The organism is Neobacillus piezotolerans, from assembly GCF_003362805.1.
Classification (GTDB): Bacteria; Bacillota; Bacilli; order Bacillales; family Cytobacillaceae; genus Bacillus_D; species Bacillus_D piezotolerans.
In genome coordinates this window covers 861,864-975,785 of the sequence record NZ_QNQT01000001.1, presented here as the reverse complement: position 1 = coordinate 975,785, position 113,922 = coordinate 861,864, and the positions used below count along the sequence as shown (strand labels likewise).

At 45.0% G+C, this 113,922-nt stretch carries 120 protein-coding genes, 1 pseudogene, 1 riboswitch and 2 other annotated features (1 of these 124 cut by a window edge); of the genes and pseudogenes, 43 read left to right on the top strand and 78 right to left on the bottom strand.

Features of this window, described 5'->3' with window-relative positions:
* The 7 genes from DRW41_RS04655 to DRW41_RS04625 all read right to left on the bottom strand — a co-directional run.
* Positions 1-201, bottom strand: partial view of an ABC transporter ATP-binding protein gene (locus tag DRW41_RS04655; protein ID WP_115450767.1) — the 5' end (the start) only. Its footprint begins 699 nt before the window's first position; 201 of the gene's 900 nt are visible here — the first part of the coding sequence; its start codon is at positions 199-201; the stop codon falls past the left edge of the window.
* Between the two features lies 1 nt (position 202).
* Entirely contained in the window at positions 203-580 is a 378-nt protein-coding gene (locus DRW41_RS04650) for a GntR family transcriptional regulator (protein WP_115450766.1), read from the bottom strand.
* Between the two features lie 384 nt (positions 581-964).
* Positions 965-2,038, bottom strand: a complete 1,074-nt coding sequence (locus tag DRW41_RS04645; protein ID WP_181884405.1) for a phosphotransferase enzyme family protein — start codon at positions 2,036-2,038, stop codon at positions 965-967.
* A gap of 169 nt (positions 2,039-2,207) precedes the next feature.
* Positions 2,208-3,011, bottom strand: a complete 804-nt coding sequence (locus tag DRW41_RS04640) for a methyltransferase domain-containing protein (RefSeq protein ID WP_115450765.1) — start codon at positions 3,009-3,011, stop codon at positions 2,208-2,210.
* A 62-nt stretch (positions 3,012-3,073) separates the two neighbouring features.
* Positions 3,074-3,322, bottom strand: a binding site (T-box leader).
* Between the two features lie 185 nt (positions 3,323-3,507).
* Positions 3,508-3,858 (bottom strand): GIY-YIG nuclease family protein, encoded by a 351-nt coding sequence (locus tag DRW41_RS04635; RefSeq protein ID WP_115450764.1) that lies wholly within the window; start codon positions 3,856-3,858, stop codon positions 3,508-3,510.
* A 24-nt stretch (positions 3,859-3,882) separates the two neighbouring features.
* Positions 3,883-4,629, bottom strand: a complete 747-nt coding sequence (locus tag DRW41_RS04630; RefSeq protein WP_115450763.1) for a DUF2087 domain-containing protein — start codon at positions 4,627-4,629, stop codon at positions 3,883-3,885.
* Between the two features lie 308 nt (positions 4,630-4,937).
* Positions 4,938-6,311 (bottom strand): MATE family efflux transporter, encoded by a 1,374-nt coding sequence (locus DRW41_RS04625; protein ID WP_115450762.1) that lies wholly within the window; start codon positions 6,309-6,311, stop codon positions 4,938-4,940.
* 372 nt (positions 6,312-6,683) lie between these two features.
* On the opposite strand from DRW41_RS04625, the gene DRW41_RS04620 reads away from it, so the two are divergent.
* Genes DRW41_RS04620 through DRW41_RS04610 form a run of 3 tightly spaced genes read left to right on the top strand, consistent with a single transcriptional unit; the run spans position 6,684 to position 7,908 of the window.
* Complete coding sequence (locus DRW41_RS04620) at positions 6,684-7,148, top strand: hypothetical protein (protein WP_115450761.1); 465 nt, start codon at positions 6,684-6,686, stop codon at positions 7,146-7,148.
* Positions 7,149-7,194: 46 nt separating this feature from the next.
* A complete protein-coding gene (locus tag DRW41_RS04615; protein ID WP_115450760.1) occupies positions 7,195-7,575 on the top strand; it encodes a hypothetical protein in 381 nt (126 codons plus the stop codon).
* A gap of 3 nt (positions 7,576-7,578) precedes the next feature.
* The gene (locus tag DRW41_RS04610; RefSeq protein WP_115450759.1) at positions 7,579-7,908 is read left to right on the top strand and encodes a hypothetical protein; all 330 of its coding nucleotides are present in this window, start codon (positions 7,579-7,581) and stop codon (positions 7,906-7,908) included.
* Positions 7,909-7,926: 18 nt separating this feature from the next.
* On the opposite strand, the gene DRW41_RS04605 is transcribed toward DRW41_RS04610, so the two are convergent.
* A complete protein-coding gene (locus tag DRW41_RS04605; protein WP_115450758.1) occupies positions 7,927-8,181 on the bottom strand; it encodes a glutaredoxin family protein in 255 nt (84 codons plus the stop codon).
* 184 nt (positions 8,182-8,365) lie between these two features.
* Here DRW41_RS04605 and DRW41_RS04600 point away from each other — a divergent pair, with 184 nt between their 5' ends.
* Positions 8,366-8,827, top strand: coding sequence for a hypothetical protein (locus DRW41_RS04600; RefSeq protein ID WP_115450757.1), 462 nt, complete (start codon positions 8,366-8,368; stop codon positions 8,825-8,827).
* 46 nt (positions 8,828-8,873) lie between these two features.
* On the opposite strand, the gene DRW41_RS04595 is transcribed toward DRW41_RS04600, so the two are convergent.
* The 4 genes from DRW41_RS04595 to DRW41_RS04580 all read right to left on the bottom strand — a co-directional run bounded on the left by DRW41_RS04595 (position 8,874) and on the right by DRW41_RS04580 (position 11,848).
* Positions 8,874-9,617 (bottom strand): hypothetical protein, encoded by a 744-nt coding sequence (locus tag DRW41_RS04595; protein WP_115450756.1) that lies wholly within the window; start codon positions 9,615-9,617, stop codon positions 8,874-8,876.
* A 29-nt stretch (positions 9,618-9,646) separates the two neighbouring features.
* Entirely contained in the window at positions 9,647-10,117 is a 471-nt protein-coding gene (locus DRW41_RS04590; protein WP_245959352.1) for a DinB family protein, read from the bottom strand.
* Positions 10,118-10,269: 152 nt separating this feature from the next.
* Entirely contained in the window at positions 10,270-11,016 is a 747-nt protein-coding gene (locus DRW41_RS04585; protein ID WP_115450754.1) for a Cof-type HAD-IIB family hydrolase, read from the bottom strand.
* Between the two features lie 97 nt (positions 11,017-11,113).
* Positions 11,114-11,848 carry a polysaccharide deacetylase family protein gene (locus DRW41_RS04580; protein WP_115450753.1) on the bottom strand — a complete coding sequence of 245 codons (735 nt, stop codon included), beginning with the start codon at positions 11,846-11,848 and terminating at the stop codon, positions 11,114-11,116.
* Between the two features lie 103 nt (positions 11,849-11,951).
* Here DRW41_RS04580 and DRW41_RS04575 point away from each other — a divergent pair, with 103 nt between their 5' ends.
* Entirely contained in the window at positions 11,952-12,368 is a 417-nt protein-coding gene (locus tag DRW41_RS04575; protein ID WP_115450752.1) for a VOC family protein, read from the top strand.
* 639 nt (positions 12,369-13,007) lie between these two features.
* Here DRW41_RS04575 and ppc read toward each other — a convergent pair.
* The 4 genes from ppc to mtnA all read right to left on the bottom strand — a co-directional run bounded on the left by ppc (position 13,008) and on the right by mtnA (position 18,086).
* Entirely contained in the window at positions 13,008-15,764 is a 2,757-nt protein-coding gene (gene ppc / locus DRW41_RS04570; protein WP_115450751.1) for a phosphoenolpyruvate carboxylase, read from the bottom strand.
* Between the two features lie 174 nt (positions 15,765-15,938).
* A complete protein-coding gene (locus DRW41_RS04565) occupies positions 15,939-16,127 on the bottom strand; it encodes a hypothetical protein (protein WP_115450750.1) in 189 nt (62 codons plus the stop codon).
* Between the two features lie 165 nt (positions 16,128-16,292).
* Positions 16,293-16,934, bottom strand: coding sequence for an L-fuculose-phosphate aldolase (locus DRW41_RS04560; RefSeq protein WP_115450749.1), 642 nt, complete (start codon positions 16,932-16,934; stop codon positions 16,293-16,295).
* 105 nt (positions 16,935-17,039) lie between these two features.
* Positions 17,040-18,086: an S-methyl-5-thioribose-1-phosphate isomerase gene (gene mtnA, locus DRW41_RS04555; protein ID WP_115450748.1), complete on the bottom strand. Its 1,047-nt coding sequence runs from the start codon at positions 18,084-18,086 to the stop codon at positions 17,040-17,042.
* 322 nt (positions 18,087-18,408) lie between these two features.
* Between mtnA and DRW41_RS04550 the strand changes: the two genes are divergently transcribed.
* The 4 genes from DRW41_RS04550 (at position 18,409) to DRW41_RS04535 (ending at position 24,261) form a co-directional block, all read left to right on the top strand.
* Complete coding sequence (locus DRW41_RS04550) at positions 18,409-19,353, top strand: aldo/keto reductase family protein (RefSeq protein WP_115450747.1); 945 nt, start codon at positions 18,409-18,411, stop codon at positions 19,351-19,353.
* Between the two features lie 136 nt (positions 19,354-19,489).
* Positions 19,490-19,642: a YpzG family protein gene (locus tag DRW41_RS04545; RefSeq protein WP_082036363.1), complete on the top strand. Its 153-nt coding sequence runs from the start codon at positions 19,490-19,492 to the stop codon at positions 19,640-19,642.
* A gap of 735 nt (positions 19,643-20,377) precedes the next feature.
* Positions 20,378-22,468: a transglycosylase domain-containing protein gene (locus tag DRW41_RS04540; protein WP_115450746.1), complete on the top strand. Its 2,091-nt coding sequence runs from the start codon at positions 20,378-20,380 to the stop codon at positions 22,466-22,468.
* Between the two features lie 212 nt (positions 22,469-22,680).
* Complete coding sequence (locus DRW41_RS04535; RefSeq protein WP_115450745.1) at positions 22,681-24,261, top strand: acetolactate synthase large subunit; 1,581 nt, start codon at positions 22,681-22,683, stop codon at positions 24,259-24,261.
* A gap of 119 nt (positions 24,262-24,380) precedes the next feature.
* On the opposite strand, the gene DRW41_RS04530 is transcribed toward DRW41_RS04535, so the two are convergent.
* Positions 24,381-24,941, bottom strand: coding sequence for a YybS family protein (locus DRW41_RS04530; protein ID WP_115450744.1), 561 nt, complete (start codon positions 24,939-24,941; stop codon positions 24,381-24,383).
* Positions 24,942-25,026: 85 nt separating this feature from the next.
* Between DRW41_RS04530 and DRW41_RS04525 the strand changes: the two genes are divergently transcribed.
* Positions 25,027-25,857, top strand: a complete 831-nt coding sequence (locus DRW41_RS04525) for a protein-glutamine gamma-glutamyltransferase (RefSeq protein WP_245959334.1) — start codon at positions 25,027-25,029, stop codon at positions 25,855-25,857.
* A 38-nt stretch (positions 25,858-25,895) separates the two neighbouring features.
* Here DRW41_RS04525 and DRW41_RS04520 read toward each other — a convergent pair whose 3' ends face one another.
* Both DRW41_RS04520 and DRW41_RS04515 read right to left on the bottom strand, forming a co-directional pair.
* The gene (locus DRW41_RS04520; RefSeq protein ID WP_115450743.1) at positions 25,896-26,753 is read right to left on the bottom strand and encodes a hypothetical protein; all 858 of its coding nucleotides are present in this window, start codon (positions 26,751-26,753) and stop codon (positions 25,896-25,898) included.
* A 142-nt stretch (positions 26,754-26,895) separates the two neighbouring features.
* The gene (locus tag DRW41_RS04515; protein WP_115450742.1) at positions 26,896-27,774 is read right to left on the bottom strand and encodes an SMP-30/gluconolactonase/LRE family protein; all 879 of its coding nucleotides are present in this window, start codon (positions 27,772-27,774) and stop codon (positions 26,896-26,898) included.
* 190 nt (positions 27,775-27,964) lie between these two features.
* Here DRW41_RS04515 and DRW41_RS04510 point away from each other — a divergent pair, with 190 nt between their 5' ends.
* Complete coding sequence (locus tag DRW41_RS04510; protein ID WP_115450741.1) at positions 27,965-29,419, top strand: alpha-amylase; 1,455 nt, start codon at positions 27,965-27,967, stop codon at positions 29,417-29,419.
* Positions 29,420-29,556: 137 nt separating this feature from the next.
* Here the strand turns inward: DRW41_RS04510 and pgoN are convergent, their stop codons facing one another.
* The 10 genes and pseudogenes from pgoN to DRW41_RS04460 form a co-directional block, all read right to left on the bottom strand.
* A complete protein-coding gene (pgoN, locus tag DRW41_RS04505; protein WP_115450740.1) occupies positions 29,557-30,402 on the bottom strand; it encodes a glyoxal/methylglyoxal reductase in 846 nt (281 codons plus the stop codon).
* A gap of 499 nt (positions 30,403-30,901) precedes the next feature.
* Positions 30,902-32,086: a M20 family metallopeptidase gene (locus DRW41_RS04500; protein WP_115450739.1), complete on the bottom strand. Its 1,185-nt coding sequence runs from the start codon at positions 32,084-32,086 to the stop codon at positions 30,902-30,904.
* Positions 32,087-32,105: 19 nt separating this feature from the next.
* Positions 32,106-33,327, bottom strand: a pseudogene (locus tag DRW41_RS04495) (Zn-dependent hydrolase).
* A gap of 450 nt (positions 33,328-33,777) precedes the next feature.
* Positions 33,778-35,001: an amidohydrolase family protein gene (locus DRW41_RS04490; RefSeq protein ID WP_115450738.1), complete on the bottom strand. Its 1,224-nt coding sequence runs from the start codon at positions 34,999-35,001 to the stop codon at positions 33,778-33,780.
* A 24-nt stretch (positions 35,002-35,025) separates the two neighbouring features.
* Positions 35,026-36,387: a citrate transporter gene (locus DRW41_RS04485; protein ID WP_115450737.1), complete on the bottom strand. Its 1,362-nt coding sequence runs from the start codon at positions 36,385-36,387 to the stop codon at positions 35,026-35,028.
* A gap of 646 nt (positions 36,388-37,033) precedes the next feature.
* On the bottom strand, positions 37,034-37,813 hold the full coding sequence (locus tag DRW41_RS04480; protein ID WP_115450736.1) for an ABC transporter permease: 780 nt from the start codon (positions 37,811-37,813) through the stop codon (positions 37,034-37,036).
* On the bottom strand, positions 37,810-38,718 hold the full coding sequence (locus tag DRW41_RS04475) for an ABC transporter ATP-binding protein (protein WP_115450735.1): 909 nt from the start codon (positions 38,716-38,718) through the stop codon (positions 37,810-37,812). Before DRW41_RS04475 ends, DRW41_RS04480 begins: the two co-directional genes overlap by 4 nt.
* Positions 38,718-38,918: a PLD nuclease N-terminal domain-containing protein gene (locus tag DRW41_RS04470; protein ID WP_115450734.1), complete on the bottom strand. Its 201-nt coding sequence runs from the start codon at positions 38,916-38,918 to the stop codon at positions 38,718-38,720. The genes DRW41_RS04475 and DRW41_RS04470 overlap by 1 nt, the downstream gene beginning before the upstream one ends.
* A 141-nt stretch (positions 38,919-39,059) precedes the next feature.
* Positions 39,060-40,493, bottom strand: coding sequence for a PstS family phosphate ABC transporter substrate-binding protein (locus DRW41_RS04465; RefSeq protein ID WP_245959333.1), 1,434 nt, complete (start codon positions 40,491-40,493; stop codon positions 39,060-39,062).
* Between the two features lie 167 nt (positions 40,494-40,660).
* Positions 40,661-42,169, bottom strand: coding sequence for a carboxypeptidase M32 (locus DRW41_RS04460; RefSeq protein ID WP_115450733.1), 1,509 nt, complete (start codon positions 42,167-42,169; stop codon positions 40,661-40,663).
* Between the two features lie 332 nt (positions 42,170-42,501).
* Between DRW41_RS04460 and DRW41_RS04455 the strand changes: the two genes are divergently transcribed.
* Together DRW41_RS04455 and DRW41_RS04450 are read left to right on the top strand one after the other, a co-directional pair.
* The gene (locus DRW41_RS04455; protein ID WP_115450732.1) at positions 42,502-42,840 is read left to right on the top strand and encodes a DUF948 domain-containing protein; all 339 of its coding nucleotides are present in this window, start codon (positions 42,502-42,504) and stop codon (positions 42,838-42,840) included.
* Positions 42,841-42,938: 98 nt separating this feature from the next.
* A complete protein-coding gene (locus DRW41_RS04450; RefSeq protein ID WP_245959332.1) occupies positions 42,939-43,859 on the top strand; it encodes a VanW family protein in 921 nt (306 codons plus the stop codon).
* Positions 43,860-44,014: 155 nt separating this feature from the next.
* Here the strand turns inward: DRW41_RS04450 and DRW41_RS04445 are convergent, their stop codons facing one another.
* Positions 44,015-44,842 carry an STAS domain-containing protein gene (locus DRW41_RS04445; RefSeq protein ID WP_115450730.1) on the bottom strand — a complete coding sequence of 276 codons (828 nt, stop codon included), beginning with the start codon at positions 44,840-44,842 and terminating at the stop codon, positions 44,015-44,017.
* Between the two features lie 177 nt (positions 44,843-45,019).
* On the opposite strand from DRW41_RS04445, the gene DRW41_RS04440 reads away from it, so the two are divergent.
* From DRW41_RS04440 to DRW41_RS04430, 3 genes are all read left to right on the top strand, one after another.
* Positions 45,020-45,352 (top strand): DUF3243 domain-containing protein, encoded by a 333-nt coding sequence (locus DRW41_RS04440; RefSeq protein WP_115450729.1) that lies wholly within the window; start codon positions 45,020-45,022, stop codon positions 45,350-45,352.
* Between the two features lie 1,018 nt (positions 45,353-46,370).
* Positions 46,371-47,501: a TIGR04053 family radical SAM/SPASM domain-containing protein gene (locus DRW41_RS04435; RefSeq protein WP_245959351.1), complete on the top strand. Its 1,131-nt coding sequence runs from the start codon at positions 46,371-46,373 to the stop codon at positions 47,499-47,501.
* 269 nt (positions 47,502-47,770) lie between these two features.
* On the top strand, positions 47,771-48,118 hold the full coding sequence (locus tag DRW41_RS04430) for a DUF4181 domain-containing protein (protein WP_181884404.1): 348 nt from the start codon (positions 47,771-47,773) through the stop codon (positions 48,116-48,118).
* A gap of 177 nt (positions 48,119-48,295) precedes the next feature.
* Here DRW41_RS04430 and DRW41_RS04425 read toward each other — a convergent pair whose 3' ends face one another.
* Positions 48,296-48,874 (bottom strand): HAD-IA family hydrolase, encoded by a 579-nt coding sequence (locus DRW41_RS04425; protein WP_115450726.1) that lies wholly within the window; start codon positions 48,872-48,874, stop codon positions 48,296-48,298.
* 97 nt (positions 48,875-48,971) lie between these two features.
* Between DRW41_RS04425 and DRW41_RS22850 the strand changes: the two genes are divergently transcribed.
* Positions 48,972-49,124 carry a hypothetical protein gene (locus DRW41_RS22850; protein ID WP_181884403.1) on the top strand — a complete coding sequence of 51 codons (153 nt, stop codon included), beginning with the start codon at positions 48,972-48,974 and terminating at the stop codon, positions 49,122-49,124.
* Between the two features lie 41 nt (positions 49,125-49,165).
* Complete coding sequence (locus DRW41_RS22845) at positions 49,166-49,336, top strand: hypothetical protein (RefSeq protein WP_181884402.1); 171 nt, start codon at positions 49,166-49,168, stop codon at positions 49,334-49,336.
* Positions 49,337-49,411: 75 nt separating this feature from the next.
* Here DRW41_RS22845 and proS read toward each other — a convergent pair whose 3' ends face one another.
* Entirely contained in the window at positions 49,412-50,842 is a 1,431-nt protein-coding gene (proS, locus tag DRW41_RS04420) for a proline--tRNA ligase (protein ID WP_115450725.1), read from the bottom strand.
* A 145-nt stretch (positions 50,843-50,987) separates the two neighbouring features.
* Positions 50,988-51,199 (bottom strand) — a binding site (T-box leader).
* A gap of 150 nt (positions 51,200-51,349) precedes the next feature.
* Here proS and corA point away from each other — a divergent pair.
* On the top strand, positions 51,350-52,303 hold the full coding sequence (corA, locus tag DRW41_RS04415) for a magnesium/cobalt transporter CorA (RefSeq protein ID WP_115450724.1): 954 nt from the start codon (positions 51,350-51,352) through the stop codon (positions 52,301-52,303).
* 99 nt (positions 52,304-52,402) lie between these two features.
* On the opposite strand, the gene DRW41_RS04410 is transcribed toward corA, so the two are convergent.
* Positions 52,403-52,711 carry a hypothetical protein gene (locus DRW41_RS04410; RefSeq protein ID WP_245959331.1) on the bottom strand — a complete coding sequence of 103 codons (309 nt, stop codon included), beginning with the start codon at positions 52,709-52,711 and terminating at the stop codon, positions 52,403-52,405.
* A 352-nt stretch (positions 52,712-53,063) separates the two neighbouring features.
* Here DRW41_RS04410 and DRW41_RS04405 point away from each other — a divergent pair, with 352 nt between their 5' ends.
* From DRW41_RS04405 to DRW41_RS04390, 4 genes are all read left to right on the top strand, one after another.
* The gene (locus DRW41_RS04405) at positions 53,064-54,113 is read left to right on the top strand and encodes a M42 family metallopeptidase (RefSeq protein ID WP_439330846.1); all 1,050 of its coding nucleotides are present in this window, start codon (positions 53,064-53,066) and stop codon (positions 54,111-54,113) included.
* 50 nt (positions 54,114-54,163) lie between these two features.
* Positions 54,164-55,438 carry a dicarboxylate/amino acid:cation symporter gene (locus DRW41_RS04400; RefSeq protein WP_115450722.1) on the top strand — a complete coding sequence of 425 codons (1,275 nt, stop codon included), beginning with the start codon at positions 54,164-54,166 and terminating at the stop codon, positions 55,436-55,438.
* A 91-nt stretch (positions 55,439-55,529) separates the two neighbouring features.
* Positions 55,530-55,730, top strand: coding sequence for a CsbD family protein (locus DRW41_RS04395; RefSeq protein ID WP_115450721.1), 201 nt, complete (start codon positions 55,530-55,532; stop codon positions 55,728-55,730).
* Between the two features lie 255 nt (positions 55,731-55,985).
* Positions 55,986-56,072: riboswitch (cyclic di-GMP riboswitch) on the top strand.
* 61 nt (positions 56,073-56,133) lie between these two features.
* Positions 56,134-56,514 carry a response regulator gene (locus tag DRW41_RS04390; RefSeq protein WP_181884401.1) on the top strand — a complete coding sequence of 127 codons (381 nt, stop codon included), beginning with the start codon at positions 56,134-56,136 and terminating at the stop codon, positions 56,512-56,514.
* Between the two features lie 39 nt (positions 56,515-56,553).
* On the opposite strand, the gene DRW41_RS04385 is transcribed toward DRW41_RS04390, so the two are convergent.
* Both DRW41_RS04385 and DRW41_RS04380 read right to left on the bottom strand, forming a co-directional pair.
* Positions 56,554-57,123, bottom strand: coding sequence for a M15 family metallopeptidase (locus tag DRW41_RS04385; RefSeq protein WP_439330845.1), 570 nt, complete (start codon positions 57,121-57,123; stop codon positions 56,554-56,556).
* Between the two features lie 68 nt (positions 57,124-57,191).
* Entirely contained in the window at positions 57,192-57,917 is a 726-nt protein-coding gene (locus DRW41_RS04380; RefSeq protein ID WP_115450718.1) for a GDSL-type esterase/lipase family protein, read from the bottom strand.
* A 350-nt stretch (positions 57,918-58,267) separates the two neighbouring features.
* On the opposite strand from DRW41_RS04380, the gene DRW41_RS04375 reads away from it, so the two are divergent.
* Both DRW41_RS04375 and DRW41_RS04370 read left to right on the top strand, forming a co-directional pair.
* Complete coding sequence (locus DRW41_RS04375) at positions 58,268-58,678, top strand: hypothetical protein (RefSeq protein ID WP_115450717.1); 411 nt, start codon at positions 58,268-58,270, stop codon at positions 58,676-58,678.
* Between the two features lie 209 nt (positions 58,679-58,887).
* On the top strand, positions 58,888-59,148 hold the full coding sequence (locus tag DRW41_RS04370) for a hypothetical protein (protein ID WP_115450716.1): 261 nt from the start codon (positions 58,888-58,890) through the stop codon (positions 59,146-59,148).
* A 398-nt stretch (positions 59,149-59,546) separates the two neighbouring features.
* Here DRW41_RS04370 and DRW41_RS04365 read toward each other — a convergent pair whose 3' ends face one another.
* Positions 59,547-60,146: a hypothetical protein gene (locus DRW41_RS04365; RefSeq protein ID WP_115450715.1), complete on the bottom strand. Its 600-nt coding sequence runs from the start codon at positions 60,144-60,146 to the stop codon at positions 59,547-59,549.
* Between the two features lie 221 nt (positions 60,147-60,367).
* On the opposite strand from DRW41_RS04365, the gene DRW41_RS04360 reads away from it, so the two are divergent.
* Both DRW41_RS04360 and DRW41_RS04355 read left to right on the top strand, forming a co-directional pair.
* A complete protein-coding gene (locus DRW41_RS04360; protein WP_115450714.1) occupies positions 60,368-61,594 on the top strand; it encodes an NAD(P)/FAD-dependent oxidoreductase in 1,227 nt (408 codons plus the stop codon).
* Positions 61,595-61,981: 387 nt separating this feature from the next.
* Positions 61,982-63,208, top strand: a complete 1,227-nt coding sequence (locus DRW41_RS04355; RefSeq protein WP_115450713.1) for an MFS transporter — start codon at positions 61,982-61,984, stop codon at positions 63,206-63,208.
* 53 nt (positions 63,209-63,261) lie between these two features.
* On the opposite strand, the gene DRW41_RS04350 is transcribed toward DRW41_RS04355, so the two are convergent.
* From DRW41_RS04350 to DRW41_RS04320, 7 genes are all read right to left on the bottom strand, one after another.
* A complete protein-coding gene (locus DRW41_RS04350; protein WP_115450712.1) occupies positions 63,262-63,633 on the bottom strand; it encodes a VOC family protein in 372 nt (123 codons plus the stop codon).
* Between the two features lie 306 nt (positions 63,634-63,939).
* On the bottom strand, positions 63,940-64,575 hold the full coding sequence (locus DRW41_RS04345; RefSeq protein WP_115450711.1) for an FMN-dependent NADH-azoreductase: 636 nt from the start codon (positions 64,573-64,575) through the stop codon (positions 63,940-63,942).
* Positions 64,576-64,724: 149 nt separating this feature from the next.
* Entirely contained in the window at positions 64,725-65,705 is a 981-nt protein-coding gene (locus DRW41_RS04340; RefSeq protein WP_115450710.1) for an ABC transporter permease, read from the bottom strand.
* Positions 65,698-66,609, bottom strand: coding sequence for an ABC transporter ATP-binding protein (locus DRW41_RS04335; RefSeq protein WP_115450709.1), 912 nt, complete (start codon positions 66,607-66,609; stop codon positions 65,698-65,700). Before DRW41_RS04335 ends, DRW41_RS04340 begins: the two co-directional genes overlap by 8 nt.
* Positions 66,609-67,385 (bottom strand): SGNH/GDSL hydrolase family protein, encoded by a 777-nt coding sequence (locus DRW41_RS04330; protein ID WP_245959330.1) that lies wholly within the window; start codon positions 67,383-67,385, stop codon positions 66,609-66,611. The genes DRW41_RS04335 and DRW41_RS04330 overlap by 1 nt, the downstream gene beginning before the upstream one ends.
* A gap of 310 nt (positions 67,386-67,695) precedes the next feature.
* The gene (gene cdaS, locus DRW41_RS04325; RefSeq protein ID WP_115450708.1) at positions 67,696-68,316 is read right to left on the bottom strand and encodes a sporulation-specific diadenylate cyclase CdaS; all 621 of its coding nucleotides are present in this window, start codon (positions 68,314-68,316) and stop codon (positions 67,696-67,698) included.
* A gap of 358 nt (positions 68,317-68,674) precedes the next feature.
* Entirely contained in the window at positions 68,675-69,313 is a 639-nt protein-coding gene (locus DRW41_RS04320; protein WP_115450707.1) for a DedA family protein, read from the bottom strand.
* Between the two features lie 302 nt (positions 69,314-69,615).
* Between DRW41_RS04320 and DRW41_RS04315 the strand changes: the two genes are divergently transcribed.
* Together DRW41_RS04315 and DRW41_RS04310 are read left to right on the top strand one after the other, a co-directional pair.
* The gene (locus tag DRW41_RS04315) at positions 69,616-70,194 is read left to right on the top strand and encodes a LemA family protein (RefSeq protein ID WP_115450706.1); all 579 of its coding nucleotides are present in this window, start codon (positions 69,616-69,618) and stop codon (positions 70,192-70,194) included.
* A complete protein-coding gene (locus DRW41_RS04310; RefSeq protein ID WP_115450705.1) occupies positions 70,194-70,943 on the top strand; it encodes a TPM domain-containing protein in 750 nt (249 codons plus the stop codon). The genes DRW41_RS04315 and DRW41_RS04310 overlap by 1 nt, the downstream gene beginning before the upstream one ends.
* Positions 70,944-71,091: 148 nt before the next feature.
* Here the strand turns inward: DRW41_RS04310 and DRW41_RS04305 are convergent, their stop codons facing one another.
* The 4 genes from DRW41_RS04305 to DRW41_RS04285 form a co-directional block, all read right to left on the bottom strand.
* Positions 71,092-71,448: a hydrolase gene (locus DRW41_RS04305; protein WP_115450704.1), complete on the bottom strand. Its 357-nt coding sequence runs from the start codon at positions 71,446-71,448 to the stop codon at positions 71,092-71,094.
* A gap of 59 nt (positions 71,449-71,507) precedes the next feature.
* A complete protein-coding gene (locus DRW41_RS04300; protein WP_222928824.1) occupies positions 71,508-72,719 on the bottom strand; it encodes a nuclease-related domain-containing protein in 1,212 nt (403 codons plus the stop codon).
* Positions 72,720-73,147: 428 nt separating this feature from the next.
* Positions 73,148-76,303 carry an MMPL family transporter gene (locus tag DRW41_RS04290; protein ID WP_115450701.1) on the bottom strand — a complete coding sequence of 1,052 codons (3,156 nt, stop codon included), beginning with the start codon at positions 76,301-76,303 and terminating at the stop codon, positions 73,148-73,150.
* A 3-nt stretch (positions 76,304-76,306) separates the two neighbouring features.
* A complete protein-coding gene (locus DRW41_RS04285) occupies positions 76,307-76,768 on the bottom strand; it encodes a MarR family winged helix-turn-helix transcriptional regulator (RefSeq protein ID WP_245959329.1) in 462 nt (153 codons plus the stop codon).
* 231 nt (positions 76,769-76,999) lie between these two features.
* Between DRW41_RS04285 and DRW41_RS04280 the strand changes: the two genes are divergently transcribed.
* Positions 77,000-78,073 carry an AI-2E family transporter gene (locus DRW41_RS04280; protein WP_115450700.1) on the top strand — a complete coding sequence of 358 codons (1,074 nt, stop codon included), beginning with the start codon at positions 77,000-77,002 and terminating at the stop codon, positions 78,071-78,073.
* Between the two features lie 140 nt (positions 78,074-78,213).
* Here DRW41_RS04280 and selB read toward each other — a convergent pair whose 3' ends face one another.
* Together selB and coaW are read right to left on the bottom strand one after the other, a co-directional pair.
* Positions 78,214-80,097: a selenocysteine-specific translation elongation factor gene (gene selB / locus DRW41_RS04275; RefSeq protein WP_115450699.1), complete on the bottom strand. Its 1,884-nt coding sequence runs from the start codon at positions 80,095-80,097 to the stop codon at positions 78,214-78,216.
* A gap of 81 nt (positions 80,098-80,178) precedes the next feature.
* A complete protein-coding gene (coaW, locus tag DRW41_RS04270) occupies positions 80,179-80,994 on the bottom strand; it encodes a type II pantothenate kinase (RefSeq protein WP_115450698.1) in 816 nt (271 codons plus the stop codon).
* Positions 80,995-81,247: 253 nt separating this feature from the next.
* Between coaW and DRW41_RS04265 the strand changes: the two genes are divergently transcribed.
* Positions 81,248-81,760, top strand: coding sequence for a DUF3231 family protein (locus DRW41_RS04265; RefSeq protein ID WP_115450697.1), 513 nt, complete (start codon positions 81,248-81,250; stop codon positions 81,758-81,760).
* A gap of 68 nt (positions 81,761-81,828) precedes the next feature.
* Here DRW41_RS04265 and DRW41_RS04260 read toward each other — a convergent pair whose 3' ends face one another.
* Positions 81,829-82,140 (bottom strand): hypothetical protein, encoded by a 312-nt coding sequence (locus DRW41_RS04260; RefSeq protein WP_115450696.1) that lies wholly within the window; start codon positions 82,138-82,140, stop codon positions 81,829-81,831.
* Positions 82,141-82,278: 138 nt separating this feature from the next.
* On the opposite strand from DRW41_RS04260, the gene DRW41_RS04255 reads away from it, so the two are divergent.
* Entirely contained in the window at positions 82,279-82,758 is a 480-nt protein-coding gene (locus DRW41_RS04255) for a GNAT family N-acetyltransferase (protein WP_115450695.1), read from the top strand.
* Positions 82,759-82,898: 140 nt separating this feature from the next.
* Here DRW41_RS04255 and DRW41_RS04250 read toward each other — a convergent pair whose 3' ends face one another.
* The 7 genes from DRW41_RS04250 to DRW41_RS04220 all read right to left on the bottom strand — a co-directional run bounded on the left by DRW41_RS04250 (position 82,899) and on the right by DRW41_RS04220 (position 88,882).
* Positions 82,899-86,036, bottom strand: coding sequence for an AAA family ATPase (locus DRW41_RS04250; RefSeq protein ID WP_115450694.1), 3,138 nt, complete (start codon positions 86,034-86,036; stop codon positions 82,899-82,901).
* Entirely contained in the window at positions 86,033-87,181 is a 1,149-nt protein-coding gene (locus DRW41_RS04245; protein WP_115450693.1) for an exonuclease SbcCD subunit D, read from the bottom strand. Before DRW41_RS04245 ends, DRW41_RS04250 begins: the two co-directional genes overlap by 4 nt.
* 224 nt (positions 87,182-87,405) lie before the next feature.
* Positions 87,406-87,606, bottom strand: coding sequence for a cold-shock protein (locus DRW41_RS04240; protein WP_115450692.1), 201 nt, complete (start codon positions 87,604-87,606; stop codon positions 87,406-87,408).
* A gap of 166 nt (positions 87,607-87,772) precedes the next feature.
* On the bottom strand, positions 87,773-87,916 hold the full coding sequence (locus DRW41_RS04235; RefSeq protein WP_115450691.1) for a YvrJ family protein: 144 nt from the start codon (positions 87,914-87,916) through the stop codon (positions 87,773-87,775).
* A 93-nt stretch (positions 87,917-88,009) separates the two neighbouring features.
* Positions 88,010-88,228: a DUF2922 domain-containing protein gene (locus DRW41_RS04230; RefSeq protein ID WP_115450690.1), complete on the bottom strand. Its 219-nt coding sequence runs from the start codon at positions 88,226-88,228 to the stop codon at positions 88,010-88,012.
* 37 nt (positions 88,229-88,265) lie between these two features.
* Positions 88,266-88,484 (bottom strand): DUF1659 domain-containing protein, encoded by a 219-nt coding sequence (locus DRW41_RS04225; RefSeq protein ID WP_115450689.1) that lies wholly within the window; start codon positions 88,482-88,484, stop codon positions 88,266-88,268.
* A 131-nt stretch (positions 88,485-88,615) separates the two neighbouring features.
* Positions 88,616-88,882 (bottom strand): nitronate monooxygenase, encoded by a 267-nt coding sequence (locus tag DRW41_RS04220; RefSeq protein ID WP_115450688.1) that lies wholly within the window; start codon positions 88,880-88,882, stop codon positions 88,616-88,618.
* A gap of 67 nt (positions 88,883-88,949) precedes the next feature.
* On the opposite strand from DRW41_RS04220, the gene DRW41_RS04215 reads away from it, so the two are divergent.
* Positions 88,950-89,405, top strand: coding sequence for an NUDIX hydrolase (locus DRW41_RS04215; protein WP_115450687.1), 456 nt, complete (start codon positions 88,950-88,952; stop codon positions 89,403-89,405).
* Positions 89,406-89,564: 159 nt separating this feature from the next.
* Here DRW41_RS04215 and DRW41_RS04210 read toward each other — a convergent pair whose 3' ends face one another.
* From DRW41_RS04210 to DRW41_RS04200, 3 genes are read right to left on the bottom strand one after another with little or no spacing between them, the layout of a single operon-like run.
* A complete protein-coding gene (locus DRW41_RS04210; protein WP_115450686.1) occupies positions 89,565-89,897 on the bottom strand; it encodes a hypothetical protein in 333 nt (110 codons plus the stop codon).
* Between the two features lies 1 nt (position 89,898).
* Positions 89,899-90,198 carry a hypothetical protein gene (locus DRW41_RS04205; protein ID WP_115450685.1) on the bottom strand — a complete coding sequence of 100 codons (300 nt, stop codon included), beginning with the start codon at positions 90,196-90,198 and terminating at the stop codon, positions 89,899-89,901.
* 12 nt (positions 90,199-90,210) lie between these two features.
* Entirely contained in the window at positions 90,211-91,098 is an 888-nt protein-coding gene (locus tag DRW41_RS04200; protein ID WP_115450684.1) for an acyltransferase family protein, read from the bottom strand.
* A 121-nt stretch (positions 91,099-91,219) separates the two neighbouring features.
* Here DRW41_RS04200 and DRW41_RS04195 point away from each other — a divergent pair, with 121 nt between their 5' ends.
* Positions 91,220-91,495: a phage holin family protein gene (locus DRW41_RS04195; protein WP_342771977.1), complete on the top strand. Its 276-nt coding sequence runs from the start codon at positions 91,220-91,222 to the stop codon at positions 91,493-91,495.
* 113 nt (positions 91,496-91,608) lie between these two features.
* Complete coding sequence (locus tag DRW41_RS04190) at positions 91,609-91,872, top strand: phage holin family protein (protein WP_115450682.1); 264 nt, start codon at positions 91,609-91,611, stop codon at positions 91,870-91,872.
* A gap of 32 nt (positions 91,873-91,904) precedes the next feature.
* Here DRW41_RS04190 and DRW41_RS22840 read toward each other — a convergent pair whose 3' ends face one another.
* The 4 genes from DRW41_RS22840 to DRW41_RS04175 form a co-directional block, all read right to left on the bottom strand.
* Positions 91,905-92,060, bottom strand: a complete 156-nt coding sequence (locus DRW41_RS22840) for a hypothetical protein (protein WP_181884400.1) — start codon at positions 92,058-92,060, stop codon at positions 91,905-91,907.
* Between the two features lie 71 nt (positions 92,061-92,131).
* On the bottom strand, positions 92,132-92,365 hold the full coding sequence (locus tag DRW41_RS04185; protein ID WP_181884399.1) for a chaperone NapD: 234 nt from the start codon (positions 92,363-92,365) through the stop codon (positions 92,132-92,134).
* 230 nt (positions 92,366-92,595) lie between these two features.
* Positions 92,596-93,435, bottom strand: a complete 840-nt coding sequence (locus tag DRW41_RS04180; protein ID WP_115450680.1) for an EamA family transporter — start codon at positions 93,433-93,435, stop codon at positions 92,596-92,598.
* Between the two features lie 102 nt (positions 93,436-93,537).
* Complete coding sequence (locus DRW41_RS04175; RefSeq protein WP_115450679.1) at positions 93,538-94,389, bottom strand: STAS domain-containing protein; 852 nt, start codon at positions 94,387-94,389, stop codon at positions 93,538-93,540.
* 363 nt (positions 94,390-94,752) lie between these two features.
* On the opposite strand from DRW41_RS04175, the gene qoxA reads away from it, so the two are divergent.
* Genes qoxA through qoxD form a run of 4 tightly spaced genes read left to right on the top strand, consistent with a single transcriptional unit; the run spans position 94,753 to position 98,570 of the window.
* Positions 94,753-95,709, top strand: coding sequence for a cytochrome aa3 quinol oxidase subunit II (qoxA, locus tag DRW41_RS04170; protein WP_115450907.1), 957 nt, complete (start codon positions 94,753-94,755; stop codon positions 95,707-95,709).
* Positions 95,699-97,675 carry a cytochrome aa3 quinol oxidase subunit I gene (qoxB, locus tag DRW41_RS04165; RefSeq protein ID WP_115450678.1) on the top strand — a complete coding sequence of 659 codons (1,977 nt, stop codon included), beginning with the start codon at positions 95,699-95,701 and terminating at the stop codon, positions 97,673-97,675. The genes qoxA and qoxB overlap by 11 nt, the downstream gene beginning before the upstream one ends.
* Positions 97,665-98,270: a cytochrome aa3 quinol oxidase subunit III gene (gene qoxC, locus DRW41_RS04160; protein ID WP_115450677.1), complete on the top strand. Its 606-nt coding sequence runs from the start codon at positions 97,665-97,667 to the stop codon at positions 98,268-98,270. The genes qoxB and qoxC overlap by 11 nt, the downstream gene beginning before the upstream one ends.
* Complete coding sequence (gene qoxD, locus DRW41_RS04155) at positions 98,271-98,570, top strand: cytochrome aa3 quinol oxidase subunit IV (protein ID WP_115450676.1); 300 nt, start codon at positions 98,271-98,273, stop codon at positions 98,568-98,570.
* 703 nt (positions 98,571-99,273) lie between these two features.
* Here the strand turns inward: qoxD and DRW41_RS04150 are convergent.
* From DRW41_RS04150 to DRW41_RS04125, 6 genes are all read right to left on the bottom strand, one after another.
* Positions 99,274-99,648, bottom strand: coding sequence for a VOC family protein (locus DRW41_RS04150; RefSeq protein ID WP_115450675.1), 375 nt, complete (start codon positions 99,646-99,648; stop codon positions 99,274-99,276).
* 14 nt (positions 99,649-99,662) lie between these two features.
* Positions 99,663-100,289 (bottom strand): GyrI-like domain-containing protein, encoded by a 627-nt coding sequence (locus DRW41_RS04145; RefSeq protein WP_115450674.1) that lies wholly within the window; start codon positions 100,287-100,289, stop codon positions 99,663-99,665.
* Positions 100,271-101,644 carry a helix-turn-helix domain-containing protein gene (locus DRW41_RS04140; RefSeq protein WP_115450673.1) on the bottom strand — a complete coding sequence of 458 codons (1,374 nt, stop codon included), beginning with the start codon at positions 101,642-101,644 and terminating at the stop codon, positions 100,271-100,273. Before DRW41_RS04140 ends, DRW41_RS04145 begins: the two co-directional genes overlap by 19 nt.
* Positions 101,645-102,239: 595 nt before the next feature.
* On the bottom strand, positions 102,240-104,210 hold the full coding sequence (locus tag DRW41_RS04135; protein ID WP_115450672.1) for a right-handed parallel beta-helix repeat-containing protein: 1,971 nt from the start codon (positions 104,208-104,210) through the stop codon (positions 102,240-102,242).
* A gap of 516 nt (positions 104,211-104,726) precedes the next feature.
* Positions 104,727-105,008 carry a hypothetical protein gene (locus DRW41_RS04130; protein WP_115450671.1) on the bottom strand — a complete coding sequence of 94 codons (282 nt, stop codon included), beginning with the start codon at positions 105,006-105,008 and terminating at the stop codon, positions 104,727-104,729.
* A 132-nt stretch (positions 105,009-105,140) separates the two neighbouring features.
* The gene (locus DRW41_RS04125; protein WP_115450906.1) at positions 105,141-105,551 is read right to left on the bottom strand and encodes a hypothetical protein; all 411 of its coding nucleotides are present in this window, start codon (positions 105,549-105,551) and stop codon (positions 105,141-105,143) included.
* Between the two features lie 410 nt (positions 105,552-105,961).
* On the opposite strand from DRW41_RS04125, the gene DRW41_RS04120 reads away from it, so the two are divergent.
* From DRW41_RS04120 to DRW41_RS04110, 3 genes are all read left to right on the top strand, one after another.
* Entirely contained in the window at positions 105,962-106,495 is a 534-nt protein-coding gene (locus tag DRW41_RS04120; protein ID WP_115450670.1) for a sigma-70 family RNA polymerase sigma factor, read from the top strand.
* Positions 106,473-107,867 (top strand): DUF4367 domain-containing protein, encoded by a 1,395-nt coding sequence (locus DRW41_RS04115; RefSeq protein WP_115450669.1) that lies wholly within the window; start codon positions 106,473-106,475, stop codon positions 107,865-107,867. The genes DRW41_RS04120 and DRW41_RS04115 overlap by 23 nt, the downstream gene beginning before the upstream one ends.
* Positions 107,868-108,272: 405 nt before the next feature.
* Positions 108,273-108,653 carry a hypothetical protein gene (locus DRW41_RS04110; RefSeq protein ID WP_115450668.1) on the top strand — a complete coding sequence of 127 codons (381 nt, stop codon included), beginning with the start codon at positions 108,273-108,275 and terminating at the stop codon, positions 108,651-108,653.
* A 243-nt stretch (positions 108,654-108,896) separates the two neighbouring features.
* Here the strand turns inward: DRW41_RS04110 and DRW41_RS04105 are convergent, their stop codons facing one another.
* The 6 genes from DRW41_RS04105 to DRW41_RS04085 form a co-directional block, all read right to left on the bottom strand.
* Entirely contained in the window at positions 108,897-109,592 is a 696-nt protein-coding gene (locus tag DRW41_RS04105; RefSeq protein WP_115450667.1) for a hypothetical protein, read from the bottom strand.
* Between the two features lie 130 nt (positions 109,593-109,722).
* The gene (locus DRW41_RS04100; protein WP_115450666.1) at positions 109,723-110,169 is read right to left on the bottom strand and encodes a hypothetical protein; all 447 of its coding nucleotides are present in this window, start codon (positions 110,167-110,169) and stop codon (positions 109,723-109,725) included.
* 125 nt (positions 110,170-110,294) lie between these two features.
* Complete coding sequence (locus tag DRW41_RS04095) at positions 110,295-110,750, bottom strand: hypothetical protein (protein WP_115450665.1); 456 nt, start codon at positions 110,748-110,750, stop codon at positions 110,295-110,297.
* Between the two features lie 25 nt (positions 110,751-110,775).
* Positions 110,776-110,922, bottom strand: a complete 147-nt coding sequence (locus DRW41_RS22835) for a hypothetical protein (protein ID WP_181884398.1) — start codon at positions 110,920-110,922, stop codon at positions 110,776-110,778.
* Positions 110,915-111,373 (bottom strand): helix-hairpin-helix domain-containing protein, encoded by a 459-nt coding sequence (locus tag DRW41_RS04090; RefSeq protein WP_115450664.1) that lies wholly within the window; start codon positions 111,371-111,373, stop codon positions 110,915-110,917. Before DRW41_RS04090 ends, DRW41_RS22835 begins: the two co-directional genes overlap by 8 nt.
* A gap of 436 nt (positions 111,374-111,809) precedes the next feature.
* A complete protein-coding gene (locus DRW41_RS04085; RefSeq protein ID WP_115450663.1) occupies positions 111,810-112,010 on the bottom strand; it encodes a hypothetical protein in 201 nt (66 codons plus the stop codon).
* 223 nt (positions 112,011-112,233) lie between these two features.
* Between DRW41_RS04085 and DRW41_RS04080 the strand changes: the two genes are divergently transcribed.
* Positions 112,234-112,590: a hypothetical protein gene (locus tag DRW41_RS04080; RefSeq protein WP_115450662.1), complete on the top strand. Its 357-nt coding sequence runs from the start codon at positions 112,234-112,236 to the stop codon at positions 112,588-112,590.
* Positions 112,591-112,877: 287 nt separating this feature from the next.
* Here DRW41_RS04080 and DRW41_RS04075 read toward each other — a convergent pair whose 3' ends face one another.
* Both DRW41_RS04075 and DRW41_RS04070 read right to left on the bottom strand, forming a co-directional pair.
* Positions 112,878-113,069, bottom strand: a complete 192-nt coding sequence (locus DRW41_RS04075) for a 4-oxalocrotonate tautomerase (protein ID WP_115450661.1) — start codon at positions 113,067-113,069, stop codon at positions 112,878-112,880.
* Between the two features lie 30 nt (positions 113,070-113,099).
* Entirely contained in the window at positions 113,100-113,891 is a 792-nt protein-coding gene (locus DRW41_RS04070) for a 2-keto-4-pentenoate hydratase (RefSeq protein ID WP_115450660.1), read from the bottom strand.
* Positions 113,892-113,922 lie beyond the last annotated feature (31 nt).

Genomic DNA, 113,922 nt, shown 5'->3' with positions numbered 1-113,922 from the left:
TCCGAAAACCGGCTCCCCGTCCATCGTCATTTCGCCGCTGTCCTGCTTGTATATCCCCGCCAGCATTTTGATGAGTGTCGTCTTCCCCGCTCCGTTCGAACCAATCAATCCGTATATCGAACCCTGCCTAATGTTCATGTCCACATTTTGGACGGCAGGCTGGCTATTGAATGCTTTTCTAATATGCTTTACCTGAATCATTTCAGTCTGCCCCCTTTTTGGCATCTGTCTCTACAATCATGGCCTGCAGTTCCTCCACCGTCACGCCAAGATACAACGCTTCTAAGATAAGTTTTTCCAGTTCCTGCTTCACCTGTGAAATCTTCTCCTTATCCATCCCTTTTGCAATCGGGTTGACAAAACTGCCCTTGCCCTTCAGCGAGTAAATGAACCCTTGAATCTCCAACTCGCGGTACGCCTTCTGGATCGTATTCGGATTAATTGTCAATTCCTGCGCCAGTGTCCGGACCGATGGCAGCTGCTCATCAGGCTTCAGCACTTCATTGACAATCAGCTCCTTCAGCTTATCGACGAGCTGCTCATAAATCGGCTTCCGGCTCCTAAGGTCAAGATCGAACATGATGACCCCCTATCTGTACTATGTGTACTAGGTGTACTATTACTCTTAATACAGTTGATTATATTCGATGGTTTGGAAAAAGAAAAGCATTTTGCGGAAAAAAATTTTGGGAGGCTTTCTGCCAAACTTTTTTTCCATTAAAAAAACCCCTATTTCTCTTTGAAAAATGGGTTCGATTTTGAAGTATAAATTATTAATTAACTTTGCTTTTCGCACAGAAATACACAACTAAATCAGCAGACACTTTAGCAGTAAGATTAGCACGAAAAAAGCTCCCAGCCATTAAGCTAAGAGCTTTTTTATAGTAGTGGGTTAGACATCAGCACCGATACCTTAAGTACATATTTTCACACTATTATCAAAGCAAAGGCTGCTACAAAAAGACTAAACTTTTCTTTTCTCAGATTCAAAGGGTTCTTTACTCGAATAAATATTATGGAAAAATCCTAAATACGGGATATCGTCTTCCAGACATTTTATGAGATATGACAACTCCTCATCACACTCCGGGTTTTCACCATTGTTCCGCATTACCTCAAATGCATCTACAATACTTTCCATGAGACTTACTTCGATAAATAAGGGCAACATATCCAACATCGATTTTTCGATTCCGGTCTCAGATTTGTATCCCTCGAGGACTGTTTCAAAATAATCATCCATGAACTTTTTCCGTTTATCGGGGTCTGGTTCATTTTGTATCCAGCCAACTCCGTTTGTCCAGAGACTTGCCAGGTCAAACATATACCAACAGTAGCATGAATTATCAAAATCATATACGGTTATTTGCCCGTTATCAAAATCTATCGAATAATTCCCATCGTTGTAATCAAAATGGACCATACCGAAAGACTCTCGGCTCATGTCCAATCCTTTTAAGGTTTTAAGGAGGTCTAACAGCTTCTCCTTCAGATGAGGTAACGAACCAGGTATCAGTTTCTCGATATATTCAGCATTGTATTTGTCAAAAAAACTATATCGACTATGGACAGGAGTATATCCTTTTGATATTTGGTGCAGTTTCCCAAGGACTTTACCGCAATTATAATAATATTCGGTAATTGGAACTCCTTCCCGATACCTATACTTATTTTCTACAAGCATTTTTCCTTTAGCCTTCTGAAATAAGCAGATAAAAAAGGTATGATCATTATGATTTATCTCTTCCAGAAAATTCCCGTTCCGGGAGTTGAGTACATCCGAGACACTTCCGCCATGTTCGAACAAATACCTGATATACTCAACTTCACCCAGAACATTTTCCAGGCTTCTGTCCTTTAAGAAGGCGATTCTGAGTATTTTTGAGTCGGTGCCCTCTTTCTCACAAGTATAAACAACATTACGCCCTCCAATATGTGCCTTGACCCGCTTGATTTCATAACCTTTCAAACCGTACAACTCTGATACTAACGGAAGTAAATATGTATCACAGATTTTAACAACCTCGTTATAAATCATCCATGTCCTCCTAATTTTATAAACTGGTTAAAAGTATTCTATAAATTCCTACATACCTCTTTTTGTCATTGAAATAGAACTAAACTGCTGCCCCTTTCGCTCAATAAGGATTTCAACAAAAGGTGCCTTAATCCTTCTTGGATCAAAGCACCTATAAGTTGAATAGGATTTATTCAGTTTTTTTTCCTACATACATAATATGTTCAGCTAAACTAAGAAAGTCCTCTCTTTCACATACCTTTTCTGCTAGATCCAACCAAGCATTTATAACTTCAGGTTGCTGTTCAAGTAGTTCTGGTTCACGAAGATATAAAAAACTTTCGCTGTTCAGTAAATGCAGTTTCTTAAGGTTAAATTGATTAAAAAACTGAAGTACATTTTTAGGAGAAATAAAAAAGTTATCTGAAAACCCTTGTCCAGCAAAATCTTCATCTTCGACTATTTTATAGAGTTGTGATTTTCTTTCTTTATCTAAAATAAATTCAGGGTTACGAATTAGATAGTCCCACACAAAGGCATAAGAAGATACAAATGCCACAAAAATGATTCCGTTTGGCTTTAACTTTTTTAAACATTCCCTAATAGTTTTTGCCCTATCATTCTCGCTTCTCAGATGATACATAGGACCCATACATAGCACATAGTCAAATTGGCCATCCTCAATATTTGACAAATCACGACTATCAGCTTGCAAACCTTTAAGGGAGAGCCCAATTTCTTTTGCCTTATTCAATGCAAAATCTACATTCTTTTGTGAAAGGTCAGCCAATGTCACATCGCAACCAAGTTCAGCAAGAAAAAGTGAATACTTACCAGGACCGCCGCCGAGGTCCAATACTTTTTCATTAGGCTTAATATAACGGTTCATAAAGCGTTTACTAAGTTCAAACTCCACTTTATGGCGTTCGAGTCGCTCCCACTCATCATTTACTGTTTCATCATAAAATTTCCTTACACTTTCTAAATTATCCATACTAAATCTCCTTTCTAATTTAATTTATCTAATAAAAAAACTCCCGTCTTCAAGAAATAATTCTTGAGGACGAGAGTTATAACTTCGTGGTACCACCTCAGTTTGTTGATATGTCACCATATCAACCTTATCAGGTACATTCATACCCTATCCTTATATCGGAAGAACCCGTCTTACTATCCCTAATTTATCATTAGCTTGGTAAGAAGCTCCGAGGCTTTATTCATTAAGACGAATAATACTCCTTTTCAGCAGTTAGGAGCTCTCTGTAAATATTCTTTCTTAACTACTTTTCTCATCAATGCTATTAGTATAGAATTTTCTAAAATTATATATGTTATTCTTCCAAGTGTCAAAATATTCTTTGTTAATTAGCCTGCCCTGATAATGCAATAGGATTGCCAATTAGCCTTGTCGCTGTCCAAACAAAGTTATTGTCTTTTCCAGGAAATGGTCATATTATCTCCATTTAGAATCCGTTTGAATAAAGAATTAATTATTTTTGGTTATAACCACGTTCTCCATATGGCTGTAACTTTTCTAGCCATTTTTCTTCAAGAGCCATTAAAGCTTCTTTGTCGTTAAAATAAGGATCATCATTCTTTTTCAATTTTTCCAGTATGTCTATCATGAAAGCATCTTTTCCGTACTGGTTCCATTCCTTTTGCAGTTCTTTGTTGGGGGTATACCCATTTGTATCAAGCATGAATTTTATTCCGTTTAAGGTTTTTAAGTTTTTCGTACTTCCCACAAATATTTTATCGTTGATCGTATTCTTTATCTGAAAAATTCCTGGTTCAACGGATGTTTCCTTGTATTGTTGTTTCAACTCTTTTTTACGATCCATGTTTTTTCACCTACTGTTATCAATTTACTTTTTTAACCAATAACTGCTCCCATCCGATTTACGGTCTAAAAACCCGTATTCGACTAAATATCTCCTGATTAAAACATAATCCTCATAAATGCCTTTTAAAATTTGATTTAATTCCTGCTCATCATAAGTGTAATCCCTTTTTAGTTGGTTAGATATTTCTCTTAAGACCACAAGTCTTTGTTTTTCCTTTTGGGGAAACTTAGTCAATAATCCATCGGAGAAGTATTTATTAACCAATTGCTCTTGTTCATCTTGGGTAATGTCATATCTTTCATCTACCATTGTGGCGGTTTTATGCACGGGTACAAAAGCTGGTGCATATTCATCTTTTTCTTTCAGTAATTCCATCATAGCCAAAAAAGTTTTTGCCTGTCGTTCCTTTTCTTTTAAGGCAAAACGATGATGACGAATAGTAGAGGCGCTTCCAATGCCTAGTTCCATTTGAATTTCTTTGTCGTTTTTGCCCTGATAAAAAAGGGATAATAGATTCTTTTGATGTTCAGTTAGACCCGTGAGTTTCTTGTCCATGCCAAGTAAATATTCAAACACGGATTGGTGAGTATTTTCAATATGAATACGCATATACCTTTCGGCTTCGTACAATCTATTTTCATAAGGATAAACAATCCCTTTTTCTATTCTTTCACCACATAATAGACAAGTAAATGAATCACTTTCTTGAATAAACCCCCTTTTCAGCTCTTCCAAGGAGACACTCCAAAAGATATCTGATACTTCCATTGCAATAAGCACTTCCTATCGCTAAAAATAAACATATGTAAATTTCGTTTGTATATATACAAACACATTACATTATTGTTTATATTCAGTCAACGAAAAAACAAACAAATTATTATAAAATCTGTTAAGTAACAAACAAAAACAAATTACGTTTAAAAAATACATCTAAATTACAGGATGTAGGAACCGAAAATCTTTTTAAAATACAAAAAGGATAGATGAAAACAGGTATTTCAGTCCTGTTCATCTATCCTCTCTTTTTTACATTTAATCTAGTTATATTATTTAAAATTTATAAAGCTTCCAGATTAAATGCTTTTTGCCACAGCGCCTTCGCTTGGAAATTTGTGTTTCTGAATATAAAGGAGCCTGAAGGACAGCGCGATTCCGGCTGCCAAAAGGCCGGTTGTCAAGCCAATCCAGTATCCTGGTGCGCCTAGGCCAGTGTTATGCGCCAAAATGTATCCGATCGGCAAACAGACTAGCCAATAGGCAATCAGTGTCATGATGAAAGCGAGGTTCACGTCCTTATAACCGCGGAGCGCGGCAAGAGCGGTTACCTGGATTGCGTCGGCAATCTGGAAGAACAGCGCATAAATCAGGAACGAACCTGTCAAGGCGATAACAGCCGCATCATTCGAATAGAGGCCGGCGACCTGATCGCGGAAGAGAACGACGAGGGTTCCAGTGCTAGCCGCCGAGATGATTGCAAGGATGATGCCAAGCCAGCTATATGCCCGCGCATCCCGGTACCTTCGCGCGCCGACTTCAAAGCCGACGAGTACGGTTTGCGCCATCGAAATTGAAATCGGGATCATGTACAGGAACGAAACAATATTCAAAGCCGATTGGTACGCAGCGATCGTTGTGACATTGAATTTTGAAATGAGAATCGTTACGACGGCAAACATGCTCGTTTCAAAAAAGAGAGAAAACCCCATTGGAATCCCGATTTTCAGTATTTCCCCAAACCGCTCCCGTGAAAATTCCTTGAAATTGGCGAAAGACACATAGGCGGAAAAAGGTTCCTTCGTTTTTATGATAAAGGCGGTTATTCCCGTAATGACCCAAAACGTCACGGAAGTCGCAATCCCTGCACCAGCCCCACCGAGTTCCGGAAAGCCAAGATTCCCGAAAATAAGCACATAGTTCAGGAAGAAATTGACCGGCAGCGACATCAGCAGGATAACCATGACAATTCTCGTTTTGCCAAGCGCATAAATGAATGAACGCAGCACGTTGAAGATGAATAAAGGAATAATTCCAAACCCTAGATTAACCAAATAGTTGTGGGCTGTTTCATGGACACGCGGATCAAGATCCATCGCGTTTAACAGCGGATTCAGAACAAGTGCCCCCGCTGCGATGACAATCAGCGCGATCGCAATCGCAAGGTAAATGCCGTGTGAAAGAATTGAGGAAACCTCGTGGCCTTTCTTTTCCCCGAACTTTTGCGCGGCAATTGGCGAAACCGCGAGCAGGATTCCGCTCAGGCCGACGAAAACCGGATTCCAGATCGACGAACCGATTGCCACCCCGGCAAGGTCCGCGGGATTGTATTTTCCCGACATGATGGTGCTGAAAAACACCATTGAAAACATCCCAAGCTGGGTAATCAGGATCGGAATCAGCATGACAAAAATTAGTTTGATTTTTTCTTTCGTTGTAAAAGTCTGATACATCTCAATGCTCCTAAAATTACAATATTGCAGGTTAATCATTTAACCCATAGGATAGAGTATACCAGAGTTGGCGGAATAGGAAACATTTTGCTTCGGGGGGCGGGGTAATGTTTAAAAAAACTTTCTCTCAATGATGATCATTCTTGAGTCATCTTCATTCTTGTAAGGCAAAATATCCTCAAACTTTAATTTCCAGGCTTTCCAAATTGCTTAAAGCGTTGAAAACCGAATCGCCGTTGCTAAGTTGGTTTGGTTCTAAAATAATGTTAAATACCCCCACTAATTTTCCCGCAATTTGAAAGGGATAAGAAACTGAATGTCGAAATATACATTTAAGAATGTGGTTTTCCACTTCCGTTATAGGAGGAACCTATGGTCACATTGCACAGGTATTTCATTGGGAGTTCGTTGAGCTTTATGGCTTTTGTGCTTTCTGTTCCGTTACTTGATTTTGTATTGAGCATGCTTTATTTATCGAGTGGTTACCGGGTATTTTCCTTAAGTGTTTTATCCGTTTATTCTATCCCGTTCGTTTACGGTACTACTCTTGCCACCGTGCTTACATATTTACTTTTGAAAAAATATATCCCCCGCTGGAACTATATCACCCATTGTTTACTGGCTGGAATTCTATTCTCGATGCTATTTGGGCTGGGTCTTTTTGAAGAAAGCTTAACAGGTCTGCTGACGTTCCCGGGCACTTACGGAATCATGATTGGCGCCGTGATTTTCTCATTGGGAAAGTATATTCCTCTAAAAAAGTCCGCAGTTTTTGCATATTTTATCCCTCTATTTGCAGCGGCAGGTTCCATTATCTATGTAAATTTATCTTTTTAGTAATCGTTCATGCGCAATTGAAAACGTAATGTGTGGAGGTGCGAACATGGTTTGGGCAACTGTAATGCGGAAAGTTAAAGCCGGCTTGCTGACGATTCTTTTATCCAGCATTGCTGTCTGGTTTTATTTTTATAAAGAGATGGATATAGCCGTTATGTCGATGGTTCTTCTCGTCTTCGCCGCAGCCATTATGACATATGGGCTAGCAGCTGCTTCCTTTGCAGAATATATTTCAAGCAAACTTTCATCGAAAAAAATGGCCTTGCTGGCAAGGTTCCTGATGCACACTCTGTTCGGGCTCATCCTGATTAACGGTGAATTCTTGGTCGTATACAGCCTCGGCGCCTCGCTGATTTACTTTTGTGTGGATGAAATTCTTCGGGCGAGAGAAAATCACGTTGCGCAACATGATTTAATTGGAGAATAAGATATGGATTATAAGTACGATTTTTCAATTAAACAAGTTGGAAAGTGGCGGATGTTCAGGTTTTCAGAAGAAAATAGTTTGATTGAATATATGTTTGACGATATGCAAAGCTTTAGTAGCCCAATTTTTTACGAGTATTTTAATAAGGTCCTTGACGGGTCGAGTGAAAAGGAATCCATCGGAGGCAACATGGTGTACTTAGAGATTGGGAAGAATTTTACCAATATAGGTTTGGGGTTTACAGACGAAGTGCAGGCAGAGTGTTTTAATACGGTCGATTTGAAATCAATCATAATGAAATGGATTGATTTAAATAAAGAACTTTTCAGGTAAAATACAGTCCGCACCCACCTAGGGCAGCGGGCTGTTTCTTTTCGCCAGCTCAATGATCTCCTTCAAATCGTTCGTAAAGCCCTTAACAGCTTTATCCCCAAATACTGTGACAGGCACGCCGAGGTAGCCGTACTGTTCGACCTCCTTTTTAAAAAGAGGGTCCTCGGAGATATTCCGCGCCTCAAAAAGCACTCCTTCCTCCTCAAGCACCCTTTTCACCATTGTGCACTCGATGCAGTCATTTGTCGTATAAACGAGAACCTTGTCGACCATTGGAACAACTCCTGTTCTATTTGTCAAGTAATTTATTTTGAAAATTCACAAAATTTACACTTTTGGTAAGCGTTTTCACTGTTGTATACTTACAAAAATAAATATTTCTATAAAACATTGTTTAAATAGTGCATATACATTTAACAATGATAACAGATAAAAACAGCAAATGGGGGAAAACATCATGATTTGTTTTTGCGAAGAGCTCGATGATGAGATATACGGGCTTGGCGGGAAGGTTGTCATTTTGGAAGGCAGGGATACGATCCTGCAGGCATATGGGCTGAAAAGCGGCCGCTATTTGGAGCTGGCCGGCATTGATACGAGGCTTTTGACCATGTTTTATAAATCGATGATGCCGGGGATCGACTGGTTCATCGTAGTTTACGATTATAACCAATTTTGCGCGGACCAGGAAGTAAAAGAAGCGATCATCTGGCATGAACTCGGGCATATCGAAAATCCCGTCGAAAAAGACCAGCTGAGTGTGGAATGTGAAATCCGCTGCGACGAGCTGGCAATCATGCGCGGATACAAGGAAGGTATGCGTCGTGTCCTTGATATGACGCAAAAAATGGCCAGGGCGCTCAATAATAAGCTGCTCGATGATATGACGAGCGAGCGACTGATGAGGATTACCGGTTAATGATACGCGAAGCACAAGCCATACAAAAAATGCGGCGGGACTGTGCCTACTTGAAAAAGAGGCTGATTTCCCGGCGCATTTTTTCTTTGTTTTCGGCGAATTGTTTGTGCCGGTGGCCATTGCTGCCCGACGGATGCGGAAAGCCTGCCACTAAATGGCGGGTATCAAGCTGTCCGCTTTTGCCAAGTTCCTCAGACACCCGCAAGACGTTCACTCCGAGGGGGATGATGAGAGGCGCTTTTAAAACAGAATGGTCCTTTGCAAAATAGGTTTCAATTTGGAAACGGAGCAATTCTGTTTTCCAAGGGTCCGGCCTCGAACCGTTGTAATTTTTCCTGTCAAAAAAGACAGCATGCGGCAGGATGGATGCGGTTTGGACCAAATGGTTAGACGCGCCGAAAAGGTCCATAGTCGTTCGAATGCCGAGGTGGTCCGATAGGCCAAGTTCGTCAAGCATCGCAACGAGATTCTTGCGCATCGTCCCTTCAAAGCTTGAGCGTTTCTTTACTTCGTGGAGGATTTCCTCATCCCGAGTGTCCTTGCCGCGAAAATTATGGACAGTTTGGTAGGCGATCCGCATTTGATGCATGCCAGGTGTGATGCCAGCTATCAGGATTTTTGCATTCGTGTTTATGTATTCAAATGGCGCGTAATAGATTTCAAGCTTCCGCTGTTCGTCTTTTTCCAAAAGGAATTGCCCGCTTCTTAAGTCCTCGTCCCGCAAAGGGGATGGCAATGAAAAGATTTTTTGCTTATAAGTATTAAACTTTGATGTGCCAACAATCCCCATCCCAATCCCCTTTCCATGGTTTGAACATCTTATTGTTCCGGCGGGATCCAGCTTCCCTGAAGCTTGCGAAGCGTCACAATTTGTCCGATATGGTATGCGTTATGGAGAGAAAAATGGGAGACATGCTTCCACCAGTCATCCTCTACGAGTTTTTCCGGATCTTCTTCAATTACCTTCCTCCAGCCAGTATAAGACTTCTCAAACCTGGCCCTCGTTTTTAACCACAATTCCTCGGTTTTTTCCCCATCAGGAATTTGGAAAGTTTCATTATTTTTAAGTTTGGCAATTTCCCCGATTGCCCCTGGCTTATATCTTTCCAAATACACTTCGCTCCAATACGCAAGGTGCTGGACGATTCCAAATACCGAGTTCGCCTCATCTTTCGGAGACCAAAACACCCGTTCGTACGTTATTCCTTTTAACGCATCATCCAAGCAAGTAAACCAGCCGGATTCTTTATGTGCCGCGGCTAATTGATCCAATAAAACATCATTTGCCATTATCAAACTTAACGCCCCCTATTATGTGGTGGATTTACTTTAACATTCAGAAAATACGTTATGCACAATCCATCCTTAATATGCTTAGGGCCAGGAACGTTCTTACCAAATAGCAAACCCCCCGCTTACGGCGAGGGGCACATGTCAATTTACTAATTTAAAACCCATTCCTCGATTGCCTTCGCGACCCCTGATTCATTGTTCGTGGCCGTTACCCAATCCGCTTCATCCTTGATGACGGGCTGGGCGTTCCCCATCGCGACCCCGAGGCCGGCTTCCTTGATCATCATCATATCGTTCATGCTGTCGCCAACCGCCATGACATTTTCCATGCCGATTCCAAGGAACCCGCACACCTTCTTAAGAGCTTCTGCTTTATTGATCCCGATTGCGTTGACCTCGATATTGGTTGGGGCTGAGTTGCTGATCTCCAGTTCCTTTTTATCACGAAGCAGCTTCAAAACAACTTCCCGCACTTCATCATCAGGAATATCGAATCCGAACTTCAGCCACTCATGGTCGGCCAAATTTTCCGGCATCTCCTTTCGGTAAACCCGCTCCGTGCTGATTGCCCAGAAATGCGTATTATACTTTTTCGAAAGCCCGTACATCCATTCCATCAGCGGCAGGCTTACCGGATTTCGCTCGACAAGCTCGCCCTCAGGGCTCCAGATTTCCGCTCCGTTTATCGTAACAAGGTACGAAGACAATTCAAGGGAAACAGCATAGTCCCGGCATGTCGCCAAGTTGCGTCCTGTGCTGAGGACGACCTTAACCCCTTTCGCCTCCGCCTCCCGGATCGCCTTCTGATTTTCGTCCGAAACCTGATGGCCGTCATTCAAAAGGGTTCCGTCCATATCCAACGCTATTAATTTGATGTCCATTTTGCCCTTTTCCATATCTTACACCCCAAATTCTCTCTGTTGTTCTAGTGTCCATCTTAACACGTTCCGAAAGTCGATGAAATTGTTATGCCTAGGTAGACCGCTGCTCCCCTTATTCCCCAGCAGCTATCCTTGCAAACTCCTCCAGGGTGGTCGAATATTTCACATACGTCCGCGGAAGCTCATAATTCTCATTTGGCTTATTTCTTTTGACAAAAGGCCCCGGCGTTGTCGTCAAACCAAATTGGTAGTACTTTTTTGTTTCGTTGATCACTTTACGGTTCGCATTTCCGTAAGGATACGAAATCGCAATCACCGGCTTGCCGGTGATCCGCTCGATTTTCCGTTTCGATTCCCAAAGCTCATACTCGTAGTTCGCAATTTTCGTCAAATCCGGGTGGGTGGCCGTATGTGATTGGACCGAGAACATCCCGGAAGCCGCAAGCTGACGCAAATCCTTTTCAGACAAACGATTCCTGTTCCCAACAAAGTCCGAAATGATAAACAAAGTCGCTGCCGGCTGGAACGTTGCACCACTTATTTTTGAAAAAATGGTTGCCACACTCAGGTTGTTCTTATAGCCGTCGTCTATCGTTATGAAGATTGGTTTGGCAATCCGACCCGCTTCTTCCCAGCGTTCAAACGTTAGCGGTGTAAAACTGTTCGCTTTTAAGTATTCCATTTGTTTTTGAAAGTTTTCCGGCGTCACATATAGCTCCTTCTGCCCCGTGCCTTTGAACTCCGCGATCGAATGGTACACAAGAATCGGGATTTTCTTTTGCGCAAGTGTCGTTGCTGGAAACAGAATCATCAGCCAAGCCGTCAGTAACAGGATACGTTTTTTCATATGCATTCCCGCCTTTTTTCAAATAATATTTAGTGTTGTGCAGGAATCCAAAACTTATTAGGGAAACTATATAAAGAACTATTTTTCAAAGGAGTGAGCGTTTATGAAACAGGTGATTACGCCTTATTTGAGCTTTAATGGAAATGCAAGGGCCGCGTTGGAAAGGTACCAAGAGATATTCGGCGGTGAACTTGAGCAGCTAAAAACGTACGGGGAAGCAGATTTCCCAACCCCGCCAGGCGCCGATGACCTGCTGATCCATGGCCGCCTGCGGATCGGCGAGCTTGTGATCATGGTCTCAGACGCGGGCCCTGGCCGCGATGTAACAGCAGGGAACAATGTTTCGCTTGTCCTTGAATTCGAGAGCGAAGAAGAAATCAACAGCGCCTACGAAGCACTTTCGAGAAGCGGCTCTGTGTACATGGAATTGCAGGACACCTTCTGGGGCGCGAAATACGGCAAAGTTCGCGATGAATTCGGGATTATTTGGGATCTGAACTTTGAAAAAGGTCAGCAGTAAGGTGATGAAGAAAGAGGAAGCCGTTGGTTCGGCTTCCTCTCTTTTTAAGTTTCCATTGATTTCGGGAATCCGGGCATTCGTGACATTCAAACCGGGTTTGGACCTTTAAATGTCACGCAAATTGAGTTTGACTGACATTCAAACCGGGTTTGGACCTTTAAATGTCACGCAAATTGAGTTTGACTGACATTCGAACCGGGTTTTGCCCTTTAAATGTCACGCAAATGGTTGTTGACGGACATTCAAACCGGGTTTTGCCCTTTAAATGTCACGCGAAATTGAGTTTTAGTGCCGAAACACAAGATAAACGACGCTGGCAACTTTGCAAACTGGAATTCGACCCCATTTTTTAAATTTCAAGGTGAACGAAAGTCCAGACATCCACAACCCTAGCGCATCAACCTTTTTGATTAAAAAACGTTGTATTTCTTCAAACTAAAGCTTTTTCCAGCCGGCTTTTCGTAAAATTGCCCGTTTCTTTCGTATTGGCAATGTAGAGACTGTGTGGGGGAATCGCTTTGCTATATTATTTGGAGTCAATGTAATTTAAACCCCGCCAATCCCCTGATTCCGAACGCAAGGAAGGGACACTTGTAAAAGTGCCCCTCCCTCTGACCGACAACAGCCAGCCTTAACTTATCAACCTGTATTCCTTAGCCCCGCGGCGATTCCACTTATTGTGAGCAGCACTTGGGTCATAAGCTCCTCATCAGGCTCGTCCATTTTCCGAAGTTCTTTAATCAGTCCGACCTGAATGAAGTTGAGCGGGTCAACGTAGGGATTGCGTCGCTTGACGGAGTCGCGGATGTTCGGGGAATGGTCTAGCAATTCTTCATCCTCCGTGATCGCAAGCAGGATCTCTTTCGTCCGGTTGTACTCGTCCTCAATGTTGCCAAAAATCCGATCCCTAATTTCCGTATCCTCCACAAGAGCCGCGTATTGCCTGGCGGTCGTGATGTCCGCCTTCATGAGCGCCATCTGGAGGTTATCGATTGTCGAACGGAAAAACGGCCACTTTGCATACATTTCACGAAGCAACGCCAGGTTCTCTTCACTTTTACTTGCAAAGCTCTCCAGCCCCGTGCCCGCCGCATACCAGCCCGGCAGTAGCTGCCGGCTTTGTGTCCAGGCGAATACCCATGGGATGGCGCGCAGGTTTTCGAATTTGGCGCTGTTTTTCCTCGCCATTGGCCTCGAACCGATGTTCAGCTCGCCAACTTCATGTAGAGGCGTCGCCTCATTGAAATACGTCAGGAAGTCCTTGTCCTTGAAAACAAGCGCCTGGTATTTCGACAGCGATGCCGCAGATATTTCCTCAATCGCGCGGACAAAGCGCGCATCCCGGATTTCCTGTTCGGATTCTGTTGAAACGTGGGCCGCGACTTCGAGCATCGTCGACGTTGCCTGTTCAAGACTCCTGTAGGCGATGTCCTCCAATAGGTAACGGGAGGAAAGCACTTCCCCTTGTTCGGTAATCTTGATGCCATCGCCAAACGTTTCCGCTGGCTGCGACAGCAAGCTTCTGTTCAACGGGCCGCCCCCACGGCCAAGCGAACCGCCGCGCCCATGGAAGAATTTCAGACGGATGTTATATTTCTTGGCCATTTCATGGATTTCAAGCTGGGCCTTGTACAGCTTCCAGTTGGCGGTTAACGTGCCGCCGTCCTTGCTGCCGTCCGAGTAGCCAAGCATGATTTCCTGTTGGTTCCCTAGCATTGCTAAGTGATTCCGGTATACCGGCATATTGAACAAGGTTTCAATGATTTTCGGTCCCGCGGTCAGGTCATCGATTGTTTCTAGCAACGGCCCAACATTTAAATAGGACTCGACTGTACCGTCGGCATGCAGCCTATAAATGCCCGCTTCTTTTGCAAGGACAAGCACCTCAAGCAGGTCGCTTACAGACTGGGTCATGCTGACAAGGTAAACAGTGATCGCCTGCCTGCCGAACTCTTCGTGCGCCTTCTTAATTAATTGGAATACATTGACCATTTCTTGCGTTTCTTTTGAATAATCTTCGTTTAAAAGCAAAACCGGCCTTGGGTCTGCGAGCAGCCGCTGAAGTAGTTCCTGCTTTTCCTCTTCGGTAAGCGATTTGTAATCCTCCGCGATGCCGACCTTCCGAAGAATTTCCGTCATGGCGGCTTCGTGCTCTCCGCTATGGTTTCGGATATCAAGTGTCGCAAGATGGAAGCCAAATAGCTTCACCTGCCTGATCAATTTTTCCAAAAGCTTCAGTTCATGGTTTGCCGGGTGGTGCTGGTAAATACTGCGCCTGATCATTTCAAGGTCGGCGAGCAGCTCCTCAGGCTGTTTGTAGCCTGTATCATCCTTGCCAACCTGGCGGACGCGTTCAATTATGATCGCGAATTTCCTGCGGTATTGTTCCTCGGCGACATTCCAGCGTTTGTCCTCCGGCAAAAATTCCTCTTCATCCCGAGCGACCGATTGTATTAACTCATCGCTTACATTAACTCGGGAAGTCGATTGGCTGAAGCGCCTCATTAATTCGACCAGCACTTCGCGGTATTTTTTTAGTACAAGCTTCCGCTGCCTGATTAGCGTTTCCCACGTCACATCGGATGTGACATGCGGGTTGCCGTCACGGTCGCCGCCAATCCATGAGCCAAAGCGGAGGAATGTCGGAACTTTCCACACTTCTTCAGGATATTGCTCCGCCAGGCTTTCCTCGACCTCCTGATGGATTTCAGGGAGTACGTTAAAAAGTGTATGATCGAAGTAATAGAGGCCATTCCGCACTTCATCGATGACGGTCGGTTTCCTGTCACGGAGTTCATCTGTCTGCCAAAGGGCCGCCACCTCGTTAAACAGGCTGCCTTCTATCTTTTTACGCTCTTTTTTTGACAATAGAGGATTTTCGAGGCTCTTAAGGAGGTCGGCAATCCGCTTCTGGATTTCGAGGATGGACCGCTTAGTCGCTTCGGTCGGGTGCGCGGTGATGACGAGTTCAAGCGACATTCCGTCGAGCACCTTTTTAATGACCTCGGCGCCGATGCTATGCTCCCTCAATGAATGGATTGCATTTTCAATCGAGCCCGGCTGCTTGTTCGAATCTTCCTTCAACTGATATTCGCGGCGCCTCCGGATCCGGTGGTTCTGTTCAGCGATGTTGATTAAATGAAAATAAACGGAGAAGGCCCTGATTACCTGCTTCCTCAATTTCGGATCCAACCCGGAAATTTCCCGTTTCACGCCTTCATATATTTCATTCTCGAACGACTCGCGGAGCATCTTGAATTTTAGCCTGAGTTTCTCAACCGTTTCAAAGAGTTCCTGCCCGCCGTTGTACAGAAGAATTTCCCCAAGGATATTCCCCATCATTTTGACATCCCGCCTTAGCGGAAGGCTGCTGTCATTTGCTTTCAAATCTGCCATCGTCTCACCTTCCTACACACTGCATTACAAAAAGTTTTATATTACTATAGCATGAAAGTCCATTTTTGTTCATTCATTAACATATCACTAGAACGATTTGTTAATGAACATTTTTTAAATAAATAAAAAAGAACTCTCAATATTCATTGAAAGTCCTATTTATGAGGCCGAATTTTAACCTTTTTTCCTTATCTGATTAAGTGTCAGCACCAAGCCGGTAAAACCTGCAGTAAAGGAAGGCGGAAGGCTCCATAATAGATAATGCCATTGTCCTGTAACAAGTGAAACGAAGAAGAATAATAATGGAAAGCCAATTAAAACGATTAAGGAAACAGATAAGGCGATTTTAGAGTCTTTCTTCATAGGAACTCTCCTCATTCCAATCCCTCTCTAGGGGAAAAGTTGTCCCGCGGACATTTGGCGATATTTGTTAATTTAATGGTATCATATGTATTCAATCCTAGAAACAATAAATTAGCATAGTAAAAAGGCAAGGAGCCTTGTAAACTCCTTGCCTTTTCGATGGCCTTACTTTTGTCCGTACGTTTTGAACTTATCAGCGAGTACGGCCATTTCCTCTTCAGGCAAGAGGACCGGTTCGCCAATGGCTTTCGTCTGGTAGTAGATTTGGGCGCAAAACTCAATTTCTTCAGCGATCGTAAACGCGGTCGCGATATTGTTCGCGCCGGCGATTAATCCGTGGTTTGCGAGCAGGACCGCGCGACGGTCTTCCATCCCTTTGAAAGCCGCTTCGGCGAGTTCCTTCGTCCCGAAAGTCGCGTATTCCGAGCAGCGCACATTTGGCCCCGCGTAGGCAACGAGATAGGAAACAGCCGGCAGCTCCCATCTAAGCGAAGCAATTGTTTTCGCGAACGGCGAATGGGTGTGCACAAGCGCGTCAATGTCATCCCGTTTCCGGAAAAAAATTAAATGCATTTCCAGCTCGCTTGACGGATTGCGGGCACCATCGACTACTTTGCCATCAAGATCCACAACGACGATATCTTCCGGCTTCGTTTCAAAATAATCCAGTCCGCTCGGGCTGATGGCTGCCAGGCTTTTTTCTCTGTTAAAAATCGAGATGTTGCCGCCTGTCCCTTTTGTCAGCCCGCTTGTAATCAGTTTTTTTCCGTATTCAACGATTTGCTCTCTTTCATTTTGAAGCAGCATGCGGAATCTACCGCCTTTTTAATAGGATAAGATAAACGTTTTGCATGGCCCAGCGGGATTAAAGATGGTTTCAGCTGGTGTGGGCCAATTTTCCCAAAAGAAGGTTTAGTCTTGAAAAATTTTTTTCAGGTTTTCTTTGTACGGCGCGCGGACAATGCCTTTTTCGGTGATGATGGCCGTTACGTTCTCGTGCGGCGTGACGTCGAAGGCAGGGTTGTAGACCTGTATGTCATACGGCGCGGAGAATTGCCCGAAACGGTTAATGACTTCGTGGGCATGGCGCTCCTCAATCGGGATGTCCTTGCCGGTCTCTGTGCGCATGTCGATTGTCGGTGTCGGCGCGGCGACATAGAACGGTATGCCGTAGTGTTTGGCGAGGATGGAAACGCCAAGCGTACCGACTTTGTTCGCAACATCGCCGTTCGCTGCGACACGGTCGGTGCCGACGATGACGGCGTCGATCTTACCCTGTGACATGACAACCGCAGCCATGCTGTCGGTGATGACGGTTACATCAATCCCCGCTCGCTGCAGTTCAAGCGCGGTCAAAGTCGACCCTTGGAGGCGCGGCCTAGTTTCATCAGAAAACACCTTGATGTCCCAGCCCTTTTCCTTCGCGAGGTACATTGGCGCGGTTGCGGTGCCGTACTTCGTTGTCGCAAGCGCACCGGCGTTGCAGTGCGTCAGGAGGCCCATTCCGTCGTTCATAAGAGTAAGTGCATATTCACCGATTTTGCGGTTGATTTCTTCATCTTCCTTGTGGATGGCAATCGCTTCTTCAAGCAGTTTCGCCTTGATTTCGGGGATTGGCAGGTTCTTTAGCGATTCAGCGGCGTTCTCCATCCGTTCCAGCGCCCAGAACAGGTTCACCGCGGTCGGGCGGGATGTTGCGAGGTAAGCGGAAACTTCCTTTACTTTTTTCGAAAAAGAATCATAGGAATCTTCGGACGCATCTTTGATTCCTATGTAGAGACCGTATGCGGCGGCGACTCCAATTGCCGGTGCCCCGCGAACTTTCATCACCTGGATTGCGTCCCAGACGCCTTCAGCGGTTGTAAATGTTTCATATACTATTTCATTTGGTAAAAGAGTTTGATCAATCAGTGTGAGTCCATCATTTTTCCATTCAATCGTAATCAACGGTTCAGCCACGCCGAATCCCCCTTTTGTCTATCATGAATGCTTATTTGCAACTTTCACGCTCCGCATTCAGTCTAACACCTGCAGGTTAAAGTGGACAAGCAAAAATGCGACAGTTCTCTTTTGACGTGAAAATACGAACAGTGCCTGTCACTACCCGAATTTTGTCGAAACTGCATTAGAGATCCAGTGACTGTTTTGACCTTAAATGTTCACCATAAGGATATTATGTTAACATGCTTTAACTTCTATTTTTAAAACTTTCCTCCTTTACATAAAAATTCCAATGTAGTACGTTTATTACGTAAATCGAAATAAATAAGGAGTGATTGGGATGGAATACCGCAGGTTGGGGAAAACCGGGCTGAAAGTTAGTGAAATCAGCCTTGGGAGCTGGCTTACGTATGGAGGATACGTTGAGGAACAAAACGCGGAGGCGTCGATTGACAAGGCGTATGAGCTTGGAATCAACTTTTTTGATACGGCCAATGTTTATATCCGTGGCGCGGCTGAAAAAGTGGTCGGCAAGGCGCTGAGCAAGTATCCACGTGAATCGTATGTGCTTGCCACGAAAGTGTTTGGCAAAATGGGGGAAGGCCCGAATGATAAAGGCTTGTCGCGGAAACACATTATCGAACAGGCGAACGCCAGCCTGAAGCGGCTCGGCACCGATTATGTCGACCTGTACTATTGCCACCGCTATGACCAGGAAACGCCGCTCGAGGAAACGCTTCGCGCGCTGGATGACCTTGTCCGCCAGGGTAAAGTGCTTTATATCGGCGTCAGTGAATGGACTGCCGAGCAAATTACCGAAGCGGTCCACCTTGCCGATAAAAAACTGCTTGACCGGATTGTCGTAAACCAGCCGAAGTACAGCATGCTGCAGCGCTATATCGAGAATGAAGTGCTTCCGGTCAGCATGAAGCACGGCATTGGCCAGGTTGTGTTCTCCCCTCTCGCACAGGGAGTTTTGACCGGAAAATACAAAAAAGGTGAAGGCATTCCTGCAGGCAGCCGCGCTTCTGTTGAAGGATATTCGAACCTTTTCGGGCTGTTAACAGATGAAAACCTTGATAAGGTCGAGCAGCTGAAAGGTGTTGCTGCAGAGCTTGATTTAAGCCTCTCCCAACTGGCCCTGGCATGGATCCTGCGCCAGGAAGGCGTATCGAGCGCGTTGATTGGCGCGAGCCGCCCGGCACAGGTCGAGGAAAACGTCAAAGCAAGCGGAGTGAAGCTTTCTGCTGATGTAGTTGGCACGATTGAGGACATTCTCCGTTAAATCGCTGGGTAGCGGTAACAACTGTCCGGCCCTTTTATGAAGCGGACCTGTTTAAATTACCTGGTTCCAAGAAAAGATAAGACTGGCACCCATGTGATGCCAGCGTTTCACCAAAATCCTGTATAGAGGTGATAAAATGAGCTACAAGGATTATCTTGATCCGCGTTCAGGTCTTTTTCACCAGGCATTTCAAAGCCGGAAGCACACCAAGTCGCAGCTGAACGGCCAAACGAAAATGTCACAAACAGACATCATCCTGAGGAGCAACGCGAAAGCGCACCACTGGTGATGGCTGGCAGGAGAAACGTACGCGCGGCACCCCTTTTTAATGGAGGGGTGCTGTTTTTTTGTTTGCGGGAAAACTTTTAGTGAAGTGACAAGTTTTTGTACGGCCTTCTATTTAATTGGGTGTCATGTTTTTGTACGGCTATCTTTTTAATGAAAGGTGTCGCGTTTTTCAGCTACCTTTTTCTCACATGAAGGTGCTGTTTACCAATCGAAATTGTGTCCGAAATTTGACAGTTTTCGATAAGTGCCCTAAAACTTTCGATAACTTGAAAATTTTTTCGATATCCGGCCTGAAACTTTCGATAACTCCTGAAAAGTGGGGGATATTTCTGCGGGAGTTCAAATCTTTCCCCCTCCCGGCGTTAATCGGAGCATTTTTACATTAGAAAATGTAGCCGAAGTGCAACCGTCCCGGATATCCATTAAAAAAACGCGGATAAATAATAATAAAACTGGATAACTTTAAAAAAGTTCCGGATATTATACGAAAATTCCTGGAAAGATCACTAATAGACCATCGGGAACCTAGAAACAGAGCCATTAAAATTGAACAAATAGCCTGCTGGCTGATTTTGCGGCTGAATCCCGTCACCCTGCCTTTCACTCCCCTCCCGCCTGCCACAATCTTCCTAAATGCTGCCTAAATCCCCCTGTACTGGCATCCATTCATTTTGACTTTATCGGATGTTTTGGTATTCTTCTGCTATAAGCTAAATCGATTGAAGGTTGATTTCTTATGGAAAGATTGTACCCTTATTGGGAAAAAGTGCGCCGTTTTTGGAAAAAGCGGCATTTGACACAGATTATTCTGCTGATAGCATTGATTACATTTCTTTTAACGATCCTGTTTTTCGCCTGGCTTGCGAGCCGAGCGAATGTGGAGTCCCTTAAGGAGGGGCTCAGCCAGTCTACGGTCATTTATGACAGGGATGGCAATAAGGCGGCGGAAGTGACTGCAAACCGGGTTGGCGGGACGAAGATCGAAAACCTGCCCGACCATGTTAAAAATGCGGTCGTTTCAATTGAGGACGAACGCTTTTACCAGCACCACGGTTTTGACGTTCGGGGGATTGCGCGTGCGTTCTTCGGAAATTTGTTTGCCGGAAGGATAACGGGCGGCGGAAGCACGATCACCCAGCAGCTCGCAAAAAATGCGCTGCTTTCGCCTGAACAAACGTACCGCAGGAAGGCCGAAGAATTGTTCCTCGCGGCAAAGCTTGAGGACACGTATAAAAAAGAAGAAATTCTCGAAATGTATTTGAACCAGGTTTATTTTGGGAGCGGCGCCTGGGGAATCGGTTCCGCGTCGGAGCGCTATTTTAATAAGAACATCAAAGATGTGACGATCAGCGAGGCGGCCATGCTTGCGGGACTGCTTCAGGCGCCTTCCGCCTATGATCCGTTCAGCCATTACGACCGGGCGCTGAAACGCAGGAATGTCGTTCTTGCGAAAATGCATGAGCTGAATAAAATTTCCGATGCTGAGTACAAGCGCGCCGTAAAGGAAAAAATCGCTCTCAGTGACGGCCAGGGCACAAAGATTAAACGGAAATATCCTTACTATGTGGATTCGGTAATAAATGAAGCGATTAAAACATACGGACTGACACAGGATGAAATTTTAACAAGGGGCTATCGGATTTATACGGAACTGAATCCCGGTCTCCAGACTTCGCTTGAAAAAGTATATCAGCGTAACTGGCTCTTTCCGCGCGGCCGGGGCGGCGAAATCGTGCAAAGCGGCGCTGTGCTGATTTCGCCGAAGACAGGCGGTGTAATGGCCGTCATAGGCGGACGAGGCGAGTATGTATTCCGCGGATTCAACCGCGCGACTCAGCTCAAGGCACAGCCGGGATCAACAATGAAGCCGCTCGCTGTGTACACTCCGGCGCTTGAGGAAGGTTTCTCGCCGGATTCCGAGCTCGTTGACGAGCCGATGGCTTTCGGTGAATACAAGCCGGAAAATGTGACCAAGAGGTATGCCGGAAAGGTTCCGATGTACAAGGCGGCCGAACAATCGATCAATGTGCCGACCGTCTGGCTTTTAAATGAAATTGGCGTCGGCAAAGGCGCGGATGCGGCCGAAAGGTTCGGGATTCCGATTCAGAAGGAAGACCGGAACCTTGCCCTTGCGCTTGGCGGGATGCACCACGGCATCTCCCCTCTTCAGCTGGCTTCCGCTTATTCGGCTTTCGCGAACGACGGAAAGCGGCATGACCCGCACTTCATCGTCCGGATAGTTGGCCCGACCGGCAATGAAATTGCGAACCATAAGGAAGAAACCGTGAAAGTGACGTCAAAACGTGTCGCGCGTGAGATCACTTCGATGCTGCTTGGCGTTGTGGAAAATGGCACAGGGCGCGCGGCCAGGGTCAGCGGGCTCGATATTGCCGGTAAAACCGGTTCAACCCAGCTTCCTTACGCGGATATTAACGGGACGAAGGATCAATGGTTCGCCGGCTATACACCGGAAGTGGCCGGAGCGATTTGGATTGGTTACGACCGGACCGACCGCGAGCATTATTTGACTACGAACGCTTCTCAAGGGACCGCCCCAATTTTTAAGGCGATCATGCAAGAGGCAAAACCGTACTTGAAAGAAGATTCGTTTGGAATTGCCGTTGCCGGCGAGGAACCCGAGTCGTTTATTTCGAAAAAAGAAATCCTTGCCCAGACCGAGAAACTGAGGGAAGAAGTCGGCAAAGCCGCCGATACGATCAAACAGGAAGCCCCGAAATGGAAGAAAGCTCTTGATACAGGCGTAGGAGCAATGCTTGACGGTTTAGACAGGCTGGCTGAAAAAATCCAGGAACTTAAGGAAAGGTAGGGAGGAAAACCTTCCCATATTCATATAGCAGGAAAACCCGCGGAATCACATCCGGCGGGTTTTCTTTATTTTTCAAAGGATATAGTAATATGGCGGAGCTTCGCAACTTGGACTGCAATCCCTTTTGCATAAGGGATTTGCATCAAAGCAAACTAATGAAAGAACTTACTATTCGCCTAAAAAAATAAAATTGTTTTTTAAAAGGAGGAGCCATGAAAGCAGCTGATGTGTTAGTGAAGTGCCTGGAGAACGAGGGTGTAGAATTCATCTTTGGGATTGTCGGCACGGAGGTCCTCGCGCTCGTTGATTCTTTGTCAAAATCAGACTTAATCCAGTTTATTAATGTCCGGCATGAAGAAGGTGCCGCGTTTATGGCGGATGTGTATGGACGGCTATCGGGCAAAACGGGCGTTTGCCTCGCAACACTTGGCCCCGGCGCGACGAACCTTGTAACCGGTACGGCGAGCGCGCAGCTCGACCATTCACCTTTGGTGTCGCTTATCGGACAGGCTGACACAAAACGCCACCACGAGGAATCACATCAATATGTGGACCTCGTCAAACTGTTCGAACCGGTCACGAAGGATTGTACGCAAATCGTGAATCCTGAAACCTTGCCGACCGTCATCCGCAAGGCTTTCAAATTTGCGGCAATGGAAAAGCCCGGCGCGGCGGCGATTGTCATTCCTGAAGACATATTAACAACCGATTTGACCAAACAGCCTTTGGCGGCCACTCCCCCGCCCCGAAGCGTACCGACCGGGGAATCCGTCGATGCAGCTGTCCAGCTTATTAAGAAACATGCCAAACCTTATCTTCTTATCGGAAACGGCTTGGTCAGGCAGGATGCCGTAAGTGAGCTTAGGACATTTATCGATACGTTAAATGCGCCTGTTTCGCATAGCTTTAAAGCCAAAGGGATTTTAGAACCCTCCCACCCGCAAAATTACTTAACATTTGGTTTTAATGAAAAGGACGAGGCGCTCTCCGGAATTGGCGAAGCTGATCTATTGATTGTAATCGGGTTTGATTTTTCCGAAAAGCTGCCGGAACACTGGAACAAGAAGCAACTTCCTGTTTTGCACATCGACTCCCTGCCCGCGGAAACGAATGAGTATTACCCAGTGGCCGCGGAACTCGTCGGTAACATTAAAGAAACTCTTCGACTGCTCAATCAATCGGAAATCACAAAAAAAGCTTGGGTTCCTTCCGGCAACCTTAAAGCTGCTATGATGGATGCCTTCAAACTAAATAAGCAGCCGCACAGTGAAAAAATGTCGATTGAGGAAGTTCTTCAATCAATTGAAAAACTCACCCCGAATGAAACGGTTTTAATATCAGACGTGGGAGACCATAAAGTTGCAATCGCGAGGACGTACCAGCCAAAAATGCCGAACAGGCTTGTTATTTCGAACGGGCTTGCCACGATGGGAATCGCCATACCAGGCTGCATCGGCGCCAAACTCGCCTGCCCGGATGCCCCGGTCATCGCGGTCACGGGAGACGGCGGCGCGCTGATGCACTTTGCAGAACTAGAAACCGCCAGAAGGCTCGGGCTTTCTTTCCTTGTTATCGTCATTAACGATTTGAAGCTGAAACTCGAAGTCAAGCAAATGGAGAAAAAGTTCGGAGAAAGCTATGGCGTTCGGTTTGACAACCCTGACTACACAAAATTGGCCGAAAGCTTTGGCATCGATGGCAAGCGGGTTGCCACTTTGACCGAGTTCGAAACCGCGCTGACTCACTATCTTTCCGAACCGAAAGGCATTGCGTTAATCGAATTATTGATGTAATCGACCATTTCCCCAACGCATGGAATATGGACAGCTCCTCCGTGAATAAGAAGTTAACAAGGCATAATTTCCGCCTACAAAGTGGGCCGGACTGAAATACAAATGCAAGCGCAATTTGGCTAGGGGATGATGTCTGCTGTTTTTTTAAAAAAGAAAATAACCGACTCAACCCACATCCATGCGTACAGGAGGGAAAATAGCATAATGCCGCCTGCCGCGGCGGGTGAAAACGAACCGGATACGAGCGGCCCAAGCACCGGGAAGCGAAATGCGTACAGGAGAATTAGGATTCCGGCTGTTAAAAAAGCCGCCCCAATCGAAATGATGGCCAATCTTCTTCGGCACAAGGCGAATGCAATTCCCAAGCCCGCCCCGAGCAAACCTGTTGTAAAAGGATAAACAAAAAGTTCGCTTGGCTGAAGAACGAGCAGCAATAGGCAGGCAACGAAATACGAAAGCGCCCCTGTCCAAAGCGATACAGTAAAACCAAATAAAATGGGGGCGGTTGCGAACGGGCTGATAAAATACCCCACCCCCGGCAAAACGCCGCCAGCCGATTGAAGCACTGCAGCGATGCCGGCGAATAGCGCTCCAAGGACGAGTTTCCTCACAGCCGTGTAGGTGCTGATTTTTATTTGGGCGCGCCGTATATCTTCGTTTATTTCTTTTAAAAAATACATGGGACCACCTCGTTTTCATTCTATGAGGGCTGCTTGATCGTGATTCGTTTTCAACTTTTTTACAAGGTCATAAGGGGGTGCCGAATTGATCACTATCAACCAAAAGATTGTGGCGGTTAACCAAATTTACCCGGGGAAACCATCCGGCAGCAAATTCAAAATCGCTCAATGGATGGGGAAATCGAAGAGAATTTTTGAGTTCGGAACATTGCGGGAGCTAGATTTCGAACTGGAAATGAGGGTTAGGATCATGCGCGCTGCAATCTTGATGAATAAAAGCGGCGCCGGTTTCGCGACATTCGCGACAACAAGATGCAATGAAAAGTATTGGGTCCTGACCGAACACGGCGCAATCGTCCTTAAGCCCAACGTTCAGCCGGAAACCGGAATCGAGGATATCTTTGTGAATGGAAAGAAATACGCTTTCGAATGCGCGACGGCGATGCTGATCATCTTTTATAAAGCCGTGCTGGATTCGATCGATAATGCGGTGTTCAACCGGCTTTTTTCGGGGCTGAAGCTATATGATTGGCAGTATGACGAGGATCTTGACGTGCAAATATTCAACAGCACTGAGTTTGTGCCGGGGGATTGTGTCTATTTCAAAAACCCGGACGTCGACCCTAAAACGCGCCATTGGCAAGGCGAAAATGCGATTCTGCTTGCCCGGAACATCTACTTTGGCCATGGAATCGGTATCGTCCGCGGGCAGTTCATCATTGATTTCCTTAACTCGAAGAGGAAGAAAAATGCCGAGCGGGAAGCCTATCTTACCGATGTCATCGCGGTCCCGAATTTCAAGTATTTAAGCCAATTCAAAGCAACGGAAGCACGCACCCCAGTTCCCTTTCTGGATCTTTGCCATTCTTCCAATCTGATTGTTTCGGAAATTGGCACGAAAACGTATCTCATATAAAATTAAAAAGACGTATGGGCCACATACGTCTTTTCTTGTTATAAATGCGTCGAGCTTTTCCTGTATTTCCGGATGACTGTGGAAGCACCCGCAATGCACAGCTTCACAGCTTTAACCAAAAGAAGTTCCAACGATTTCAGCCCGGTGCGAATTTTGGCGTTTGTCCAATTTTTTAGGCCGATACCCCATGCCTTGGCTGTTGCAAATCCGGATTTAGCTGTTGTCAAGATTTTGGATATCCGTGCCTTGATCTGGGCTGTTTTCACAAAAAACATACGGCTTTGCCAAAGCTGGCGGCTTCGTGTTTTTTCAAAAGCCTTTTTGAAAAATTGGCCCACGAACTGGGGCAGCCTCTCCCAGTACGGATGGGGTCGCACATTTTTAACAGTGTTTCTGGAAAACAGGCTCATGTCCTGCCGCGGCTTTCGCCAGATTGGATGGGTTCGCACTTTTCTTAAAGCATCAGACCCCTTTTGGAAAAATTGGCCTACGGACTGGGCTAGCCTCTCCCAGAATGGATGGCTTCGCATATTTCCTATAGCCTCAGACCTCTTCTTGAAAAATTGGCCTACGGACCGAAGCAGCCTCTGCCATAATGGATGGCTTCGCACCCGTCCTAAAAGTGATGCTATTTTTCCCTGTATGGTCCCTATAAAACGGGCGGCGTTCTCCCGTAAAATATGTTTTCTTTCCCAGCCAGCTTTTGCCGCTCCTTCCGATTTCACCCTTTCCAGCAACCCAGCGGCCCATTGCATACGTGCCGCACGGTGCCTCCCGCGCCTTGAATTCACCGGTTCGTCTTCCACATACCGTTTCCAAAAAAACTGTCCTGCCTCTTCGATAATGAATAATAAGACCCAAGCCCCGACAACTGAACCAATTACCCAAGCGGGCATAGGCATTCTCCTCTTTGGATTTGGCGTTACCTCTCCTTTACCTCAAAAGGACAAACCTAAACGGTGCAGGGGCATAATTCGATTGTTTGACATGGCAGAATAGCCTTATGGATTGATTAATATCCGATTATTCGTTTAGTCATTAGCCTTTAAATTCGTTTGCAGGCATCCCTTTGACGCCAGGCACAGCCTTAAACACTCCGCCAGCATGCGGGAACCGGTCGAGTTCTTCATCGGACATGCCGTTCCTCGCTGTCGTAATGTACAGTTCACCAAAATCCTTGCCGCCAAACGTGCAGGACGTTACATTTACAGCCGGAACCTTGATTTCCGAAACTTTATAACCGGTTTCCGGATTCCATCTGCTCACCTTTCCCCCGGCCCAATGCGCGATCCAAAGAAACCCTTCCTCGTCAATCGTCATTCCGTCCGGATAACCTTCGCCGTCCGGCACCACGACCACATCCTTTGGCTCGCTGATTTGCCCTGATTCCAAGTCATATTTGTAGCGGACGACTTTTCCGGTCGGCGTATCGATAAAATAAAGGAACCTGTTGTCAGGCGACCAGGCAAGGCCGTTCGAGATGCCAAGCCCGCCAAGCTTCTTTTTAAAAGAAAGAGAAGGCTCCAAGCAATACAAGGAACCCTGCTCCCCCGCACCGTTCCTATCCATCGTGCCTGCCCAGAAGCGTCCCGCCTGATCGCATTTTCCGTCATTAAAACGGTTCACCTCCAAGCCCGGTTCCGGATCGCAAATCAGCTCGAGTTCACCTGTTTCTAGATTCATAAAATGGAATCCCTTCTCAAGAGCGACGACCGCCCCGCCTGATTCACGCGGAACAATCGCGCCAACCATTTGGCCAACTTCTATCGCTCTGTCCTCCCCGGTTCCCGGATTAAAAACATGGACCTTCTTCCCTTCTATGTCCACCCAGTACAGCGCGCCCGATTTCCTGTCCCAGCAGGGTCCTTCCCCAAGCACTGCTTTCGCATCTACCACTAGCTCAACTTCTTTTTGCATGAAAATCCTCCTTATGTACAAATACTTCATCTCTAAGACTCTAATTGGATTCCCTCTGTGTTACTAAACCCGGTTCTGTGGAAAAACAAACATTCTTAACACTAGCGGCATGTGATTAACTGAGCGGACTTAAGGGTAAAAGTACATTCAGCCGGCAATGCGGCATTTTTTTCAGAAAGGAAAAGGTTTTATGGTTGAAAATAAAACAATGATGCAATTTTTCGAATGGCATTTGCCAGCTGACGGCAACCACTGGAACCGGCTAAAGGAGCTAGCGCCCGAACTGAAACGGATTGGTATTGATTCAATTTGGCTGCCGCCGCCCACCAAGGCTATTTCGCCCGATGATGTGGGCTATGCTCCTTACGACCTTTACGACCTGGGCGAATTCGACCAAAAAACCAGCGTCCGGACAAAATACGGAACGAAGGATGAGTTGCTTGAAGCCATCCAGGCATGCCATGACAACGGAGTCAAAGTTTATCTTGATGTGGTGATGAACCATAAGGCAGGTGCGGATGAAACGGAAACTTTCCAGGTGGTCCAGGTTGACGAAATGGACCGTACCGAGGACATATCGAAACCTTTTGAAATCGAAGGCTGGACAAAGTTCAATTTTGCCGGACGCGGCGATGCGTATTCCCCATTCAAATGGAATTTCCACCATTTCAACGGCACGGACTATGACGTCAAAACCGGAAAAAATGGCGTTTTCCGGATTCTTGGCGAGCATAAATCGTGGAGCGAGCATGTCGATGACGAATTCGGCAACTATGATTACCTCATGTTCGCCAATTATGACTACGACCACCCAGAGGTGCGGGAAGAAATGATCCGCTGGGGAAAATGGCTCGCCGATACCACCAATTGTGACGGCTATCGGCTCGATGCGATTAAGCATATCAATCATAATTTTATCAATGATTTCGTGCATGCAATGATGGACCACCGTGGCGAGGATTTTTTTTTCGTCGGGGAGTTCTGGAAATCCGATCTTCAAAAATGCCGCGAATATCTTGACATAGTTGACTACAATATCGCACTGTTTGACGTGCCGCTTCATTATAAATTGCACAATGCTTCAAAAGCAGGCCGTGACTTCGATTTGACGACGATATTCGATGATACGCTTGTCCAGTCCCACCGCCGCAATGCGGTCACCTTTGTCGACAACCATGACTCACAGCCGCACGAAGCGCTGGAATCGTGGGTGGAAGACTGGTTCAAGCAAAGCGCGTATGCGTTGATTTTGCTAAGGGGCTCCGGTTATCCATGCGTTTTTTACGGCGACTATTTCGGAATCGGCGGACCCGAGCCTTGTAAGGGGAAAAAAGCCTCCCTTGATCCCCTTCTCTACGCCCGGAAACATTTGGCCTACGGCGAGCAGACAGACTATTTCGACCATCCGAACACAGTAGGATGGGTGCGCGGAGGCGTTCCGGAACACGAGAATTCGGGGTGCGCTGTGATTATCTCGAATGGCGACGAAGGCGAAAAACGGATGTTCGTCGGTGAGGAGCGCGCTGGCCAATCGTGGAAGGACATCACCGGCAACCGCCATGACGAAGTGGTGATTGAGGAAGACGGCTGGGCAACGTTCCGCGTCAACGGCGGCAGCGTTTCGGTATGGGCGCTTGCTGACTAGATATGCAATTTTTTTCTCTCCATTATGTAGGCTAAATTCGTTTTGTTATGGGTTATGATTATCTGCAGACCTTGCTTCAGTTGGATTATGGAAAAGAAGACGGCTTTCCCGCCGAGGGGAAAGCAGCTTTTTTCTTTTTAAAAATTGAAGTTGTCAGGATCGGGACCGACACGGCGATCCTCATTCAGGCCGTTGATTTTTTCCATATCATCTTGAGTTAGTTCAAAATCGAATATGGCGGCATTTTCAATGATGCGGTTTTTGTTGATCGATTTAGGGATGGTGACGACTTCGTTTTGCAAATCCCAGCGCAGAATGACCTTGGCAACGGATTTGTCATATTTGGCGGCGATTTCCTTTAATGTTTCATTGCCAAGAAGCTGTCCTTGGGCAAGCGGGGACCAAGCTTCAAGCTGGATGCCCAGCTCACGACAAAACGCGCGGAGGTCACGCTGGGCTAATTGCGGATGGTATTCAACCTGGTTGATCATTGGCTTGATTTCCGCGTCTTTTAAAAGGTCCTCCAGATGATGGATGTGAAAATTGCTGACGCCAATCGCCTTGACGCGGCCATCTTTGTAAAGGGTTTCGAGGGCGCGCCAAGTTTCCTTGTATTTGTCTTTTACTGCCCAGTGGATAAGGTACAGGTCGAGGTAGTCAAGGTTCAGTTTTTTCAAGCTCGTTTCGTAGGCCTCGAGTGTGGATTCATAGCCTTGGTCGGAGTTCCAGACCTTGGATGTGATGAATAGTTCCTCCCTTTTGAGACCGTTTTCCTCAAGTGCTTCCTTGATTGCTTTTCCTACGCCTTCTTCGTTTTTGTAGACAGCGGCTGTGTCAATGCTGCGGTAACCATTTTTAATCGCGGCCTTGACAGCCTGGACTACTTCCTCGCCTTCCTTTACTTTGTATACACCAAGCCCGAACCATGGCATCTTCACGCCGTTATGCAACGTCACTGTATCCTGTAAATTTTTTGCGGTCATCCTAAATCCTCCCCATACGTCTTCTGTTAAAATCGCACAATATTACTTGCAACTAAGATATTGCCACTGCGTGGTGTTGAATGCAACAAACGGGATTTGCAGAACGCTGCATTGCGATATTTAACTAGTCCATCTTTGTACTACTTCACTAGTAATTGGAGAAAATTCACTAGTTAGCGTCTGACACCTACTACTTTTTCGTCCTCCACATGGCGATTTTTCAATAGTACCCTTTGCCTCCGCAAAACGAGAGCTGGTTTAATACCTCGAGGCTGCTCTCCTATTTTCAAGCACCCCAAAATGACAATTACCTACGCTTTCTAATGAACCCCACTCACATGTAAGCATTCCTCAAAACCATGTGACGAAAAGCCACTTTTACCAAAGTCCATTTTTAAAAGCTTACCTCACCTCAAAAAAGAAAACCGCACAGGGATTCAAATCCCCATACGGCTTAACAATTATTGCCCAGATTTTTAAATTTTACTTCCTTCAGTGTTTACCCCAAAAACTTAAATGTAGCATGCAGGAACGTCTTGACTCCGATTTCAAGAGCGTCTTCATCAATGGTGAATTTTGCATGGTGGTGCGGGTACACGATTCCTTTATCTTTGTTTCCGGCTCCGACATAGAAGAACGCGCCAGGAGCTTTTTGCTGGAATGCGGAGAAATCCTCGCCTCCCATGTTCGGGCGCATCAGGTCGAGTGTTTCTTCGCCGAAAACTTCGCGTACTGTTTCTTCAATGACCTTCGTTACCTCGGCGTCATTGATGACCGGGCGGTAGCCGAATTCATATTTGAAATCATAGGTTGCGGCATGCGCTTCGGTAATCCCTTTGATGACCCGTTCCATCAACGCAGGCATGGTTTCACGCAATTTCGGATCGAAGCTGCGGACCGTGCCGCACATTTGCACGGAGCCCGGGATGACGTTATGCGTCGTGCCTCCAATGAACTGGGTGACGGACAGGACTAGATTGTCAAGCGGATCAGTATTACGTGAGACAACGTGCTGGAGGTTTGTGACAACCTGCGCCGCAATCGCGATTGAGTCGATGGTCTGATGCGGAAGCGCCGCATGCCCGCCTTTTCCTTTTACTGTAATCCAGAATGTATCAGGCGCGGCCATCATCGGACCGTATACAACGCCAATTTTTCCAAGCTCAAGCGGTGACCATAGGTGGGTGCCGATGACAAGGTCAACGCCGTCCATGACTCCAGCCGATACCATTTCTTCCGCGCCTCCTGGATACAATTCCTCCGCGTGCTGGAACAGGAAGCGGACTTCCCCTTTGATCTGGTCCTTCAGGCCGGACAGTACTTTCGCGGTACCTAGGAGCATCGCGGTATGGCCGTCGTGCCCGCATGCGTGCATAACGCCAGGGTTTTGCGATGTGAATTCGAACTCATTTTCCTCGGTAATCGGAAGCGCGTCCATATCGGCCCGGATGGCAAGCACTTTGCCTGGCTGCCCGCCAATCAGCCTGGCCATTACACTCGTCCTTGTCGGCCGCGACAGCTCCAATCCGCCGAATCCTTCAAGCGTTTCGTACACGAATTGGGCGGTTTTTTCCTCATGGAACGATAATTCAGGGTTTTGGTGAAGATGCCTTCTCCACGCGACAACCTGGGATGAAATCTGCTCCGCAAGCCCGTTCAAATTTAAAGTTGCACTTGTATTCAATTTTCCCCATCTCCTTTATTTAGTTAGCTAGTTTTAAAAGTGTCCTGTAAAGTACTTCCGCTCCAGCGGCGCAATCTTCCTGGGAGGTCCATTCTGCCGGATCATGGCTGATGCCGTTTTTAGAACGGGCGAAAATCATCCCGATTGGCCATAATCCAGTAAATTGCATCCCGTCATGGCCCGCGCCGCTTGGCAGGGTCATCGTCTGCAAACCGGCTTCGGCTGCCGCGTCACGGACCGCCTGCTGGATTTCTTCGTCACAATGCGCCGGCGGGATCCGCTGAAGGTCTTCTACAGAGAGTTTAACCCCCTTCTCCTCCGCGATTCTTTCCGCTTCTGTTAAAATCGCCCTTTCGACTTCATCCCGTGTTTCCTCATTAATATCCCTTAAATCCAGCGAAAATTCCACCCTGCCCGGAATGATGTTGATGCCACCAGGAAAAAGACTGAGCTGGCCGACCGTTCCGACAGACGTTCCGTTCTTGCGTGCCTCCTGCTCAATCATTAAAATCATCCTGGCCGAGGCAGTCATGGCGTCTCGGCGCATGACCATCGGCGTGTTGCCGGCATGGCCCGCCTCCCCCTCGACCGTAAATTTCATCCAAAGCGGCCCGGCAATGCCGGACACGATTCCGACAGGAAGGTTTTCCTTTTCAAGAACCTTTCCCTGCTCAATATGTAATTCAATATACGCTTTGACCTCTTCTTTTTTTCGCTTGGCGTTGCCGATTTCCTTCGGATCCAGCCCTGCTGCCGCCATCGCCTCGGCAATGGACACGCCGGCCTTGTCCCTGTTTTCCAGTTCTTCCGCCTCAATCAGGCCAGCGATAGCGCGGCTTCCAATCATCCCGAAGCTAAAGCGCGCCCCTTCCTCATCCGTAAAGGCGATTACCTCGATTGGATGGCTGGTTGATACGCCTTTCTCCTCCATCGTTTGCAGTGCCTCGATTGCCGACAACACCCCAAGCGGCCCGTCGAAGTTCCCGCCGTCAAATACGGAATCGATGTGCGAACCAGTCATGACCACGGGTGCGCCCTCAACTGCGCCTTCCCTCCGGCCAATTAAGTTGCCAGCTTCATCCTCCCTCACCGAAAGGCCCGCCTCTTTCATAAATCCCGCAACCAAATCCTTTGCCTGCCGCTCTTCCTTTGTAAAAGAAAGCCGAGTCACCCCTCCGTTCGGGGTTGCCCCAATTTCACTAACGTTGCAGCCTCTCCCACAGCCGATTCGAATTCACCATTCATAACATCTCCAATTTATGAATTATCTTATAATTATAAAACTTTTAAACGTAAATTGACCACCTTTTAACCTAATTATGCGAACAGTGCCTGTCACTCCCCTAATTTTCTTGTTTCACACATGTGTTTCACAGGGGAAGGTTTATTCCGTGCCTGCCCAATTGTGTCTAAAAATTGGTAAACCCGGATAATTGCCTTTAAAACCCGGATAACTTCCTCGAAAACCCGGATATCTGCCTTGAAAACCCGGATATCTGCCTCGAAAACCCGGATATCTTCTGCTGCTGCGATAACCGGCTATATTATGAAACACAGTTATCTGCCACAAAACCCGGGTAGGCCCAAAAACGTTCCAGCTAATTTACCGGCTAAACTCAAAAATTTTCCACCACCCATAACAACGCAAAAAAGACGGCATTACGCCGTCTTTTCACAATTAACACTACATTTTAGAAAAGAAACTCAGTGGATTTCTTCGTTTCAACAGTCACTTTGCCGCTCTTTACAACGAAAAGCTTGGCAGGCATGTCGATGACCGCATTGGTTACGGATTCAGTGTCCAAAAGGACAACGTCAGCGTTGTTGCCTACCTCGATGCCGTAGCCGGAAACCTGCATCGCTTTCGCAGGGTTAGTTGTGATCATCGGCAATACGGTTGGCAGGTCATCCGCTCCGCCAAGGTGGCCGGCAGGGATTGCGAGCATCGCGGTCAGCATCACGTCGCCTGTTCCGTATGGAGTGAAGGCGTTGCGGATGTTGTTTGTCGCGATACACATGTTGACGCCGCCGTCGCGAAGTGCGCGGATTGGAGTCAATGCGCGGCGCACGTTGTACTCGTCGTGCCTTCCGCCAAGGTGAAGGTCTGTAGCAGGCAAACTCATGACGCTGATTTGTGCTTCAGCCATTTTTTCAATGATTGGCTGCAGGCGATCCTTTGGAAGTGCGCCGAGTGCAGTCAAGTGGCCCACGGAAACCCGTCCCTGGTAGCCTTCTTTAATTGTTTTTTCGCAAACGTATTCGATTGTCATTCCTTCAGGGCCGTCTTTGAAGTCCTGGTGGAAGTCGATTGGCTTATCGTATTTCTTCGCGATTTCAAATACGAGGTCAATATGTTTATCCCATGGAGTATCGTTGTAAGGGATTCCTCCGACAACGTCCGCGCCCATATCCATTGCTTCGTACATCATTTTTTCTGTTCCTGGTGCTTTCAAAATCCCTTCCTGCGGGAATGCAACGACCTGAACGTCAACGATGCCCTTGTACTTTTCCTTCAGCTCCATGACAGTTTCAAAACCTGTGAAGCCTTGGGAAGGATCGAACTCGGAATGTGTACGGATGTGGGTCGTACCATTCTTGATCAGCATTTGAAGGGTACGCTCAGCCCGGTCGACAATATCTTCTTTTGAAAAAGTAGGCTTCAGCTGGGCAGTTACTTTAAGAGCTTCCTGCAATGTACCTGATTTATTCGGCAGCCTGTCGGCGATCAACGCTTTATCCAAGTGGATATGGCTTTCTACAAGGCCTGGGATTAATACTTTTCCGTTGCCTTCGATTACCCTGGCAGCTTCTACTTTCAGTTCTTTTTCAATTGCTTCAATTTTTCCGCCTTTGATGGCGACGTCTTTCAACTCTTCGCCATCTTTAAGCCTTACTTGTTTGAACAAAATATCCATCATACTAACCTCCAGAATTTACTTTTAGCCCATGAAGAATGAAAGGACTAACAATAGTGCCATTGCTAAGCCAACCCATCTTGCGTTCCCTTTAACAACCTCAATGATCGGGATTTGGAATCCGGAAGACAATGCCTGCATTGTGATGTTAACAAAGCTCAGCTGGCTTCCAAGCCCAACGCCCATTGCAACGAATCCAAGCGCGACAGGCGAGAAGTTCAGGGAAACCGCGACTGGCAATACTAATCCAAGAATTGAGCCCACATATGCTCCCGCAGGGATACCAACTAGGATACCCGCAAGAACCGCGGCAGGTACTACTAGCGTTGCCGGTGCTTTTTCTGCGATTCCAGCGATTACTTTGAAAGCGCCGGTGTCGCCGATAATATTGATAAAGGTAAGGAAGATACCTACTGCCAACAATCTTGTAAGGATGTAAGTCGAACCATCGACCATAGCGTTGATGGATTCATTAAGATTGAATTTCGTGCAAAGGAAAATCAGGATCAATGTAATCACTGTGTACACCAATGGCGTGAACAGCGGCATGTCAATGGCTTTGTTAATGAATGGGCCGAAGATAACCGCGCCAAGCAGGAAGATAACAGGTATTGTTACTTTGAAAATTTGGCCTGTAGTCAAGCCGGCAAATTCAGCTGCTTCTTCACCTTTGAAAATAACTTTACGCTTTTTGGCTCCGTAGAATCCAAGAATGACTGCAAGGATGGTAAATCCAAGCCAGAAAATACGCATTTCATCAACGTATTGCGCAACCGGGATACCGGATAGTTTCGAGACGATACCAGACTCCAAAGATGCTGGAGAGGTAGTGAATGATACAGCCGCCGCGATGGACATAGCCGCGATCAATTCAGGAATCGCACCAACAGCCGCGAATGCAAGCGGAGCGATAACCATCGCGGAACCGCCGCCAATACCGGACATGTAGGTAGCCGCTGCCTGTAGGATTACGATAAATGCCGCGAAGTATTCAACTTTGCCTTTAATTCCACGGCGAACCAGGGTAAGCGCCGCTGTATAACCGCCTGATTTGAAAACTGCCATGGCGATTGCCGAGTTAATGATTGGAACTGTGATGGAAAGCATGCCAGGGATTGTTTTCAGAAACTGATCATTTGCCTGGGCAAGACCGATGCCGCCAATGAGCATGGCGAGCACGCCGCCGACGAAACCTGCCGCGATCATGTCCACTTTCATGAACAGAAGCGCAAGGATAACGATTAGCGGAATGATGACTACAAGCGCATAAAATCCAGTAGGGGTTTTGATTTCAGCTACCTGTTCAGCCGCGAACACCTGGGTGGCAGAAACGACTACGAACAGGAAAGCCGCAAGCATGGATAGAATTCTGCTAAATTTTTTCATGATCTTCTCCTTGTTGTAAAAAGATTAATTTAATGAATAAAAACGGATGAAACAATTGTAAAAAACTTACAGAACCTATTGTGTGGTTAAACCATCCTTCCATGGCTCTGTACCGCATGGGAACAGTCCAATATAAAATGAGACATAATAACAAAAATTATGTAGTTTTAGTTTAGTTTTCAGGTTTGTTGCTATCAAATTAAAAAAACATAAAAAAAGACGCCTCCGCATTACAAAAACATTAAAACGATCTTCTCCTATTTTTAAAAAAACCGATTCATTTTTTCTAAAAACATATATTTATCAAGGATCTCCACAACTCATTATCCTCTCACCCCTTTCACTCAAAACATTCTGACATATGGACATTATGTGACAGAGAGATACAAAATAAACCTTTTTCAGGCGACATCCCAACCGTTTGTAATGGTGTGATAGCCTTTTATACTTAGGAAAAATTGGCTGACGTTCACGCGAAGTTAATTTTAAGTTTCCCTCCCCTTCCCTCAACTAAACAACAAGTATCTTCCCCTATTTTTGTTTTTACCCAAAACAGTAGCTATACTGGTAAAGTTTTAAGCGGTTTTCAATTAAAAAATGCCGCCCAGTATGAGAGGCGGCATTTTATGAAAATTATTAAAATGGATTAGGCTGCAAGTTCCTTTTTCCTGAAAATCCTTATAGCCACGAAAATCAGGATGAAAAGCAGAACAACTGTAAGCGTAATCGCGATAACCCCGTCCCGTTTCAGGCTTTCCTCAACAAGATAGCTTGAAGCGTATGAAGGCAGCAATCCCGGGCTCCACTCCAGGAGATGGGAAAGCGAACTGCTTGCGAGCGAGAGGATGATGGCTACTGCGGCTGCTAAAAATCCCGCTGCTCCCGGAACGACGAAAATTGAGCTGAAGAATAATGTAATCGTTACGATGAATGATAACCATAATCCTTCGATAAAAAAGGAGCCAAGAAATGTGTCAAAAGGGACCCAGTCAAAAAGGAGCCCAGTATAATACCAAGTTACAAGAAACCCGATGAAGAATGAAGTCCAAACGAGCAAAAGGGCGCCTGCCCACTTGGCTGCTATGTAGTTACCATGTTTAACTGGCTTAACTAGAATCATTGCGGCTGTACCGTTTTTTACCTCACCAGCCACGAGACTTGCACATAACAGAATAATAATAATGAATCCCATCATATTGTACTGACCCAAGCCCCCGGCGAGCACCTGGGCAGGAGCAGGGGTTGGAATTTCAATTACCGCTCCTTCCGGAAGCCCTCCAATTGAGTCAATAATCTGAGGAAGGTAATAGGTTGACAACGGCTCCTGTACCCCGAGAATAATAAATACAATCGGGACCCAGACCCATTTAAAGTTCCGCCACATTTCAAGAATTTCTTTCTGGAGAAGGGTAAGAAACTGGCTCATTTTCCCACCACCTTCATAAAAATATCTTCGAGCGTCATCCTGCTTGATTCAATCTTGGTAATGGGAAACTCTCCATCAGCCACAATCTTAAGGATACCTTTTGTTGCCTCATCAAGGTCGGATGCAAAAATCTTCATTTGGCTGCCGTCAACTTCAATGCCTTGAACATACCCGGCTGATGCGAAAGCTTTCTTAAATTCTTCCGCCTGGCCTTTGAATTGCAGCTCAACCCTCGATTGTTTGTGGCGGTCACGCAATTCATCCATCGTTCCCGCTTCGACGATTTCCCCGTTATGAAGGAAGAGGATCTCATCGCAAACTTCCTCGGCATCATTCAATATATGCGTGGAAAAAAGGACAGTCGTTTCGTTTTTCAATTTTTCCAGAAGTTCGAGGACTTCCCTTCTGCCAAACGGATCCAGCGCGGAAACCGGCTCATCCAGCATAATGAGCTTTGGACGGTGGATAAGCGCCTGTGCGATTCCTAGCCTCTGTTTCATCCCGCCTGAGTATTTCCCGACCGGCCGCTTTTTCGCATCGGCAATCCCTACCAATCCAAGGAGTTCTTCGGTCCTCTCCTTTGCTTCCTTTTTTGAAAGTCCTGCCAGCCTTCCCGCGTAGTTTAGGAATTCCTGGCCGGTCATCCAGTTGTAATAAACAGGAAATTGCGGCAGGTAGCCAATGAATTTGCGGATGTCTTCACCTTTTTTCGCATCGGTAAAATCAATCGTGCCCCCACTAGGTTCCATCAGCCCGGAAAGCATTCTTAGGGTAGTTGTTTTTCCAGCGCCATTTGGGCCTAGCAACGCGGTGCATTTCCCTTTCTTAAGGACAAAGTCAAGTCCCTTGATGACCTCGTTTCCTTTAAAATTCTTTCTAAGGCCTCTGATTTGGACGAGGGGCATCAATTATTTCTCCTTCCGAAAATAAAGTAAACAATTGGCCCGATAAAACCAATGAATAAAATTACGAGCGCCCATAACCACTTCGGTCCGTTCGTTTCTTCCGTCCGGATTAGGTCAATAATCGCGACGACAAGCAGTACCAGTTGAATCAACATAATTGGCAGCAATAAGCCCATTCCAATTCCGTTCGCAACTTCCATTTTTCATTCCCCCATTAACTAATATATAATGACAAAACTGTGTCTAAAGTCTCATTTTATAGTAACATAAATCGGGAATGCGTCCATGTTTTTCCGGAAATTTTCCTGTAAGATATACAAAAGAAAGGAATGGTTTCTCTCCTATTTTTTGAACGGAATATAACCAACCTCTTCGACGAGCTTTTGGCCCTGGGGACCTTGCATCCAGCCGAGGAATGGTTCGATAGTTTTTTTTGGATTATCCTTCAATGTAATAGCGTAAAGGTTGACAACATACGGATAGCTGCCAGTTTGAATATTTTCGGCATTTGGTAAAACATCATTAATTGCCAGTAATTTAATATCTTTGTTCGGGTTCATTCCCGTCGTAAAAAAGCGGAATGAGTACCCAAGGGAATTTTTATAATTCCTATAGGACGCCACCTCTTCCATGATATCCCCCATCCCCATGACTTCTTCCTTTAATGGGTCCATCAGCGGGGTGCCTTTCATGATTACTTGCATGATGGTTTGCGAGCCTGAGCCTTCGGGCCGCTGAAAAGCCCTGATTTTGTCATTCCCTCCGCCCGCTTCATTCCAATTTGTTATCCGCCCTGAATAAATCCCTTTAATTTGGTCGATGGTAAGCGAATCGACCGGATTTTTACTATTTACAAAAAAGACAAAGGCTTCCTTTCCGATTGGCGTCAGAAGCAATTCCTTGCCTTGCGACTCCGCCACCCGCTTCTGGTCTTCCGATGGCTGGGCGCCGAAAAAAATATCAACCTCGCCCGAGAGAAGCCGTTCGAACGCATAAATCGTATTTGTAAAACTGACAATTTCCCCATATTTCTCGTTTCCGTCATTGATTGCTCCAATGTCTTTATAGACAGAGTTCGCGAAAGCCGCATACACTGGATAAGCAGCTTCAGCGCCGTCCAGGATAGGCATTTCTTCCTTTTTTTCTAACGAAAAGTCGGCGGGTTCATTGAGCTTCGGCAATATATTCGATGTGTTAGTGACATAATAAGGGGTTAAATCCACACTCGAATAGCCATTTTCGTACTTAAACCCATAGGATGGCAAAACCGTCTGGCTTCTTTGCCAAAGGACAAAGGCCGATATCGCCAGACTAAGGGCAATGGAAACCGCTCCCGCCACAACCGATTTCCACTTTGGCCGATTCCGTTTATCCACAGCCAAATACGCTCCCTGGAAGCCAAGGAAATATGCAAAAGGCGCGAAGAAAGCGAGCATGAGTTGGCCGCCTAAAACACTGAGAAAGCTGTTAGGCAGGAATGGGAAAAACAAGAAGATAAACACCGCCCACAAATCATTGCCAAAATGCCCTTTTGTGGCAGCCATAAGGATGGCAGCTGAAAAAACGGTAAGGAACAAAGGCAGAAAGACAGGGAAGTATTTACGGTAACCGTTTAATTCGTTTCGGTCATGTTTGGCAAAATACCATCCGGCTCCAATTCCTCCCGCCAAAAATCCTGCCGCCCCGATTATTCCTCCCGCCTCTCCAGCTGAAACTGCTACATACCCAACAGTCATCGATAGAACAACTGGAATCACTATGTAAAAAATCGACACAAGAAAAAAAATTCTGCGCACAGCCACTCAACCCTCTCAATTCGTTTAGTGTAATTTTACACTAAACGATCCGATGAGTTCAATCTTAAAGTTGGGAATAACAGGCATACGTTCAATCCTTATCGATTAAAAAAGAAGGCACACCAAGCGGCGCGCCCTCTTTTCCGTTAAGATAACTTATAAATTTCCGAATACTTCGCTTCTAGGTACTCAGCAAGGTAGTCGGCGTTCAGTTCTTCTCCGGTTACTTTGACAATCAGTTCATTTGGCCTGTAAAGCGAACCGTATTTGTGGATTTTCTCTTTCAGCCATCCCATCACAGGGGCGAAATTCCCCTCTGCAATCGCTGCTTCGTAACCAGGTACTTCCTTTTTGAGTGTATTCAGGATTTGCGCTGCGTAAAGGTTGCCAAGCGAATAGGAAGGGAAGTAGCCGATTCCTCCAAACGACCAATGGACATCCTGAAGCACGCCTTCCCGGTCTGTGGCGGGGATGATTCCCAGGTACTCTTCCATTTTCCTATTCCAGACTGCAGGAAGTTCGTGAACTTCCAATTCGCCAGCCATGAGCGCTTTTTCGACTTCATAACGGACCATGATATGGAGGTTATAGGTGAGTTCATCCGCTTCAATCCTGATAAACGAAGGCTCAACCGTGTTGACAGCCCGGTAAAAATCTTCCTCGCCGATATTTGCAAGCTGCTCGGGGAAATACTCGACAAGCCTTGGGTAGAAATAACTCCAGAACGCCCTGCTGCGGCCGACCATGTTTTCCAGGAACCGCGACTGGGACTCGTGGATGCCAAAAGATGTCCCTCCCGCCAATACGGTTCCTTCATATTTCGGGTCAATGTTTTGTTCATAGATGCCATGGCCGGCTTCATGGATTGTTCCGAAAAGCGCGGACCGGACATTTTCTTCAAGATACCTTGTCGTCAAACGTACATCGCCAATCGTAATCGTTTGGGCGAAAGGATGCACTGTTTCATCAAGCCTTCCAGCTTCCATGTCAAATCCGATAATCGGCAATATGTAGCGGTTGAATTCCTTTTGTTTATCAATCGGATATTTTTGATTGAAAATTTCTGAAGGCGTCTGGTTTGGAGATTTTTTAATTCTCTCCAACAGCGTGACGCTTGTATCACGAAGCTTCGCAAAGATCGGGTCTAACTTCGCAACCATCAGTCCAGGTTCAAATTCACTAAGGACGGCATCATACGGATGCGCCTCATAGCCGTACAACTCGGCGAATTTCCTTCTGAACCCTACGATTTTCTCGAGATATGGCGCGTAATGGTCGAAATCATTATGCTCCCTAGCGTGTTCCCACGCGTCATTCGCCTGGGCAGTAAGGATGGCGAATTCCTTGAAATCCTCGGCGGGAATCCGCTTGAATCGGTCATACTGTTCTTTCCGTTCACGGACTTGCGCGGCAGCCATTTCATCGAGCTCCACGGAATCCGAATTCAATTCTTCAATCAGCCTGCCCATTTCATCCGAGATCGAAATCTTGAACGCTTCTGTTCGCAACGTGCCAATCGCCTTGGCGAATTGCGCGCGCCCTTTTTTGGGCGCCATTACTTTTTGATCCCAATCAGCTAGGCCAGATATGCTTTGAAAATGGGTAATCTTTTCGTCAAGAGCTTTAAAATCCTGGATTGCTTTCTGTTTATCCATCCGGTAATTTCCCCCCTTTGAAAATTGCCGCCCTTCCTTGCAGATGGGGCCGCTTACCCATTATAACTGTTTTTTCCCGACCCTCCAAAAAATAACTTAAATTTTCAAACTACATCTATATACAAAAAGAGCCAATATGTATGACATAACAAGAAAAACCGCCCAAACTTTGAGTTATCATGTAAGTACCTTGCGAAATGCGACAGAAACACTAAATCTTCTATGAAGCCTTAATTGTATTCTCGGTTTTTTCGATTGAATTTCAACGTTCCTGTTAGAAATACCGTATTACGGGTAAAAATAAAAAAACGACTCGTGGGAGGAATTTATGTATGTGGATTGTTTATTTGAGTATAGCGGCCGTCATCCTGTCCTTGGCCTACTTGGGGTTTGCCGCCTTCAAAACATTCAAGGAAGCGAAACCGGCTATCAATAGGCTAAACGAAACAGTTGCGAGGGTGCAGCAAAAAGCGGACACGCTAAAGGTGGAATCGGACCAACTGGCCAAAAGCCAGCAAGAACTAATCGCAGACATCGATTACAAAAAAGAAGCCGTTACCTTTACAGCGGATGCCGCTAAAGATACCCTTTCCACTTTTAAAAAGCTGGTAAAAATCCGCCCATCGATAAAGCTGAAAGGAAAGAAGAAGACGAGGACGCCCGCTTATTAACGTCTTTCTAGAAACCCGCACTGGCTGCGGGTTTTTTTCATTCATTATTTCCTGTATGTTCATCCATACTAATAAAAGAGGAGGATTGCCCAAAAATGATGAGACACTTTATACTTTCAGCCATTATAACTTTACTGCCATTTGACGGACACACTTTATCCATTGAATCTGGCGGCCAGCTTCTCGCGGCCATACCCCGCGCGGATATTACCCTTCTCCCTGTTCCAGGCAGCACTTTCCCAAACCCGGATAAAATCAGCCATTTATTGGACAGCCTTTCAAAAGAAGTACAGCGCCTCCCGGAAAATGCGAAAATAGGTGCCTCAGGGGCAATTGTTGCAGAAAAATCAGGCGTCGAGCTTGACCGCAAAAAAATGGAGGAGGCTTTGCTTTCCTTTTTTTATACCGGAGCGCCTTTAAAGGCAGAGGTACCGACTAGGATCATCTACCCGGACGTTGATAGCGAGCTGCTCGACCATATCAGGTCAAGGCTGATTGGCCGCTATACAACCTTTTTTAATGGAGGAAACAAGGAGCGGTCCCATAATATCAAGCTTGCCACTGAAACGCTGAACGGCAAAGTCGTTTTCCCGGGTGAAACGTTTTCCTTTAATAAAGCGATTGGGAAAAGGACAGCGAAGCGAGGGTACATGAAAGCCCCGGTCATCGTGCGCGGTGAATTATCGGAAGGGATTGGCGGGGGGATTTGCCAGGTATCCTCAACCTTGTTCAACGCGGCGGACAACGCCGGCATGTCGATTGTCCAGCGGTATTCGCATACGAAGGCTGTCACCTATGTCCCTTCAGGCCGCGATGCGACGGTCAGCTGGTATGGCCCCGATTTTGTTTTTAAAAACCCTTACAGCCAGCCTGTTTTAATCCGGGCCCATGCGTATGGGAGCCAATTGTCGGTCACCCTTTACTCTGCTCCTAATATTGAATTTCGCCCACGGAGCATCCCCGGAGCTCCCGCCATCCTCCCCGAAGAGACGACATTTATGCATAGGACGGATAAATAGTAGCGCATAAAAAATAACCAAGGCAACGCACACAGCTCATGCGAACGCCTTGGTTTTTTAGTAATTTCGGTTGCATTACCCAAGAAGCGATTGGACTTACCCGAAAAATAGCACAGGTATCGGAATTTAACGCACACAAAATTTAATATTATCCTTTAAAAAAACTGCAATTCCTTCAATGCCTGTTCAAGATTGCTGTAAATCGATATGCCTTTGAGATTAATGCCAAGATTGATGAAGGTTTGGCTAAGCTCGCCTTTCATCCCGGTAATCACCGGCGTCACGCCCAGCAGATTTAAGGAGCGAATCAGTTTGAACAGAACTTCAATTCCAATCAAATCGACTTCGTAGACTCCGGAAAGGTCGATGACAAGCGTTTCAATCCGCTTTTTCACGCACGTATCCAGCGAATCGACGATCAGGGTTTCTGACCGCATTTCATTTATATCCCCGATAAGCGGGAGTACAGCCAGCTTTTGCGAAATTGGCACGATCGGGACGGATATTTTCAGATACAGTTCCCTGGATTCCAAGAGAAGTTTTTCGGCATTGTTTGTAAACGAGGTGCTGAAGCCATGGACCATATTGTTAAAAATATGGTCGGTTTCAATAATGATGTCCAGCAGCTCCTCCTGGTTTATTTGAATTTTCCTCCCCTCTTCAAACAAAAAGGACCAAATGACATTTTTATAAATAGTAACCCCCTTAATGGTCCTTCCAAGATCCCCTCCGTTTTGGACGGAATTTGCTCCTATTATTTCCCCCCATTTGAAGGCATGGTCCTTTACATCCTCATCTTTCAGGCATTTCAGGACAATTTGGACAAGCTCTCTGAATTTTTCGGTTGTAATCTTTTTCTGCTCCTCATCCTGGAAGCGGAAGTGGTAGAACGAGAGCATTTCCGAAATGAGTTCTTCCGTAATTCGTTCGAGGTTGGCTTCAATTTTTTCACTGAAGTAGCTTTTTAATTGTTCTATTTCCATTTAGCAGTTTCTCCTAATCAATTTCTTAAATTGACAATACCATGTTCCCCGCCTGATGCAAAGCGTGGAGGGACAAATTCGCGAATATTCACTTAATATCCGGACCATTTCTGATGTTTGACCGAATTAGCCAGGGGTAATAGTACTAGGAAATTGACTAAACGGAGGGTGATGAAAATGGAAAAGGATCATGCAGTCCATAAGGATGGGGATTTTGAGCCTTCAAAAGTTGATGAAGTCGTTGACAGGATTGACGAAGGCAAAATGTATGACAAACTCCAGGACTTCAATGAATTCCGTTCCTACCTGAGCAAACGGATTGAACTTGGAAAGCGGATCGGGATGGATGAGGAAGAATTGGCGGTCGCCGCCCAAAAGGTCGCGAATTATCTTGCCAAAAATGCCGAACCGCAGAACCGTGAGGAAGCGCTCCTGATGGAACTGTGGCAAGTCGGAAATGACCAGGAGCGCCATATGCTTGCCCACATGCTCATTAAGTGGGCGGAATAACATTGATTTTCAGCACCGGCTGCATGGAAGCCGGTGTTTTTTGTTTTAGGATGGGTGTTGGGGTTCTGCAATTTCGGATGAGTAACATTGTACGGCCCAAATCAAGAAAGAATGTCTTTCAAATCCCATTTGCGTGACATTCTACTGCCTAAATCAAGATAGAATGTCATTCAAACCCCACTTGCGTGACATTCTACTGCCTAAATCAAGATAGAATGTCATTCAAACCCCACTAGCGTGACATTCTACTGCCTATATCAAGAAATAATGTCATTCAAACCCCATTTGCGTGACTTTCTACTGCCTAAATCAAGATAGAATGTCACTCAACCCCCTCTTGCGTGACATTCTACTGCCCAAATCAAGAAAGAATGTCACGCAAACCTCATTTGCGTGACATACTACTGCCTAAATCAAGATAGAATGTCACTCAAATCCTACTTGCGTGACATTCTACTGCCTAAATCAAGATAGAATGTCACGCAACCCCCTCTTGCGTGACATTCTACTGCCTAAAACAAGACTGAATGTCACGCAACCCCACATGCGTGACATTCTACGGCCTAAATCAAGATAGAATGTCACTCAACCCCCTCTTGCGTGACATTCTACGGCCTAAATCAAGATAGAATGTCACTCAAATCAAAATGTATGACCAACCCCTCCCAATTTCCTAAAATGATTGCACTATAACCCATATAAGGTTTAAAAAATCCTTTGATTTTACCGCCAAAAATTTATCCCCCTCCCCCACCCTTGTTCCCCAATTTGGCACAGGAATGTAGAAATATCGTAACAAAACGCCGATTTTTGCCACCTTATCCACTCTTATAATTAACTTATAGAACATCATGATTATGTTGCTTACAAACGGCCACTAATCATGGCACAAAAACTAATGTGAAGCATGGTGATGAAAATGCAAGGAACGGGACATCCACACGGAATGGGACATCCGCACAACGCCGGCCATCCTGGAGGGCACCTAGGAAGCCACCCAGGGGGGCATCCGCATAATATGGGGCTTGGGCCGGTAATCGATTATAATGAAAACCCCTTTATCGTTATCTGGGAAGTAACGAGGGCGTGCCAGCTAAAGTGCGTACATTGCCGCGCTGACGCACAGCTTCAGAAGGACCCGCGTGAGCTGACACATGAAGAGGGCATCAATCTGCTTGACCAGATTTATGACATGAACAATCCTATGCTTGTCTTCACTGGCGGGGATTGCATGATGCGCGAGGATTTATTCGAATTGGCCGAATACGCCGTTAAAAAAGGCATGCGTGTTTCAATGGTTCCAAGCGCTACCGACAATGTCACGAAGGAAAAAATGCAGCGGGCCAAGGATGTCGGGCTTTCACGCTGGGGCTTTAGTTTAGACGGCCCAACGCCCGAAATCCATGACCATTTCCGCGGGACGCCAGGTTCCTTTGATTTGACGCTTGAGAAGATCAAGTACTTGAATGAGTTAGAGATGCCGCTCCAGATCAATACCGTCATTTCCCGCTACAACTATGATTCGCTTGAAGAGATGGCGAAACTGGTCGGCGAACTGAAAGCTGTTATGTGGTATATTTTCCTGCTAGTGCCGACAGGCCGTGGCCAGGAAGACAAGTGCATCACTCCAGCCGAGCATGAAAAGGTATTCCGCTGGCTTTACCAGCTGAGCAAGACCGCACCTTATGATATTAAAACAACCGCAGCCCAGCATTACCGCCGCGTCGTCCTTCAGGAAAAAGCCCGCGACCACAAAATCGAAAAGGGCGAAATCCGTTACGAGGATACGATGACGATGGACCAGGAAGGCATCATCGACGGGCTCAAGCGCGCTCCAAAAGGCGTGAATGACGGAAATGGCTTTATCTTCGTCGACCATATTGGCGATGTCCTGCCAAGCGGCCTCCTTCCAATCCCGGTTGGAAATGTCCGCGAAAAACCGCTGGCTGACATTTACCGCAATTCAGAAGTGCTGAAGAACCTCCGCAGCCCGGATAAATACAAAGGCAAATGCGGCGTATGTGAATACAATAAGATTTGTGGCGGCTCCCGTTCTAGGACGTACGCGGTGACCGGAGACTACATGGAAAGCGAGCCATATTGCGTATACATCCCGATGGCCATGCGAAAGAAAGAAACTGTAAAATAAACAAGTAAATCAGATGAGTGCCAAATTAGTTGAAATTGGCACTCATTTTTTATTCATTTAAAGTCATTTTTTCTGAAGTTATTATGTAATTAGTATAAAATTCAATCTAATTTGAAAGAGAATAGTTGTGTCGGGACCCCAAAAATTTTAAAAGTGTTTCTACAGATGTTTCCCCAGAAAATTAAGTCTATATTTCACCATATTTATTTGGTAAGATGTAATAAATTCCAAAGACTGTCATAAATTTTTTCAAAATTGGGGGAGTCATGATGGGCATTTCCATACAAATTTTAGGCTTGCTTCTTGTACTATCAGAAATCCTCCTAAGAAGATTGATTGTCGGAAAGGGAGGGCAAGAAATTTACGATACAGTAGGGAAAAAATTCCACTTATGGGGTAGAACGATTTTAATATTAATTGGTTTATTTTTTCTCTTTTTTGTACTAGACCTTACATATGAACTGGCCTTTAAAAGGTTTATACTAATCTTGTTAGCAGTCATTTATGCATTCGAAGCATTTATCGGATGGATGTATATCAAAAGCTCAAAGGCATTTCTTGTACCTATCCTATTGTTGTTAATTGCCACTATATATTGTTATAATTTTGTCTTTTAAAAGAAGAGGTACAATTCTTTTCAATAAAAGAGCCTGGCATTTTTTCCAAAAACAAAAAGCACCGCAAATTATGGGTGCAATTTGATAACCGTTTAACTGTCCATTTTTGCTATGTGTTCTCATAGGGAGCTGAAACCATTACCCCACTGTATCGCCTCTTCTTTGCTCATCCATACCTTATCGTACTTCCAAATGGGGCAAAATGACTTTATCGAAATCCCTGTAGTCATCAAGGTAAAAGTCCGCTTCGGATTCGTGGTTTTGGTAGGATACCGTGCGGATTCCAAGCCTCCTTGCCGGTTCGAGGTCAATCGCCCTGTCCCCAATGACAAGGTCAATCCCATATTTTTTATGCAAATAGGCATACGCGGCAGGGTCAGGCTTTCGTGGAAAACCGTCCTCCATTCCGACTACTTCAGCGAAATAACGGTCGTACTTGTAATAGGTAAGGACGTTTTCGACATCCTCTTTTTCCTTATGAGTCATGATCACATTCGTATCCGCTTTTTTCAGGACATCCTCGACTCCCAGGAACGGGAGGAACTCCTCCGGCTTCAATCCCCTCACCTTTTCAAGCATTTTCCGGCTCTGTTCCTCGCTGATTTTGAAAAAACGGAACGCATGTCCGAAGGAAATTTTCAACTGTCCGAGTGTTTCTTCCTCGGTATAGCCATCTCCGAGAATCTCCATAAGCAATTTTGTATAGGATGGATACGTATTGAATATCGTGCCATCAAAATCCCATAGTATCTTCATTTCTCCACTCCTTGCTAATCATTCATCTCCATAGATAAATAATTACCCCTTTTATGGGAATATAAATACTAGAACTCCCTGATTGGAGGAATACCGAATGAGAAAATTTGCAGCCGCAGGCATTGCGGCACTTGCGCTCTCGATAGGAGCCGCAGGATGTTCTTCTGATTTCAAAAAAGAAGATAAACCGGTCATGGATGAAAAAGGAACAAAAAAAAGTGACCGGAAATCGAATGATACCGGCAAGTAAAACTCCTGCATTTACAGTAATGACAGTACGGGAGGTAAACCATGATACGAAAAGAAAACGAAATAAAAAACAATACGCTCGATGACGAACAAGTCGCCGAAAACCTTACCGACCTTGTCAGCATCATCAATGCCAAAGGCGACACGAAGAAAATCGAACAAATCATCGAGGAAAACAAAAATTCCTTCGATGATGATTCAAATAGGAATTAAGGAAAAGAGGATGGATTTACAGTGCAGGCTGTTTATTCTATCCTCTTTTCTTCTTTTTGAAATAAAATTTCCTATTTAATAAGCCTTTGCCCAAACCACCATCGACTCGGCTTTCCCGCCGCAGCATACACATGTGTCACTGACCTTTTCCTGTTCAAACGGGATGCAGCGTGAGGTCGCCCCTGTTTCTTCCTTTATTTTATCCTCGCACTCACGCTTGCCGCACCACATTGCTTTAATCATTCCAGGATTGCTTTCAAGCCGCTCTTTGAATTGCTCCATGTTTTCGGCAACAGATGTCTTTTTCTCAAGCAGCTCTTTCGCACGGTCAAAAAGATTTTGCTGAATATCGGTAAGGAGCGCGCCAAGTTTTTCTTCCACTTCATCAAGAGTGGCAATCAGTTTTTCCCCGGTATCGCGCCTTACAAGTACAACCTGGTTCTTTTCAATATCACGAGGGCCTGCTTCAAGCCTAACAGGAACGCCTTTCATTTCGTATTCGTTGAACTTCCAGCCCGGATTTTTGTCGCTGGCATCAATGCCGGTGCGGAATGCGCCTGACAGCCTTTCCTTCAGTCCGTAAGCGAAGTCAAGGACGCCCTCTTTATGCTGGGCGATTGGCACAATCATCACCTGGGTTGGAGCAACTTTTGGCGGGATGACGAGGCCGCGGTCATCGCCATGGACCATAATCAGCGCGCCGATTACCCTTGTCGTCATACCCCATGAAGTTTGGTGGACATGCTGGAGCTTTCCTTCCCTGTCCAAATAATTGATGCCGAACGCCTTGGCAAAACCGTCGCCTAGATGGTGGGAAGTCCCGGATTGAAGTGCCTTTCCGTCATGCATGAGGCTTTCGACAGTATAGGTGAACTTGGCGCCAGCGAATTTTTCTTTTTCGGTTTTTTGCCCTTTGACGACTGGGACCGCTAGATAGTCCTCAAGCAGTGTGGCATAGACGTCAAGCATCCGCTTTGTTTCCTCATGGGCGTCCTCATCTGTCTCGTGCGCGGTATGACCTTCCTGCCACAGGAATTCAAGCGTCCTCAGGAACGGGCGGGTCGTCTTCTCCCAGCGGACAACATTGGCCCACTGGTTATAAAGTTTAGGCAAATCCCGGTAGGAATGGATAATGTTTTTGTAATGCTCGCAAAACAGAACTTCCGATGTTGGCCGTACACAAAGCCTCTCCGCCAGCTCTTCGGAACCGCCATGGGTCACCCAGGCGACTTCAGGGGCGAATCCTGCAATGTGGTCTTTCTCTTTCTCGAGCAGGCTTTCCGGGATAAATAATGGCATATACACATTTTCATGCCCTGTTTCCTTAATCATCCCATCAAGCGCGTCACGGATGTTTTCCCAAAGCGCGTACCCGTAAGGCCGGATAATCATCGAGCCACGGACGGACGAGTAATCGACGAGATCCGCTTTTGTTACGACATCGGTGTACCATTGGGCAAAATCCTTGTCCATGGCGGTAATGCTTTTTACAAATTCCTTTTCCATTTTTCATCCCTCTTCTTTTTTATTAAATGTTGATTTCAGCGGGGTATCGTATCCAACGGCCCTTTGCTTCCATCAATGTTTTTGATTAAATTTTTAAAAAAGGCTGGATTCCCCATTAAATACAAAAAGGCCATGAATCCCCTATAAAAGGGACCATGGCCTGGCGGTACCACCCTCATTCGCGGGCTTTTGCCCACGCACTTAACGTTTAACGGAACGCTCCGCCGTATCTTCGCGATTGTCCGATACGGAACTCCGGGGCAGGTTCGAATGGCCGTCCTGGAAGCCTTGCACCAACCGGCTTCCTCTCTGGATAGGACAATTCTCCATTGTACTGGTCCCCATCATTGTTTCAGGTTATTTTTTGAAAATTATATATAGCCGGCAGGGCAATGTCAACTGGGAACCGGGATTAATTACTAAAAAAAGTATAGCCTCCGGGCGTTCAATGTTTGCCAGCGGTCCTAATTCGGATATTATGAAGAAAAAGGCACCGGGGAGATACGTATGATTCGAACACTTGCAATCAGCCAAATCGGCCAACGTTCAACCGATATTCCAGTAGTAGAGCTAGCTTCCAGGGATTCCGCTTCATGGTACTGGATTGATTTCAATAGCCCAAGCGATGAAGAGTCGATGCTGCTTTCAAATCCATTAAACTTCCACCCGCTTGCCATTGAGGACTGCCTGCACAAGCTGCAGCGTCCCAAGCTTGATTACTATGATGGCTATACATTTTTTGTAACTCACTCCATCAACCAGGAAACACTTGAGAAGGAAGAGGTGAATATCTTCCTTGGAAAAAACTTCATCGTGACGTTCCATTATCAGCCGTCACGGGAAATTACGGAAGTTTGGAACCGGGCATCCGCTCCCGGCCAAAAGGAAGAATGGTCCCCTTCCCTCATTCTTTACCACATCCTTGATCAGCTTGTCGATAATTACTTTCCTCCTCTCTACACAATTGAGGATCAGCTTGATGAAATGGATGAGAGCTATTCCGGGGGTTATACCGAGGATTTGCTAAAGGAAGTTTTTGAAATCAGGCAGAGGCTGCTAATGCTTCGCCACACGGTCACTCCGACAAGGGATTTGATTTACCGTATGCTCAATTCACAAAAGCTTACAGAGCTTCAAATCAGGCATGCGTATTTTTCGGATATCCACGACCACCTTTTGAAGCTTACTGATATGATCGATTCAAACCGGGAACTGACCAAGGATATCCGAGACAGCGTCCTTTCGATGAACTCCCATGAAACAAACCGCGTCATGAAAGTACTGACCGTCATCACGACGATTTTCATGCCGCTCACCTTTATCGCGGGAATCTATGGAATGAACTTTGACTTTATGCCGGAAACTTCCCTGAAATATGGCTACTTTGTTTCACTTGGCGTAATGGGAATCATCGCCTCCGCCATGTTCTTATTTTTTTGGAAAAAGGGCTGGTTCAAATAGCGAAAAAAGTGAAAAAGAAAGGCTGCGCCAGTGCTCGGCCGGGCAGCCTTTTTGTTAAATAGGATATAATAGCATTAAAAAACCAAGATGCAAAACGAATTACCATTCCTTGTACTCCACGTTTCCTCCGGTCAGGTCGATTGTGTTCCGTTCACCCCTGTATAACAATTTCCCGTTCTCTTCAACGATCAAATTCTCGAATGTATACACTTTATGTCCGTTCGGCAGGGATACAACGACCTTTTTGCCGTTGTCAAATACAGGCGCCTCGATTTTAATCGTGCTCTGCGCATACCTGCTGAACCCAAGCATCATCCCAATGCAGACAAGCAAGAAAGCAAATGTGAAAACAAGTTTGTACACATTGAATTTCCTCGGTTTCATATGGCGCAATTCGTACCTAGTCACAGGTCTCCCCCCGCAATTTATTAATATGGTAAATGCCCCTGAATTCAGCGGCATCTTCGATAATAAGTAATACCCTACTTCCAAGAAATTTAATCAATATTGAAAAAATAATTGCCAATCCTACCATCTTATGCGCGGGATCCGAAAAAATGCATGGAAATCTTCAAAGGTATGGGGTAAATATGTATACATTTGTTCCGTTGCTGGATGTATAATTGAAAAAGGTTTAAATGGAATCGGAGGCTCTTTTTGGTTTGGGTGTGAAACTTGGCTAGTCTTTTTCACCACACGGCCGCTCAAATAAGCACTCTCGATTGCCGGAACAAGAAATGATCCAAGGAGGCGTTTGTTAGTGGCTGAAGAACGAATTGATGAAATCGTTGGCATTCTGAAGGACCTTGTTACCATCCCTAGCCCGACGGGTAATACCGATAAGGCGATTTCCCATGTTGAAGGTTTCTTGGAGGAGCTTGGAGTGGAAACATATCGGAACAGAAAAGGCGGATTGATTGCGACCCTTCCGGGAAAGGATACCGGCAAGCAAAGGATGCTGACCGCCCATCTAGACACGCTTGGCGCGATGGTTAAGGAAATCAAGCCGAGCGGGAGGCTGAAAATCGACCTGATTGGCGGCTTCAAATACAACTCGATCGAAGGAGAATACTGCACCATCGAAACGAGTTCAGGGAAAACCTATACAGGAACGATCCTGATGCACCAAACTTCTGTGCACGTATATAAGGATGCCGGTAAAGCAGAGCGGAATCAGGATAATATGGAGATCCGCATTGATGAGAAAGTACATAGCGCAGCGGAAGTAAGGGCCCTTGGTATTGAAGTCGGTGATTTTATATCGTTTGACCCGCGAGTCGAAGTGACGCCATCAGGCTTTATCAAATCGCGCCACCTCGACGATAAGGCGAGTGTCGCGATTTTGATGGAGCTTATTAAACGGATTAAAACGGGAAAAATCGAGCTACCGTATACTACCCACTTCCTCTTTTCCAATAACGAAGAAATCGGTTATGGAGGCAACTCGAACATTACACCGGAAACAGTCGAGTATCTTGCTGTCGACATGGGCGCGATGGGCGATGGGCAATCGACTGATGAATACACCGTTTCCATTTGTGTCAAGGATGCGAGCGGCCCGTATCATTACGGCCTCCGCAAGAAACTTGTCAGCGTTGCAGAGGAAAACGGCATCCCTTTCAAACTCGACATCTATCCTTACTATGGATCAGATGCATCGGCGGCAATCCGCTCGGGGCATGACATCGTCCATGGACTCATTGGCCCCGGCATAGATTCTTCACATGCGTTCGAGCGCACGCACCGCCAGTCGCTAGGCCACACTGCCGCGCTGCTGTTTGAATACATCCTATCAGACTTGGTGATATAAGGTTGACAGGAACCAGGGCTCTCGATTTTTAGTTGAAGGAAGGTTTTTGAATGGGTTCTATTCTGAAAAGCTATAAAACGTCGATTATTCTCCTGGCCGCCATCATTGTAGGCGGGGCCGCGGGGGCAATTTTCGGGACGGAAGCAACGGTTGTTAAACCGCTTGGGGACTTATTTTTGAATTTAATGTTTACGATCATCGTCCCGCTTGTCTTTTTCAGCATTGCTTCGGCAATCGCCAACATGAGCGGCATGAAGCGGCTTGGAAAAATAATGGGGAGCATTTTCCTTGTCTTTTTCATAACTGCTGCAATTTCAGCCGCAGTCGCTTTCATAGGGACATCGATTGTGAATCCCCTTGAGAACACAGACATTTCTTCGGTAAAGGAAATGATGGAAAAAGTGGACGCGCCGGAGCAGGCCGAAAAGCCCTCGCTCGCTGCTCAGCTTGTCGCCACGGTTACCGTCCCAGATTTCGCCAATCTTTTCTCGCGGAGCAACATGCTTCAATTGATCGTATTCTCGGTCATTTTCGGTCTTGCGACTGCCATGGCGGGCGAAAAAGGCAGACCTGTCGCATCTTTCCTTGCTTCTGGCTCTGAAGTCATGATGAAAACCGTCAAAATTGTCATGTACTATGCCCCAATCGGACTCGGCGCGTATTTCGCGGCTGTTATCGGCGAGCTAGGCCCTCAGATTCTGGAAGGCTATTTACGCACATTCCTGCTGTATCTCGGCCTTTCCGTACTGTATTATTTCGGCTTCTTCTCGCTTTACGCGTTCATTGCAAGCGGCACGGCCGGAGTGAAAATTTTTTGGAAAAATGTCATTACCCCTTCTGTTACGGCAATCGCGACATGTTCGAGCGCGGCCTGCATCCCGGTCAATCTTGATGCAGTCAAAAAGATGGGCGTGCCTAAGGATATCGCCGAAACAATCATCCCCCTTGGTGCCAATACACATAAAGACGGGTCGGTGTTTGGCGGCGTTTTGAAAATCGTCTTCCTGTTTGGGCTTTTCGGAAAGGACATGGCCAGCCTTTCGAGCATCGCCAGCATCCTGGCCGTTTCATTCCTGGTTGGGGCGGTCATGGGAGCCATCCCGGGCGGCGGCTTTATTGGCGAAATGCTGATTATCAGCGTATTCGGATTCCCGCCCGAAGTATTGCCGATCATCGCCGTTATTTCAACCATCATTGACGCCCCGGCAACCTTGCTTAACTCTACCGGCAACACCGTTTGCGCCATGCTCGTTTCCCGCCTCGTAGAAGGAAAGAATTGGCTGGGCGCAACATTTAAAGGGAAAGCAAACCATTTCGCCTCCTAAAGGGGAACCAAGGCACCTTCTCCTTGTTTCAATGCCGCCTGTACAGGGTAAAAAAAGAACAGAGACAGTACAACAAGGAGGTTTTGCAATCATGAATAAAGACGAAACAAAAGGTGCATGGGACCAACTGAAGGGTGAAGCCAAAAGGACTGCCGGAAAGGTATCCGGCAATGAGTCACTCGAAGCTGAAGGCAATATCGACAAAGGCAAAGGCGAAGTGAAAGAAACATACGGCCGTGCCAAGGATCGGCTTGCCAGTGAATTTAATAACATAATAGACAAAACAAGATAGGATAAATAGACCAAGCCGCCCTGGGCATTCCGGGCGGTTTTTTTCTCGCTTAACTGACAGGTGAATGGGCAGGTTTCGCCACAATATCCGAAAATGGAGCAAATTTTGATTTTCCCAACCGGCCCTACAAAATCTTTACAATCCCTGACTCCTGATATATCAAGGAATTCCCCACTCTCAAGCGAATGTACGTTCCATTGAACTCCCTAAAACGGGACTAAAGTCCCATGATATTCCTAGTAAGGAATGCTACTATTTGGGAAAGGGCAAATTTTACGAAAGTAAAAGACGCAAAGCCACGGGCCTAAAACAAGAAATTGTCATGGCAGCCGGGTTGCAGTACGCTTAAAATCCCGAAACCTTTCCTGATTTGCCTTTTAAAATGGCGAAGGGGTTCTTAGCAATGAAATCAATACTCGTAGCAGACCGATCCATCTTTATTCGTAGCGTACTTAAAAAGAAACTCTACAGAACAGATTACACGGTCATGGCCGAAGCGGACAACGGCAAACAAGCCGTCCTGAAGTACAGGGCCGGCACTCCCGATTTTGTCATGCTTGAATTTTTGCTGCCTCAGTTGAACGGCTTTGAAACGCTTCAGGAAATTATCCGGATCAATCCGGAAGCGAAGGTCCTAATGATGTCGACTTTCTCGAATGAATGCCTCGCCCGGGAAGCAAGGGAAATGGGGGCAAGCGGCTTTATTCTCAAACCAGGATTTGAAGGATTGGTCACCGCTCTGGATGGCCTCGGAATACCAGCCGCTAGCACGAAAAGCACATAAGAAAAAACGGCAGTATCGCAACGATGCACTGCCGTTTTTTCATCCATTGGTTTCGTTTTCCCCGGCCACTGCCTGCCCCGGAGGCCTTTTTCCCCTTTTCAGGTCGCTTATCGAGAGCCCAAACGACATCTGCAAATGCGGATAGTCTTTAAATTGTTCCCAATCGCCGCCCCATTCGAATCCGAGCCCTTTTGCCAACGTGGCGACTTCTTCCCAATCGGGCCGGGCATTTCCGTTCATATCATGCCCCATATCCCAAATAAGCGACCCATCCTCTTTCGTTAAAGCAAAGTCGACTGCAAGGCCATAATTATGGTACGACTCCCCGCCACGGGCATAGGTGACAACTTGGCCAATCTCCGTCCTCCCTTGCGCATAAAGACGGTCCTGCTCCTCAGCCGTCCTGAATCCTTCAATCAGTTGGATCCTAATTCCCTTTTTCGCCGCCAACGCAACGAGTTCATCCGCTTTTTCCCTAACCGAAGGATGAAGATCCGTAGGCATGGGCACATTTCCATAGTTGTATCCTGGATAGCCCATTGCCCGCCATACAAGAAAAAGGACTGCCGCAATAGTGATGGCAGCCATATATCGTTTTGCTTTTCGCATCATATTCTCCTAGTGTGTACATAACAATGTGATACCTTTATTGTACTTCTATTTTCCCGCGAATCCACTTATTTGTTTCCGGGCTGGGGATACTTTTCCAAAATACGTTTCTCCAATAGCCGGTATCCGTTTTTGTTCAAATGGAGGGAGTCGCTGAAGTACTTCTGTTTATCCTTCCCCTTGAACAAGTCGTTCGTCGGCACATACGTTAAGCCTCTATCTTTTTTCACAAGACCGATTGTTGAGTCATTCCATTCGTCAAACAATGGCTCGAACCGCTGGCCGCCTTCTGGATAGGGATTATAAAGGCCAAGGACCAAAATTGGCGCGTCTTCATTTGCTGCCTTGAACGTATTGAGGATAATCCCGAGATTCCGCAAATAGTTTTCCTTTGCTTCTGCAATCTTATTTGGATGAATGTTTTTCAGGTTTCCACCATTGCTGTTGATTAAATCGTTCGTCCCAATAAACAAAATGAAACAATCGGCGTTTTTCAGACTGGCAGCGGTTCCCGGTTTTCCAAGCTCCATGATTACATCACCGGATTCTCTTTTTTTAACGCCGTAGTTCTCAATTAAAAAATTCTTCCCCGGAAATCTATTGTTCAGCTCTTTTTGGAGCTTGCCAACATAGCCTTGTTCCTTCCGGTCGCCTTGTCCATACGTAAGTGAATCGCCGAAAGCCATGATGATCGTCCTGCCCTTCGCAGCTTCACCATAATAAGAATAAAACACATATGCGATGGCCGCCGCCGCAAAAAGGATTGCTGACGCGAAAATAAGGTTTCGTTTCATGTTCTTCTCCCCCTGCTGCTGTATCTTTGTTTATACCCACAATTTAGACAGGGTTACACATTGTTTCCACTTGTAAAAGAACCAGCCTATTCCTTGAAGCCACCTTTACGTTAAAAATATTTTTAATTTTCTGCCATTTAAATTTACTTATTAGGCAAAATGATATATGATTAGAAATAACAACCTTAATTATCAATAATATCCAATTGTTCGTACCATCGAATGCGGCTGCCTGATGACTTTCAAGGCAGCCTTTTGTTTTCCCAAGCCATTCTGTCAGAGGGCATAAGGAAAATTAAACAAAATACTGAGTTGCCACAAACTAATTCTGCCGGAAAGAAGTGATAAGGATGAGGTATCATTTAGCCGCTGCCTTCCTGTTTTGGTCACTTGGCCTTTTGCACCCCACCCTCCCTGACGAGTGGATTGCTTCATCCATGATTGCCGGTCTCATCGCCTTTCTCCTTTTTATAAAAGAATCAAGGGAAAGCGTCCGCTTCCGCTATCTTGACCTCGCGGCAAAGGCGGAACAAAAAGGATTGGAGGAACTAACTTTTTTTACGGGAAGGTTCGTGGAAATCAAGGATGGCGTTCCTCCATTGAACAAGGACTTCACGTATATCGTTTTTTATAATGGGGAGTATGAAATTCCGCTGTTTTGCAGGAATACCGCAGTTGCCCAAAAAGCAGCCCTTTCAAGGAAAAAAATCCGTGTCTATTATGAAGATTATATTTTAGTAGATATTGAGGAGGTAGGTTAAACCTTTTCCAACGAAAAACATTACCATATCCTCTTCTCATCCCCATTACAAACACATTACATTTTATTAAGATTTACTCCTGCCCCGTTTTCCGTTGCCGCGACCTGTTAAAATAGAAAGTAGGGACAAACGGAACCGCCGATGGTGAGCTAGTTTCCAACCGTATGCCAAGGGATATTGGGAATGTTTATTAAAAGGGGCTGGGAGAAATGGAAATTGCCAAACTTCGCCATTTGGCCGAGGAATTGAAAGAGGTTCCTTATATCGGATCCGATGTTACTCACGTATTTTCCCTTGACGAAAAAGAATTAGTCATGTTGAAATACCATAAAGAACTTGATTTGTATCGCGTAACGGCGATGGACCGGAAAATCGCGGCCGATTATAAACGGGCAGACCAGGCGGCAAGTGCCATTAAAGCAACATTGGACGCCTACTACAAAAATAAAAAGCACGGACGGAGCAGCTAATCTGGCTATAAAAAAATAAAACCGAAAAACATCCAGTTTTTCGGTTTTTTCCTTTTAAAAGCGGGAAAATGATAGGATATGTAATCGCCGTTGTCATGGGACCAATCTCTGGCCGGCTCAAGATAGAGCCTGCTTGATTAGGAGGAATTGCTATAAAATCGTTACATTCAATTCGAAGCGGCAGCCGCCACAGTGTCCAAAGGTTTTCCACTGGCATCGGGTATTCGTCATTTGATTATCCAAGGTTTTCAGGAAAAGTAGTTTGCGAGCCGTCAACAGGAGGTTATGAAAGGGATTGCTATTCTTATAAACAGGTTGCTGGTATACCGTATAAAAACCCGATGCAACAATTATAGGGTGTATCTGCTGAAAAGAGGGCGCCGATACGGCGCCCTCTTTCATGATTCCATCTTTTTTTTGATTCGGTTGTTATGCTCTTTTAGAAAGGCAAGCATTTCATTCAAAAACAATGATGCTTGACGGGAGTTATTCTCTTCTACGGCGATTTTCAGATTGATTGCCAGCGCATGGGCTTTCATCCTATAATTCATTCCGCTCCTCATTTTCTCGTAGGCTTGTTTCATATACTCTTCTTTTGTCAGCTTCCCCGACTCATATTGCTTCCGAAGCTCCATTATTTCCTTGCGACGGTTTTCTTTTTTCTGTTGCAGCGCTTCACGCTTTGCCTTCATTTCAGGACTTAGCCAGCGTTTGTTTAGTTGCTCCCGTTTCCCGAGAACTTCCTTCCATTCAGCAACTTTATCGGGAGTGAATTTTTCCGCCCACGCAATATATTCTTCATCCGTAATCCGGAACATACCAGCTTTTTGATGGCGGGCTTCCCCTTTTTCGTGTTTCCCGTGTTTTTCATGCTCGCAAGCAGTGCAATCCTTCTCGAAAGTTTCAGCCTTGGCAAACGCTGACCCACCATGGATTGAAAGCTGCGGCAATGAGATCAAACAGCACAATAGTATCGCTAAAGTAATTCGTAATTTCATCTTCCATTCTCCTTTTCCAAAAATACACTTCCGGGAATACTATCCCCCACTTTAAAAAAACTATGACTAGATTTTTTTAAAAAAGCTTGCATGATTTTAAAAAATGATTTAATCTATATACATAAAGATTATGTGAAAAATTTCACAAATATAAACTGGTTAACTCTTTGATTTTTCAAGTAGATTGTGAATGTTTTCACAAAAATAGGGGCGAATCCAATATGAAAAAACCACATATCGTCATTCTTGGCGCCGGTTATGGCGGCCTTGTCACAACAAAAAAACTTGAGAAGCTGCTTCGCTCAGGTGAAGCGACTGTTACGTTAATCAACAAACATTCTTACCATTACATTACGACACAGCTCCACAAAATTGGCGTGGGAACCGCGCCTGACCGGAAGATTGCCCTATCCATTCCGGAACTGGTCAACGATTCGAAAACCCGCTTTATGACAGGGACAGTCACAAACGTCAATGCCGAGTCCCAAGTTGTTTTTCTTGAATCAGGCGAGGAAATTTCCTATGACTATTTAGTCATCGCCCTTGGTTTTGAAGTAGCGACATTCGGCATTCCCGGCATAAAGGAACACGCTTTTGGGATTCGCAGTTTCAGAAGCTCGAAGGCGATTTATCACCAAATCACAAAGCAGCTTACTCTTTACAAAGAAGACCACGACCCATCGAGGCTTACATTTGCCGTGGCGGGCGGCGGATTTACAGGCATCGAAATGCTTGGCGAGCTTGCCGAAGGGCTGCCAAAGCTGTGCGAGGAACACGGTGTTCCCTTTGAAAATGTGAAAATTATCGGCATTGAGGCTGCGGAATCATTGATTCCTTTCTTCGGGGATGAATTGATTGCCTATACATCCCATATCATGGAGTCTTACAATATCGACATTTTCACTTCCACAAAAATCAAATCTTGTACCGAAAATGCCGTACAGCTTGAAAACGGGCTTGAAATCCCTTGCCGGACACTTATCTGGTCTTGTGGCGTAAAGGCGAACTCCCTGCTTGAAAGATTCGGGCTTCCGCTTGTAAAAGGCAAGCTTCCCGTTGACAAGAACCTTTTGGTAAAAGGAACAGAAAACATTTTCTGCATCGGCGATTGCGCCTTGTTTATGAAAGATGAAAAAACCGCGCTTCCGCCTACCGCCCAGGTTGCGATGCAGGAAGCGGATGTTTGTGGGAAAAACCTTACGGCACTCATTCGCGGGGAAAACCTGAAAGCCTTTGAATACCACCATAAGGGCTCTGTCGCTTCGATTGGCGATCGGACGGCTGTCGGGAAGGTAGGCAGCTTCACGATGTCAGGCTGGTTCGCGGCCATCATGAAGCGGGTCATCGAAAACAGGTATCTTTTCGTTCTCGGCGGGCCGTCGTTGATCCTGAAGCAAACTCTTCTCCTGAAAAGGGAGCAGTTAAGCGTTCAAACAAAACAACATTAGGTAGTACTGGATGAAGGGAATCCCCCGTTCCCCACTTCCTGTTATATACATCCGGCGCCATCCCCCAACTCATCCCTTGGCGTTGGAATCTCCTTCCCTTATGCTGACCCAAATGGCCGTTGAATGACGGATCATTCGGGTCAGCTTTTCATTTTTTCCAACAATTATTTACCCCTTTTTTCCGAAAAAGGAGTTTTCTTTTCATGGTACTCTTAACACGTCCATCGCGGCTTGACACAAAGTATTCACAAACAATATGCCTAATTTCACAGGTTCTCCGCCGAGAACGTATGTATATGTAACTGTTTTTAACCGCTGATATTGATTTAGCAAAACCGCCGATATACAATCCATTTCGTGACTAAAAAATGGAATGGAGAATTTCCTTTGAACCATACAAAAGATGAAAAATTCAGCCTTTACCACGGGCTTGCATCAACTATTTCAACAACGGCCGTTAACGGATATATCCCATTGTTCGCCATTAGCGTCCTCGGTGCGACGGATGGCCAGATGGGATTGATCACATCCCTCCCTTCCATCGTGGCGATGCTAGCCCTAATCCCGGGGGCAATCTGGCTGAACAGGTCGAAAAGCAAAAAGAATTTCGCAGTCTATACAACCTTCGCCACTCGGCTGATGTTCATGCTGATTTTGTTCGTTCCATTTTTGGATTCTGCATATGCCCCATGGGTGCTAGTCTTTTTAATTGCTGCTTTAAATTTCCCTGGCGCACTTTCGGGATTATCGTGGCAAACGTTAATCGGTGGTCTTGTACCCGAGGAAAGGCGCGGGTCATTCTTCAGCACAAGAAACCAATGGACAACAGTCGCGGCGATGATCGTGACATTCCTGACCGGCATTTTTCTGCAGCAATTCAGCAAGTCAGATGCCTTCCCCTATCAAATCCTGTTTGTCGCCGGCTTCCTGTTCGCCTTGTTGGAAGTATTTTACCTGTACAAGCACAATGATGTTAAAGAGGCTGGCATTGAAAAAGAACGACAAGGGGCCAAACGGAAATTTTCCTGGGACGTTTTCCGGTATAAACCATTCCTCGCATTCGTTATCTGCGCTGTCCTTTTTAACATCGGTGCGCAAATGGCCTGGTCGCTGTTCAGCATTTACCATATCCGCGAAGCGAATGCGACTGCACTTTGGTTCAGTTTTTTCTCAGTCACAAATCAAGTCGCCCAGATCCTAAGTGTAAAATGGTGGGCGAAAGCCGCTGACAAACACGGGAACACGCTGGTGTTGTTCATAGCCGCCGCTGGCATGGCGACAGCGCCAATTTTGACGATGCTGTCGACGAACCTGTTCTACTTGACCGCGCTCAACTTCTGGATCGGCCTGTTCGTGTCCGGTACGAACCTGCTGCTGTTCAATCAGCTGCTAAAGGCAACCCCAGAAACAAACCGTTCTACGTATTTGGCGAACTATCAATTTATATTATCGATTGTCGGATTTATCGCACCGCAGTTCGGCGTCTACCTGCTCAGCCATTTCGGAATGTTCTCGGCAATGGCAATCATCTCGGTTGTACGGCTGCTCGCAGGCTGTTCCTTCCTGCTCGTCGCTCTTAAATTCGAGCGCAAGCAGCCCGCCGAGGCTGTTTGATAAAAAGACCGCATTTCCTGATTAGGGATGCGGTTTTCTTGTATTCGCCCTATTTATTCCACCCACTCAAGGAATTCAAGCCTGTTGCCGAATGGGTCCGTCGCGTAAAACCGGTTCGCGCCCGGAAGGTTGCCATCCTCGATGACTTCCACCCGATTTCCCCTTAAATGAGCCTTTAATCCTTCGACATTTTCGATTAAAAACGCTGGATGCGCCTTCTTTGCCGGAAAGAACGGTTCCTCGACGCCAATGTGCAGATGGATCGTTCCGTTTCGGAACCAGACGCCGCCCTTCTTTTTTAAGACAGGCGGCTTTTCAACCTCCATAAACCCCAATAGTTCCCCATAAAAAGCACGCGCGTCCTCCTCGCACCCCTTTGGAGCGGCCAGCTGGACGTGGTCAAGCTGCTTGGATTTATATTCCATCTCCAATCCCCCTTTATTCCAGTATAAGCCTGAGGGAATGATATAAAAATTAGGAGACTTCAATGCAAGCTGATAACTTATTCTTATTATGTAGTCTGGATACACTCTAAATAACAGTTTTGATTTGATTTTTTCATGAAACGGTCTTAATTCCCCTTCGGATTTTTTTTCACGAAACGGTCTTTTGGGTTTAATATAACTGCACTGTCTCTTCCCAAAGGTCTTCGTTTACAATATAGAACTGGTTAACCCACTTGCCATGCAAATTTTAAAGGCATGGACTCTGTAGAATCCATGCCTTTTGTTTTAGAATGTTTTTGCGAGTTCTTTGGCCCTGCGAATCGCGTTTTCCTTGATTTCCTGCGCCCGGTCAGGGAACTGGTTATGCCCTTCAACGAACAGGCCTTCGAATGACGGGATGCCGAAAAACTGCATGATGATTCCGATGTAGCGGTGTCCCATTTCCATTGCCGCGGCCGGGCCTTCCGAATAAACGCCGCCGCGCGCCTGAATATGGAGCGCTTTTTTATCCGTCAAGAGCCCGACTGGCCCTTTTTCGGTGTATCGGAATGTTTTTCCCGCTGTACAGATTGAATCGATATACGCCTTCATGACCGGCGGGAAAGAGAAGTTCCAAAGCGGTGTGACAAACACGTATTTGTCCGCGGCGACAAACTGGTCGGTCAATTCCCCGAGCCGAGTGACTTTCCGCTTTTCCTCGCTGGACAACTCGTCAAAAGATGAGCCTGAACGGAGTTTCCCCCAACCGCTGAAAACGTCAACGTCTATTTGCGGAATATCCTCTTTGTACAAGTCCAGATTGATCACTTCATCATTGGGATTCGCTTCCCGGTATGCCTCGATAAATGCCTTTCCAACCGCCATGCTGTATGAAGCGGTATCGTCATGCGGATGTGCGGTGATGTATAAAACCTGCGCCATAGTAACCCCTGCCTTTCAAATAATGCTGCACTCCATTATTTTTCCTGTTTATGAGGCTTGTAACCATGGAAAATGCAGGAAGGGGTGCTTAATTTTAATAAATCGGCCGACGCAAAATGGGATCGGCCCGTGGAGCCAACTAAAGAAGCTTAATAAACATCCTTATTAATAAACACATAGAAAGAGATGAACAATCCTGCGGCCCACCAGGCGAGCAGGACGGCGAGCGAGAACGAAAGCGTCATCCCTTCGATTGGCGGGGCGGCTCCATTCATGTAATCCGTAAGCCTTAGGTTCACCATGAAAAAGTATTTGGCGGACTCCCAGGAAGACACCATATTGCTCAAAATTGCTCCGGATATGAGGGCCGCAAGCATGATTCCCATCCCGGCCGCGGTGCTCCTGACCAATACCGAAAGCATGAATGACAATGTGCCCACCACAATGGCGACAAACCAGACAAGCCCGAATTCCATCAACAAATATTGCCACTGGTCAACCAATTTGACGCCAGACGTATCAAGCGTGCTTCCCGCCGCGGAAAAACCGGTGAGTATTGGAGCGCCCCATCCCTTATAGCCAAACACGAGGCCGGAAATCAAATAGGACAGGAAGCCCATTATCGCCACAATTGCCGAGATGGCAAGGCAGAGGGTCAAATATTTACTCAGCAATACACGCCATCGCTTTATCGGCCTTGTAAGCAAAAGCTTGATCGTCCCCTGGCTATGCTCGGAGGAAACAAGGTCGCTCGCGATGACCATAACCATGAGCGGCAGGAACAGGTCAATCGAGTTTTCGATGAACATTCGCATGAATGTCGGCGCGCCTGGTTCGGACGGGTTGATGTTATGGTCAAGATAGTACTGCTGCTGCTGAAGGCTGACTTGCAGCTGCTTTTTCCACTCTTCGCTTATCCTGCTTGAGGAAAGCCTGTTTTGGGTGTCGATGATTTGCTGTTGAAGAATCGTTTTCCAATCACTAGTCCCCATGCGCTCGCGCTGTGTCTCCACCTGGCGCAGCTGTGCGTATGTGAACAGCGAGACCAGGACTGCAATTATGGCGGCAATGACCAGGAGGCGCTTTTTTGCCAAAAGCTTGAGCATTTCATTATGTACGAGCTTAGTCAATCGTGTCACCCCCGGTCAATTCCAGGAACAGGTCTTCGAGGACCGGCATCTTCCTGTTCATTTCCGAAACGGAAATGCCGGCTTCTACGAGCTTCCTGTTCCATTCGGCGGCCTTAGCAGCGCTGTACTCAGTTAAAATCGAACCGTCTTCCGTCTCTTCAATCGCGGTCATGCTGCCAAGTAGTTGTTTGCCCTCCTCAAGGGGTTCGAGCCTCCAGGCAATCCGCTCCCTGTTGCCGAGCAGGACCGATACCGTATCCGTCTTAATGACACGGCCTTTTGAAATAATCGCGACCCGGTCGCAAAGAAGCTGGATTTCGCTCAGCAAATGGCTTGAAACTAGAACACTCAAGCCTTCCTTTTCGGCAAGGAACCGGATGAACTCCCTCATCTCGCGGATTCCCGCAGGATCCAGGCCGTTAGTTGGCTCGTCCAAAATCAGCACACTTGGCCAGCCAAGAAGCGCCTGCGCAATCCCGAGCCGCTGCCGCATCCCGAGCGAATATGTTTTCACTCTGTCATGAATCCGTTCGGAAAGCCCGACAAGCCGGACCACCTCCCAAATGCGCTCGTCACTGACGCCATTAAGCATCCTAGCGAAATGGGCAAGATTGTCCCAGCCCGACAAGTAAGGGTAAAGCTCCGGATTTTCTACGATACAGCCGAGATGCCGCATCGCTTCGGGGAAATCCTTCCTTAAATCGTAGCCGCAGACGGAAATAGTACCGGACGTTGGTTTGATCAGGCCGACGAGCATCCGGATTGTCGTTGTCTTTCCCGCGCCGTTCGGACCGAGGAACCCGAATACCTCCCCCTTGTGGAGCTCGAAGGAAATCCCTTTTATAATTTTCTTTTTTCCAATCCTTTTTTTCAAGTCTTTGACTTCAAGCGTTACGGAGGACATCAGTCTTTCCCCTTCCAAGCCACCAATGCTGCCACCCTGTCCGCGATAAGCTGGTAGCCTTTTGTATTCGGGTGGAATTTATCTGTATACAAAAACTCGTTCACGTTCTGTTCGAACAAATCGAAAGTCGGTACATACACAACCTTTTCAAACTTCGCCGCCAGGTTGGCTGTCGCGAAATTCCACTGTCTGATGACGGCCGAAATTTCCTTTCCTTCCGCCATTTCGATAAACGGGTTATACAGACCGATTAAGTAAACGGTCGCGTCCTTGTTAACCGACCTGATTTCCGTGAGAATGGTGTTTACGTTCACGAGGAACTTCTTCTCGATTTCCTCCGGCTTTTGCTTGTCGAATTCGACAAGGCCTTGCCCACCTCTGAATAAATCATTGCCGCCAATTGTAATAAGCACGATATCAGCGCTGCTGAGCTGGCGTTTGACCTCGGCCTGCTTCACTTGCTGGGCGAGCTGTTCCGACCGCTGCCCATTTATGCCAAGGTTGACTAGCTTAACATCCTCCTCAGTCCGCTTTGTCAATCTGTCAGTCAAATAACCAACATACCCTCGGCCCGCTGCATCACCAGTACCTCTTGTGAGCGAATCGCCCAACGCGACAATTTTAAGGCCCCCTTCATCTTTATCGAGGTTGGATGCCTCCGACTTAGCAGCCTTAGGTTCTGACGGTTTGCCCGCGTAATAATCCCCCACCGCCCATACAAGCCCCGCCAGCCAAAGCAGCAGGAACAATGCCGATGCGACCATCCAAACGCCCACAGTCCTTTTTCGCAAAAAAACCAGTCCCTTCAAAAAACTTCCTGATTTTATTTAATCACAGATAAACCTAATTTCAAATTTTGCAGAGCTCATGAAATTAAAGACGGAAGGTTTTTTACAAGCGGGAGAAATGCATGAGTGTTTGTATTAATTTAGACAAAAACAAAAGGACTCCGAGGAAGTCCTTAAATGGTTGCACTCTTTTGAGTGGAAGAAGATAAGATTTTCAAAATCAAGTCCTAGCCAAAATTAATCGCTGAAATACATATTACATTTCTCCATTTGATAAGGAAAAATCAAGGTTTTGACTTCAAAGAATGTCTCCTGTTGTGACTGGATGTAAACTTCCATTAAAAGCAAACGAAATTCTGCCTGTCTCCTCAGATACAACAAGTATGAGAGCGTCACTTTTTTCTGATAGTCCCAGGGCGGCCCGATGGCGTGTCCCCAGTTTTTTATCTCCAACATATCTGTCTGAAAGCGGGAGGACATTGGCAGCGGAAACAATATGATTTTGACTAACCAAAACAGCCCCATCATGTAAAGGGTTTCCTGGATAAAAGATTGATTCTAATAAAGAATGGCTCAATTCCGCCCCTATCGAAACTCCAGGATGAATTAAAGACTCAAGGGAATCTTCCCGTTTAACAATAATTAAACCGCCATGTTTCCTGCCAGACAAATTTTGCACACAGATTGATAATTCCGGATATTTATCCGTAAACGGAGACAAATAGCAGTTTAAATAAAACGAAGCTGCGGTCATTTCGACTTGGATAAATTGATTTTTGATTTTTTCAAAATTCCCCAGAAGGCAATAATTTTCATTATCCATTGTTTCTAAGCTGCTCTGTAAGGCGGTAATAACTTGGCTTATATCCTTTTTTAACAATTGTTTCATCGGTGAAAAGTCGCAATTATCCCGGTTCACAACGGCACCTCTTTTTGTCGTTACTTTTTTAAATGGATAATGAAATCGAAGGCTGGATTATAAATACAAATACTACCTTATGTTTTTCTACAATAACCTTTATTATTCGCCTTTTAAAAAGGAGATGAGCACTGTGAAATAGTAAAAATCGTGCTGCCTATACTAGAAAGGATGTATCGCTTGGCAACCCTAGAGCGGATTCTATGCAAAAGAAAAAGGCCCGTAAAATACAGAGCCTTTTTCTTTTAAAAGCTTTTATAGGTAACCGCTTGGCTTACTAGATGTAACAGCACCTTACGGCATCAAATCCATAAGCTTCTTCAAGCAGTATTTAAGGTTAAGTTCAACTCCGACCGCCTTAGCGGAGCAGCTTGGAAAGTTTCCTTCTAATCCTGAAGCCGAAATCGGAAACGCGCGTGCTCGTTTTTCCCGCCAGATAGAATATAAGAAACGCAATAATAAGGACGATACTGCTCGTGAAGAGAAATTTTTTCACCTCTTCATGGTAGAGCATCCAGCCCGGGCCAATCATTTTACCTATTACAATGAAGGGAGTAACCCAAATGACTGATCCAAGGGCCGTGCAAATCGCATACGTCCTTGCCGGAAATTTGGTGATGCCGGCAAAAAAACCGATTGCGTGGCGGGCACCTGGGACGAAGAAGACGATAATCAACAGCTTGTTGCCATATTTTAAAAACCAGTCGGATAGTTTATCCAAGGTTTTTGGTTTCAGGAAAAAGTAATGGCCGTATTTTTTAAAAAATCCATAGCCAAGTTTCTTGCCAATCCAATAATTCACAATCATGCCAAGGAAAGTCCCGGCCGTCGCGGCGAGGACACAGGTAAACCAGTCCAAATCCCCTTCAAATGAAAGGTAGCCAGAATAACCCATGATTGCTTCCAAAGGCAAAGGAAGGATGATCATTCCTGTCGCCATGGCCATGAAGAGAAACCAATAGCCGTATTCATTCATAAAAGCCATTACTTGCTGCATCGGGCACTTCCTCCCCCGGTTATCTGTGATGATCCTTCACGCTGCGAGTCTGTCCCCAATCTTCTCCAATTTAACTATATTATCAATAAGCCGTTCTGGCAATAACCAATTTTTTTGGGCAATCGGAATGGTGGTTATTTTTTAAAAAATGGACGGAAAAGTCAAATGAAATGAAACTTACCTGAAGGTAGTACCGTATACTTGAACATCCGGGGAGCCGGCGGTACAATTGCCGAGGGTTTAAAACCAACAACCCCGAGGGAACATACACGTATATATATTAAAGGTTAGGAGTGTCGGAAATGGGAAGAGGCTTTAAGGGAACATGGATCGTCATCCTTGGCATTATCGTCGTGCTTGGCGTCATGCTGATGTCCAGCTACAACGGTTTTGTCAATGCAGAGGAAAACGTCGACCAATCCTACGCACAAATTGAAAACCAGCTGCAGAGAAGGCTGGATCTGATACCAAACTTAGTAAACACGGTTAAAGGCTACGCGGCTCATGAAAAAGAAACAATTAAAGCAATTTCGGATGCCCGCGCGCGTCTTGCCGGCGCAAGGTCGCCTGAAGAAGAGGCGACCGCCAATGCGGAATTGTCGGGTGCTTTGAGCCGCTTGCTTGTTGTCGTCGAGAATTATCCGAACCTGAAAGCCGACGCGCAGTTCAGGCAGCTGATGGATGAACTTGCCGGGACAGAAAACCGCATCGCAGTCGCCCGCAAGGATTACAACGATCAAGTCGCTGTCTTTAATAAAAAGGTAAAACGATTCCCTGGTGCAATCGTCGCGTCGATTACCGGCTTTGATGAAAAAGAATATTTCCGCGCAGACCCGCGTGCCCAGGAAGCGCCTGAAGTTGACTTCGGAGGCAATGGGTAATGAAAACGGCAAAGGCCTCAGCCTTACTTGCGCTGCTTGTCCTGTTTCTGCTTGGCGGCAGCTCGGGGGCCTACGCTGCCGGCGATAAAATCCCGGAACCGCGGGGAGATATTTACGTCCAGGATTTCGCCGACGTGTTAAGCCAGGCCGAGGAGCAGCAGCTGATTGGCTGGGGCCGGCAAATCGAAGACAGCACGGGCGGGGCCCAGGTTGGCGTCCTGACCGTTAACTCCCTTGGCGGCCGTGATATTCAAGGCTATGCGAACGAAGCTTTCCGGAAATACAAGCTTGGCAGCGCCGAAAAGGATAATGGCGTTCTCCTCGTCCTTGCGTTAAAGGACAAGAAAATCTGGATTGAAGTAGGTTACGGCCTTGAGGGGATTATCCCCGACGGCAAAGCGGGCCGAATCCTGGATACGTATGCGATTCCCAACCTTGAGCTAGGGAAGCCAAACCAGGCAGTCATCAAAACGTACCAGGCGATTGGAACCGAAGTCATCAGCGAAGAAACTGGCGGCGATCCCAACAGCGGCCAGCCGTCTTCCGAGAAATCGGGCGGCCTTCCTGAATGGCTGATCATCCTGCTTGTTGTCGGGTTCATAATTGTCGATATGGTTTTCTTCCGAGGTACGTTCACCTTCCTCCTCCTCTCTATGATTGGACGTGGTGGAGGCGGTGGCGGTGGCGGAGGACCCCGCGGCGGTGGCGGCGGTTCATCCGGGGGCGGTGGCGCAGGCCGAGGCTGGTGATTTGCTAATACTATTCTTGTTTCCCCGTCCGGGCAACCGGGCGGTTTTTTAGTTCAAGTTTTTCGCCCCGTAAATTCTCGGTACGAGACATGAAAAAGCTGCCCCCAACAAGGAACAGCTTTTTAAAAGGTTTTCATGTTCAAGTTTATCAACGGAAATCCTCATTATCATAATTCTGTTCTTTCAAGATGCCCATCTCATCGATATGCTTTCTGGCCTCGGCGTCCCCAAGCCGGTAAATCATCGCATAAATGAGTTCAATCGATCTGTCGTAATCTTTATTTTCCCCGTCGGAAAATCCATGGTACTGCTGCCATGGTAAATGTGTCCGCAAATACCCCCGCTTGTCGGCATCGTAATTTTCCTCAAACAGTTCGCGCAAATCCTGGATTTCCTGCTCATCAGCGATTACCGTAAACGTGTTTTCCGCGGTCGGTTCCATGGTAATTTCCCCAGTTTTGATATCAACGAAATACATTTTCTTTTCCTGCGAGTTGTCCAGCATGGTTTCATCTCCTGTTCAACGGAATCTACTTTACTGTCCTTTACCACTTTTGGGAACATTTAATCTTTTCGCTGGGGGAGCAACATGTCGGGTTGCCAGTTTGGGGGCTGATAGTAGACGCGGCCTCTTTTTGTGCCTGTAAAAGGAAAATTCAAGGAGGTGAGGAGGTTGTATGCCTGATCCGGTTTCGGAAGGTTTAGAAACCGCTTCAATTCAGAATTTGTAAGATAAGGAGAAATTAATAGAAAATAATCCTGGATTGCCTCCAAATGGGCGGTTTGCGATATTTCACCACATCGGTCGCAATAGCTTTTTCTATAATGAAATTTCATTGTGAATGATAAGCATTTGGGGCAAATGATGCCTGAAAGGATTTCAGTAGTGGAAATGGTGAAGTTTTTTAGAATATCGGGACGGTGTGGCATGTGTTGCTGGAGGATCACCTTCATTACTTTTTTCATTGCTTTCGATTCCAGTACCATCTGTTTGTGGCTCTTTTCAATTTCAGATACTTTTTCTATGAGGCGTATGGCGAGAGTGACTTTTTTAAAAACTTCGTAGTAGCCAGGGTCGGCTTTCAGCTTCGAAGTATTGTTGCTCATTACGACAAGGAATTCAATCGGGATGTCCGGGAAGTTATGATTTTTGAGCCACTCTCGTAAATTGCGCGTCTGCAGCTTTGCTTGTGATACCGGGTTAGTGTATGTCGCTGTTTTCCCATCCTTCTCCTGAAATACCTGACAGAAATTTTTCTCAAAATGGATTTCCCCACCCCAATTTTTGATTTCGAGAATCAATGCAAAGAACGGGGTGATTAAAAGTGTGTCAATTTGAAAAAAGAATCCGTTGTTGTTGAGCCGCAATCCTTTGAAAATCATGAACTTTTCCTGGTCGAGGAAATTTAGGTAATAATCAACCGATTTTTCACCGTTATAACCCGCTTTTTGGGTCCGTAACGATTCCTCAATGTCCTTTCTCTTTGGATGGCCGCCCGGCAGCCTCCTTAAAAGCGCCTCGAGCATCAAAATGATAAGTGGAATTGCTCTTTCCAATGCGATCAAACTAAAATCCTCCTTTCTTTCCGTTACAATTCTAGCGTTTTTTGTAAATTCCTGCCGAATTGGAGGTTCATTCGTGAACTTTTCGGGACTGTTTTTATTTGGGGAAAAAATATCCGGGTTTCCGAGGCACTTATCCGGGTTTTCGAAGCACTTATCCGGGTTTTCGAAGCACTTATCCGGGTTTTCGAGCCACTTATCCGGGTTTTCCACCACGATATCCGGATTTGTCACATTTTCGTCACTTTTTCCACTCCCTGCCCCAGGGTTAACTACCCCTCCAAGGTTGCAATAGGTGAACAAACTGCCAGTTTTATAGGAGCACACGCTTCAAAACAGGGCATCTGCCTTTTAAACTGGTTGGCCCTTCCGCAACTCGCATGCAAATCCTGAGTGAACGAAACCCCAGTTAAAAAATCCACCCACTCAATCACAGCGCAGTCTCCTAAACTGGTTGGCCCTTCGGCAGCTTGTTTGTAACCCTTTTGAACGAACTGCCGGTTAATTAGAGCACCCTCTCCGAAACATAGCTCTATTTTTTCAACTGGCTGGCCTTCGGCAACTCGCACTTAAAACAGTCCATAACTCCACGACATAAAAAACCGCCGTCCCCGAAAAGGGGCACAGCGGCCTAACGAAACTTATTTATTCAGCGTCTGCCCGCCTTCAACGAGCACTGTTTCGCTTTTACGCTTAAATGGCCACCAGTTCGCTTCGCCGAATGTTTTTACCATGACTGGAACAAACAATGGCAGGACAAATAGTGAATATAGCACAAGCCCGATCATCAGGATGGTCGCGATTTGCAGTAGCGACAGCACGCCGGATGGCATCATCGCCGCAAACGTACCGCCAAGGATGACAGCAGCCGAAATGATGACTGTGCCCATTCTCTTCATCGCTTCGAGAATCGCATCCTCGATACGCAAATTTTTATACTCGCTGAACCGATCCATAAGGAAGATGCTGTAGTCGATGCCAAGCGCGACAAGGATGACGAAGGCGAAGAACGGAACCGCCCAGCTGATGCCCGTGTATCCTAGGATATTAACAAAAATGGATTCAGAAATTGCCATTGATGTGTAATATGTCAGTACAAGCGAACCGATCAGGTAGATTGGCATGATGACAGAACGGAACAGCAGCAGCAAAATCAGGAATATGCCTGATAACATGAAGACGACTGTCCGTGAATAATCCTGCTTCGAAATCGTATCAAGGTCACTATGCATGCTGGAAACCCCGCCAACAGCGATTTGCGCGTTTTCGAGTCCTGTTCCTTTTACAACCCGCTTAACGGCCTGTTTCAATGGATCTACTGATTGAATCGCATCGTTGGAGTATGGATTCACGTTAAACACGACATCCATCGTCATGACTTTCCGGTCAGGCGACATGTAAGCATCGAGCGCCTGGTCGAATTCTCCGCTTGCGAGCGCTTCTTCCGGTACATAGAAGCCGTTTTGCTTTTGCTTCGATACATCGCCAAGATAGCTTTGCGCCTGCTCAAGCCCTTTAGCTACTTCATTAAGGCCATCCGCACCTTTTCCAAGGCCATCACTCAGCTCGCCCATTTGGCCGTCAAGCTGTTTAAAGCCATTCAATAGCTGAAGCTGACCGTCGTTGATGCTGTCCAAACCGCCTGTCAGCTTGGAGAAGTTCCCGACGATTTGGCCCTGGCCGTTCGCGAGCTGGTCGAGGCCCGCCTGTTGTTTTGTAATTCCATCAACCAGCTGGCCCATGCCAGCTACCAATTTTTCCTGTCCGGCAATCAGTTCGGCCATACCGCCATTCGCCGCTACAATCCCGGACTGAACTTTCGCAAGTTCACCGTTTAGCGTATTAAGTCCGACTTCAAGTTTTTCCGCCATCACCATCGCAGTCATGACTTTTTCCTTCACTTTCGCATAATTCGGATCCATGGCGGTTGCCGGATTTTTTCCAAGCTCATCGACAAAGACGGTAGCCTCAGCGATTGTACCCTTCAAACCGGAAAGCCCTGCTGCGATGCCTTCATATTGCTTTTGAAGCTCGCCCACTCCAGCGCCGGCATCTTTATAGCCTTGCAGAAGTTTCTTATTACCTTCAAGGATTTTTTCCGATTTCGCCTTAACGTCCGCGAGTCCGGAACGAAGCTGTTCGGAACCAGCAGAACCCTGTCGGATGCCATCTTCTACTTTTGCGAGGCCGGCTTTCACCTGGCCAAGCCCATTTTTCAAATCATTTGTACCGGAAACCAATCCGGAAATGCCTTCGGTTGTCTGCTTCAGCTTAGGCCCAGAGGCGGCTAGCTGCTTTTCCGCGTCGGACAATCCGCCGCTGATTTGCTTGATTCCATCATTTCCTTTGCCGAGCCCTTCGCCAAGAGATTTCGCCTGTGAGGAAATATATAAATCGTCAATCGGTTCGCCTGTCGGCTGTGTTACCGACCGGACGGTTTTCACATTTTTCACCTTGGCAACTTCCTGGCTTATTTTATCAGCAAGCGCCAGGTATTCCGGCTGGTCCATTGGCTCGTCATTTTTGATAACAATCTGGGCCGGCATTGATTCGCCAGGGCCGAAACCATCCGCGATGATGTCGAACGCCTTGATCGAATTGAAATTGTCGCCGATTTCCTCAAGAGAGTTGAACGACAGCTTGCCATCATACGTTAAAAGGAATGGGACTGAAATACCCAATACAATCAACAGGGCGATCAACGGACGCGCGAGCGCGAATTTCCCTGCAACGCCCCAAATCCGGCTGTCCTTGTGCTCAAGCTTCCCTTTTGCCGGCCAGAACAATTTTTTTCCGAACAATGCCATGAAAAACGGCACAACAGTCAGAAGCGCCAGCATCAATACCGCTACCCCTACTGCCACGGCAGCTGCCGATTGATAAAGCACGAATTCGGAGAAACCGATTGATGCGAACCCGACCATTACGGCAAGCGCACTGAAAAATACCGTCTTGCCCGCCGTGCGGTAAGTGCTTATAACCGCCTCAGCGGCTGAATCGTGATGCTGCAATTCTTCCTTAAACCGGCTCATAAGCAGGATGCAGTAATCTGTTCCAATCCCGAACAAAACCGCCACGAGAAAAATTTGTGTAAAAGTCGATAAAGGAAAGTCAACTTTATCTACCAGAATCGCGACAATCGACTGGGAGGCCATGTAGCTGATTCCGACCGCAATCAACGGGATGACCGGTGCAAGCACGGACCTGAACACGATCAGAAGAACCGCGAGGATGAACACAACGGTAATTGATTCGGTTTTTTTCAATCCTTCTTGGGAATTTGTCACAAGATCGTCGCCAATCATCCAGCTGGATGTATAGAAGTAGCCGAGCTTTACGCCATCGAGGGCTTTATATAGCGATTTTGTGACCTGGGCCGGTTCCCTGTCCTTCACATCCACTTTTACAGAAACGAGAATCGTTTTTCCATCTTTCGAAACGAGCTGGTCCTTCAAGGATTCCTCCTTAAAATGAGACAAAACCTCCGTGACCCCAAGTTCCGCCTTTTGATCCTTAAGTTTCGTCACAGCTTTTTCCGCCTCGGCGAAATCGGCGTCCGTCAGCTTTTTATCACTGTGGAAAACAAGTGCCACTTGAGTTTCATGCCCGGCTTTCGCTTCTTTTTGGCTGTCGCTCAATATTTTTCCGGCAAGGGTTGAAGAATACCCTTCCGGAACAGCGATCTGGCCCTTTTCCCTGACAAGCGACTCCATGTTCGGTGCAATCATGACAAGGGTAGCAATAATTGCGGCCCATACGGCAAGAACCAGCCACTTATATTTTAAAATATATCTCATCTGCTATTCCCCCAGTTGGTTGGACTCCAGTTCAGTTAGAATGCCTAGCAATTTTTCATACGTATTAATAAAAGCCGTAATTTCTTCCTGTTCAAATTTAGTGATCATCTTTTCGACGAGTGCGTGAATCCGCTGCTCGGCATTCTCAAAAAGGTTGATTCCTTCATCCGTCAGCGCCAGGTAAACTATCCGCCTGTCCCCTTCATCACGTGTCCTTTTCACAAGGCCTTTGTCGGTCAGCCTCGTGATTATCGCGGTAATCGCGCTTTTATTGACACCAAACACCTCCGCCAGTTCCGTCGAAGTGCACTCCCCTTTTTTGCGGATATAACGCAGCACATAATGCTGGTCATTCGTTAAATCGCTGCCAATTTGCCCTTTAATCATCATCTCCGCTTTTTTATTGACCGTGAACGAGACGTCGATATACCGGTCAATCAGTTCCTGGATTGCCTGTTTTTCCAATGCGCTTCCACGCCCCTTCCGAGAATTAGTTAAACACTTTAACTATTCACCTGTATAACTATATTTTTTCCCAGTAAGATTGTCAAGAAGGGGCCAAGGCATTTTTTAAGAAAAATTGCCAGCTCCTCTTTTTCATACAACAGGGATACCAGAAACGAATGCGGCTTTTTTGTTTACCGCCATGCCTAAATTGGGAAAAGCATAGGAATAGAGAGAACACGGAGGAATTTTATGTGGATTGAGAAACCATTCTTCAGGTATGCGACAGCCGCAATCCTGTTATTATTGATTATTTTCCTGCTCGGCAAAATCGATTATTTTGTCTGGCCGTTCAAAAAACTGATCGCCACCATCTTTTTACCCATGCTACTATCCGGCTTCCTGTATTATATATTGCGGCCGCTCGTGCGCCTTTTGGAAAAATTTATGCCCACGACCCCAAGCATCCTGGCAGTATTCCTGTTTATTTTCGCAATCGGGTTCGCCTTCTTCCATTTTGCTGGCCCAAAAATCGCCGGCCAAGTTAAGGAAATCAGCAGCCATCTTCCTTCAAAGGTTGCCGAAGTCACGGACGAATCAAAGAAATTAGTGGAAGATAATGAAAAAGCGAAACAATCCGTGGATAATATCCAATCGAAAGCCAAGAGCATGGTGGGGGAATTTTTTAAGGCAGCCGAAAAAAATATCGGCAAAGTCGTCTCCGCAATTGCGGGGATTGTGTTGGTCCTCTCCGTCGTTCCCTTTATTGTCTTCTACTTATTGCGGGACGGGGAACGGCTTCAGCCGGCATTGCTTCGCCACCTGCCAACCGATCGGAAGGACGAAGGAAGGAAAATCCTCCGGGATATCGACAAAACCCTATCTTCTTATATTATTGGGCAGTTCATCATCGCGGTGGCGGACGGAATCATGCTGTATGCCGGGTATCTGCTCATCGGGCTCGACAACGCCCTACTGCTCGCGCTATTTGCCATGTGCGTGGCAGTCGTCCCGTTCCTTGGGCCAATCATCGGAATCATCCCGGCTGTATTTATCGCGCTCATGGATGGACCTGGCCTTGTTATAAAAGTCCTATTGGTCATGTTCGTCGTCCAGCAGCTTGAAGGCAACCTGATTACGCCGAGGGTTATGAGCAACAAGCTAAACCTCCATCCGCTGACTGTCATCCTCGTCCTGCTCGTCGCGGGCTCTCTTTACGGGGCGATCGGCGTCATTATTTCAATTCCATTATTCTCGGTTCTTAAGGTCACATTCAACAACATCCGCAAGTTTTATAATTTGAAAAAAATCAAAAAGGCAATCTAGCAGACGTAAAACGGGCCAGGAAACATTCCCGGCGCGTTTTTAACTATAAAATCTAGATGGAATTTCTTTTATTAACTGAAAGATGGCCTGGCCACTGCTGTTCTGGCACCAATTCTTTTTTAGTGGCCCGAAGGAACGGATTATTTCTGCCAGACGCGCTTGTTATCAACGCGTTTTGTGAGCCCCTTGGCGTCTAGCCGTTCAAGGAAAGGAATCATGTACTTCCTTGAGAGCCCCAGCGCATCCTTCGCGGCACCGACTTCGAACTCGGAACCGGTGTTTTCCTTTAGCGTCTGGACGGCTTTATCAAAAATCTCTCCATGGTAATAATACTGCCCATCAAGCGGCACAACCTGCCCTGTTTCCTCAAGGAATCTCTCCAGATCTCCAGCGAGTGCGTCGGGGATTCCCGCTACTGAAAAATAGTCCGCTAGATATTTGACTTGAAGGCCATCCTTTTTCAATTCATCGGCAAGGTTCTCCGCACGTTTTTGCCAGTTTTTCGGTACATGCGGGGCAAAGCCTGCATGCGATACGAACTGGCCGTTCCGTTTGAAATCCCCTTTGCCAATCGCGTTTTCCACCACAAAATCAAGAAGGGCGCGAGGGAATGATTTGTTCATCGATTGGAGGAGCTCGGCTTTATTCAAACCCTGTTTCATCGGATACTGCTGGTGGTAGTCCTGGAGCCTGTCGTACATATCCTCCTCGATTGAATCGACCAGCTGGAGAAGCGTGTATTCCTTGCCGTTGTATAGAAGGAAGCTTTCGTCCTCAAGTTCCCCCGCGAGCGTTTCGCTGTCAAGCGCTGTCCGTTTGATTAGCTCGTTAAACCCAAGGCTTTTGGCTTCATAGAGGGCAGCGGCAATCCGTTCCTTTGGTTTGCCTGCCTTCTTTTTCTCCAATTCCTCGATTGTCTCATTCCCGAACCGATACTTATTGCCGCGCGGATCAATGACCCAGCCGCCGCCAATCGTTTCCTGGGGGCTTGGGCGGCGGAGGATGAACCTGTCGCCTCGCTTCGTGAGCACTTCCTCTTCAAGCCGCAGCTGGCACAGGATTTCGCCGGATTCTTCCTTTAATTCATTCCTGTCAAAAAAGACAATCCTCCCCATCACTTCCGCTGTCCCGATATGTAGTTTTATAGGCATCCGCTGTTTCACCATATGATCGAGGTCTTCCACGACACGGATGGCGACATCAAGCGTTTTTGACACAATGAAATGCTCGGAAGAAACGAGGACATCCCCGCGCTCAAGGTCTTCCTTTGTGACCCCGGACAAATTGATGGCCGCCCTTTGCCCTGCGTATGCCTTTTGTGCAGGTTTATGGTGTACCTGAAGCTGCCTCGCTCGGACTTCAATCCCTTTCGGCATGATCATCAGAGCCTGCCCCTCTTCGACAGCCCCTTCATAAACCGTGCCGCGGACGACCGTCCCCTGCCCCTTTACAGTGAACACCTGGTCAATTGGCAGCCTGAAAGCTCCGCGCGCATCGCGCATTTCCTGTTCCTTCAGTGTGGAGATAATCATTTCCTTCAGTTCATCAATGCCTTTTTTCGAAAGCGAATCAACAAGCATGAATGGCGCGTTTTCAAAAACGGTGCCTTGCAATTCTTCCATGATGTCATCCTTTACGAGCTCGATGAATTCCTCTTCAACCCGGTCCATCTTGGAGATTGCGACGATGCCGTTTTTAATTCCGAGGAACCCGAGAATATCGAGATGCTCCCTTGTCTGCGGCATGACACCTTCATCCGCGGCAACAACAAGGACAACAAGGTCGATTCCCGCAACCCCGGCTATCATCTGCCTAATGAACCGTTCATGGCCGGGCACATCGATTACAGAGATTTGGATTTCGTTATCTTCATAAAGAGGGGCAAAGCCCAGCTCGATAGAAATTTGCCGTTCCTTTTCTTCTTTCAGGCGATCTGTATCGACGTTGGTCAGTGCTTTTGTAAGCGACGTTTTCCCGTGGTCGATATGGCCCGCCATTCCGATTGTAAAAAACCTTTTTTCCAAAGTAGCCACCTTCTTCAACCATTCTTTCTTTATTCTGACGGAATTGGCTGGTTTGTTCAAGCAACTCTTTTTATGGTCTGGTTAGTTGGACGTTGCGGCACCTGCCATGAGCGCGCCTAGCGCACCGCAATATTCCCCGTTTCCAAAGAAAACCGGTTTCAGGCCAACCGCTTCTGTATAGGCGGAAAGGGCTGCCTTTAATGGCGCGTTCCCGGCCAGAGTGCTGCCGGCATATATTATGGACTCAATCTTTCTGGCCAGGGCAATCTGTGAGGCCAGGAGCACCAGGGTTTCTGCGATCATATTGATAATCGCGGCGGCGAGATCATCCTTTCCGGCACCTTTGCCCTTAGCAAAATTGGCGGCTGTCATGTCGCCGTTCAAAGGTTCATCCCCGCCTCCATATATATCCTTCACTAATAAATCAACCGTTTGCCTGGACCCAACGGCCGCCATGCCGACAAGCTCGGAAAACTCATCTGTTCCCGAAAGGAGGCTTCCAAGCCCGGTCAACGTTCCGCCGCCAAGGCCGCTTCCCCCTACCCGATCGCACTTTCCTTCCCCGGCGATGAATATGGATGTTCCTGTCCCGATATTCACAAGCAAAAATTGACCCGCCGCGCTGTTTTCTTCCTCTCGGCGAAGAATATCAGCACCAGAACAAACCGCCTCGAATTCAGGGACAAGCATTGCGTCCGGAAAGAAATGTTCTTTTACCCATTTGGCCCTTCCACCCGTAACCGAAGGAGTGGCCCCCGGGGCGATAAGCTTTAACCAGGCAAGCAGCTCTTTCGCTTCTTTGTATCCGGTCTTTCGATACTTTATTCTTCCACTTTCCTCATAAGCTATCTTTACGAGCGTACCGCCCGCGTCAATCCCAATCCTGCCCTTCTCCATCCTATCCCCCACTTCCGTATTGGCTTCCCTTTATTATAGAAGAATTTATTGGAAAAACCATCTTTGCGTGCCTGGCACTTTTCATAGCAGAATTTAAGTTTTAAATTTGCAATCTCCTGTAAAGTTGGTTATTTCCGATATTCTTTTTCGCTGGTAATGCACCATCTTACCGAATAACAGGATGATTTTTTCCATTGAAGGGATACTATGCAAGCAGGCAATTGCTAAATTTTTAAAAAGGAAGTGTTTAAACATGGGAATATTGAGCGGAAACCCGCAATCAGAACCGCTGCATTATGGTGAAGTGTATTCGCTTTGGTCCTATTTGGCCGGCAGCAAGGCAATGAAGGCAGCGTACCAGACGTTTTTGAACCATATTGGTGATAAGGACTTAAAGCATCTTATCGAGGAATCGATCCAGACTTGCCAAAACGAAGAAAAACGGGTTGAGGAAATTTTGAAGGAAAATGGTGTTGGGCTGCCGCCTACTCCGCCTGAGAGGCCGTTGGCGGATTTGGAGAGCATCCCTCCCGGCGCGAGGTTCATGGACAACGAAATATCCTACGCGGCGTCGGCGAATCTTGCCGCTGGATTAGTGATGTGCAGCGGCGCAATGGGAAATTGCATTAGGGAAGATATCGCGATGCTGTTCGGCGAGTTCCATATGACAAAGGCCCAGCAAGCCGCCCGTTACTTAAGGCTCAACAAAGAAAAAGGCTGGCTGGTCCCCCCTCCTCTGCATATGCAAAAGCCGGCTGAAGAATAAAGATGGGTTTTCAAGATAAGATCATCAAAAAAGGATGGCCGCCGCCATCCTTTTTGCTTTTATTCAAATCAGCCAGTCAAATTTTGCTTAAATGCAGGTTCACAGTCGAGGCAAACCTCCAGGCCTTCAATGACATGGATATCTTCCGGGCTATACTCGATTCCGCACTGGCTGCACTCAATCATCTTTTCGGTTATCGGAATGAGTTGTTCCGGAGAAGCATCATTGATTTCAATTTTCTCGACCCAGATACCGGTAGAGTGCGGGAGCTTGTTCGCCAAATATTCATTGGCCGATTCCTCAGTCTCCCAGACCCCAAGGTCATATAAAAATTCATTACCGCTTCCTGTGTCTGTCATTAATCCATATACAATTTTCATATGGAATTCTCCTCTCATTGTATGAAGCAGAATGTGAATCTCCATCGTTGCTTAATACTTAGCCGTTTTTGTAAAAATTCAAACCAGGAAGGATTTTCTTTTCAGGCAGGCGAATACAACCATTGAGGGGGAAAATCGATGGTCAATCTTGTTAGAGTAGAAAAAATAAAAGAAGAAACGCTCCATCATTTAATGCAATTTTACATTTACGAATTCGCGGCATTGAAGCCCGAAATCAAATTGGAACCAGACGGAACATACAGGCATTTTGACTTATCAGCTTATTGGGATGACCCCTGCCGCCATCCATTTTTCATTAAACTTGGCGAGGAACTTATAGGGTTCGCTCTTGTTGCAACAGGGAATGAAGGACGTCCAAATTCAATCGAGGAGTTCCACGTCATCCGGAAATACAATGGCTTTGGATACGGGAGGCAGGCTGCTGTAAAATTATTCGCGATGTTTCCCGGCAAGTGGCGGATTACACAAATCGAAGCCAACGGCCCGGCAAAGGCATTTTGGCGTAAAGTAATCGGTCTGTATACAAATGGAAATTATAGTGAATCAAGCGATGACAAACGGAGAACTATCCAGGAGTTTGAAACTGCCTGCCGATGATGAGAATTTGAAGGGCAATTTAATGAAAAGCCAGTTTGGAAGAACCAGTTCGAGGATTTATCGATGTTAGCAATAGAGTGAAGACCGTTTCGAGGCCGGAAACCCTTTGAAACGGTCTTCATCTTTTAATTTATTCCTTATTATACCCCGATCACAAACTCGGTTTTGCTGCCGGATTGGGTTGAGGTTACTTCGAGCCTGGCGTCAATTCGTTCTTTCAACTCAGGTACGTGCGAGATGATGCCGACTAACCTGCCGCTCGACTGGATATCAATCAGCGCGTCGATTGCCTGTTCGAGCGATTCGGGGTCAAGCGTACCGAACCCTTCGTCGATGAACATCGTTTCAAGTGATACGCCGCCCGCGTTCGCCTGTACGACATCCGCGAGACCGAGCGCAAGCGACAACGCAGCCTTGAAGCTTTCGCCGCCTGAGAGCGTTTTTACATGGCGCTCCTGTGAAGTGTACTGGTCGAAAACGAGCAGTTCAAGTCCGCTCTGGACATTTCCTTTCGAGCGGTCCGTTTTCCTGCGGAGCTGGAAGCGGCCGGAAGTCATTTTGGATAGCCTGCCGTTCGCTTCCCGTAAAATATCATCAAGGAACGCGGCGAGGACGAAGCGTTCGAATGTGAGGCGGTACGAGTTCTGGCCCCTTGAGATATCGGACAGGTGCCCGACAATGCTGTACCGTTCTTCAAGCTGCTTCATTTCCCGGTTCAAATCCTCAACGCGGTGCTGGATTTCCTCGTTCTGGTTTTTTCGCAAATAAAGGTCGGTTCCGCGCTTTTGGAGGCTGTCGATTTCAGCAGCGAGTGCTGCGAGAGCCTCGGAAATGGCTTCAAGGTTCGGCGGCTGCACGCCGGCAAGTTTTGCGGAAAGCTCCGCCAGCAGCTCCGCGCAAACCTTCACTTCTTCGTTATATGTTCTTACTTCCTCTTCAACCCTTGCGATTTCTTCTTCCCTAAGTCTTGCACTCTCGTATGCGGAATAATTTTTAAACCCGCGCGCGTACATTTGCGTCCTAAAGCTTTCACGCTCATCGGCGAGCTCCTTCTCCTTTTTCGCAAAATAACCCCGTGCATCGTCGAGACGGGCTGCCTCTGCGCCAGATTTTTCCACCACATCCTGGAAAAGTTTTTGTGCCTGCTCAAGCTGCTTTACTAGCTGTTCGTGGCGGCTCCTTACATCTTTAAGCGTTTTTTCATACACGGGCACCGAGCGAAGCCCTTCAGGGACAATGGCAAGCATCCTGTTAAACTGCACCTTGAGCTCGGCAATGCGGACAGAAAGGTCACCAATTTCCCCCCGCAATCCTTCAAGTTCTTTCTGCATGGATCCCTTTGTTTCTTCCATACCGCTTAACTGCTTTGCGACATTCGTTTCCTGAGAAAGAATCGAAGCAATCTGTTCTTTCGCCGTTGAGAGCGCCTTTTTCTCGTCAAGCAGCGATACTCGGAAAGTTTCTTCGCCTTCGGAAATGAAGCCAGGTGCGTTTATTCCTAGTTCGCTCGTCGCAGCTTCAACATCTTCCGAAAGCCTGGACGCAGCCGATTTGGCTTCTAGATAGGCGGTTTCCGCCTTCACTTTATCCTGCTCAACCCGGGATGCCTGCTGCTTGGCGAGCCTCAGCGCCTGTTCATCCGGAATGTCTTCCCCTGTACCGTGCGCAGGGGCCGGGTGATGGTTTGACCCGCAAACAGGGCATGGGTCACCCGCTTCAATCGTGGCAGCCAAGATTGACGCCTGGCCCTTCAGCCATCTCTCTTCAAGCTGCTCAACAAGCCGCCTTGCTTCAAGGAATCCGTTTTCCGCTGACACGAAGGCTGTCTTTTTCCTTTCCAGTTCAGAGGATGCCTGAGCGGACCTACCCTTCAGTCCCTCAAGTTTCACAAGCAAACCAAGCGTGTTTTCCACTTTCTCGAAGCTTCGCTCATTTTCAACCTTAGCAATTTTCGCCTGGTCAATTTCAACCTTTTTTAAAAGAAGCGCCTTTTCCTCCCGCTCGGTTTCAGCGAGCCTGGATTCAACCACGGCGAGCCGGGACTTTTTCTGCTCGAGCATTGACTCTGCCCTTGAGAGATTCTCCTGGACGTCCGCGAAGGAATGCACATCGTCTTTCATGTTCAAAAGCTTGTTTGCCTGTTCCAGAAGATCCTGGCGTTCCTTCTCCCGATTTTTTTCTAGCTCGTACTCCCTTTCCCTAGCTGCCTTCAATTCCATTAGGCGTTTCAGGCTTTCCTCAAGACCTGAAACGGACACCCGCGCGCCATCGACTTCTTTTTTCAAACGGTGGCAAAGCTCCTCCTGCGAAGCAAGCAGCGCCGCCTTCCTTGCAAGGGCATTCTGCTTTTCTTTTTCAAGGAAAAGGTCCTTCCGGCTTTCAAGCATTTGCTTCTTCGCTTCAAGCGCTTCCTTGTCCCGGAACTGCTTCAAAATAGCCTCCGCCGCAAAATAGTGCTGCTTCAGCTTGTCCTGTTCTTCCCGTTTGGCAGATACCCTTTCCGTGAGAACATCGATCTCCGCCGCCATTTCGCTGATTTCATCCGCAAGCATCGGAAGAATAAGGTTGTCGTTTACACTTCCGGCTTCCAAGAGGGCAATCAATTCCTCGTTGAAAGATGCCTGAATCCGTTTCAGTTCATCGCTTCTTTTTGCAATCCTGTCTTCGACTTTCTTTTTCAAATCCTGGGCTTCATTCCGAAGTTTTTCCTCGACGAGCTTGTAGATTTGCGTGTGGAAAAGGCGCTGGAGGATGACTTCCTTGTCCTTGCTGTCGGACGTCAGCAATTTACGGAATTCACCTTGCGGAATCATCAGGATTTGCCTGAACTGATTGCTGTCAATCAACATGATTTCCTTAATCCGTTCTTCTACCTCGGTCACTTTAGACGCGAGAAGCTGCTGGCGGCCCTGCCCGTCGACCATATAGAGGGTGGCAGTCGCCGGAAGCGTCCTTGTCCCCTCGCCACGTTCCTTCCGCCTTTCCTGCTGGGGCGTGCGGACGATAATGTAGCGCTTGTCCCGCAGCGAAAATTCGAGGGAAACCTCCGTTATAACATCATCCTTGGCAAACTGGCTCCGCAAATCGGCCCCGGTCCTGTCCTCGCCACTTGCTTTCCCGTAAATCGCATAGCTGATTGCATCGAAAATCGTTGTTTTGCCGGATCCGGTTTTTCCGGAAATAACAAACATCGTCCTGTTGCCGAGCGAAGAGAAATGGATTGTTTCCGTGCCCGCATAAGGCCCGAAAGCCTGCATTGTCAACGTAATCGGCCTCATACTGGCATTTCCTCCTTAACAGCGGTTTCGATGACGCCGGCTACAACCGATTTTTTCTCATCGGTAAAATCCTGGGCGGTCATTTCCTTGTAAAATTGCTCAAACAAATCAAGTTCGGATTTCTTTTTTTGGCTGTCGCCGATTGAAAAACCTTGATTCCGCCTTTGGTCGGCGAGGTCGGCTTTCCTTTCGAGATGCATGACATATGGGTAAACCTGGCGCAGCTTGCCCATCGGGTCGAGAATCGCCCCTTCATCAAGAAGAGTCACTTTCAGATAGTCATCACACTTCTGTTTTTCATAAAAAGATGTGTCGAGCAGTTCATCCAGATAGCCTTCAAGCTCGCGCATATCTTTTGAAGGTGTTAGATTCCGTTCACGGATGGTGAAGGTGCCATTGTCCTCCATCTCAATGATCGAAACGGACTTTCTATGCTTCGCTTCGGAAAAAGAATATTTTAATAGTGATCCCGAATATTTAATCGTCTCATGGCGAATCGCATTTGGGCTATGAAGATGGCCAAGCGCGGTGTAGGAGAATGGAGCAAACAACTCCGCGCCGACAGAGCCGGAAGCACCCACGGACAAAAGCCGCTCGGATTCGCAAGTTTCCCCGCCGGTCACGAAGGCATGTCCGACAAACACATTCGGCTCTTTCGGGTTGAGTTCTTCCTCAATCCTTCCGACGAGCGCCTTCATTGCATCGTGATGGGTATGGATTGAATGGTCATCAAGTAATTCTTTGACCGCCCCGGGTTCAGCATAAGGGACAAGGTAAAAATTAACGCCATTGATATGTACAGGTTTAAAGCTATCGGTCAGTTTCCCGCTTAAATAAAAGTGGCTGTGCCTGTACCATGAACTACCGAATGAGAGGCGATCAGCGCTGTCATGGTTCCCGGCGATCGACACAATCGGCGTTTTCAACTCGACATTCAGTTTAAAAAGCATTTCGTCCAGTAAATTGACCGCTTCGACTGGCGGAACGGACCTGTCGTACAAATCACCCGCAATTACAACGGCATCCGGCTTTTCCTCTTCGACCAGTTGGACGAATTGGTCTAGCGCCTCCCGCTGATGGCCGGTCATGTATACGCCGTGGACAAGTTTGCCAAGATGCCAATCCGCCGTATGAATAAACTTCATATTCCCCACCTCTTAAATAATTTCTTGTATTCTATCATTATAAGACAATACTCCACACTGCTTACAAAACCAAAATTAGGTATTTCCGAGGATTCTGTCGAGTTAGGATAATTTGTTTATCCAAATTATACCACGAAGGGAAGCACTGGCCTTCCGCTTATGAATTTTTTCCATACAAAAACAGCCGGGCGCTCGGCCTGGCTGTTCCTTATTGGGTCTGGCTATTATAATTTCGTTACGTTGGCTGCCTGAGGGCCTCGTGCTCCTTCGACAACTTCGAAAGAAACTTCCTGGCCTTCCTCAAGGGATTTAAAGCCTTCGGATTGGATTGCAGAGAAGTGCACGAATACGTCGTTGCCATCCTCTGTCTCGATGAAGCCAAAACCTTTTTCTGCGTTAAACCATTTAACTTTACCGTTTTTCATGTAACAAAATCCTCCTATTGGCCAAATGGGGCCACGTGTTAATTTCGCCATCAGACTTTTCAGCGTGCCGCGAAATCCATATTCCGAAGCGCCAAACCGTTTAACGGCATTATAAACTATACCATATTCCTTCAGTAATGTAAAATTGTAGGTGATTTATCAGCCTTTAGAGGCGGTCGCTGAGCATTTGCGGCAAGTCTTGGATCGACTGGACGACCAGGTCGAGGCGTGTTTCAATCCGGTACAGCAGGTATAGCGTTACCGCGATTGGAAAGCCGACTTCGCTAATAATCGGGATTATCTGATCCATTTGCCTACCTCCATTCCCTCTTTTTTGTATAACGAAACTCACATTTCTTCAAAAAAGAAGCCGGCTCCATTTCGAAACCGGCTCCCTCCTTTATTACACGATTTCGTAGTCGGTTACATTGCGTTCGATTACCCTAGCCCCTTCAACTGCGGTGTAATTACCGTTAGGCGTTGCAAAAATGCCTGACGCAATGATTTGCTGCATCGATAATTTGACAACTGCCGGATCGATTGGTTCCTTCGGGTTATCGATTGTCAGCCTCGAAACCTTGCCTGCTTCCGTCATAAAGCTTAGCTCCAGTGTTTTGGCCATCCTAGATCACCTCCCGCCTATTTTAATTTTTTACAAATTAACCGAGGATTTCGGAGCGGTCGTTCCGTTCAACAACGCTTAATGGGTCCGCGCATAGGGCGGAGATCGCCGAGGCGGCCTGGTGCATCTGGTTTGGAGTTGCCTCCGTCTTCAGATTGCTGAACGTTTTCGACTTAAAAATCGGTTCCCCCTTTTCATTCACGCCTGTTTCAAAAACGAGGCGCAGTTTAGAATCAGCCAGCAGTGCCTGTGCCATTGTCCATCACCTCCTTTCACCCTTTATATAGGGATTGGAAGGCTGGAATGGACATGGTATTTTAAAAAAAGCTTTCCTCTTAAAACATAAAACCTAGCTTTTGGGGCTAGGTTTTGGATGTATTTTAGAATTTACCTTGCCTCCACAGAACCTATCTTTTTTGCTTCTGCAATAATACTTTGTATTAATGATTCAACGGTTTGATTTTTGGCTAACGTTGGACTTTGACCGGACCAAAGCGATAGAAAGTCGGGATTATTTTTGGCACTCGCAGTCTTCCTTATCTCCTGGGTTAGCGTGTTTTGAATAGGGAAATCCGGAAATAGCCCTTCGTTTCTTTGCATCTCTACAACAAATTTATTTTTAATTCCTCTTGCCCACTTACCAGAAAATATCATTTGAAAGAAAGCTAAACAGGTATAATAGAAATAAATTAATTTTAAGAGGGAATTGGGGAGAACTCAGATGTCGGAAGAAGGAATCGTTTTAGTAGCAAGTGTGTCAATCTTTAATGGCGATAAAGTCTTGATTATAAAAGAGAATAAACCTACTGCACTTGATAAGTGGAACTTTCCAAGTGGTCACGTCGAAAACGGTGAGGACATTCTCTACTCAGCTCAGAGGGAAGCTAAAGAGGAAACTGGGTTTGATGTAAAACTAATTGGTACTACTGGTGTATATAATTTTGTTAGTAGTACAAACAATCAAGTTATTTTATTCCATTTTGTCGGTGAGGTTACAGGAGGTTCTCTAAATCTCGAAGAAGGTGTAATTTCCGACAGCAAGTGGATAAAAGTAAATGAACTTGCAGCATTTGAAAACAAAGACTTACGAGAACACAGGGTAATGAAGCAAATAATTCATAACTTATTAGAAGAGAAAATTCACCCAATTAGCGTGTTTAATGAGCAATTAATTTAAATCGCCCTTATTCAACGTGAGCATATCTTTAATAATGACTTAAGACAAGGACCCGATATGGTGTCCTTGTTTTAAGTCATTATTGTTTAACAAAGCTATTTAAAAAAGTCCTTTAAAATTAGCCCGGAGTTTCCCCCGGGCTTCAGTGGCGGCCATCAATTAAGCAGGCGGTATTTTACCCGAAACCAGCAAAATAAAGAAAATCAGGCCGATACCCATAAAGAGTGCCGAGGCAGTAAAGATTGGCCCCCTCCTGAATATGAACTCCTGCCTCTTTTGAATCAGGCCGGTCTGGGCGCTCGTGGACAAGTTTCCAAAATCGGATGTAGTTCCACCGCTGCTCGAAAAATAAAAAGACAGGGCCGTAAAGGCAAGGCCGATGAAAAACATGACTTCAATAAAACGGACCGAAAATTTCGCTGCAACCGCGTATGTAATAATTACTTCCACGACAAGTGCCACCAGAAAGATGATCATCTTTTTACCCTTCAATTTACTCCCCCTTACCTGCTATTAACTTTAATATAACAAACCAGACTCGGAACCACCGCCAATCATTTTCCAATCTCCCTGCAGCAGGCTTAAAGAGGGTATCTCCCGTTTGCTTCCCCTTCATGCCAAGCAAGAGTCGGAGGATATTGATTCTTCTTACAGCAAAGTGGTAGATGGCCATGATAATGGCGAAGGCCCCTACTGCCAACACGGGCAGTTTCAGGCCAAGTCCTAAGCCTAAATCGGCAAGAAAGATGCCGATTCCGACAATGACCGGCTGATGAAGGACATAAAACGGCATGGATGCTTCATTTCAGTATACAAGGAATTTGTTCTTTCCCGTTAGATGCCTTCGGGCAAGCGTAAAGAACACCATCATAGTGAAATAGCTCGCGGCAGCTTTGGTTCCCCAGAACGCGAGCCGTTCAGAAAATCCACCGCCATATAAGGACTGCATATATAAAAGGATATATAGACTAGTTGCCAAAACCGCCACAAGGATATTCAGGACAAAATGTTTTTCAGTGATCCTCACAAATGATTCTGTTGAAAAATAATAATAGCCATATAAAAAGATAACCAGATAAAAAGCGATATCGTATCCGCCTAGATTCACAATGTCCACTAGTGATGCTGCCGCTGCCAATGGCAAAACCGCGAAAAGCAAAAGGCCGACCGCCGGAATACTTCTGTCTTTCTTGGCAGGTATCCTCTTAAAGAGAGGCAATGTTACAAAGGTAAAAACGAGCAGGACAAGTAAATACCAGAGATGAAGCCCGACGAAAGCAAAATTCCCTTCCCCGCCAATATCAAGGTATGGACCATTAAAATAATGACCCATAAACGCCAAGAAGCTGCTGTCAAATTGCTGATGGCTGATACTTTCCGCATACACCTGCGGAGGGGTAAGGACAACCACCCCAAATAAAAGCGGAATCCCTAGCCTGGACAGCCTCTCTTTCACATAACTTTTCACTGGGCGTTTCTGAAAAGAAATCGACGTTGTCATGCCCGAAATCGCGAAAAACAACGGCATGATCCACATCCCAATCACCAATGAAGCAATTAGGACGCCAATTGAGCCCGTATCATCATTTTTCACATGCCACGGCCACGGGTTGAAAAACATCAATATGTGATACGAAAAAACGGCAAATGTGGCGAGCACACGCAGCCAATCCAGATCATATTTCCTTGCCAAAAAGACCCCCCCTAATTCCCATGAGTTCCCCTTTTTTCCAAGTTATACATTTAATTTTACAATTTACTAGGATAGTGTACAAACCTTTTTTCATAACATCCATATTGTAAATTGAAAGGATGTGAAAGACTTGGATCTTATAAAACTTCTTAATCAAAATTACTATTTCCTTGTTCCTGCCCTTTGGGTCATTGGCTACGCGCTAAAGAAAACACCGCGGGTGCCTGATTGGTCAATCATCTGGTATCTATTCGGCATTTCCCTTGTTCTGGCGTGGATTGCGTTTGGGTTCAACGTAGACGCCATCCTAAATGGAATACTAGCGGCAGGGGCAGCGGTTTTCGGACATCAGACTTTGAAGCAAACGATGGAAAGCCTGGATTCCAGAAAAAAATGAATTGAGGGTAAAGCGATGCGTGGCGGCATCGCTTTTTTCTATTCAAAAATGGGATATAGTACAATCCAATTTTTTATTCTGGCCATATGGTGTTGTGAAAGGATGTGAAACATATGCCACTCGTACAATTTCTTCATGCCCATTTCTTTTACTTGATTCCCGTGCTCTGGATCGTCGGCTATTTCCTTAAGCATTCATCATTTGTTCCAAGGTGCGCGGTTATCTGGTTCATATTCGGCGTAGCCCTCATCATCGCATTCATTGTTTTCGGCCTAACTTCCGCGGCCTTGACAAACGGCATCATCGTAGCAGCAATAGCCGTCTTCATCCATCAACTATATAAACAAACGATTAAATGCCACAGGTCACGGAGATAAAATAAAAAGCGATGCGGCGCGCATCGCTTTTTTTATGGTTTCTTCCTATTTTCAATAAATTTGTTCCGCTCGCCGCCATCGGATAGCTCCTCGGAAAACTCTGGCGTCTTTCCAAGAAGATTGGATGTTTTGATTGTTTTCGGGGGAAGATTATTATTCGGCGCCCCTTGTTCGTTCCATTTCGCCATATGATCACCCCATGTCCGGTTTTCCCTAGTATGCCGCGAATCAGTGGGTGCCATGTATAGAAACAGGAATTTTATGTTCCTTTATAATTGCTGAACACTACGGATGTACCCAATACGCCTTCAATACGTATGAGGGAGTCGGAAATGGTTTCGTTTTGGCCGGGGGTGTCGCTTTCAATTGTTACCATGATCTTATTATTTTCCTCTATATGTCGGACGTCTACGCCTTTTATTTTACTAATCGCGATTGCCGCTGATAAAGCCTTGCCTTCGATTGTATCAACGTATAATCCGGATACGACCATGCTCTCGCCCCCTTCCTGGCTAAATGAAAAACCTATGCACTCATATCGTATAGGACCATAAGGCTGATTCATAGATGGAATCCGATATGTTAACATTTCATTCAAAAAGTTATGGCGAAATGATTATTTTTTCAAAAAATGCTTTAAACATCATGTCAGCAGAAAAAAGGCTTCCCGCGTATTTGCTAGAAGCCTGAAAACGTATATTTTGTTTACATTGCTTTTAAAACTTAGATTTTTATCAGTACAATGCCTAAAATGGCCGATAGGACGCCGACCAGCTGATATGCGCGGATTTTTTCCTTAAAAAGGATGCATCCGGCAAATACGACAATTAAACAATTGAGGCTGATTAACGGGAAGACAATGCTTGCGATTCCGGTCTTCAACGCGAAAAAATAGCTGCTGTAGCCTGCAATGCTGATCAAGCCGATGATCGCACCCAATTTCATTTCTCGTTGCCTTGCCCGTTCCTTTCCGGCAAGAATGATGATCAATAAATAGATGCAGCCACCGCCATACATTGAAACGAGTATGCTGATAGAACTGATGCCCATGGTCGATGAAAGCTTCATCAGGATTCCAAGTGTCCCAAATGATAAAACAGCGAGGACAATCCTGTAAATCCAGGCATAATAATCGGACTTACCTTTTCCGCTTACCGGAGTATACTGGATTGCGGCAACAGATGAAAGGATAATCAGGATGCCGCCCCATTGCATTGGGCTGATATGCTCATGGAAAATAATAGCCGCGCTTAGGACGGGAAACACAGCATTCGATGAAATGATTGGCGAAGTCAGGCTCGCAGGCCCCTTCTCATAAGCTTTCGACATCTGAATATTTCCATTCGCATTCAAGATCCCGATTGCCGCGCCGAGCAGGATGGATAGAAAAGAAGCTTTTAGCCCTCCGGCTGCCATTCCGTATCCCAGCGACAGTAAAAAAGCGGTTACATAAAAGAAAAATTGCAGCAAAACTTTGGAATATCCTTTTCCGGTACTCCATTTAAAAATTGCGTTATTGACCCCGAAACAAACTGTTGTCAGGATCGCCCCCATGAACCACATGCCGAGCCTTCTCTCTTAAACTATGTAATGGTTTAAACCTATTTAAGTATAGTAAATGAAGAGAGAAAAAGCGAGAGCAATTTATTTAAAAATTTATGAACATTACTTGCCTTCCTTATCCAGCTCTTTAAATGCCTGTTGAAGATTCACCTTAATATCAACATTCCTGAAATCAATGCCCATCTTGATGACCGTTTGGGCAATTTCTGGCCGGATTCCTGTAAGGATCGATTTGACGCCGAGCAGTTCAAGCGCGCTGATAACCTTAAACAATTGGTCGGCCACCATCGTGTCGACGATCATCACGCCCGATAGGTCAATGATCAGCATTGTCAGCTTAAGCTTGACAGCTTCCTGGAGAGCCTCCTCCATAATCAACTGAGCCCTTTCCGTATCGATGTTCCCAATAAGGGGAAGGATCGCGATTCCGTTCATTAGCGGCACAACAGGGACAGAAAGCTCAAGGAACGCGGTTTTCGATGCATCGAGATTCTTCTTATAATAATGAACATATGTAAGGCTAAAACAGTAGACCGCATGATCCAGGAGCGGATCGATTTTCCTGGAGACAGCAAAAACTGTTTTGATGGACAAGTTGTGTTTCACAATTTCCTCTTCCAAAACATCTCTAATAAAAGCCCGGTAATAGCTCGTATCCTTCAGTGCCTCATCAAGTGGGATTCCCAAGCCATATATATATTCGCCTGTTTCTTTTCCCCATTTTTCAATCCGGCGGTATGCTTCTTCCTCGCTTACCCCGTCGGTAAGGGATTCGGCGAACAGTGATATGAAATTGGCCCTTATCTTAATGATCTCTTCCTCATTTATAATAGAGGATATAAGCTGCCTCTGCTCGAATGAAGCCTCCGATAGCCTGATGTCATGTACTTTTCTTGCAATATCAAACCTCCGCCCGGACAATTTTTCCCCAAGAAGATTTACCTCTTTTTCCATAAAAGCCTCCAAACAATTAAATTATTATATATGTTACAAGCATTATGGAAGTTTCACAAATAATTCGATTTTTTGACCACTTTTTAGGAAGTGTAAGGAAATTATTTTACAATTAATGTTTTCATATATTGTTCACAATTACCTAGTAAACCGCCATGAACTTCTATGGTAGAATAGCGTTGACTTCAAAAGTGTGACAAATATCACATTATGTAGCCTGACTATAATTTAAACAAACGGTATCGGGCATTCAAAGTTATGTTTGTGATTAATTGAACATAATTGTTTTCTAGAAAAGGAGATGAGAAAGTGAACAAGGTTAAGGGCTTCATCGTATTCTTGCTCTCTGTTTTCACTATTTCCATGTTGGCAGGTTGTGAAAACAAGCTGGTTGTATTTGATCCGCAAGGCCCTGTCGCCAGGGAAATAACGGGTTTAATCAACTACTCGATTGTCCTAATGCTTCTTGTCGTGTTTGTTGTGTTTGCCCTGTTCATTTATATTGTCTGGAAATACCGCGAACGCAAGGACAATATGGGATATGAACCGCCAGAGGAACATGGGAGCGTTGTACTTGAAACCATATGGACCGCTATCCCAATTATCATCATCATCGCATTGACAATTCCGACTGTAAAAACAATCTATGCGACCGAAAAGATACCTAAAGGCTATGAAAATAAAGAGCCTCTTGTTATTAAAGTTACATCTGCTGATTGGAAATGGATCTTCAGCTATCCGGAACAGGGAATAGAGACAGTCAACTATGTCAATATCCCTGAAGACAGGCCGATTGATTTCAAACTCACCTCAGCAGGAACAATGAACAGCTTCTGGATTCCGGCTCTCGGGGGACAAAAATATTCGATGGCCAAAGCGGAAACCCAGCTATATCTTGTTGCTGACCACCCAGGCTCCTACGTTGGGAAAAATTCCAACTTTAACGGGCAGGGCTTCGCTGAACAACAATTTGAAGTACAGTCAATGACCCATGAAGATTTCGACGAATGGGTGAAGGAAGTAAAGGAAACAGCTCCGAAGCTGACTGAAAAAGAGTACTATAAAAAACTTGAGCCTTCACACCTTGGCCGGGAAACGTACTCCAACACGCATCTTGAATGGGTTGACCATTCCGACAGCAATTCGAAAAACTATCTGAATCCGGAAATGTATGACCGCGGCCACGGATGGCCAGGGAAAATTTTCGAGGATGAGAACAATTACAAAAATAAAGATGCAAAGACCGAGGAATCAGGAAATAACCATGACGATGGTTCCCACTCAACAGAATCACACGGAGGTGACCATAGTGGGCATTAAATGGGATGAATTTTTTGTAACTGGCGACCCGCTTATCTTCGCATCGCAAATTGCGATTGCGTTAACCGGCTTTGGCATTGTGGCCGCCCTCACCTATTTTAAAAAGTGGAAATGGCTGTGGACCAACTGGCTCACAACGGTTGACCATAAAAAAATCGGGATTATGTACATCCTTGTCGGAATCCTGATGTTCTTCCGCGGCGGAGTCGATGGCATCATGATGAAAGCCCAGACAGCCGTTCCGGAAAATTCCTTCTTGAATGCGCAGCACTATAATGAAGTATTTACGACACACGGCGTAATCATGATTTTGTTCGTAGCGATGCCGCTCTTGGTCGGCCTTATGAACTTTGCCGTCCCGCTTCAAATTGGCGCAAGGGACGTCGCGTTCCCGCAGCTTAACGCGCTCAGCTTCTGGCTGACTTTCAGCGGGGCGATGCTTTTCAACATAAGCTTTGTGATCGGCGGTTCCCCTGATGCTGGCTGGACTTCCTACTTCCCGCTCGCAGGGAAGGAATTCAGCCCGGGAATCGGGAACAACTTTTATGCTGTAGGTCTGCAAATCGCCGGGGCAGGTACGCTGATGACTGGAATCAACTTTGTCGTCACCATCCTTAAAATGCGTACGAAGGGCATGACCTTGATGAGGATGCCGATGTTCTCCTGGACAACGTTCATCACTTCGATCATTATTACAGCAAGCTTCCCGATCTTTACGGTCGCACTTGCGCTTATGACATTTGACCGTGTTTTCGGAACGCATTTCTTTACAGTTTCGGGCGGCGGGATCGATATGCTTTGGGCGAACTTGTTCTGGCTTTGGGGCCACCCGGAAGTTTATATTGTTGTCCTGCCGGCATTCGGGATGCTGTCAGACATCATTTCAACTTTTGCGAGAAAAACACTTTACGGCTATAAATCAATGGTCGCTTCGATTGTCATGATTTCCGTATTGAGCATGCTCGTCTGGGTCCACCACTTCTATACGATGGGCAACAGCCCGGCGGCCAACTCGATCTTCTCGATTACAACAATGGCAATCGCGATTCCGACCGGGGTTAAAGTATTCAACTGGCTATTTACAATGAGAAAGGGCCGAATCAAGTTTACAACGCCGATGATGTGGTCACTCGCCTTCGTTCCAACATTCGTCATTGGCGGGGTAACCGGAGTTATGCTTGGTATGGCGGCAGCCGATTACCAGTACCATAATACATTATTCCTTGTGGCGCACTTCCACTACGTATTGATTCCAGGGGTTGTGTATCCGATTTTTGCCGGATTGTACTACTGGTGGCCAAAAATGTTCGGCTTCATGCTGAACGAGCGAATCGGCAAATGGCATTTCTGGCTGTTCAACATCGGCTTCAACTTGACATTCATGCCAATGTTCTTCCTGGGCCTTGACGGTGCGGTACGCCGGGCGTACACCTATTCTCCGGAAACAGGCTTCGGGCCGCTGATGATGCTTTCCGCTATCGGCTCGATTATTCTTGCTGCAGGCTTCGCGGCGCTTTGCTACAACATTTACTATAGCGCGCGCAATTCAGAACGCAACATCGGCAACGACCCTTGGGATGCAAGGACGCTCGAATGGGCGACCGCTACACCAGTCCAGCATTACAATTTTGCCAGCATTCCTGAAGTGAAAGGCCTTGATGCTTTCTGGCATATGAAAAAGAACAATGAGATTCAACCCTTAAAAGATTCAGAAGTAGAAGAAATCCACATGCCTAGCAGTTCCTGGATTCCAATTTACATGGGCGTTGTCTTCGGCATATCGGGCTTCCTTCTCGTCTTCGAATGGACAATCGCAGCAGGTGTTGCCGCACTTGGCATATTTGCAGGAATGGCTTTCCGTTCATTTGACTATAACGACGGCTACCATGTCCATAAGGACGAAATCATTGAAACCGAACGCAAGTGGAGAAAACTCGGCAAAGGAGTGAAGAGCCATGTCAGCTAATGCAAACGCGGCATTGCCGCTTGAACTGCAGACAGAGCAAAACAGGATGAATATCCTTGGCTTCTGGATCTTCCTTGGAGCTGAAATCGTCCTCTTTGCTACCCTATTCAGTGTATACGGGGTATTGGGCCACCGCCATGCGGGCGGCCCGACCCAGCAGGATATCTTTATCATCCGGGACGTGATGATTCAAACGTTCCTTCTATTAACAAGTAGTTTCACCATGGGAATCGCCATTTTCGAAATGCGCAGAAGGAATATGAAAGGGATTGTCCTCTGGTTAATCCTTACACTCCTTCTCGGCGGTGGATTCCTGTTCATGGAGATCCGTGAATTCATCCATTACGTCCATGAAGGCGCGACCTGGCAGACAAGCGCGTTCCTATCCAGCTTCTTCGTCCTTCTTGGAACGCACGGCCTACACGTGTCAATCGGTATCGGCTGGGCAATCCTTTTGATCATCCAGCTTATGAAACGCGGCCTGACGCCGATCACTGCGCGTAAAACGTTCATTTTCGGCTTATACTGGCACTTCCTTGATGTCGTTTGGATTTTCATTTTCACATTCGTGTATTTAGCAGGGTTGGTGAATTAAATGAATCATCATGCGAATCGTTTTCCTATCAGCCATGTCATTGGATTTCTCATGTCGCTCCTCCTGACGGTCGGGGCTGCATGGGTGGCACTCAAGACCTCCCTTCCACCTAAGGCGATCATGACGTTTATCGGCGCGCTTGCATTCGTGCAGGCAGCCATCCAGCTGTTCATGTTCATGCACTTAAGAGAAGGTGAAGACCGCAAGGCGAATGTCATCAACATGGCCTATGCATTCTTCCTGGCCATCGTTATCGTGGCGGGCTCCATCTGGGTCCTCACTTCCGGCCACTCGCATTAATATTAAGTTGTTTTTTTAAAAAAGCAGGCTTCCCGCTAGGTAACGGGTTCGGTTTTGAAGTACAAAAATTGAATTAGCAGTGCTTTTCGCAAGGTTATTCACAGTTGAATTAGCAGGTTCTTTAGCAGTCAAATTAGATTACAAAAAAGCTCAGAGCATAAATGCCCTGAGCTTGCTTTATATCAGTATGTTGTTGAACATTAGCACCCGTATGTTTAAGTAGATTTATTCACAAACTTTGATTCATTACAGGAGTGTTGCCCCGTTTTAGGTTGTTATTATCAACGGCGTGAGAAACATATGCAGTAGACAAACGGATTAAGTGCTTTTCCCGTATACAATCAAAGACTATGGCATTCAGGCAAAACTGCTTGTTCTCTATTTTGACAGAAATAACTACTCTAAACACAGAAGTTTTGAAGGAATACCTTATCATTCAGCCACTGCCTAAAAGCCATCCAGTATGGTACACAGGCCTTAATTTATTTTCACAGAAAAGAGCATTAATCCCTTCCTGGTCAACGCCAGAATAAGGAAAATCAAAGAGCTACTGTTTCCTAACAATTTTTTTATTATTAGGCTTTGTTAAATAGTATTGTTGTTTTTCAGGTAAAAAATATGGGAACGTCTGATTTGGACGTTCCCGTTCTTATTCCGTTAAAGCACCCAGTTAATGAAATATGGTAATTTATTTATGATAATCTTACCAGTGTACTTGAAGTTTATTACCATTTGGGTCATAAAAGTGGAAAAAGGCATGACCATTATCTTCTTTTATATCCTCGACCTTAACTTGATTATCAATTAAGTGTTGATGAAATTTAGATAATTCTGGACTTGTAAAGCCAATGCTAAAGGCAGGTTTATTATCAATTGTAAAATGTGCAAATGTATCATCTTCAGTAGGAACTAAAGTAATCAAAAAGGGTCCTTCATTAATTTTTAAAATCGCAAACGGATCTTCAGTAATAGTTAATAATTGAAGTCCTAACACATCCTTGTACCATTGTGCAGACTGCTCTAAATCTCTAACAGGGATTCTAATATAATGTACTTGTTCAATGAATGATTTACTCAAAATTTATCTCTCCTTTATTTAATTGGATATAAAATATCAAAATCAAATGTCTGAACCTCATGAGCTGGTACTTCAAAAGGATTAAATGAGTCAAGTCGATTTGGTTCAAGAGAAAAAGCATCAGTACCAATATCAATTTGGTAACCTTTTTCTCTAATCCATTCACTCAAATAGGTATATCTACGATCCATCTCTGCCCTACTGAAACAACAGCAATCGATTTTAGCATACTTTCTTTTGGGTATAGTCAAGCATATACACTCCTGAGGTGTATGAGCAATATCACTCACTTTAACTCCTATCCAAAGCTCAACTGTTCCATCAGATTGCATCATATCCCCTTGATTATAAAATACAATACCTTCATTTCCTTCCATTGTTAATGAACGATCAGAAGATAGTATTTCCTTTAGTTTTTTCCATCCTTTTCTGACTTCCTGCCCTGCCTCAAAGTTTTCCATGCGACCTTTAACTTTTAAAGCTATCATGTTAAACGGTTCAATAGTAACTGTATTAACTTCTAATTTTCTACTTTTTTGATGCTTCTCTCGTTGGCCCAAAAGAACTTGCAATGATTGTGGAGTTCGTTGAGGAAGATAATCTTCTAAAGGAAAAATGTTTCTTACAGCTCTGTCACCCATACAGTTTGCTCCTTTTCTATAATAGGTAAATAGACTCGTACACACACGTTATTGTCAGACGAACTTACATAAGAGGATTGATATTGAGCAAACCACTGTCTAGAATCATCTAGAATATATTTTTCACCACTTACAATCCAGCGGTGAATGATTTCTAAAATACCAGTAAGTGTTCCGTATGACTTTGTTTCTACTACAGCGAATAACCCACCATCCAATTTCTTTTGATTAATTTTATGAGTGGTAATATCTTCATGTCTGAAATAATTGGTAATGCCATATTCACACCAATGCTCCAATTCATTTTCAGCATCATAGTTGTATGAGAAGTAAAGCAAGCAATTAGAATAGTCTATAGATGGATTTAATTGTAACCATTCAGAAAAAGTTTCATCAGCCTTCTTTTGGCAATCATATCCGTAAATCCTACTATATGCCACACAAAAAGATTCCGTTTCCTCTACTTTAATCAGTTCAGGTTTTAACTGGCGTTTAATTGGCAAATATAGTTTCATTCGAACAAGTTTCTCATTAAAGGTAATGTACTCTTCCAAATAGGTATGTGAACCTTCAGTAAACGAACTTTTAGGTAACCACTCTGAATAAATTTGATTCCATAATGATATAACACTGTAATCGCTAGTTGATGGTGTGACACCTACTGCATACATTCCACCCTGAATAGTTTTAATTTGCATCCCGGCTATTGAGTTAAAGATAGGCTCTTCAAAAGAAATTATTATTTCATATGCATATAGTTTTGATTTCTCATCCAAAACTTCATCGAATTCTATATTTCGTCCAAAAAGCCTCATTTTTTTCTGGTCTAAATCAGATTTTTTAATTAGCTTTTGAAATACTATAAGTGCATCCTTTTCAATTCCATCTAATAGGTTTGATTTATGTATATAACTTAATACAGTCATTTCATTCAGTTGAATTACTTTAATATTTGGATATCTATCGAACAGTTCCCGTCCCTCTAAGTAATTTATTTTTTCGTATAAATTAATCCGATCGAAACTAAAGAACATATCAGATTCTTGATATACTTTCGGAGTAATTCCAACTATTTTCTTAAATGACTTTGTAAAAGAAGCCTGTGATTCAAAACCAACAATAAGTGCAATGTCCAAGATTGATCGCTTTGAGTATTTTAAGTGGTCTGAAGCGATGCTGATTTTTCTTTTACGCATGTAGTCTTTTACTGGATACCCAGTAAGAGAGTAAAACATTCGGTATAAATGCGGGAGTGACATGGCAGCTTTTTTTGCAACTTCTTCTAACTCTATTTTCTCTTCGATATTTTCCTCTATAAAATCTATTGCTGCTTGAACACTAACTAGGTAATTCATTATTCACGACCTTTTTAAAGATACTCTAGCGATCTTCTGTAAGAACTCCTCTTTGTTGTAACTATATCAAAGATACAGACTTTATTTTTGTCCTTTTTTATCAAAATCTGTGTTGCTTTAATACTCTATTCTTAAATCTAAATTTTAACATAAATATCCAAACAAATTCTTACCCTTAATCATGAATTATAAAATGTTTTCACTAAATAAGGTTGTTATTTGTTGCATAGTATACGTCTCTATGTGCAATGATGACATGCTTCTTCAACTAACATGGCCCATTTGTTTAATAAGGAATTCAACAATAGGTGCTTATTCCTTCTTGGATCAAAGCACCCGTTACTTTAAGTGTAGAACTTCACAATCAACTTGTAATAATCTTATTTATAGATTGTTACCGTTATTTTCAATTACATTAGTTATCTTTTGGGCTATATCCACACATTTGATACTCTCTGTTACCCCCGCTCTATCGGACAAAGCGGTGTTCCAAAAGGATAAAAATATCCGTTACCCCACCCCATCCAATGACCTGCCTAAACATAAATTAGGGGAAACCCCAAACATGGTTTCCCCTCATCACATATCAAAATGATTAAATGGTAATTTCTATATCCAATGCCCCGGTTTTTAATCTGTTAAAGGGGGTGTGGCTTGCTGTTTGGTTTGCTTTGATTCCAACCATCACCTGGGTGTGGGAAGCAGATCGAATATAATAATATCCCATCACGGTTGATCCTGCTACAAGCCCCCCGGAACCCGCATCCATCACTTTTACGAAAGGGGTCGTTCCTGATGGCACATTTTTTAAATTGACTGCCAGCCCATACGTATTCGATACGATAGAATTGACAAATTGAATGCCGGCTTTGTAGGTAACAACTCCATTCCCGGAATTGGCCGCGATTCGAAATGCAACGGGCTGCCCTTGAATAGGCTGATAGGCTGCGTTACCGCCCGTGAGAGTATTTGCAAGAACGGTTCCGTTTGTTTCAGCTGTTAATGGTTCCCCAATTGTGCCAAGCCGAACTGTATTCCCAAACGCCCCGACTTTATCACAATTCCAGAGCTTAATTCCATTTTTAGCTGCTGAATGCGGAAGCTTGACGGTATTGCCTGACACCGTTCCTTCCTGAAGATTTCGCACCATGATTCCAATCGGGATAGCTGAATCCTCTATCTCAACCTCATTATGGCTGACGTTGCCCGAATAGTTAGGCTGTGTGGCCACGGAATAACCGCAATAGATGGCACAAGGGTTAAAGGCAGTAATGGTTTTATCAAGCTGGTCTGGAACTCCATGGATTATATTTCCCTCTATTGATACTCGGTCAAATGCTCCTACAAAAATGATACCGTATGTCCCGAAGCATTTTTTTATATGATTGTTTTTCACTAAAGCATTCAATTCCTGGGTTGCTTTGGTACCTCCCCTTGCCCCTTCAAGTGCGATGGCTGCAAGTGGATTTCTCGCATATCCGCAATTGACCATTTTATTATTGGCAATAATGGAGTCCCGTGCGTATTGAGTAGAATTTACATATTGATAAAAAATCCCGCAGACCATGGAATCGGCTATAAAATTATCCGTTGCAATCATACCGCCTCCGGAATGGGCATCAATCCCCTTTCTTTTGTTGCCCCGTATGGTATTAGCGTGGAACAATCCATCCCGTGCTTTTGAATAGTTGGTGCCCACCATATTGATCCCATACCCGGGATCTACATAAGTATGGGTTTTCGAGGCGTTTGGATGGCCTGCCCGCTCAATGAGGCAATCGATGACTTCCGGCCGGTCAACAGCTGACATGGCAAAATTAGCTGAATAATTATCATGGCCATAGCAATTGATAAATTTGATATCTGAATTATCACTATAACCTAAATTAGCTGGAAAATAATCGCCCAGGTGGCCAATAAGGAACCCCGCATAATTAAAACCGTAACTTTCACATTTTTCAAGGGTGATCCGCCTGCACCCCCGGTGAATCAATATTCCAGATCCAATATTTCCTATAAACCCGCCACCAAACGTTCCGAAAGGAATTCCATCATTTTTTAATTTCGCACTGGTATCAAAGCTATTGTTCTTATAGTAATTCCAATAACCCGATGTTGGATAACCTCCTGCCGTGGTACCCTTTTCTCCATAACCGGTTACTGGATCCAACGGAGGAAACTTGCCGTATCCTTTTGTTTTCAGTCCTTCAATGACGATGTCTTCACAAAGCTGAAGTTCCAATATTCCCTGTGCATGAGTGCGAGTTTCAAACGTAGCACCCCAGGCACTGATCCTTATATTCTTCTTCCCCCTTAGCAGCAGGCAGGGCTGGTCATTATTCGGGAAGTCGGTTAATGCCTTATTTTTTTCTACCCAGTAAAGGCCAGGGGGGATAACGATGGTGTCCCCAGTTGCCGATTTATCAAATAACGCTTGTAATTCGGCGGTCGACTGCACCCTGCCCGTAGGATCGCCCGCCTGCAATGTGATACTGGACATATAAGCTGATAAATCCTTATTGTTAGGAGGAGTCATCTTACTTTGTTCCTCATTTGCAAAATCCATTTTCTCACCTCTTTGCAAAAAATTCTATATCCGTACCAGGTCTGAAAAGCCTTCAGGCACCCTGTTCTTCTTAGATATGATATTTATATGCTTGTTCAAAATCAGAAGTATAGGCACTTAAGAAATAAGCAGGAGGAGTTTACACCTATTTATTTGCCGAAATACCACTTTTCTTCTATGTAAAAAGGGCCCAGCTCAAAAGGGCAAGGCGTTTTAATCTGCTTTACAACCTATGATGGATATATAAAAATTTATTTTCCTCCAAACATTGAATAATTGGTGTATGGTAATGTCCTGTAGATTCAAGAATTACCGCCGGTCTAACCCCAGTTTTCTTCTCTATTCCTAAAAACCTGTAACCCCTTAGGAAGTTCCTTATATGCCTCCTTAATTAAAGCTCAAGATCTTATATTCGCTTCATTCATTAAACCGCACCGTTTGTTCAATAACAAAGGATTATACTTCTTCAAGCAGTTCCTCCAACCATTGTTCATACCATTGGAGAAGTAGCTTTATTTATGTTAAGTCCATCTTTTGTAATTCTTCTATTGAATAGGTATTAACTAAAAATAAATCCCACTGGCATTCTATATCACCAGCTATTAAAAGGACGTGTTCTGTATTTTTAGACACTTCATCATCTTCAAAGATTATTGTGAAATTATCGCACCACTGAGCAAAATCGTAATCAGAAAAGTTGTTTTTGCCTTTAATTATTTGAGTCAATAACACAATTAAATTTTCATAGATATAGGGTAGGTTTATAGAGGTACTATTCAAGTTGAAAAAATTCGCCATATAAGACTCCCTTTAATGAGTATCGTTTGTTCAACATTACTGCCCCGTATGTTCAATAAGGAATTTAACAAAAAAGTGCGGAAATCCTCATTGAAATAATGTGCTATGAATTAAGGGTAACACCTATTCCTGTTATCTATGTTGGTAATCTAATACTTTCACCTTAAAGCCGTGGCTACATCCAATTTTAGGACTATCACAAGATGGAGAAACTCTTACTTTAACCAGGTCTTCTGTATATTCAAATGGTTTATTGTTACCTTCGGGAACATGAATTCTTAAGGAAATATCATAAGAATGATTGTTGTTATAAACAATATTAACAATCCTCTGTTGCTGCCAGCCAAAACCAGAAGCTTCTTTTCCTCCATATTCTTTTATTACCCTTTTATCAATAGCTGGAAATATAATATCTCGGATAATATCTTCTGGTGTAACATACCAGTCATTTGCATACGGTTTAATTTCCTTTGGGTCTGGGGGTTTAGCATAAACCAAGGTATCTGTGGCGAAAATTAATAAAATTGTAAAGAAAACAATCATTTTCTTCAAGATGCTCACTCCAATTTTTTTTTCATTTAGGTTTCGCATCTTCATTTAATATTTTTTATAACAAACCAATCCTCGTCTCCAAACCCGTCTGTTTCGCTTGTTCAAATAAGACCAAAAATAAGCCAATTTAATGTTCAACTATCCTGCACCGTTTGCTTAATAAGGAACTCAACAAAAATAGCGTTAATCCTTCCTGGATCAACGCACCCTATAGTGTAAGTATTTTTCTTCACACACATCATTGCAAATCATCGTTAAAAGGGTTTCCTTAGATATGAACTTTTTTAATTACAAATTTTGACTTCTCCCCCCTATCTCACCTTACCATGAAATAGTATATTTAAAAAAACTGAAACTTTTCACCTTATATCCTTCTCTAAGAGTAAAAGGAGGTAAAAGAGTTGGATGAGAATAATTTAATCAGAAAAGCCGTTCAAGGCGATTCCGAAGCGTTTGAACAGTTGCTGGTTGAGCATACTGATCGCCTTTACAGAACGGCATACCTGTATGTCAGGAATCGGGAAGATGCCCTGGATGTCGTACAAGAAACGGCCTACAAAGCATTTTCCTCTATCAGCCAGTTAAGAAACGAGCAATATTTCTTAACTTGGGTCACAAAGATTCTTATTAACTGTGCTTATGATGTTCTAAAGAAAAGAAGAAATGAGATTTCATCTGAAAATGAAGTCGTAGCCATTTCTAATGTTAAGGATGACGAGGAAAAGCTGGACCTCGCTGCGGCGATCGGTAAATTGCCAGCCAAACACCAGACCAGTATCATCCTTTTCTACTACTTTGATATGAGCCTGAAGGAAATAGCCACTAGCCTGGAAGTCCCAGAAAATACGATAAAAACATATTTAAGCCGCGGGAAGAAACAATTGCGAAAGTTATTGGGAGGGGGCTACTTTGATGGACAAAGACATATTCTTTAACCAATTAAATAAAGTTGAGGTGCCAAGGGAGGAAGTGTTGCAGTCAATAAAATTAGGGGTTAGCCGAGCAGTCCAAGAAGGTGAACAGCCCCGGGCCAAGCGAAAAAGGAATCGGTTTTTAATTCTTGCTGCCTGCTTGTTAATTGGCATTCCAACAACCGCTCTTGGGGCAGTCAAAGTTTATGATATGATTGTCCATAAACAAAATTATGAAGTAAATATTTCCGTTTTGAATACCGCCTCTAAAAAGAGTAACGAATGGTATAAGTTGAAAGTTGCCAATTTACCAGAAAATATGGTAGCAGACGACTCTACTGGAATGAAATACTCCTTTAAAGATAACTATGCAAGGGGTGGCTTTTCATTCATTCTCTGGAAACTCAGGGAAAATTCAGATTTCTCAACTCTATACTCAAACAGTTACGAAAACAGGGAAATAAACGGAAGAATAGCGGTGATTGTCAATAAAGACACTGGCAACGATAATTTAATGTTTAACAAACAGGTATTTCTCTTATTCGAGGAAGAAGGGATGATGTTAGAAAGTTATATTGGTGCCGATGTCAGCGAAGAACAAATGTTGAAAGTTATAGGGAACATTTCACTTGAACCAACATCAAAGGAAAATGCATCAATGACTGTAGATTATAATGACTCCCATTTTAGCAAAGTTAATGAACCTACGGAATCAGGGGTTATTCCTTTAAAGAAAAACAGCGAACAACTTTTTAGTGTAGGTCAAACGGTTCCAGTAACCATCAATCAGGGGGTTAGCGGAACCAAAAGAACTCTCGAATATGTCATACAAAAAGTTGAAGTCTTTGATTCAATCAAAGATTTTAAACAAGAAAACTTTAATGAATTGGGTCTCCAAATACTTAGCCAGAATAAGGCTTTAGATCCAACAAAGAAATTGTTACCGTACAGACGGGATGTATATGAAGTGGGAAATGGTAAGGATTCAATTGACCAATTAGTCGAGTCCAAAGTAGTAAATCTTAAATTTGTCTATTTAACAACGACAGTTAAAAATACTGGTGAACATGCAACTGAAGAAATCTATATGCACCCGTCTATACAAGTACTTAAAGCCGAAAAGAATGCATGGAACTATGCTGCAAAAGCTGGAATTAACGAAGAAAGTATTATGACGGGCGAAGTTGATTATTTAGCATCTCATGGAACAGGAAAAGGATTTTACAATATTGGCAGCATCCAACCAGGCCAAACGAAGAAGATTAATTTAGGTTATTTTGTTGATGAGGATAAACTGGATTCAATCTTCCTAGATGCTTTCTATTACGGTGGAGTTGCTAACAATGAGGACATGAATGCGAAAAATCGTTGGTGGATTGATATTCGTCAAAAGTAGGTAACTTGAGGGTCTCTTCCAAACAACTTAAATCCCCGTCAGCAAAAAAAGCTAAGGGAACTTCCTAACTGGTTCGATTTTCGAATAAAAAATTGTAAATTAGCAGTGCTTATTGCACAGAAATTCGCAATTGCATTAGCAGACACATTAGCAGTAAAATTAGCACGTAAAAAAGCTCAGGAGCCATAATCTGAGCTTTTTTATAGTAGTGCATTGTTGAACATAAGCCCTGTTAGCTTAATAAGAATCACTGTCTCAGTATTTTTAGTTGCATTAAATTTACATACCCCTGCAAACGGCTGGGCATTTCTGAGAAGAAGTTTAAACTAAAGGATATCTTGTATTTAAGGTAAATTATGTTACAAGTAATTAAACATAAACGTCTAATTAAGTGGGGGTGCCGAAATGAAAATATTAAGCCTAATGCTAATGGTATTTTTGTTCTTTTTAGCGGGTTGTTTTGAAAGAGAAACCGAAATCTGGGTTTCTAAACCACCTGATGCCGAAGAAGTATTACGTCTTGATGAAAATGCAGACATTTTTCAATGGGAGGGGGTAGTTTACAAAACAGATATTGATTGGGTAAATGAATTAGAACTTACTAAGAATGAATCAATTGGTGAGATTACTGAACTATACACAAACGAGGATCCTAAATTATTTAAAGACGGTATGACGAACGAATTACCAATAGGAGCAAAAATTTATTCAACAAACGAAAATGGCATTTTAATTGTTGAATACAACGGTGAAGAAAAGTATTATTTGGCTGGTAGTGAAGGGTGAAAGGTGATTAAAGTAAGTATTAAAACAGCATCGGATAATTCTGATGCTGTTGTTGATGGAATGGTACGATAATTTACTATAAATTAAATGCTAATTCATTTGTTATTTAACTTGTTATTTGGCTTGATTTAACGATTTTCTCTCCCAAAACGGAACCCGTTGATCCACGATGCTGGTTTTTCTTATATTTTTTTCTTGAACTAACCTGCCCAGTTTGTTCAATAGGGAATTCAGCTAGGTGCTCTATGACTTTGCCTCAAAAATAACAGAAACCGCTTTATACATCTTCCCATCCCAAGCATATGTAACGTTTAAGCTGCCTATATATGCTTCTGGGATAGTTACAAAAACATTTGTTGTGCCATAAAGTATACCGCTTTTTGGTTCATACTCCTCAATTGATCCAAATCCAGGAGGGCAAACAGGGGTGGAATAACCAAATTTTGAATAATCCACTTCATATTTCTTTTTACCAATTAAAACAGTGATTACGTTTCCTTTTTGCTCCATTTTCACAAGCCGCTTGACGGCATCATCTATTGGCTCAACTGGTACCTCTTGAAAGTCATTAAATTCAGCATAACCTTGATGTAAAATGTGAATTTCTTTTTCAGATACTGAAGTACCAGCACCCCTTACTAGTACAACTATAATGTCCTCTAGCTTATCACCATTTAAATCTTCTTTATATAATTTTGGTTCATAACTGTAATTGTACCAGTTTGGAAAGTCATAAAGATTGCGACCAATGTCACCGACCTGAACAGTAAAATTCTTATAGTCAATACCATCCTTATCTGCAATTAAATATATATTTTCATTCCACTTATCAGGATTATCGACTGTAATGCTTCTAATCACAACTCTGTCTACTGCATATGTTTTTCCCGTACCACAGAACAAAAGAACAATTAATAAACTGAAAAAAAGTCTATTCAATATATTCACTCCCTCTTATTTAAAATTCCCAAAAGGAGTGAATAAATTTATTACTTCTCTAGATACATCAAGCATTAATGGTGTATTTTACTTAAACTAACCTGCCCCGTTTGTTCAACAAGACTATTACTCAATCTTCGGGGTTTTCATTAAGAACCCAAGGAATATCAGCCTCAAAGCTTAACTTTAGGGCTGGGGTTGGGAAGCCTTGTGGTACAAAATCTAAATCCTTTGAAAATCCAACTTTGAAATTCACTATCTCAATATTGTTGTCATTAAAGTTATTGAATGTACATAATTCTCCTTCTAACACTCTTCCAACAAAATAATACTCCCCTAAATATAATCGTGTGTTATCTTCCTCTGAAGGGAATTCTGAAAGATGTGCGGGTATTGCTGAATTAATTTCTAGTTTGTTGAATATATCGGATACAGAAGTATTTAAATGCTTACAGGCTTCAACATAATTTTTACAGTACAAACAGTTACAGACCGTTATGTCTTTGTTGTAAAATTCTCGTGTTTTATGAATATCAACTTCTAATAACCAGTTTCCTATTTTAATCTTTTGGAGCATTATCCTACCTTCTTCCTGTCATAAACCTTTAATATGCTTCTTCATTAAATTGATGTAAAATTCGGCGGCACGAATTAACCATCCTTGTTGTGCTAAACTGCACCCTTTGTTGAATAAGCAACGTATTAAAATTGATGAAAACTTGTTTCAATGGGGACTACACTTTTGATAAAAGCAATATCTTTTTCCGTAGCATTAGGTACAAAAAATTCCGTTCCCCAGTGACCAGAATGAAACACAGACACCGTACCTATATGCAAATTAACTGTGAACCACTTGAACTCTCCCGCATTATTTGTATTGTTATTTAATAAATAATCCGAAAGAACAGAGGTCTTCTTCCCCTTAAATATTGTGATATTATCTTCTTTAACCATTTCAAATGTATTTAAAGTGAGAGTTCCAATTTCTTCAATAGTGTCAATTTCATCATTCCAACAATGGATTTCTATTGTATCCGATTTTTCTAAAAAACAGTTTATTATCGGACCCCAATAATCGTAATTTTCGTTCACAGGGTTTGGAAAGGTTGAATTATCTTGTGTATAAGTCGGTATGTTAAAAGCTAAATTATTTTGCACAAAAGTAACCTCCCACTAATTTTTCTCATATTAATCCTGTATTACTTGTCTCACTAACCTGCCCCGTTTGTTCAAAAAGGAATTCAACAAAAAAGGCTGCAAATCCTCCCTGGATCAGCACACCTGTTAATGATATAAGAAGTAATCCTGTTATATTAATTTTTTTATTCATACCCAGCCTTTATAGGTCTATCTTTTGGAAAGCCTACTTTTTCTCGATATGCTTTTCTTTCTTCAGTGAAATCAAACCATTGTTTAATACTCTTGGGATTGTTCGCATAGTAAACAACGCAACGAAATTGGTCTTCAACACAACTATCTGTCAACACACCTAACTTTTTTTCTAATTGATTAAAAAGTTCAGCACCATTTTTATCTTTGATTTCAGATAATGAGAAAATATTCAAATCAAAAACCAGATTCTCAGCTAATTTAAAACCAATTGAAGGTATAGATTGAAATTCAGCTAATCCCTTTAATATTCTAGCCTTTTCTACGGTAACATTAAGAAAATGGGCTATTTTTTCTACTTCAAAGTGATGAATTTCACTCATTTTTATTTTTGCTCTTCTAAGTTTTAATTTTTCATCACCAGTTAAAGGTAATTTCGTGTTTGAACTCAATAATATCCCCCTTTACTCTTCTTAAACTCTTCTGCCCCTTATGTTGAATAAGCTCTTCTTTCATTTTAACTTAAATATCCAAAAACCCCGCTTGCAATTTTTAACAAATGAATCCACATAGTAAATAGCATACGAATTCGCACGCTGACAATAACTTCGGTCACTCTGCTAAAAGGGGTGCGAATTCGAGTGCTAAAAAGCCATAAAACGTACACAAATCCCTTATATATCAATAAAAAGATGCAGTCCAATTCAGTTGCGAATTGGACTGCTAATTAGTGTGCGAATTAAGTTTTTGTACTCGAAAACCGAACCCGTTACCCGCTAGGGCGCCTGCTTTTTGTTATGTAACTGTTTTTAATTGAATCGATGTCTGTCCTGGATGAAGGCTGGAACAACTGTTATTGGGAAAATCCTTTGTTCATCTATAAAGCTTTTATCTCCGCCCGCCACGAATCAGCCGCAGCTGCGGAACGCTGCCTTCCTTCTTAAATAGAGAAAAGAGCCCCAAATTAAATAAAGCCAGGAAAAAAGACAAAACCATTTGCTGATATTCATGCTTGAACATTAGTACAAAGACACTCAACAAACAATAAACTCCAAGCGCCAGATAAAAGAACTTTAAAATCCGGCCCATTCCCCCACCCTCTTTTTTCCTTTTTTACTATATTAACAGAATTAATAGTTATTTGTCACAAAATGTTCACACTTTTCGAAAATTTTATTGGGAAATTTTCTTACAAATAATTCACCAATCTGACATAATCTGTTTGTTTTATCAATTTTTTCCTCGAAAAAAGAAGGGTTTTAGCAAAATACCTAGAAATAGAGTATAGATTTTTAAAAAGGGAGGAATGAACTTGAAGAAAAAGTTGCTGTCTGTTTTATTTAGCGGGGCTCTCGCATTTGGAGTGTTTGCTTTACCAGGGAATGCGGCTAAGGCTGAGGAAGAACCATGTGATTGCCACTCCTGGGTACCTATTTCTGGAGCGGAGAGAAATGTTAATGTAGCGGGCCTGCTGAGCAGCCAGGTTTTCAAGGATGTTAAAGCCGACCTGTGGAAAAAAGGTTACAGCTGGAACGGAGCCCATTCAATTGAGGTAATAAATCCTTTCGATGGATTAGTGATGATTGGGATTCCGTTTGTAAAAGCGGACGGAACAATTGAATACCATGTCTTTATTAATGGCGTATATAAAGGAGCTACACCACAATAATTTTAAAAGAATTAAAATTCCAGGAACGGCACATAGCCGTTCCTTCAGATTGTCGACAAAAGGCATTTGGAATGCTTCTATTCCCAAATGCCTTTTTATTTTTCACTTTTTCTTTCAGTACCTCACCTAATTTATAAGTGTTGATTATACTAGCATTGTCATTTCACAGGTCAAGATGGTTTGGGCGGTTTATTTTAAGGTCGCTTTACTGCAAGAGAAGGGTCAAGCTCACCTTTTGATGTACTTTTTGATCTATTCTGCTGCATGAGAGTTAGACCTTCATCACTTTATCTTCCCAAATCCTTCGCACTTGTACCGCCAATCGCCCAATGGGTTTTTGGTACTTCTGTGACAATAACCCGGATATTTTCCTTGGGGGCATTCAACGTCTCGCTGATAATGTTTGTCACATTTTTCATCAAGTCATTGATCGTTTCCCGGGATCTGCCTTCCATGATTTGAATATTGACCAGTGGCAATTGAATCACTCCTCTTTTTAAAGGCTCATGCTAGCTTTTTTTTACAAAGAACGATATATCCCCAAGGCCTCCAAATTTGGCACTTACATAGTCTCCAGGTGTTAAACGTACCGCTTCTGTGAGGCCGCCAGTCAAGATTGGCTGGCCAGCCTTGACTTTTTCCCCTTTTTTGCTCAGCATGTTTGCCAGTCTTGCAACTGAATTTGCTGGATGTCCCAGCACTGCTGCGCCAGCTCCGAGTGCCTGGATTTCACCATTGATGGACAACGTCACGCCTACGACATCGAGCTCAAGCGCGTCCGGGCGCTTTAAACTTGTTCCGTATACCGCTCCAGCCGCGGAGGTGTTATCTGCAATGACGTCAGGCAATGTGAAGTTGAAGTTTTCGTAGCGGCTGTCTATGATTTCAATCGCCGGAAAAACATATTCAGTAACACGCATAACATCAAGAGCTGTCACGCCCGGTCCTTGCAAATCCTGTGATAAAATAAATCCGATTTCTGGTTCCACTTTTGGATGGATGTAATCATTCAGAGAAATGGATTCCCCTTCATTCACGACCATGTAGTCGAAAACATACCCGTAAATCGGATCCTTCACATTCATCTGCTTCATTTTCGCTTCACTGGTGATTCCCATTTTCGGCCCAATGACTTTTCTTCCTTCTTCAATCTTTTGCCTAACTAATTCCTCCTGGACCAAATAAGCATCTTCGATGGAAAGATCCGGGTACAATTCTGCTGTGATTTTAATGATTTCACGATGTTCTTTTTCGGCATTATGTAAATAAGTAGCAAGTTCTTTAACCGTTTCCTTATCCATTTTCTCCCTCCTGATACATGTTGGATTCTAT

Coding starts and splice junctions, on each gene's coding strand:
- DRW41_RS04650 (WP_115450766.1), bottom strand. CDS start 580: ATGTTCGATCTTGACCTTAGGAGCCGGAAGCCGATTTATGAGCAGCTC.
- DRW41_RS04645 (WP_181884405.1), bottom strand. CDS start 2,038: ATGATTTATAACGAGGTTGTTAAAATCTGTGATACATATTTACTTCCG.
- DRW41_RS04640 (WP_115450765.1), bottom strand. CDS start 3,011: ATGGATAATTTAGAAAGTGTAAGGAAATTTTATGATGAAACAGTAAAT.
- DRW41_RS04635 (WP_115450764.1), bottom strand. CDS start 3,858: ATGGATCGTAAAAAAGAGTTGAAACAACAATACAAGGAAACATCCGTT.
- DRW41_RS04630 (WP_115450763.1), bottom strand. CDS start 4,629: ATGGAAGTATCAGATATCTTTTGGAGTGTCTCCTTGGAAGAGCTGAAA.
- DRW41_RS04625 (WP_115450762.1), bottom strand. CDS start 6,311: ATGTATCAGACTTTTACAACGAAAGAAAAAATCAAACTAATTTTTGTC.
- DRW41_RS04620 (WP_115450761.1), top strand. CDS start 6,684: ATGGTCACATTGCACAGGTATTTCATTGGGAGTTCGTTGAGCTTTATG.
- DRW41_RS04615 (WP_115450760.1), top strand. CDS start 7,195: ATGGTTTGGGCAACTGTAATGCGGAAAGTTAAAGCCGGCTTGCTGACG.
- DRW41_RS04610 (WP_115450759.1), top strand. CDS start 7,579: ATGGATTATAAGTACGATTTTTCAATTAAACAAGTTGGAAAGTGGCGG.
- DRW41_RS04605 (WP_115450758.1), bottom strand. CDS start 8,181: ATGGTCGACAAGGTTCTCGTTTATACGACAAATGACTGCATCGAGTGC.
- DRW41_RS04600 (WP_115450757.1), top strand. CDS start 8,366: ATGATTTGTTTTTGCGAAGAGCTCGATGATGAGATATACGGGCTTGGC.
- DRW41_RS04595 (WP_115450756.1), bottom strand. CDS start 9,617: ATGGGGATTGTTGGCACATCAAAGTTTAATACTTATAAGCAAAAAATC.
- DRW41_RS04590 (WP_245959352.1), bottom strand. CDS start 10,117: ATGGCAAATGATGTTTTATTGGATCAATTAGCCGCGGCACATAAAGAA.
- DRW41_RS04585 (WP_115450754.1), bottom strand. CDS start 11,016: ATGGAAAAGGGCAAAATGGACATCAAATTAATAGCGTTGGATATGGAC.
- DRW41_RS04580 (WP_115450753.1), bottom strand. CDS start 11,848: ATGAAAAAACGTATCCTGTTACTGACGGCTTGGCTGATGATTCTGTTT.
- DRW41_RS04575 (WP_115450752.1), top strand. CDS start 11,952: ATGAAACAGGTGATTACGCCTTATTTGAGCTTTAATGGAAATGCAAGG.
- ppc (WP_115450751.1), bottom strand. CDS start 15,764: ATGGCAGATTTGAAAGCAAATGACAGCAGCCTTCCGCTAAGGCGGGAT.
- DRW41_RS04565 (WP_115450750.1), bottom strand. CDS start 16,127: ATGAAGAAAGACTCTAAAATCGCCTTATCTGTTTCCTTAATCGTTTTA.
- DRW41_RS04560 (WP_115450749.1), bottom strand. CDS start 16,934: ATGCTGCTTCAAAATGAAAGAGAGCAAATCGTTGAATACGGAAAAAAA.
- DRW41_RS04550 (WP_115450747.1), top strand. CDS start 18,409: ATGGAATACCGCAGGTTGGGGAAAACCGGGCTGAAAGTTAGTGAAATC.
- DRW41_RS04545 (WP_082036363.1), top strand. CDS start 19,490: ATGAGCTACAAGGATTATCTTGATCCGCGTTCAGGTCTTTTTCACCAG.
- DRW41_RS04540 (WP_115450746.1), top strand. CDS start 20,378: ATGGAAAGATTGTACCCTTATTGGGAAAAAGTGCGCCGTTTTTGGAAA.
- DRW41_RS04535 (WP_115450745.1), top strand. CDS start 22,681: ATGAAAGCAGCTGATGTGTTAGTGAAGTGCCTGGAGAACGAGGGTGTA.
- DRW41_RS04530 (WP_115450744.1), bottom strand. CDS start 24,941: ATGTATTTTTTAAAAGAAATAAACGAAGATATACGGCGCGCCCAAATA.
- DRW41_RS04520 (WP_115450743.1), bottom strand. CDS start 26,753: ATGCCCGCTTGGGTAATTGGTTCAGTTGTCGGGGCTTGGGTCTTATTA.
- DRW41_RS04515 (WP_115450742.1), bottom strand. CDS start 27,774: ATGCAAAAAGAAGTTGAGCTAGTGGTAGATGCGAAAGCAGTGCTTGGG.
- DRW41_RS04510 (WP_115450741.1), top strand. CDS start 27,965: ATGGTTGAAAATAAAACAATGATGCAATTTTTCGAATGGCATTTGCCA.
- pgoN (WP_115450740.1), bottom strand. CDS start 30,402: ATGACCGCAAAAAATTTACAGGATACAGTGACGTTGCATAACGGCGTG.
- DRW41_RS04490 (WP_115450738.1), bottom strand. CDS start 35,001: ATGGATATTTTGTTCAAACAAGTAAGGCTTAAAGATGGCGAAGAGTTG.
- DRW41_RS04485 (WP_115450737.1), bottom strand. CDS start 36,387: ATGAAAAAATTTAGCAGAATTCTATCCATGCTTGCGGCTTTCCTGTTC.
- DRW41_RS04480 (WP_115450736.1), bottom strand. CDS start 37,813: ATGAGCCAGTTTCTTACCCTTCTCCAGAAAGAAATTCTTGAAATGTGG.
- DRW41_RS04475 (WP_115450735.1), bottom strand. CDS start 38,718: ATGCCCCTCGTCCAAATCAGAGGCCTTAGAAAGAATTTTAAAGGAAAC.
- DRW41_RS04470 (WP_115450734.1), bottom strand. CDS start 38,918: ATGGAAGTTGCGAACGGAATTGGAATGGGCTTATTGCTGCCAATTATG.
- DRW41_RS04460 (WP_115450733.1), bottom strand. CDS start 42,169: ATGGATAAACAGAAAGCAATCCAGGATTTTAAAGCTCTTGACGAAAAG.
- DRW41_RS04455 (WP_115450732.1), top strand. CDS start 42,502: ATGTGGATTGTTTATTTGAGTATAGCGGCCGTCATCCTGTCCTTGGCC.
- DRW41_RS04450 (WP_245959332.1), top strand. CDS start 42,939: ATGAGACACTTTATACTTTCAGCCATTATAACTTTACTGCCATTTGAC.
- DRW41_RS04445 (WP_115450730.1), bottom strand. CDS start 44,842: ATGGAAATAGAACAATTAAAAAGCTACTTCAGTGAAAAAATTGAAGCC.
- DRW41_RS04440 (WP_115450729.1), top strand. CDS start 45,020: ATGGAAAAGGATCATGCAGTCCATAAGGATGGGGATTTTGAGCCTTCA.
- DRW41_RS04435 (WP_245959351.1), top strand. CDS start 46,371: ATGGGGCTTGGGCCGGTAATCGATTATAATGAAAACCCCTTTATCGTT.
- DRW41_RS04430 (WP_181884404.1), top strand. CDS start 47,771: ATGGGCATTTCCATACAAATTTTAGGCTTGCTTCTTGTACTATCAGAA.
- DRW41_RS04425 (WP_115450726.1), bottom strand. CDS start 48,874: ATGAAGATACTATGGGATTTTGATGGCACGATATTCAATACGTATCCA.
- DRW41_RS22850 (WP_181884403.1), top strand. CDS start 48,972: ATGAGAAAATTTGCAGCCGCAGGCATTGCGGCACTTGCGCTCTCGATA.
- DRW41_RS22845 (WP_181884402.1), top strand. CDS start 49,166: ATGATACGAAAAGAAAACGAAATAAAAAACAATACGCTCGATGACGAA.
- proS (WP_115450725.1), bottom strand. CDS start 50,842: ATGGAAAAGGAATTTGTAAAAAGCATTACCGCCATGGACAAGGATTTT.
- corA (WP_115450724.1), top strand. CDS start 51,350: ATGATTCGAACACTTGCAATCAGCCAAATCGGCCAACGTTCAACCGAT.
- DRW41_RS04400 (WP_115450722.1), top strand. CDS start 54,164: ATGGGTTCTATTCTGAAAAGCTATAAAACGTCGATTATTCTCCTGGCC.
- DRW41_RS04395 (WP_115450721.1), top strand. CDS start 55,530: ATGAATAAAGACGAAACAAAAGGTGCATGGGACCAACTGAAGGGTGAA.
- DRW41_RS04390 (WP_181884401.1), top strand. CDS start 56,134: ATGAAATCAATACTCGTAGCAGACCGATCCATCTTTATTCGTAGCGTA.
- DRW41_RS04385 (WP_439330845.1), bottom strand. CDS start 57,123: ATGCGAAAAGCAAAACGATATATGGCTGCCATCACTATTGCGGCAGTC.
- DRW41_RS04380 (WP_115450718.1), bottom strand. CDS start 57,917: ATGAAACGAAACCTTATTTTCGCGTCAGCAATCCTTTTTGCGGCGGCG.
- DRW41_RS04375 (WP_115450717.1), top strand. CDS start 58,268: ATGAGGTATCATTTAGCCGCTGCCTTCCTGTTTTGGTCACTTGGCCTT.
- DRW41_RS04370 (WP_115450716.1), top strand. CDS start 58,888: ATGGAAATTGCCAAACTTCGCCATTTGGCCGAGGAATTGAAAGAGGTT.
- DRW41_RS04365 (WP_115450715.1), bottom strand. CDS start 60,146: ATGAAATTACGAATTACTTTAGCGATACTATTGTGCTGTTTGATCTCA.
- DRW41_RS04360 (WP_115450714.1), top strand. CDS start 60,368: ATGAAAAAACCACATATCGTCATTCTTGGCGCCGGTTATGGCGGCCTT.
- DRW41_RS04350 (WP_115450712.1), bottom strand. CDS start 63,633: ATGGAATATAAATCCAAGCAGCTTGACCACGTCCAGCTGGCCGCTCCA.
- DRW41_RS04345 (WP_115450711.1), bottom strand. CDS start 64,575: ATGGCGCAGGTTTTATACATCACCGCACATCCGCATGACGATACCGCT.
- DRW41_RS04335 (WP_115450709.1), bottom strand. CDS start 66,609: ATGTCCTCCGTAACGCTTGAAGTCAAAGACTTGAAAAAAAGGATTGGA.
- DRW41_RS04320 (WP_115450707.1), bottom strand. CDS start 69,313: ATGCAGCAAGTAATGGCTTTTATGAATGAATACGGCTATTGGTTTCTC.
- DRW41_RS04315 (WP_115450706.1), top strand. CDS start 69,616: ATGGGAAGAGGCTTTAAGGGAACATGGATCGTCATCCTTGGCATTATC.
- DRW41_RS04310 (WP_115450705.1), top strand. CDS start 70,194: ATGAAAACGGCAAAGGCCTCAGCCTTACTTGCGCTGCTTGTCCTGTTT.
- DRW41_RS04305 (WP_115450704.1), bottom strand. CDS start 71,448: ATGCTGGACAACTCGCAGGAAAAGAAAATGTATTTCGTTGATATCAAA.
- DRW41_RS04290 (WP_115450701.1), bottom strand. CDS start 76,303: ATGAGATATATTTTAAAATATAAGTGGCTGGTTCTTGCCGTATGGGCC.
- DRW41_RS04280 (WP_115450700.1), top strand. CDS start 77,000: ATGTGGATTGAGAAACCATTCTTCAGGTATGCGACAGCCGCAATCCTG.
- coaW (WP_115450698.1), bottom strand. CDS start 80,994: ATGGAGAAGGGCAGGATTGGGATTGACGCGGGCGGTACGCTCGTAAAG.
- DRW41_RS04265 (WP_115450697.1), top strand. CDS start 81,248: ATGGGAATATTGAGCGGAAACCCGCAATCAGAACCGCTGCATTATGGT.
- DRW41_RS04260 (WP_115450696.1), bottom strand. CDS start 82,140: ATGAAAATTGTATATGGATTAATGACAGACACAGGAAGCGGTAATGAA.
- DRW41_RS04255 (WP_115450695.1), top strand. CDS start 82,279: ATGGTCAATCTTGTTAGAGTAGAAAAAATAAAAGAAGAAACGCTCCAT.
- DRW41_RS04250 (WP_115450694.1), bottom strand. CDS start 86,036: ATGAGGCCGATTACGTTGACAATGCAGGCTTTCGGGCCTTATGCGGGC.
- DRW41_RS04245 (WP_115450693.1), bottom strand. CDS start 87,181: ATGAAGTTTATTCATACGGCGGATTGGCATCTTGGCAAACTTGTCCAC.
- DRW41_RS04240 (WP_115450692.1), bottom strand. CDS start 87,606: ATGAAAAACGGTAAAGTTAAATGGTTTAACGCAGAAAAAGGTTTTGGC.
- DRW41_RS04235 (WP_115450691.1), bottom strand. CDS start 87,916: ATGGATCAGATAATCCCGATTATTAGCGAAGTCGGCTTTCCAATCGCG.
- DRW41_RS04230 (WP_115450690.1), bottom strand. CDS start 88,228: ATGGCCAAAACACTGGAGCTAAGCTTTATGACGGAAGCAGGCAAGGTT.
- DRW41_RS04225 (WP_115450689.1), bottom strand. CDS start 88,484: ATGGCACAGGCACTGCTGGCTGATTCTAAACTGCGCCTCGTTTTTGAA.
- DRW41_RS04220 (WP_115450688.1), bottom strand. CDS start 88,882: ATGATATTTTCTGGTAAGTGGGCAAGAGGAATTAAAAATAAATTTGTT.
- DRW41_RS04215 (WP_115450687.1), top strand. CDS start 88,950: ATGTCGGAAGAAGGAATCGTTTTAGTAGCAAGTGTGTCAATCTTTAAT.
- DRW41_RS04205 (WP_115450685.1), bottom strand. CDS start 90,198: ATGCCGTTTTATGTCCTTCATCAGCCGGTCATTGTCGGAATCGGCATC.
- DRW41_RS04190 (WP_115450682.1), top strand. CDS start 91,609: ATGCCACTCGTACAATTTCTTCATGCCCATTTCTTTTACTTGATTCCC.
- DRW41_RS22840 (WP_181884400.1), bottom strand. CDS start 92,060: ATGGCGAAATGGAACGAACAAGGGGCGCCGAATAATAATCTTCCCCCG.
- DRW41_RS04185 (WP_181884399.1), bottom strand. CDS start 92,365: ATGGTCGTATCCGGATTATACGTTGATACAATCGAAGGCAAGGCTTTA.
- DRW41_RS04180 (WP_115450680.1), bottom strand. CDS start 93,435: ATGTGGTTCATGGGGGCGATCCTGACAACAGTTTGTTTCGGGGTCAAT.
- DRW41_RS04175 (WP_115450679.1), bottom strand. CDS start 94,389: ATGGAAAAAGAGGTAAATCTTCTTGGGGAAAAATTGTCCGGGCGGAGG.
- qoxA (WP_115450907.1), top strand. CDS start 94,753: ATGTTGGCAGGTTGTGAAAACAAGCTGGTTGTATTTGATCCGCAAGGC.
- qoxC (WP_115450677.1), top strand. CDS start 97,665: ATGTCAGCTAATGCAAACGCGGCATTGCCGCTTGAACTGCAGACAGAG.
- qoxD (WP_115450676.1), top strand. CDS start 98,271: ATGAATCATCATGCGAATCGTTTTCCTATCAGCCATGTCATTGGATTT.
- DRW41_RS04145 (WP_115450674.1), bottom strand. CDS start 100,289: ATGGGTGACAGAGCTGTAAGAAACATTTTTCCTTTAGAAGATTATCTT.
- DRW41_RS04140 (WP_115450673.1), bottom strand. CDS start 101,644: ATGAATTACCTAGTTAGTGTTCAAGCAGCAATAGATTTTATAGAGGAA.
- DRW41_RS04135 (WP_115450672.1), bottom strand. CDS start 104,210: ATGGATTTTGCAAATGAGGAACAAAGTAAGATGACTCCTCCTAACAAT.
- DRW41_RS04130 (WP_115450671.1), bottom strand. CDS start 105,008: ATGGCGAATTTTTTCAACTTGAATAGTACCTCTATAAACCTACCCTAT.
- DRW41_RS04125 (WP_115450906.1), bottom strand. CDS start 105,551: ATGATTGTTTTCTTTACAATTTTATTAATTTTCGCCACAGATACCTTG.
- DRW41_RS04115 (WP_115450669.1), top strand. CDS start 106,473: ATGGACAAAGACATATTCTTTAACCAATTAAATAAAGTTGAGGTGCCA.
- DRW41_RS04110 (WP_115450668.1), top strand. CDS start 108,273: ATGAAAATATTAAGCCTAATGCTAATGGTATTTTTGTTCTTTTTAGCG.
- DRW41_RS04100 (WP_115450666.1), bottom strand. CDS start 110,169: ATGCTCCAAAAGATTAAAATAGGAAACTGGTTATTAGAAGTTGATATT.
- DRW41_RS22835 (WP_181884398.1), bottom strand. CDS start 110,922: ATGAATAAAAAAATTAATATAACAGGATTACTTCTTATATCATTAACA.
- DRW41_RS04085 (WP_115450663.1), bottom strand. CDS start 112,010: ATGGGCCGGATTTTAAAGTTCTTTTATCTGGCGCTTGGAGTTTATTGT.
- DRW41_RS04070 (WP_115450660.1), bottom strand. CDS start 113,891: ATGGATAAGGAAACGGTTAAAGAACTTGCTACTTATTTACATAATGCC.